The following is a 112,190-nucleotide window of genomic DNA, read 5'->3' as shown; positions in this document are numbered from 1 at the left end:
CGGCGCCTACCGGGAGAAGGTGGCCTCGGGCACCTGTCTCTACGCCCAGGACGTCTCGCCGACCTCGCCGCCGACCGCGTTCGCCAACACCGTGCGGGCGTACAAGAACCTGCCGCAGGAGATCAAGGACGAGATCGAGAACCTGCACGCCTGCAACGCCTTCGACATGTACGAGACCGAGGCCGAGCAGAAGCGGGTGCGCCTCGCGGACTACCCCGAGGGTGCGGACCTGTCCGGCATCCAGTCCTACGAGCACCCGCTGGTGATCACGGTGCCGCACACCGGGGAGAAGGCGCTGTTCGTCAACGAGTTCAACACCAGCCACATCGTGGAGTACGGCGTGGACTCGCAGCGCGGCGAGGAGCTCATCCAGACCCTGTTCTCCTACGCCTACGCCGAGGACAACGTCTACACCCACCACTACGCCAACGACGACCTGGTGCTGTTCAACAACTGGGCCGTCCAGCACGCCCGCACCGGCCAGATCGACCACAACCCGCGCACCCTGCGACGACTCGTGCTGGAGTCGCTCAACTGGTGAACCGGTCCGCTGCGGGCGGCTCGGGCCCGGGCCCCGGACGTATTTGACTCGCCCAACTATGCTTACGCTTTGAACGCCGGACGTGGGAGCGCGCCGGAGAGGGCCTGCAGGTCCACCTGCCGGTAGTCGAGGGGATGAATGAATGTCCGGTCCCGCCGCCCGCGCGATGAAGCAGTCCGAGATCGTCGCGAGGCAGATCGTCGCCCAGATCCTCGGGGACGGGCTCGGGGAGGGGACACGGCTCCCCACCGAGCGCGCCATGCTCGAGGAGTACCAGGTCGGGCGGAGCACGCTCCGCGAGGCGCTCCGCCTGCTGGAGAGCCGAGGGATCTTGAGCATCCGGACCGGGAGGGACGGGGGGCCGGTCGTCCGTCGTCCGCGTCCCTCGGACCTCGGGGAGGCCATGACCCTCATCCTCCAGTTCGAGGGCGTGGCGTTTTCCGAGGTGTTCGCCGCTCGGCAAGCACTGGAGCCGCTGCTGGCGGGAATGGCGGCCAAGAACGCGGACCAGGCCGCGCTCGACGCGCTCCGGGACTGCGTGGACCGCATGGCGTCGTTCATCGACGAGTCAGCGGTCTTCCATGCCGAGAACCTTCGGTTCCACGAACTGATCGCACAGGCCGCGGGAAGCCCGGTCCTGGAACTGCTCAGCAGCGCGGTCGAGTGGGTGGCCGACGGTATCGCCTTCGGTGCTGTCGACGCAGGATTCAGTCAAAACCAGCGGCAGATCGCGCTGACTTGGCACGAGCGCATCTTCAAGGCCGTTGCCGCCGGGGACGCGCCCGGCGCCGAGGCAATGATGGAGGGCCATCTCCAGGACTCGAGGGAGGCCTGGATGGGCCGCTACCGGGACGTGACCCAGCGACCCGTCCAGTGGACCCCGATCACCGAGGCGCCCGCGTGAGCTAGGCCGTCCGCTCGCTGGCACGGCGTTCGCGCGCCCGAGCACCGCCCGTGACCCCGCGACGGGACCCGGGCCGTCCCTGGGGCGGGAAGGTCATCATGTCGATGAGCTCCAGGGCCACTGCGGCGGCGGCGTCACCGTCCCGTCGACCGAGGGCCTCGTGGAGGCGCTTGTGGAGCTCGGTGTACTTCACCCGGGCGGCACGTGTGGCCTGCCGGGTGTCCGGGATCGGGTCGTCGGCCCGGAAGCCGTCCAGGACCGCGTCGACGGCGCTGACCAGGATCGCCAACACCGGGCTCTGTGCCGCCTCGGCGACGATGGTGTGGAAGCGGCGGCTCTCCGTCTCGAAGACGGCGATCTGCTCGACGTAGAGGTCCATGCGGTCGAGACACTCGCCGATCGCCGCCAGCTGGGCCGCGGACACGTTCTCGGCGGCCAGCCGCACCAGCCGAGGGACCAGGGCGCGTTGCCCCGCGACGACCTGCTCCGCGGTCACCCCGTCGAACCGCAGCGCGAGGCTGATGGCCTCGCCCAGGTCGGACGGGTGTGGGCGCCGGACGACGGGTCCGCCCTCCCGGCCGGTCTTGATGCTCAGCACGCCGCGGTTCTCCAACAGCCGGAGCGCCTCACGGAGCGTGCTGCGGCCGACCTGGTACTCCTCGACCATGCTCTTCTCGGGCGGCAGCCGAGTTCCCTCGGCCAGATCGTCGTCCACGATCTGCTGTGAGATCTGACGCGCGACGATCTCCGACTGCTTCATCGCCCGACGAGCGGGACCGTGCACGCGTGACCTCCCCAGTGGCGGGCCGGAAGGCCGCCCACCTCACGGCGTGAGCGGGCTGCAGCCAGCCGTGTCGTCCGGCGACCTACGACACGGTCAGTATGCCAGGCGGGGAGCCGGACCCGCCGCGGCTACATCGCTCGCGGCGCCGCTCTGGCACTGGTCGTGGATGCCGAACCGCGTACCGGGGCCCGGTCTGCTCCGTACGCAGGCAACTCCTTGAGGCCGCGGGGTAAGGAGCAGGACAGAGCGTTGAACCGCGGCGCGGCCATGACGAGTCGTTCGAGATCGTTGCCCCGCGTCGATCCGGCAGCAGCTCAGCCCGTCCGGGCCCTTCGCCAGGTACACGGCTGCGGCCGAGGCGCAGTCGCGGCGTGGACCTCCCGCTGGACCCGGAGCGGGTCCGGCGGGCGATCGCAGGGCGCCGGTCAGCCGATGAGCGCCCAGCCCGCGACGTCCTGGGGCTTGCGCGGACCGGGGCCGATGTACTGGGCCGACGGGCGGACCAGCTTGTTCTCCCGCTTCTGCTCCAGGATGTGGGCCGACCAGCCGGCGGTTCGGGCGCTGGTGAACATCGCCGGCATCATGTGCGGCGGGACCTGGGCGAAGTCCAGGATGACCGCGGCCCAGAACTCGACGTTGGTCTCGATGGTCAGGTCGGGGCGGCGCTCGCGCAGGGTCTTCAGGGCGGCCTGCTCGAGCCCGGCCGCGACCTCGTAGCGGGGCGCGTCGAGCTCCTGGCAGGTCCGGCGCAGTACGCGGGCCCGCGGGTCCTCGGCCCGGTAGACCCGGTGCCCGAAGCCCATGAGCTTCTCCTTGCGGTCCAGGATCCCCTTGACCAGTGCCTCCGGGTCTCCGGTGCGTTCGACCTCCTCGATCATGGGCAGCACGCGGGCCGGGGCGCCGCCGTGCAGGGGTCCGGACATGGCGCCGATGGCCCCGGAGAGGGAGGCCGCGACGTCGGCACCGGTCGAGGCGATGACACGGGCGGTGAAGGTGGAGGCGTTCATGCCGTGCTCGGCGGCGGAGACCCAGTAGGCGTCGATTGCGCGGACGTGCGCCGGGTCAGGGTCGCCCTTCCAGCGGACCATGAACCGCTCGGTGATCGTCTTCGCCTCGTCCACGCGCGACTGCGAGACGGCCGGGACCCCGATGCCGCGCGCGGACTGCGCGACATACGACAGGGCCATGACCGAGGCGCGGGCGAGCTGCTCGCGGGCCTCCTCGACCGAGGTGTCGAGCAGCGCCTTGTAGCCCCAGTGCGGGGCAAGCATGGCGAGCGCGGCCTGGACGTCGACGCGGACGTCGCCGGTGTGGACCGGGATGGGAAACGGCTCGGCCGGGGGGAGGCCGGGCCCGAAGCGGCCGTCGACGAGCAGGGCCCAGACGTTGCCGAAGGTGACCTGGCCGACCAGGTCCTCGATGTCGACGCCGCGGTAGCGCAGGGCGCCGCCGTCCTTGTCGGGTTCGGCGATCTCGGTGCGAAACGCGACCTGGCCCTCCAGGCCGGACCTGAAACCGGGAGGGGGCGGGGGGACCTCGGACATCCGGGCCTCCTTCGTGTGTAGGGGTGGCGGCCTCGTCAGAGCGAGACGGTGCCGCCGTCGACGCGCAGCGTGGTCCCCGTGACGTAGGACGACGCATCGCTGGCCAGGTAGAGCATGGTCGGGACGATCTCTTCGGGTCGGCCCCGGCGTCGCATCGGGGTCCGCGCGACCTGCGCGGCGACCCGGTCGGCGGAGATGGCGGTGCCCATTCCCGCCTCGAAGGTGCCGGGCGCGACCGCGTTGACGCGGATGCCGTCCGGCGCCGACTCCTGGGCGAGGACCATTGTCATCCCGTGCAGGGCGGACTTCGTGGAGCGATACAGCACGGAGTTCGCCCCGCTGCTCCACATGCCGATGGACAGCACGTTCACGACGCTCCCGTTGCCGTGCGCCTTGAGGTGCGGGTAAGCGGCCTGGGCGAGGAACAGCGCGGCCTCGGCGTTGATGCCGTTGATGCGGCGGTAGGTCTCGACGTCCAGCTCGGCGACCGGCACCCGGTGGGTCACGCCGGCGTTGTTGATCAGCACGTCGATGCCGCCGAACTCGGCGACCGCCGTGTCGACGACCGCGGCGCGGTCCGCGGCGAGGGTGATGTCCGCGGTGACCCCGACGGCCGAGCCGCCCGTGTCCTGGATTCCGGCGACGATCTCCTGCAGCCGGTCCGCGGCCCGGCCGACGACGACGAGGTGCGCGCCGCAGGCGGCGAGGCCCCGCGCGGTGGCGGAGCCCAGTCCGCCGGTGCCGCCGGTGAGGACGATGACTCGGCCGTCGACGTTGAACAGCGGGCGGGGGTCCAGCGGGTCAGGCACGGGCGCACTCGGGGTGCTCGCCGGCCTCGCGGAAGGGCGGGATGAGCTCTTGGCCGCAGGTGGTGCATTGGGGGGTGTCGGGGCGCCCGCCGATGCTGTCGAGGTAGGTGTCGCGTTCTTCGACGCGGTTGACCAGGGTTTCGGCGGCGACGGCGGCGAGCGGGGAGACCAGTCCGGCGCGGCCTGCGGCGGTGGTGAACGAGCTGAGGTCTTTTTTCATGACCAGTTGGGCGGGGGTGGTGCCCGCGGGGACGCTGGCGCGCAGCCGGTCTTGTAGGCCCCAGGTGCGTACGGCGCGGGAGTCGGCGTTGCTGGTGGTGAGCACGCTGCTCAGCGCGTCCTCGGTGAGGCCGTAGGCGCGGGCGAAGTTCATCGCCTCGATCTGCAGCGCGTAGCCGGCGATGGTCATGAAGTTGACCGAGAGCTTGGCGGCCGAGCCGGCGCCGGGGGGGCCGACGTGGAAGATCTCGCGGCCGAACGCGTCGAACAGCGGGGCGAGTTTCGCGGCGTCGGTGTCGGTGCCGCCGACCATGACGGTCAGCTCGCCGGTGCGGGCGCGGGCGAGGCCGCCGGCCACGGGTGCGTCGAGCACGCCGATGCCCGCGGGGGCGAGGCTCTCGGCCAGGCCCTGGACGAAGGCGGGGGTGACGGTGCTGTGCACGATCAGGGTGCGCGGCAGGCCGACGGCGACGATCTCGTCGGCCACGCTCTGTACCTGCGGCTCGTTGAGCACGACGACGCCGATGACGTCGGCCGCCTCGGCGAGCTCCTTGACCGAGGTGGTGCCCTTGGCGCCCTGCTCGACCAGCTCCGCGATGGCCTCGGCGCGGAGGTCGTAGACGTAGGTCTCGAAGCCGGCGCGGACGACGGCGGCCGCGATGAGCTTGCCCATGTTCCCGAGCCCGACGATGCCGATCTTCATTGTTCTCCTTCGTTTGCTGGTGGCCGCGGTGTCGCGCAGCCTCCCGCGTGCCTCAGCCCGAAACTGCTTACTCTTACTATCGTTCAAGGGGGCGACGAGTCGTGCACGCGATGACGGTCCTGGTCTTTCGCTCAGGCAATTTGAACAGGTTACCTGTTGACATGGTCGAGGGCCATCCCCAGAATCGTGGCCACGACCACTCGTGACGAGGCGGGTGGCATCCGGAAGGAGACGCGGCATGGAGATCGTTCCTCTCGAGGGTCCCCTCGGTGCCGAAGTGCGGGGCGCCGACCTCACGAAGCCGCTAGACGATGCAGACCTCGCCACGATGCGGCGGGCGTTCGCCGATCACCTGATGCTGGTGGTCAAGGGTCAGCAGCTCGAGGGCGAGGACCACGACCGCTTCATCAAGTACCTGGGCCCGCTCGAGACCTTCGACAACGGCGCCCAGGTGCAGTTCATGACGAACAAGAAGGTGGAGAACGCGGCGGAGGCGGGCAACGCCCGGCTGCTGTTCCACAACGACGGCGCCTACCGGCCCAACCCTCGCGCGGGCACCTCGCTCTACGCGCTGGAGGTCTCACCGACCTCGCCGCCCACCAGCTTCGCCAACGGCGTGCGCGCCTACGAGAGCCTGTCGCCGGAGCTGCAGGAGGAGATCGAGAAGCTCACCGCGTTCCACATGCTCGACCTGGAGGACCCCTACGGCGAGTCGAACCGGCAGCTCGTCACCGACCTCCGCCCGGGCCGCACGATCGACGACATCCGGAAGGCGACCCATCCGGTCGTCATCACGCTGCCGCACAGCGGCCGGAAGGCGCTGTTCGTCAGCGAGTTCTACACCAGCCACATCGTCGAGTTCGGCGAGAGCTCGGAGGAGGGCGAGGCGCTGCTGCAGAAGCTGTTCGCCGCGCTGTACACCGAGGACAACACCTACTCGCACCACTACAGCAACGGCGACCTGGTGGTCTGGGACAACCTCGCCGTCCAGCACGCGCGCTCCGGGGCAGTCGACGACAACCCCCGGCACCTCCGCCGCCTGGTGCTGCGGTCCGTCGACTGGTGACCCGGTCGGGGCGCCCTGCCCGCGGTCCCACCGTGACCGAGCAGGACTCCGAGGTGGTCAAGTGCCAGGTCAGCACCTTCGCGAGCGTCACGACGAGAAGGAGAAAGAGTTGTCCCAGGGCCTTGCGGAGGGTCGCGTCCCTCCGCCGTTCGACCCGGAGTGCGCGGCCGTCCTGGTCGCCGTCAACGAGGTCATGCCGCCGAGCGTGACCCCGGACATGATCCACACGGTGCGGGGCTTCATGGACGCCGGCGCGCCGACTGACGAGGCGCTTGCCCGCGGCGGCGCCTACAGGATCGAGGAGCGGCGGGTACCGGGCCCGGCCGGGGCTCCGGACCTCACGTTGTTGATCTGCACCCCCAGGAACCTGAAGGCGCCCGCCCCGGCGATCTATCACACTCACGGTGGCGGAATGATCTCCGGCAATCGGCGGTCGTCGACCGACTCCATGCTGGACCTCGCCGAGCCGCACGGCATGATCGTGGTGTCCGTGGAGTACCGACTTGCGCCCGAGCACCCCGACCCTGCCCCGATCGAGGACGTCTATGCCGGTCTGGTCTGGACCGCCGGGCACGCCGATGAGCTGGGCATGGACCCGGAGCGGATCGTGATCGCCGGGGCGAGCGCGGGTGGCGGCCTCACCGCGGGTCTCGGGCTGCTGTCCCGTGACCGAGGCGGGCCGGCTGTCTTCGGCCAGCTGCTCGCCTGCCCGATGATCGACGACCGCAACGACACCGTCTCGAGCCTTCAGATGAAGGGTCTGGGAGTCTGGGACCACGTGGCCAACCAGACCGGTTGGGACTCCCTTCTGGGTTCGCGCCGGGGTGGTCCGGACGTGTCGCCGTACGCGGCGGCGGCTCGCGCTACCGAACTGTCCGGCCTTCCGCCCACTTTCGTCGATGTCGGGTCGGCCGAGACCTTCCGGGACGAGGCCGTGGCGTATGCGAGCCGGATCTGGGCGGCGGGCGGCCGGGCGGAGCTGCACGTCTGGCCGGGCGGGTTCCACGGTTTCGACAACCTGGCGCCGGACGCGGCCGTGTCGCGGGCGGTCAGGAAGGCTCGCCAGGACTGGATCGGCCGGCTGCTGACCCGCTGAGCGGCCTTTCCTGTCCGGACATCGGCGGAGCCGAGCGAGCAGAAGGCGTCCCTGTCCGACGTGCACCGACCGGGGCCTCGTTCGTGGGTCTCCGACCGGGTCCGACGCTCTTGTGCACTCCTCACGCAGTGAGGGACTCGGTGGCGTAGTGCCTCGGGGCATACGCTGGTTATTGTAGTAAGATTTTATGCGTCCACGCTGGGAAGAGGCGCTGACGGAGGGAGAGGGAGGCGTCGATGGCGGACGGGCTGCGAGTCGAGCGGGCGAACGGGATCTGCCGGCTGACCATCGACCGGCCCTCGGTCCGGAACGCGATGACGACAGTGGACCAGTTGGGCCTTGTCGCGCCCTCGGTCTCGGCGAGGGCCTGCCGCGCGCTGCAGCGCCGGCTCCCCACGGGGTGGCGTGCGAGATGCTCTTCACCGGTGAGCTGCGGCTCGTCGACGAGCTCGTCCCCCGGGGGACAGTCCAAAGGTTGGTCGAGCGAGGGGACCCTCGATAAGGCCGTTACCGAGCCCGCCGGATCGATCGCACGAAACGCTCCGCTCGGTCTCCGGCGATGAAGGCCACGATGACCAAGGGCCACACGCTCCCGCTGATGGCTGCGGTGATCCTGCCGCCGGTCCGGACCCGTGCACCTCGGAGGACCGGCTGGATGCGCGTTCCGGGAGACGCGCGCGCCCGCTGGACCGGTCGTTGAATTCCCTACCCGCTCTCGTCTGGAGGTCCGACATGGACATCGGAGTTCACCTGTCGCGCAGCGTCGAGAGAGGTGCCCGCGAATCGGCGGCCCTGCTCCGTCCCGGCCGGGGGAGGGGTCGCCGATGAGCGCCGTTCCCGCGGAGTTCGGGCGGATCGGGGTCGTCGGGGGCGGTCTGATGGGATCCGGGATCGCCGAGGTCTGCGCACGCGCGGGCTGCGAGGTGATCATCGCCGAGGCGGACGACGCCGCGGCTGCGCGGGCGAAGGCGCGCGTCGACTCGTCCTTGGAGCGGGCCGTACGCAAGAGCAAGCTCGAGCCCGAGGCCGCCGTCGCGGCGAGCGAGCGGATCTCCGCTGTCGGGGACCTGGCCGCACTGCACGACCGGTCTTTGGTCATCGAGGCCGTGCTCGAGGACGAGGCCGCAAAGGTCGAGGTCTTCCGCGCGCTCGACAGGATCGTCACCGACCCGGACGCCGTGCTCGCCTCGAACACGTCCTCCATCCCGATCATGAAACTCGGGATGGCCACATCGCGGCCGGAGCAGGTCATCGGCGTCCACTTCTTCAACCCGGTCCCCGTGCTCTCCCTCGTCGAGCTCGTGCCCTCGCTGCTGACCGGGGACGAGACGACCAAGCGGGTCGAATACTTCGTCGAGGCCACCCTTGGCAAGCAGTCCGTGCGGTGTCAGGACCGCGCCGGTTTCATCGTCAACGCGCTCCTGGTGCCGTACCTGCTCTCGGCCGTCCGGATGGTCGAGTCCGGATACGCGCGGGCGGAGGACGTCGACACCGGCATGGTGCAGGGCTGCGCGCACCCCCTGGGCCCGCTGCAGCTCGCCGACCTCATCGGTCTGGACACGGTCAAGGCCATCGCCGAGTCGATGTACCTGGAGTTCAAGGAGCCGCTCTACTCGCCGCCGCCACTGCTGAACCGCATGGTCGAGGCGGGGCTGCTCGGCCGCAAGAGCGGGCGAGGCTTCCACCAGTACGCCGCATGACCGCGGATCATCCGCTCATCGAGGAGAGGTCGCTTCCATGCAAGTCGACGGAATTTCCGCGCTGGTCACCGGTGCCGCGTCCGGTCTCGGCGCCGCCACGGCCGCGCACTTGGCCAAGCACGGTGCGTCGGTGTACGGCCTGGACCTCGAGAAGGCGGTCACAGTCGCGTCGACTGTGCCGGACGGCGTGACCCTGCTCGCCGCGGACGTCACGGACGAGACCTCGGTGCGAGAGGTCGTCGCGCGCGCTGCTGATGGGCCGGGCCCATTGAGACTGGTCGTGAACTGCGCCGGCATCGCCCCGACGGGACGCATCCTCTCGAGGAACGGCGTGCACGACCTGGAGCTGTTCCACACGGTGCTGAAGGTCAACCTGCTCGGTACGTTCAACGTCATGCGGCTTGCGGCGGGGCGGATCGCCACGACCGAGGCGGACGAGCACGGCCAACGCGGCGTCGTCGTCAACACCGCCTCTGTGGCGGCGTTCGAGGGGCAGATCGGGCAGATCGCCTACACCGCGTCCAAGGCCGGCGTCGCGGGAATGACGATCACCGCGGCGCGGGATCTGGCCCAGTTCGGGATCCGGGTGTGCACGATCGCGCCGGGCATCGTCGGCACCCCGATGCTCACGGGCCTGCCAGAGGAGGTGCAGGCGAGCCTTGCTACGTCGGTGACCTTCCCGCAGCGCCTCGCCGATCCGATCGAGTACGCCCGGCTGGTCTCGATGATCGTCGAGCACGACTACCTCAACGGCGAAACCATCCGGATGGACGGCGCCATCCGGATGTCCGCACGCTGAGCGAGGGAAGCGGGCGTTCGACCGTCACTCAGTAAGGGGTGCGTGCGGCCGTCCGGGCCTCCTCGACCGCGGTCAGGGGGATTCTCCTTCGCCAGCGGTCAGATGCCGGCGAGCCCGCTGACATAGTCGACAGCGGTGGTGGGTCGTAGGAGCGGACGATCTGTTTCTTGTCGGCCTCGAGCGATCCTTCGGCGTGATTGGCGAGGAACGGTCTGGAGCCACCGCAGCCGCGGGCGGTGAGGTCGCCGATGAAGTCGAGGATGCGTAGGCGCTCCGCGGCCGGCACCGCCGCGGCGTAGTACTTCTCCAGGACGGCGCGAATCTACGGGTTCTCTCAGTCTTCGGCGCCAGGTCCGGTGGCGAGCAGGCCGCCGGCCAGGTCGGCCAGCGTTGGGGTGGCCTCGGTGTAGCCCTGGGCGAAGGTGTACTTCGCCATGTTCACCGCGAGGGGGTCGGGCAGCCACACGCCCCGAGCGCCCTCACGAGCACGCACCGCGGGGAGCTCGGCGAGCCCGCGGACGGTCTCAGCCCACGCGATCATCCGCGCGAGCTTGTCGCGGACGTACTTGGCACCCATGATGCCGTTGCCCTCGGCCGCCGGGTGCGCAGCGCCGACGCCGGGCCATGGCTATCGCCTTCGTCGACCACCACCAGCTCTGGCTTGCGGTCGAGGAACCCCAGTCGCGGGGTACGCGAACGTCGTCGAAGAAGATCAGCGACTCCAGCTGCTTGTGCTTCGACGACAGTGGGAAGCCGAACTCGTCGCGCTCGCCCGCGGCATAGGGGAGACGTACAGCTCCAACCTCGGGTGTCGGTAGGCAGGGCGAAAGTCACAGCGTAGTCAGCGTCGTCGTCCGGCGTCGAGGGCGTCGTGAACGCTTGACGAGCCGCGCGGAGGCGGCCACGGTCACCCCTCCGAGTACGGCCGCCGGGTGTGGGACATTCGAGCTGTGACGTATGCGAAAGTGACATCTCTATGTCGCGGGGCGTGGCTGGCTGCGCGGCTCGCGGTCGCAGGTCGGTCATCGCGAAAGTGCCACAATCGCCCGCCCGTGACACCACTTGTGACACGAAATCCCGTTGAGAGTCGCTGTTACTGAGGCTGGAGAGGTCTGACGCGCCAGAATTGTTGCTGGTGGGAGGCCTGAGAGGAGAGTGCCGCGCGCTTTACACCCGAGCGGTCGCAGGTTCGATCCCTGCCGCGCCCACCCAGTTCAGCACGGCACTACTGTTCAGTTGTGGCACGACATGCCGGTGCCATGACACCAGCTGTGACACCAACTCCTTCGGTCGCGCTCCAGTGTGTGCCGGGCGCGAGGTGGAGTTGTGCCACGACACGCCATCGGACCGGGCGTGTCGCAGCGCAGGGCGCGGGCTCTGGCCAGGGAGAGGCGCGGATGTCCGGGGTGAGCTGCGCTCATTTCCGCAGCTCTAGCACACACGCGGGCATCTCAAAGGAGCAGAAAGTCGCGTCCCCCACGTGGGTCGGATCGGCTGTCTCTGCAGCCCGAGCGTCGTCCTACGTTGCCGCATTGAGGCAGTCGCTCTTGCTTAAGCCGGTTCCAGTTCGCGGCCCGCGGAGGGGCGCTCGGCTAACATCCCGTGGTGCAGTCTTGGCGGGCGCTCAACGCCGACGTGAACGGCACGACGATCTCCTACCTCCGGACTGGTGGGGCCAAGCCTCCCGCTGTGCTTCTCCACGGGCTGATGGGCAACGGCGCGGGTTGGACGCCGGTGGCTCGCCTGCTTGAGGCCGAGTTCGACGTGATCATGCCGGATGCCCGTGGACACGGCGGCTCGAGTGCTCCGGACTCCGGCTATCGCTACCCGGATCTCGCGGCCGACGTGGCCGGGCTGATCCAGGAGCTGGGCCTGTCTAATCTGGTCCTCATCGGTCACTCGATGGGCGGCATGACGGCAGCGCTGGCCGCGACCCGGATCGGCCACCTCCTGCGCGGACTCGTACTCGTCGACCCCACCTTCCTGAGCCGCGAGCGGCAACGCGAGGTGTATGAGAGCGATGTCGCCGCTGAACATCGCCACGCCCTCAATGTGGGGAAGAATGCGCTCCTGGCGGATGCGCTGGCGCGGCACGCGCGTCGTCCACCGGAGATCGTCGAACTGCAGATAGAGGCTCGGCTGGGCACCAGCTTGGCAGCCTTCGACATCCTGCGGCCACCCAACCCGCCCTACCGGGAGCTGGTCAGCGCCCTCGATGTACCGACGCTGCTTGTCATAGGCGACAAGCCCGTCGTCACCCTCGACGTGGCTACCGAGCTGGGCGAGGTCAATCCACTCTTGCGTGTCGACCAGGTCAGCGATGCCGGGCACGGTCTGCCGTTCGACCAGCCAGAGCAGCTCGTGCGATCCGTTCTGGCCTTCGTGGGAGAGCTGCCGAGCGCGGCATGACGGGCTCGACCCTCGCCAGCACGAACCCGACCAGCGCCCCGCGCCCACCGGACAGCAGCGGGATGTGCGCCCAGCGGGTGTAGTCCTCCCACGCCGCCCAGTCCCGGGCGTAGGCCCTCCCGGGTGCTCGCGACCCGGGTGCTCGCGACCCGGGTGGTCGCGACCCGCTGCTGCTCGAGGTAGCGGTCCGCCGCCGCGTCCAGGGCCTCTGCGCGCCTGGATCCGCCGACCAGCAGCTGGCCGCCCGACCGGCCGGCGCGCTCCAGGCCCAGTCCCATGCCGCTCTCCCAGTTCTCGCCCCTCCCGAGCGGGCAGGTTACTCAGCCACCCCCGAGTTCCTGGTGTCATGCCAGATCTGCTGGTCGGGGGCCTCGTCGAGGTGGGGTAGGACTTCGGAAGCGGCGCCCCTGCCTGTGGCTTGCGCAAATGGGCGTTCGAACGGTGGCTACGGATGGCGACGCTGCACTAGTCGATCAGGTCGGACGCCTGTCCGGTCAAACCTCGTCTGAGGATCGTCCCACAGGGTTCACGGTGAGCGGAGTGCTGAGGGCGAGGCTGCTGGCGTCGAGGCGGGCGACGAGGGCGTCCACACGGCCAACGAACTCACCCAGGTGCAGTCGGGCCCGCGCCTTGATGACTGCGAAGTAGATCCGAGCCGGCGGGTGGCGCCCGATGGCCGTACGGCCAGCCCGACCCGGATCAATTCCGGGGGGCCGGGCCGCGGTCCGGGCCGAGCCGGGGCGGAGGCGCCTCGCCTGGCGGCGCGAACTCGCGTGCAGCGCGCATCTTCGCACCGACCCCAGTTGATCAGTGCATCCAGGCTTACGCGTCCCCGGCGGCGGCTTCGCGCTCGCGCTCCCACTGCTCGCGTGCGACGACCCGGGCTGCCGCGGTGGCGGCGCGGCTCGAGTCCTTCTCCGAGAGCACGTGCTCGTAGGAGCGGAGTACCGGATCAATGGAGCCGTCGAAGCGGGGGATGACCTCTTCAGCGAACAGCTCGTAGCTGCGCAGGGTGTCCTTCCAGTTGGCGAAGTCGATGCCCTGGAACAGGTAGGTGTCGAAGCCGCCGGACCGGTCGAGCAGGCCTTGGATCTGCGCGGCGCCTACGCCGGCTACTACCACGGCCGTTCCGACCGGCACCGGTGGGCTGGCGGCCCATGCCCGGCACGTGAAAGCCCAGCGGGATGTCGTAGTGCTCGCAGGCCTCGAAGATCGGCCAGTAGCGCTGCTTGCCCAGCGGGTCCTGCCCGGCCGGCGACATAGCGATAGGACCAGATCACCCAGATAATGGTCGTCAATCCTGTGCAGGTGCTCACCGGCGACGCCGAGGCGACCAAGGCCGTGGCCGCGAAGGTGCTCGGGCCGTGAGGGAGGACCTGACCGCGGTCGTCACGGCGATCGAGGCCGAGGCGGACGGGATCGTCTCGCTGCGCCTGGAGCCCGCGGTGGGGGAGAAGATGCCGGCCTGGGAGCCCGGCGCGCACGTCGACCTCGTCCTCGGCCCGGGCCTGGAGCGGCAGTACTCGCTGTGCGGGGACCCGACCGACCTGTCCTACTGGCGGCTGGGCGTCCTGCGTGAGCCCGAGAGCCGTGGCGGCTCGGCTCACGTCCACGAGCGGCTCGCCGTCGGCGATCAGGTCGTGTGCCGCGGTCCACGGAACAACTTCGCCCTGGTCGACGCGAGCGAGTACCTCTTCATCGCGGGCGGCATCGGGATCACCCCCATCCTGCCGATGATCGCGGCCTGTGAGGATGCCGGGACGCCGTGGCGGCTGTTCTACGGCGGGCGCCACGAGTCCACGATGGCGTTCCGCGGGGAGCTCGCAGCCTTCGGCGAGCGGGTGACGTTGTGGCCGCAGGACACGCACGGGCTCCTCGACCTCGCCACGATCCTGGGCACCCCCGCCGCGGACACCGCGATCTACTGTTGCGGACCTGGCGTGCTGCTCGACGCGGTCGAACAGCACTGCGCGAGCTGGCCTGCAGGATCACTGCACCTGGAGCGGTTCCGGCCCAAGGAGGGCGCGCTCGAGGGGGCGAACATCTCCTTCGAGGTCGAGCTCGACGCCTCGGGCATCACCCTGACCGTCGCAGCCGACCAGACCCTGGCCGAAGCGATCGAGGCAGCAGGGGTGAACATCCCCACCTCGTGCCGGGAAGGCACCTGTGGGACCTGCGAGACCTTCGTCCTGGAGGGAGAGCCGGACCACCGCGACTCCTACCTCAGCGCCGAGGAGCAGGCCTCCGGCGAGGTCATGATGCCGTGCTGTTCCCGCTCCCGGTCGGCCCGTCTCGTCCTCGACCTCTGACGCACCTGCTCAGCCCGCCGGGCGCCCCGGGTCCCGGGGCGCCTTCGGCATGTCCGGCCCTCCAGAAGTCCAGCGAACCCAGCCAGCGTATGAGCAGTTCTCCGGTGCCGCGGAAGTGCGCGGCGGTCCCGGCCCGGGACGCGTCGACACCGACCGCGAGTGCGTCGCTCAACGGAGCGGGCTGGGTGCGGTCGACCTCGGACCAGCCCGGCTCGCCACGTTTACGATAGCGTTGATGGTTTACATCAACGTTGATAGCGTCCCAGAGGTATTACCTCATCGAGGAGGAGGAATCCGTGGGAGTGCTCGAAGGCAAGGTCGCGCTGGTCACCGGGGCGGCGCGGGGCCAGGGACGCAGCCACGCCGTCCGGCTGGCCGAGGAGGGCGCGGACGTCATCGCGATCGACATCTGCGCGCAGATCCCGTCCGTGGAGATCCCGATGGCGACCAAGGAGGACCTCGACGAGACCGTCCGGCTCGTCGAGGCGTTGGACCGGCGGATCGTCGCGAGTGTGGCGGACGTCCGGGACGGAGTGGCGCTGCGCGAGGCGGTGAACGCGGGTGTGGCCGAGCTGGGCCGGCTCGACATCGTCTGCGGCAACGCCGGCGTGTACGCGCTGACGCTCGACGAGCCGACCGATCCGGTCGAGCGGCGGCAGTTCTGGCAGGACACCATCGACGTCAACCTGACCGGGGTGTGGAACACCGTCGATGTGGCGGCGCCGATCATGATCGAGGCGGGCAACGGCGGGGCGATCGTGCTGACCGCCTCCACGGCGGCGTCGAAGTCGGCGGCGAACCGCAGCCTGGCGATGGACGCCTACACCGCGGCCAAGCACGGCGTCGTCGGCCTGATGCGCAACTTCGCAGTGGACCTCGCGCCGCACAGCATCCGGGTGAACACCGTGCACCCGACCGGCGTGCACACCCCGATGGTGGAGAACGCGGTGGTCGAGCGCTACATGGCGGAGAACTCCGGCTTCGCGAAGCTGGTGCTGAACTCGCTGCCGGTCGACGCCGTCGACCCGGTCGATATCAGCAACGCCATCGTGTATCTGGCATCGGACGCCGGGCGCTACGTGACCGGTGTCCAGCTGCCGGTCGACGCCGGCTTCCTGGTCAAGTGAGCGGGACCGGGTGCGGGCAGCCTGCCCGCACCCGGCCGTCTCACTCCGCCGCAGGCACTCCTGGATGGGACGGGGCCGCGGCGGCGATGTCGAGCGCCCGGCGCACCGCGACGCGTCCCGCACCGAGGCGGACGGCGTTGGTCAGGTGCAGTCGGACACCGGGCAGGTACCGGTGGGTCGGCGTGGCGTCGCAGGCCATCGCGATCAGCTCCTTGAGCCGCCCGCGGACGGTGCCGCTCCGCCAGGGCAGGGCGCAGTAGGCGAAGAACGCCTGGTAGGCGTCGGGGGAGTGCTCGAGCAGGGCGTCCAGGAATCCCGGGATCTCGCGGTCGAAGTCCCCCCAGTAGGAGTCGTCGCCCTGCAAGCGGGACCGCAGCCCGGCCCGCTCCTCGTCGACCGGCGCGGCCGGCGTCCCGCGCTCGCGCAGGATCGCCGAGAGACGCCGGGTCCCTTCCATCAGGGTGTGGACGCCGAGGGCGGACACCAAGACGAGGGTCTCCTGGACCTGCTCGGGCGTCGCGCCCGCGTCAAGCGCCCGGCAGGTGGCGTCGTCGATGCCGGCCGGATCGAGGGTGCAGACCGAGGCATGGACAGCGAGTCGGATCAGCGCGGCGGAGAGGCCGTCAAGATCGGGTCCGTCGGGAACGGGTTCCAGGAGCGTCTCGGCGGCCTTCCGTACCTCGACGACGGTGACGAGTGTGCGGCGCAGTCGTGTGGTCACGAGGTGCTTCCCACCTCGGCGAGTGGTGCCGTCGGCGCGGCGACGCGGGCCCGCAGCTCGTTCTTGTTGATCTTCGTGGCGGATCGGGGCCACTCGTCCGCGGTCAGGAAGTGGACGGCCCGGGGCACCTTGTAGCGGGCGATGCGGCCCGTGCAGAACTCCAGGAGCTCGGCCTCGGTGACGGTGTGCCCGGCCTTGACCTCGACGAACGCCACCGGGACCTCGTCGAACCGGGCGTCCGGGCGACCCACCACCTCCACCCACTCCACAGCGGGGTGACGCGCGAGGAAAGACTCGATCTCGACGGCGGCGACGTTCTCCCCGCCGACCTTGAGCATGTCCTTGAGCCTGCCGTGGAAGGCGACCTGGCCCTCGGGGGTGAAGCTGTATAGGTCACCGGTGTGCAGCCAGCCGTCCGCGTCGAGCGCCTCGGCGGTCTTCTCCGGGGCGCGGTAGTACCCCTCCATCACCGAGTAGCCGCGCAGCAGGATCTCGCCGATCACCCCCGGTCCGACGTCGGTCCCGGACTCCACGTCGATGATCCGGATCTCCATGCCGGGGCAGGCCTTGCCCTGGGCGCGGGACCTCAGGTCGACGTCGTCCTCCCGATCGCTGACCGCGTAGATTCCGGCAGCCTCGGTCATCCCGCAGGCGGCCACGAGCTCGCAACCGGGCAACAGGGTCTGCACGCGCTCGAGCAGCACGCTGGGGCCGATCAGGAGCAGCGAGCGCAGTGCCGACAGTGCCGCCGGGTCGAACTCCGGGTGGTCGAGCAGCGGCTGGACGAGTGCGGGGAACCAGGGGAACGCGACCGTCACCCGCTCGCGGACGAGCAGCTCGAGCGCGCGCGTGGGGTCGAAGTGGACGTCGGTGACGAAGGTGCCGGCGGACCCGATGACCCCGAGGAACGGGGAGAGGGTGCCGATGTGGAACAGCGGGCCGGGGGACCAGGTCACGTCGTGGTCGCCGGTGCCGAAGCGGTGGCGCGCCCGTTCGACGGGGCCGCGGGTCATGGCCTCGTGGGTGAGCACGCAGCCCTTGGGGTTGGCCGTGGTGCCGGAGGTGTACATGATGGCGCCGACATCCCGGAGCCGGACCCGGGCGCGCAGCACGTCGACCTGCGCGGGATCAACGCCGTCGGCGAGGGCGTCGAACCGCGACCGGGGGAGGAAGCCGGGGCTGGACTCGCCGGCGAGCAGCGCGGCGGCGCGCAACCGGGGTGCCTCAGGAAGGTCGAGGGCGGTGGGGTCCGCGGCGTCGGTCAGCGACGGCAACCCCTCGCGCAGGGCCCCCGCGAGGTCGCTGTGTTGGCCCTCGGCCGCCGTGGTCAGCAGCACGACGACGTCCCCGTCGTCGATCACGTGGCCGAGCTCCGCGGCCCGGTGGCGGGCGTTGAGCGGCACGACCACCGCGCCGATCAGGCTCACCCCGAAGAACGCCTCGACGTACTCGACCCCGTTGGGGGCCAGCAGCGCGACGTGCTCGCCGGGCCGGACCCCGAGACCGAGCAGGCCACGGGCGACGCGGCGCGCCCCGGCCAGCAGGTCGGCGTAGCTGACCCGCGCGGTCGGGAACACAAGAGCGGCCCGGTCGGGGTGTTCGGTGGCGGCGCGGACGAGCAGGTCGGCGATGGGGGATACCTCCGTCCACCGCGCGGGGCGGTCGGCCGACGCTCTCATGGGGTCCTCCTGAACGATCACGGGCCGTCGTACGGCTGAACGAATTGTGGGCATTCTTCCATTACTGCGACGGCCGGGGAACATTTCCGGCAAACGCAGTGGTATCGTCCGCCGCATGGCTTCTCCCACCCGGCGTCCACCGGAGTCCGCGGCGGGCAGCGGGTTGTCGAAGCGTAGGCGCAGCGCGCAGATCGAGGGCAGCGCCACCTACCAGGCCAAGCGCAACGAGCTGCTGCAGATCGCCGGGGACGTCTTCAAGGAGAAGGGGTTCGAGGCGGCCACCCTCAACGACATCGCCGCCCGCTTCGGCACCGACCGCGCCGCGATCTACTACTACTTCGCCGGCAAGGACGAGATCTTCCAGGAGGTCTTCCAGGCCACGGCGAAGAAGGTCCTCGACGAGAACCTCGCCGAGGCCGTCCGGATCTCCGGGCTCGAGATCAGCGCGCACGAGAAGCTCCGCATGTTGATCAGGCTGCAGATCACCTCGTACGAGGCGAACTACCCGTACGTCTACGTCTACATCCAGGAGGACATGGGCAAGGTCGCCTTCCAGTCCACGCCGTGGGCGAAGGAGATGGTCCGTAAGACTCGCCGTTTCGAGGGAATCGTCACGGACATCATCGCGGAGGGCATCAAGAATGGCGAGTTCCGGTCGGACCTGTCCGTTCCTCTGGTGGTTCGCACCCTTTTCGGAATGGTGAACTGGACGCACCGCTGGTTCAAGCCGGGGGACCGGAAATACACCGCCGAGCAGACCGTCGAGACGTTCTCGGCGATCTTCTTCGACGGGCTGCGCCACCAGGACTGAGGGGCGCAGCCCGGCCGAGGTCATCGCGGACTCACCGTCCGGTCCACTCCGGCTTGCGCTTCTCGGCGAACGCGGCGAGGCCTTCGAGCTGGTCCTTCGTACCCGCGTAGGCCTCGATGCGCTCGTAGCGGGTGCCGAGCGCCTGCTCCAACGACATGTCGAGGCCCCGCAGCGCGGCGTCCTTCGCAGCCTGGACGGCCAGCGGGGCGCAGGCCATGATCTTCCCGGCCCAGCGGTCCGCCGCGGCGGCGAGCTCGTCGACCGGGACGACCTCGTTGACCAGGCCGTACTGCTCGGCCTTGGTGGCGGGGAGCCGGTCGCCGGTGAGGATCATGCCCATGGCGACGTGGTGGGGCAGCCTGCGCACGGCGCGGTGCAGGATCCCGGACTCGCCGATGATCCCGGCCTTGACCTCGGGGATGAAGAACTGGGCGTCGTCGGCCGCGACGATGACGTCCGCGCACATCGCCAGCTCGAAGCCGCCGCCGATGACGTAGCCGTGCACGGCGGCGATCAGCGGCTTGCGCAGGACGTAGCGGGGCCCGCCGACGCCGGTCAGGCCGCCGCCCAGGGCCATTCGCCCGTCGCGGTCGGTGCCGCCGGAGACGTCCGCCCCCGCGCAGAACGCCTTGCCGGGGGTGGCGTCGAGGACGGCCACCCAGATGTCGGGGTCCGCGTCGATCTCGGTCCAGGCGGCGAGCAACGCGTCGTCCATGGCGGGGGAGATGGCGTTGAGCGCCTTGGGGTTGTCGAGCGTGACCCGGGCGACGTGGCCGTCCTTGATGAACCCGATGCTCATGTGCGTTCCTCCGGTGGTGTGCGGAACTCGGCGATAGCCGCCTTGAGGCCGACCTCGCCGATCCAGTCGCGCAGCTGCAGCACCGACGGGGACAGGTGCAGCAGCGCGTCCATCTCGGGCACCTGGGCGGCGGCGGTGCGCACGCCCATGGCGTCCATCGTGCGGTTGATCGAGAGCTTCTTGATGCGCAGGACGTCGGACGGGATCTTCGCCATTCGCGCGGCCAGTCCCTCGACGGTGGCCTGCACGCGGTCCGCGGGCACCGCCTGGTTGGCCCAGCCCCACTCGACGGCGGTGCGGCCGTCGATCGCGTTGCCCGGCAGGAAGGCGAGCTCCTTGGCGCGCTTCGGCCCGACCAGCGGGGCCCACAGCGGGGCGATGTAGCCGCCGCCGAGGGGAACTGCGGGTTCGCCGATGCGGGCGTCCTCGGCGACGATCGTGAGGTCGCAGAACACGCACAGTTGCGTCGCGCCGGCGATGCAGTACCCGTGCACGGCCGCGATCACCGGCTTCGGGTGGTCCCAGATCGCCAGGTAGCGCGCGACGTTGCGGGCCAGGCGCTCCCGGTCGGCGACCGGGTCGGCGGCCTTCGGCTTGCCGACCTGGTCGACGTCGTAGCCGGCGCAGAACCCCCTGCCCTCGCCGCGGATCCCGATGACAGGCCCGCCGGCGTCGGCCAGCCGGGCCAGCGCGTCGGAGAACTCGTCGAGCATGGCGTTGGACAGGGCGTTGGCCTTGTCCGGCCGGGCGAGCACGATCCAGGAGATCGGGCCCGCATGCTCGACGCGGATGTCGCGGTACGTGGGTAGGTCGCGCTGAGCCGAGGGTTCGCTCGCGAGCTGGCTCACGCGCGGCCGATCGGGATCTGCTGCTTGACGTGGAAGTTCACGACACCGGAGGCGCGCAGCTCGCGACGGGCGAACCGCCACTCGCCGTCGACCTTGACCAGCTCGTCGTGGTACTGGCCGAAGAAGTGGCCGTCCGGGCGGTCCTTCGTGTACTTGTGCCAGGCGTAGAGCACCGAACGCACCGTGGCCGTGCTCAAGTCGTCGCCGAAGTCCACGACGATGTTCGAGACGTGATGGCTGGTGGCTGCGAAGAAGCTGCCGATACCCGAGAGCGTCTCCCGGTAGGCGGCTCGCCCTTCGGCGCCGAAGTTCGGCCCGTACGCCACGTAGCAGTCCTCGGTGAACAGCGCCGCGATCTCGTCGGGGTGGTTCATGTCGAGGTGGAATGCGTAGTCGAACAGCAGGCGGTGGACCTTCTCGGTCTCGACCAGCTCGGCGACGAGCGCTTCGCTGGACTTCTGCGTGGTCGTCACAGGGGACCCTCCGGATCTCGTGCGGGAGGGGCATGCGTGGGCGTCCTCGGACGCCTCCTGGCCGCCACCTCCCTGTGCGCGGTCGGCAGCCACCGTATCTACATCAATGTAAACGTGCAATCGGCGTCGGGCAGCTGATCCCGGGCTGACGGCCTGGCCGCGTGGTCGTGAGTTACGAGGGCGTTGACAGTTTACGTCGGTGTAGATAGCTTCGGTCCCGTCGTCGAGCGACGAGGCATCACCTCGAAGGGGAGGAGCCGCATGATCGAGCTCGAGAAGGTGACCGGGGACCCCGCCCGGCTGCGGCAGGTCTACGGGTGTTTCCCCAGCGGTGTCACCGCCGTCTGTGCGTTGGACGACGGCGTGCCCGTGGGCATGGCCGCCAGTTCCTTCACGTGCGTGTCGTTGGACCCGGCCCTGGTGTCGGTGTGCGTGCAGAACACCTCGACCACCTGGCCACGGCTGCGTGACCTTCCGCGGTTGGGGATCAGCGTGCTGGGCCAGGACCAGCACGGCGCCGCCGGGCAGCTCGCGGCCAGGAACGGGGACCGCTTCGCGGGCCTCGAGTGGACCGAGACCCCGGAGCGGGGCCTGCTGATGCACGGCGCCGTCGCATGGCTGGACTGTTCCGTGTACGCGGAGGTCCCGGCGGGGGACCACGCTGTGGTGCTGCTGGCCGTGCACGGGATGCGCGCCGAGCCCGACGCTGCACCGCTGGTGTTCCACGGCAGCCGGTTCCGGCAGCTCGTGGCGGTGTGAGATGGACACCATCGAGCAGGCCCTGGCCGAGATCTCCGCGGGTCGCCCGGTCGTCGTCGTGGACGGCGAGGACCGGGAGAACGAGGGCGACCTGATCGTCGCCGCGGACCTGGTCGACACCGCGACCATGGCGTTCGTGGTGCGCCACACTTCGGGATTCGTGTGCGTCGCGCTGCCCGAGCAGGACTGCGAGCGGCTGGACCTGCCGCCCCTGCACCACACCAACGCCGACGGTTTCGGCACCGCGTACCGGGTCACGGTCGACGCGGCGGACGGGGTCTCGACCGGGATCTCGGCGCGCGACCGGGCCCGCACTGCTCGGGTTCTCGCCTCGCGGGCTTCGACACCCCGCGACGTCGTCCGGCCGGGGCATGTCGTGCCCCTTGCGGCCCGGCCGGGTGGAGTGCTCCAGCGGACCGGGCACACCGAGGCCGCGGTGGACCTCGCCCGCCTCGCGGGGCTGCGTCCCGCGGGCGTGCTCTGCGAGATCGTCAGCACCCGGGAGCCGGGTCGCATGGCGCGGCGTCCCGAGCTGCTGGACTTCGCCGCCGAGCACGGCCTCGTCATGATCACTATCGAGGACCTCGCGGCGTACCGCCGGCGCCGGGAGACCCGGGTCGAGCGGGTCACCGCGGCCCGCCTGCCGACCATGAGCGGGACGGTCCGCGCCGTGGGGTACCGCGGTGTCCCGGACAGTGGTGAGCACCTCGCGCTGGTCGCAGGGGATGTCGCCGCGGCGATCGAGGTTCCCGTGCACGTTCACGTCGAATGCCTGCCGGGCGACGTGTTCGGGTCCTTGCGCTGCGGCTGTGCGCGCAGGCTCGACGCTGCGATGCGCGAGGTGGCGGTGACGCGCTGCGGAGTGATCGTCTACCTGCGCTCCGGTGCCGACCCGCACCGCGCGCTACGCGAACAGGGCGCCTGCATCGGCAGGTTGGAGGCGCTCTGCGGCCCCCTGGACCCCGCACTGGTGGCAGCGGTCCTCGACGACCTGGGTGTCCGGTCGATCCGGCACCTGCACAATCCGGCACCGGTCCGAGCGGCCCTCGAGGGCCTGCTGGGCGAGACGGTCCGGATCGGCCGTCCGGGCACGCCGTCCGGCGAGGTCGCCTGACACCTGCACCGGAGAAGACCACCGAGGAGACGGCTCTTGTGAGATTCAGTTTGATGCAGACCGGCGTGATCGGACGCCGGCACGAGCTCGAGGCCGGCATGGCCGGCCAGCGCGGTGACCTCTACCAGCGGTTCCTCGAGGAGATGGTCGGCTACATCAAGCTCGCCGACGAACTGGGCTACGACGCCTACTGCTCGCCGGAGCACCACCTCCAGGTCGAGGGGTTCGAGATCACGAACCACCCGGGCATCCTGGCCGCCTATGTCGGCCTGCACGCCCAGCGGCTCAAGGCGGGGATCCTCGGCTACGTCCTCCCGACCCACAATCCGGTCCGGGTCGCCGAGGAGATCGCGACGCTGGACCACATGCTGCGGGGCCGGCTGATCGTCGGGTTCACCCGCGGCTACCACGCCCGCTGGGTCGACGCCTACGCCGCGGTCCGGGGCATCGGGGCCACCAACGTCACCCACGCCAAGGCCAAGAACGAGCAGGACGCGATCAACCGCGAGATTTTCGAGGAGTCCGTCCAGATCGTGAAGAAAGCCTGGGAGAACTCCATGTTCTCCCACAAGGGCAAGTACTGGGAGTACCCGCCCGAAGGCGGTTCGGCCGGGCACCCCGGCTACGCGGAGTTCGGCGCCGGGCAGGACGAGAACGGCGTCGTCCGGGAGATCGGCATCGCGCCGCGTCCCTACACCGACCCGCACCCCAAGCTCTACGGCGCGTTCGCCTACTCCATGCGCACGGTGGACATGTGGGCCCGCGAGGGCGGCAAGCAGATCGTGTTCGCCAACGACCTCGACTTCTGCGACGCCCTGTGGAACCGCTACACCGAGACCGCCAAGAAGGCGGGGCGGGACGTGAAGCGGGAGGACGTCGGCGCCTGGGGCGGATTCCTGATCCTGACCGACTCGAAGGAAGAGGCGCAGGAGCTCGAGGCCGAGCACCGCTGGTTCTGGGACAAGTGGTTCATCCCACACGGCCAGCAGTTCCCCAACGTCCTGATCGGGACCCCGGACGACATCTCCCGGCAGATCGAGCAGGCCCACGAGCGGCTCGGGTTCGACGAGTGCTTCCTCATGTTCGGTCAGGGGCACCTCGAGCCGGAGCGGCAGAACGCCGAGCTGGTCCGGTTCGCCGAGGAGGTCGCCCCCCGCTTCTCCAGCAAGGCCCCAGACGGAACCCTCGTCTGATCCGAACCGCTCATCCGAGGAGGCAACGATGCCGAGCACCGAGGACAACAAGGCCGCCGTCACCCGGTTCCTGGAGATCTTCTCCGAGGGGAACCCCGAGAAGACCCTCGCCGCCCTCACCGACGACGTCATCTGGTGGGTCTCGGGGAAGCTCGAGGGCATGTCCGGCTCCTACGACAAGGCCGGGTTCGGGCAGCTCATCGGGGGAGTCGCCGACGTCTACGTCGCCCCGCTGAGGATCACCCCGCGCTCGATGGTCGCCGAGGGCGACTCGGTGGCCGTCGAGGCCGACTCGTACGCGGAGCTGAAGGACGGCCGGGTCTACGAGCCGCGCTGTCACTTCCTGTTCCGCGTCGCGCCCGACGGGCGCATCGCCGAGGTGCACGAGTACCTCGACACCCAGCACGCCAAGGACATCTTCTTCGGCGGCTGACCCCTCCGGAAACCCCGCACCTGAACGACGACGTCCAGCAACGAGGAGCACAGAACAGATGGATTCCGGTCTCATCCACATCCCGTACATGCGCCCGGAGCGCACCAGCCGGCAGACCTTCGAGTGGGCGCTGGAGAACGCTCGTCAGGCGGACCAGGCCGGGCTGACAGAGTTCATGGTGGCCGAACACGCGACCCAGAAATGGGAGTGCATCCCCACCCCGGAGCTGGTCATCGCGGCGGCGGCCACGCAGACGGAGCGGATCAAGTTCGCTCCGATGGCCCATCTGCTTCCGCACCACCACCCCGCCGACTTGGCGATCCAGGTGGGCTGGTTGTCCCAGATCCTCGAGGGCCGCTACTTCCTCGGTGTGGGCGCGGGGGCGTACCCGCAGGCGTCGTACCTGCACGGCATCACCGACCTGCAGAACAACCCGAAGCGGGTCCGCGAGTCGCTCGAGATCATGGAGAAGATCTGGAAGCGCGAGCCGTTCTTCCATGAGGGCGAGTTCTGGAATGCCGGCTACCCGGAGGAGGTCGACGACGGCCTCGGCCACGACGACCACAAGCTCGCCGACTTCAGCCCCTGGGGCGGCAAGCTCGACATCGCCGTGACCGGGCTGTCGGTGAACTCGCCGTCGATCCGGTTCGCCGGCGAGCGCGGATTCATGCCGGTCTCGATCTACTCCGGGTCCTCGATCCTCAAGACCCACTGGGAGACCTACGAGAAGGCCGCACTGGAGAACGGGCACACCCCGGATCGGTCCAAGTACCACGTCTCCCAGACGGTGTTCGTGGCTGACACCGACAAGGAGGCCAAGAAGCTCGCTATGGAGGGCGGCATCGGGTACGCCTTCGAGCGGTACCTGTGGCCCATCTGGGAGCGCTTCGGCATGCTCGAGGGCTACATCAAGGACGCCGGCGCCGAGCCGGGCGACGTCGACCTCGAGTGGATCTGCGACAACGTGTGGGTCGTCGGCTCCCCGGAGACCGTGATCGACAAGCTCAACACGCTCTACGAGTTCACCGGTGGGTGGGGCACCCTGCAGGTCGAGTCCCACGACTACATGGACGACCCGTCCCCGTGGTTCCAGTCCCTGCAGCTCATCGCGCAGGAGGTCGCTCCGAAGATCCAGCTGCCCTTCAGCTCCTCGGGCCGCTGAGTACGAGTGGGCGCGGGGGGCGGGTCCAGGTCAGGCCCGCCCCCACTCGCTCCTCCCATCGCCACATCGAGTTCGACTAGATCGACACCGCCCTCCCGCTCGAGCACGCTTGACCAGGGCGAACGCCGACAAGCACGCCGGGAACAGGCCTGCGGCGTCATCGTCTTCAACCCGTCACCGACAAGCATCACCGCCTGATGGCGCCCCACAGCGGAGAACACCATGACCGAGATGGCGGCCACCAACGACGCCACATCCACGTGCCAGGTCATCGACGTGCGCGCCTCGCGGCGCGCGCTCGTCGCGGGCTCCATCGGCAACCTCGTCGAGTGGTACGAGTACGCGCTCTACGGCTACATGGCGCCCGTCATCGCCGGGCTCTTCTTCCCGACCGGCGACGGCGTGGCGGGCCTGCTGGCCACCTTCTCGCTGTTCGCCTTGGCGTTCTTCCTCAGGCCCGTCGGCGCGGCCGTGTTCGGCCGCTTCGCCGACCGAGCGGGACGTCGTCCGGTGCTCGTCCTGATCATCACCCTGATGTCCGGGGCTACGGCGTTGATCGGGGTCCTGCCCACCTACACGACGATCGGCGTCTGGGCGCCGCTGCTGCTCACCGTGCTGCGGGTGGTGCAGGGACTCGCGGCAGGCGGCGAGTTCGGTGGTGCGGTGTCGCTGATGGCCGAGTACGCACCGCCAGGCCGACGTGGGCTCTACGGCTCGTGGTCGTTCTTCACCACGGTGATCGGGTTCGTGTTCGGCGCCGGGATGGCGACCGTGCTGATCGCCGTCCTCCCCGACGACGCCCTAACCTCCTGGGGCTGGCGCATCGGCTTCCTCGTCGCCGCTCCGATGGGACTCATCGCGCTCTACCTGCGGATGCGGGTCGACGAGACACCGTCGTTCCGCGCCGCGACTGCCGCGTCACCCATCACGCCGACGCCTGCGACAGAGGCCGCGCGAGAACCGGGGCTACTGCGGCAGGTGTTGGCCACGGTCGGGATCGTCGTCGTCTACTCCTGCACCGGATACACGTTCATGGTGTTGATGCCGACCTACCTGTCCAAGACCCTGGGGATGTCGCTGGAGCAGTCCTACGTGCTCACCCTGATCAACGGCACGGTCGCGGGTCTGGTCGTCCCCTTCGCGGGTGCGTGGTCGGACCGCGTCGGCCGTCGCGCCGTGATGCTCGTCGGCACCGTCGGCACCCTGGTGCTGTCCTACCCGCTGTTCCTCATGCTCCGCGGCGGCTTCGGTGCCGCTCTGGTCGCCCTCGTCGTGGCCGGTGTGCTCATCGGCCTGGTCGGCGGACCGCTACCGGCGCTGCTGTCCGAGCGGTTCCCGACGCGCACGCGGGTCACCGGAGTCTCCTTGGCCTACGCGCTGTCGGTGGCGCTGTTCGGCGGAACGGCCCCGTTCATCATCACCGCGATCGTCTCAGCGACGGGCAACTCGCTGGCCGCGGCCTGGTACACGATCGCCTGCAGCCTCGTCACGCTCGCGACCCTGCTGGCACTGCGGCAAACCGCGGCCCACCGAGAGGCCCTCCGGGACTGAGAATGGCCGGACACGACGTCAGCTCGGACCGCACCCTGCACGGGTTGCTCGACCAGTGGGCGGTCCTGCGGCCCAGAGAGCCCGCCCTGGTCCACCTCCGCGACCCTGCTGGACCCGCGAAGCCGGGCACGGTGACCTGGGAGCGCCTCGCCACCGATGTCCACGATCTTCGGCGCGGGCTTGCGGGGATCGGCGTGCAGGACGGGCGGAGCGTGGTGTTGGCCCTGCCCAACAGCCCGCTGACGGTGGCGTTGTGGTTGGCGATCCCGGCCAACGGCGCAGTCGTGCAGGTGATCGACCCGGACTCCGGGCTGCTCGCCGTCGAGAGGGCTCTCCGGGCGACCGGGCCGGTCGCCGTCGTCGCGGCTATGTCCAATGCCGGCCTCGTCGCCGACGCCATCGCCCGGGCAGGGGTGTCGACGCGGCTACTGGTCCCGACCGACGAGGAGCTGTGGACCACCGCCTGTCCCACCGACCTCGGCCCGGCGGGCAGCGAGCTCCCCTCCGCCACGCCCGACCTCGTCGCGGGGCTGCTGCCGACCTCCGGCACCAGCGGCGCCCCGAAGCTGGTGCAACTCACCCACCGCAACTACGTCATGTCCGCCGAACGCCTCGCACGCAACGGCGGCTACCTGAGCACCGACCGGCACTATCTCTGCTCGCCGTTCTTCCACACCAACGCACAGCTCTACCTGTGCGCCCCGCCCTTCGTCACGGGCGGCTCGATCGCGATCGTGCCCCGCTTCAGCGCGAGCACCTGGTTCGACGCCGCCCGTCGCACCGGCGCCACGATCGCCTCGATGGTCGCCCCGCCCATGCGGATGGCGCTGCACCGCGCCGTCGGCTCGGGACAACCGGTCGACCCGGGTCCGCTCCGTGCCGTCCACTACGGAATGACCTTGAGCAGCGCGGACTGGCAGGAGTGGGACCGGCTGGTCCCGGGGATCCACACGCGCCAGATCTACGGACAGACCGAGTCCGTGACCGGCGTCCTCGGCGGGTCGCCGTGGGAACTTGATGACCGCGCAACGATCGGTCGCCCGTTCCTCGGCGTCGACGGCCTCCGCCTGGTCCGCGACGACGGTTCCGACGCCTCCGACGGCGAGCCGGGGGAGCTGTGGGTCCGCGGGAGACCGGGCAACACGCTCATGCTCGGCTACCTCGACGCTTCCGATGCCACCGCTGCGACCCTCGTCGACGGCGAATGGCTGCGGACGGGCGACATCATGGTCCGGCACCCGAACGGCCGCTTCGAGTTCCGCGGCCGCGGCATGCACATCATCCGGCGGGGCGGCGAGAACCTGTCGACGTACGCGCTGGAGATCGACCTGCAGGCGTGTCCGCTGGTGCACGACGTCGCCGTAGCAGCCCGTCCGGACGAGACCCTCGACGCCGTCGTGGTCGCCCACGTGATCCCGGCTGCTGGCTACGAGGAGCGGGCCTTCCGCTCCTGGTGCTGCGAGCACCTCGGCCGCCGTGGAGTCCCCGACGAGATCCGAGAGCACACGTCGTTCCCCAGGACCGGCAGCGGTCGTGTGATCGTGCGAGACCTGTGAACCACGTCCGCTGGAGGGTCACGAGGCCACGCTTCTTCGCGCTCGTCCGAGCCGACGGCGTGACACTACTGATGACACGAGATCCCGTTCAGAGGTGCTGACCTAGGGGTTACAGGGGAATCAGGCGGGAGCGTTTCCGCTGGTAGGAGGCCTGAGAGGGAGGTAGTGCGCTCTTTACACCCGAGCGGTTGCAAGTTCGATCCCTGCCGCGCCCACCCAGTTCAGCACGGCAGAGCTGTTCAGTTCTGTCACGACACGCCAGTGTCATGACACCAGTTGTGACACCACCTCCTTCGATCGCGCTCCAGTGTGCGGCAGACGCCAGGTGCGGTTGAGTCACGACACGCCGAGCGTCGGCGTGCCGCAGCTGGCCGCACTTCTCAGACCGGGGTGAACATCGCCGGCTTAGGACGGGCGGGACTGACCGCGTGCGCGGCACCGCTGAAATAGGACGTCCGTACGGTGCCGGGGACCGACACCCTCCGGCGTGCGGCCGATTTGGCAGCTGCCCTGCTTAGTCGGTAAGCGACAGCAGTTCGCGCGGGTTGTCGTGCACGATGCGGCGGAGGTCCTTCTCGGGCAGACCGAGGTCGAGGAGGGCTTCGGCGACTCGGCGGAAGGCGTCGACCGGGCGGGGGAATCCGGCCTGACCGAGGTCAGACCCAATCAGGGTGTTCTCGGGGCCGAGTGCGGTGATCCAGTTCATCAGCTGCTCGACGGGCCAGCGCATCTTCGCGCCCGGGTCGTACATGTGGAGTTCGTGTTCGATCAGCGCGCCGTGCTCGATGTAGCTGGAGCACTGTCGGGGATCGGCTCCGATGACGAAGTCGGGATGGGAGACGACGAACTTGCGGACCCCGCGCTCGCGTGCGGCGGCGAAGCAGGCGCTGATGTCGTCGGGGTGCAGGTGTCCACCGTTGAGGACGGCGTCGTGTTCGGCGATCAGGTCGAAGATCGGCTCGAGCTCGGGGACGACCGTGCCGTCGCGAACGACCTCGATGCGCTGGGCGGTCAGCTTCACGGTCGGGGTGGGGAAGCCGAGGTTTTCGGCGTGGCAGTCGATGTGCCGGCCTGAGGACACGGTGGGCAGGTAGACGACCTTGCCGCCCAGGCCGAGGCAGAGCTGGACCTGGGCGAGGTTCAGGCCGCCGACGGTGGAGTTGAGCGCGACTGCGCCGATGACCTCGGTCGGGATGTCGGCCAGCAGGGGGCGCTGGGCGAGCACGTCCATCTGGGTGTTGTGGTGGTGGCACTTGGCGACCATCGCGCGCATCCGGAGTCGTTCCCAGCCGTCGCGGGCGCCGCCGGCGTGGTCGAACTCGCGTGGCATCGGGGAGGGCCCGGAGTGGCAGTGCATGTCGACGAGCCCGTCGAGGACCTGGTCGATCGCTTCTGTGGTCATGGTCGTTCCTTGTCCGATCTCGCCGGTGGCCGGCGGTTGAGAGGTCTTCAAGGTGCCGTGGATGTCTGGTCAGCGGCCGCTGGCGTCGGCCACGAGGGTGCGTGCGGCCTGGCCGAGCATCGAGGCGTCGTTGGAGATCATCACGAAGTCGTGGTGGGCGGCGAGCTCGCGCGCCGCCGCTGCGGTGCCGACGGCGGTGCCGAGCGGGAGCACCAGTTCCTTCGCGGCGCTGGCCACGTCGTCGAGCAGGGCGGCGAACTCGGGCGAGCCAGCGGCGAGCCCGGTGGCCACGGCGAGGTCGGCGGGCCCGACGAAGAGTGCGGCGAGCCCGTCGACTGCGCCGATCTCGCGCACGGCGTCGATGGCTTCCCGGCTTTCCAGCTGGGGAACAACGGCGGTCTCGTTGTCGGAGGCGCGGTATCCGGGCACGTCGGCGCCCCAGGCGCCGGCGCGGACGGTGGGGCCGTAGCCGCGGGTGCCGTGCGGCGGGAATCGGCCGGCGGAGACGACGGCCCGGGCGTCGGTCGCGGTGTCGACGTGGGGGACGAGCACTCCTGCGGCCCCGGAGTCGAGGACCCGGGAGATCGTCGACGGCGTTCGGTCCGGCACGCGGACCAGGGCCGGCAGCCCGCAGCCGTGCGCCGCGCCGAGCAAGTGGTGCACGGTGAGCACGTCGAGCGGGGAGTGCTCCATGTCCACGACGAGGAAGTCGAAGCCGGCGTGGGCCAGCAGCTCGACGCTGTCGACGGTGGGCAGTTTGACCCAGGTGCCGAGTGCTGTTCGGTGGAGCGAGGCGAGTAGCTCGCGGAACGAGGTGGTCATGACTGCTCCGGCACGGGGTACTCGGCGGCGTTGATCACCCAGCCGGGCTTGGCGGAGAAGTCGTGCCGGGGCGGGCAGAAGATGTCGATGAGTTGGTTGCGGACCTGGCCGACGGACTGGCTGGTGTGCACGGACGGTGGCGGGATGATTGCGACCGACGGGCTGGCGACGTGCACGTGTTCGTCCTCGCGCCAGTCGGCCATGTCCGGGGTCCACGGGTTGCGGATGTGGTGCACGTACTGGCCGTCGACGGCAAGCGAGCACTGCTCGAAGTCGTCGTGGTGGTGCGGGGAGAGCTTGGCGGGGTCGCGCGGGCCGAAGTCGGGGTCGAACAGGTTCACCATGAAGGTGCTGCACCGGAACAGCCGACCGAAGCGGCCCTGCTCATAGGGGTGCGCGGCGACCGGGTAGACGCGCAGCGCCGGTCCGTCGACGGGAGCCGGCCAGGGTGCGAACGCGGCGACGTTGGGGTGCGGCTCGACGTAGTCGGCGTGGTTGCGGCAGCGGGCCAGTAACTCGGGCGAGGCCGCGGAGAACAGCCGCACGACCGCGGTGTCCGTGGTGACCTCGACGCGGCTGTCCCCGGCCGGGACCACGACCATGGCGGCCCCCTGCACGGCGGCCTCGTCGCTGGCGGCGGTGAGTTTGGCGACGGCACTGTCGTGCGGGAAAAGCACCACGTACTCGTCCGGCTGGCCGCCGCGCTGCAGGGCCTCCCCGGCCCGAGCGTGGGTGTAGGCCAACGCGAAGTTCTGCCCCCGCACCCACCAGGTGCGGCTGCCCTGATCGCTGATCTCGTCCGGTGCCAGCGCGGTGAAGTCGACGTACTGCGCGGGCGCGTTCGGCTCCGCGGCGCGCACCGGCGACGCGCTCAGCTGGCTGCGGGGGTCGTCTGGGCCATAGGCCATGGCAGGCTCCTCGGTACTCGAGGCCGATCACGATGTCCGAGACGTCGGCCGCCCCGGAGGGCATCACCGCCGCTATCGTTCACATCGTGCGACTCAAAGTTCGCTTCGTGAACAATGCCAGCGTGACACACGCTCGCCAACCACGGCAACCAGGCGAGGCCGGGGTGTGAGATGCACTTCTCCGGCGTAGGGCTTGCCAGTGAACAACCCGAGTCCCTACCGTATGACGAACTCACGGTTCACATGACGAACGGATGGCGATGACGGAGTCGGCAGCCAGGCGCGCGGATGCGTCGCAGGGAGACATCCAGGCCGTGACGCGCGCAAGTCAGATCCTCGGGCTGTTCCGCCCGGACCGTCCGACGCTGACGGTGGCGGACGCCGCCGCCGCGTTGGGTCTGAATCGCACCACGACCCACCGCTACTTCGCCTCGCTGGTGTCGGCAGGACTGCTGGAGCGTAGCCGCGACGGGTCGGCCTTCGTGCCCGGTGGGCTGCTCGTCCAGCTCGGGGCTTTCTCGCTGGGCAGGCGCGCCGTTGTCGAGCTGGCCCCTCCGCACCTGGTGGGCCTGGCCCGCACGACCGGGCTGTCCTCGGCCCTGAGCCTGTGGGGGGCGAGCGGACCTGTTGTCGCCCGGGTCGAGGAGGACAACAGCAATCCCGTGGTCGTGTCGGTGCGGGTCGGCCACCAACTCCCGGTCGACTCGGCCCAGTGTCAGGTCTTCCTGGCGTTCATGGCCGACCAGCTGCGGGCCGACCGGCTGGTGGCCTCCGTGGCCGGCGCGGGGCGGCGGGCCCTGGTCGAGGGGGTGGAGCGCGCCCGGGAGACGGGTCTGGCGTCCACCCACATCCTGGACTCGGACATCACCGCCGTCGGGGCGCCCGTCTTCGACGAGTCAGGGATCTGCGCGACCATCGCCGTGATCGGCACCGCACGCACCCTGCCCGTCGAGACACCCGGCCCCGCGTGGCGCGACCTCGCCGGTACCGCCTACGAGCTAAGCAAGGAGCTCGGGGGCGAACACCACTTCCCGCAGGACTTCACCGACCTGCTCTGACCGCACACTGATGGCCCCGGTCCCGGCTTCAAAGGCCCGGGTCGCGGCCACGCCCGACGGCCGTCGGCCGCTCGGTTCCCGCGCGCAGCGTTGCCGCTACTCGGAAACGCTCGGTCCACTCCGGAGACACCCATGACCGAGATCGCCCACATCCCGAACCTGAATCCACCGGCTGCCGACACGGACGACTCCGCCAACCGTCGCCGTGCCCTGGTCGGCGGCATCGTCGGCTACTTCGTCGACCAGTTCGACATCTACCTGCCCGTGATCGTGCTCGCGCCCGCCATGAGCTTCTTCGTGCCGAAGAACCCCGACGCAGGCACGGCCGCGATCATCGCCGCCTTCGTCTTCACGGCCACGCTCATCGGTCGACCGATCGGGGCCGCGATCTTCGGGGTGATCGCGGACCGCACCGGCCGCCGCAAGGCGACGATCATCGCCATCGTCGGGATCGCGGTCACGACGCTGCTCATCGGGCTGCTGCCGGGGTATGCCAGTGTCGGGCTCTGGGGCATCGGCCTGCTGATCCTGCTGCGCCTGGTGGACGGGGTGTTCCTGGGAGGTGAGTACACCGCGGCGATCCCCCTCGCCATGGAGTGGACACCGAAACGCCGGCGCGGCCTGGCCAGCGGACTGATCACGATGACCTCTCCCGGGGCGCTGTGCCTGATCTCCGCGCTCACCCTCCTGCTGCTGCAGATCTTCCCCGCCGGCGCGGGGGACTCGCCCTATGCCGTGTGGGGCTGGCGGATCCCGTTCTTCATCGGGGCCGGGCTCGCGGTCGCCTTCCTCGTCTACTTCGTCCGCCAGGTTCCCGAGTCCCAGGCGTGGGAGAACGCAGAACCCGCGGCCAAGCGCGTGTCCCCGCTGCGCCAACTGTTCACCGGCACCAACCGGCGCAGCCTGCTCCAGGTCTTCGTTCTCATGACCGGGATCTGGATCGCCCTGAACATCTCCGCCTCGGTCCTTCCCGGCCTCACCTCCAAGGTCGCCGGCCTCACCCCGACCCAGCTGACCGTCGCCCTGATCATCGCCTCCGCCGCCAGCGCCGTGACCTACCCACTGGCCGGGCTGCTGAGCCAGCGCATCGGTCGGCGACCCTTCTACATCGGAGTGGGACTACTCGTCGCCGTCGTCGGTGCCGGTGCCTCCGCACTGCTCGCGGCGGCCATCGCGCCCGGCTTCGGCCTGGCCGTCCTGTTGCTGACCGTGGCCTTCGTGGTGGGGATCCTCGCCTTCGGCCCCATCGCCGCCTACATGACGGAACGATTCCCCGCCGCGCTGCGATCCACCGGATACGGCATCGGCTACAGTCTCGCCCTGGTGATCCCCGCGTTCTACGCCTACTACCTAGTGGGCCTCGGCGACCTGTTCAGCCCTACCTACGCCTCGGCGATCCTGATGGCGATCGGCGGACTGCTCATCGCAGTCGGCGCGCTCCTCGGCCCGGAGACCCGAGACGTCGACATGGGCGCCACCGCGTCCCCCTGCCAGCACTGAGATTCGTCCAGGTGCCTGGGCGCCCACCTCGTTCTTCTCCGGGTGTCGAACCCGCCTCTGTTCCCAAGCAGGCTGGTCGCAAAGCCTTGAGCCGATGCGAAGGCCAAGACCCAAAACCGCCATCGCTGCTGACAGTCTGAAGACGCCCCGCTCCCGGGGCAGGTTAAGGCCTGGCTCCGGGCGGGCGGGGCCCGCCCGGAACAGCGACCACATACGGTCCTTCGGCTGCAGGTGTGCCGGCTAGCGATCAGGTTTGCGCTACCGCCTTCGGTGCGACGTCGAGGTTGACGGTGCTTGTGGGCAGTTCAGGCGAGCCACCGCACTCACGGCGTAGCACGGGCATGATCTCCTCGGCGAAGTAGCCCATCTGGGCCTCGATCTCGTCGCCGTGGAAGCCGCCGAGCTCGAACCAGGCGTTGAACATGAAGTCGTCGTAGCCGCAGTGCTCCTTGATCTCCATGATCGAGTCGATCACGTACTGCTTCGACCCATGGATGGCCACCTTCTTCTCGCGGAGCAGGTCGGCGGTGACCTTCATGTTCAGGTCGTAGAACGGTTCGTCGGCCTCGGCCAGTACAGCGGCGAAGCCGAACGGTCCGTAGTAGTCCCATTGCAGCTCCATGGCCCGCGCGGCTCGGTCCAGGTCCCCGAGTCCCTTCTCGGCAACGTGGATGTACCGGCACGTAACGACTCCGCGATGCTTCTCCGCGTCCCAGCCTCGCTTGAACTGGCCACGATCCTGGCGGTCGGGCCACCCGGCTGCCTCGGCGGCCTCGTAGTACAGGTCGATGTTCTTGCGGAGTCGGGAGTTGGGTTCGACGATGAAGTAGCCGTTGATACCGCGCTCGGCCGCCCACTTGACCGATCGGGGGCTGGTCAACGGCTCCCACATTTGTGGATACGGCTTTTGCAACGGCTGCGGATACACGGAGAACTCGAGGAGCTTCGTGGTGGTCGCCTGCACCGGGTTGCCCCCGGAGTACATGTCCGGCGCGCCGACCTTGAGCACCTCGTCGAGCTCACGACCGACGCCCTTCTGGCTGAAGTAGGCCAGGGTCTGCTTGTGGTTCCACTTCGTGTACGACGGCGGGAGCGACATGAACTCGCCGTGGTGCGAGAACGAGTCCTGGGTCCAAGCCTTGAGGATGATCTCGTAGGCTTCCTCGTAGTAGGCGCGGTTGCGTTCCTGGTCCTGGATGGTGGAGCCATAGGGCCAGCCGAACGTTTCGTTCTCGCGCGGCTGGTAGCCGCGGCCGATGCCGAATTCGAGTCGGCCACCGCTGATCACGTCGAGCATGGCGGCTTGCTCGGCGATCCGGATCGGATGCCACCAGGTGATGATGTTCGCCGCCTGCGCCAGCCTGATCCTCTTGGTCCGCGCGGCGATCGCAGCCTCGCCGAGCAGCGGATTCGGGCTGAGCTCGGCGCCCTCGGGCTGGAAGTGGTGCTCGGTCTGGAACCAGTAGTCGAAACCCAGCTGGTCGGCGAGGACGCCCTGCCGGACCTGGTTGACGATGGTGCGCTGGGCCGACTCGTGCGTGGCGGGTAGGTCGCCGTCGTTGACGACCACGCCCGTGCCGTTCCACGGCACTTCCTTCGCAGGCAGGTCGGATGCCCCGTTGTGGAATACCCCGATCTCGATCACCGGATTCTCCTTGTCGGTCGGCGCCGCTAGGCGTAGGTGTAGCCCTCGTCGAACCGGATCGTCTTCAGCTCCTTACGCCCGTTGAAGTGTTGAATCCCTGTTTCGTCGTGCCCGGGGAACAGCCAGGCGTCGGTCTCGCGTGCCATCTGGCCAAGCGAGGCCAGCGAGGAGCGCCATTTCTCGATGTCCCAGTAGATCTGGGGTTCACCGGTGGGCTCGACGTAGTTCTCGTGGTGGTAGAGCGCATCGGAGGTCAGCAGCACAGTGCCGGTGGTCTCCAGGTTCACTTCCATGGCCATCTGGCCCGGGGTGTGGCCCGGCAAGTGAACCAGGCGCACCCCGTCGGCGAGCTCTGTCGAGCCTCCCGAGATCAGGGTCGGCTTCTTGTTGCCGAGGAAGGCCCAGTCCACGCGGGCGAAAAAGTCCTTGTCCGTATCCAGGCCCATGACGTGGGCATACTCGTCCTCGTGCACGACGATCTCGGCGCCGGCGTCCTCGAACAGACGCAGGCCGCCGGCATGGTCGGTGTGCAGGTGCCCCTGAACGACGAAGCGGAAGTCATCCGCTCCCAGGCCCAGCTGCTTGAGCCGCAGCTCCAGGCACGCCTCAGGCGTGACGGCGCCGAGATCCACCACCTGCTGCCACTCGGCGAGCCACTCGTCCGAGCACCGTGCGGACAGGCCGGTCTCCCAGAGAATCCGTCCCTGCGGAGTCTCGACGATGTAGGCGATGGCCGGGCACTGATAGGTCGTCCCGGCATGTTCCGCCTTGTTGACCAGCAGGGACTTGTCGAGCCCCATGAACCCGAGGTTGACGCCGCGAAGCGTGACGCTCATGGCTGCCTCCCGATGTGGTCGGTGTGGTGGCCGATCCGGCTCGAAGCAACTGACAGCTGTGAGCAGCATCATAGGGGCCTGCCCGCTGAGGGTGGATGGCTCGTCGGCCCGAAGATCATGCGCTGAGCTACTTCTCGAAGAGAGCATCTGACTGATCGGCCGCGAAGCGGCGGCGGAAGCCGACCGAGCAACCCAACCCGCCGACCGCTGATCAGGGTCATGTCATTCAGAGGCTCTGTGAGGTTACGAGGCCGTGTTGGGCGGGGGCATCGGCGGTTATGCCGCCACCTCGCTCATGCCGCCACCTCGTTCCCGAGCTCGGCGAGCCAGCCCGCGAGCACGCCGTCGAAGCCCTCGATCTCCTCCATCGGATAGTGCCCGATCCCGTCGAGCACCGTGCACCGCGCGCCGGGGATCAGCGCGGCCGCCGCGGCCGTGCCGGCGGCCGGGACCCACAGGTCGTCCGCGCCGACGACCAGGTGCGCCGGGCAGGTCACCCCGCCGAGGCGCTCGCGCAGGTCGTGCGTGGTCCAGCCGATCAGGTCCGAGTTCGAGATCGCCGGGTCCTCGCGGCGGTGCATGGTCGCGATCAGCTCGGCCCGCTCGGCCGGCACCGACCGCCCGACGACGGCGAGCGTCCCCAGGTAGGTCCGGTCCGTCCGGCTCGGGGCGGCGACGTCGGCCAGCTCGCGGCGCAGCCCCCGCTCCGAGGGCGTGCCGCCGGTCCAGGCGTTCGCCGCCATCGCCACCACGCCCGCGAGCCGGTCCGACGCGCGCGCGGCCAGGTCCAGCGTGATCTTCCCGCCGATCGAGCAGCCGACGACGTACGGGCGCGCCAGCCCCAGCGCGTCGATCAGCTCGAGGCACCAGGCGGCGTAGTCGCCCAGGTCGGTCACCGGGCCGCCGGGCGCGGGCTCCGACCGGCCGTGGCCGGGCAGGTCCGGCACGACGACCCGGAAGCCGCGGGCGGCGAGCGCCGGCGCGACGTGGCGCCACTGCACCCCGCTCTGCCCCGCGGTGTGCAGGCAGAGCACGGGCGTGCCGGCTGCGTCCTGCCCGCCCGCCCCGTGCTCCTCGACGAACGCCAGCGCGCCGCCGATCCCGATGTACCTCATGCGATCCCCCGGGCCGCGTCGACGATCAGGTGCAGGGCCCTCGTCAGGCGCAGGTACTCGTAGCCGTTGCCCCGCATCCCGAACCGGCCGGACATGGCGAAGCGGGTGAACTCGTTGGCCGGGGCGGTGACCAGCTCGGTCCAGGTGAGCTCGTCGGTCTCGACGGTGAACGTGGGGCCCAGCGCCGCGCGGGAGGCCACCTCGATGACCTTGCCGCGGTAGACCCGCAGGCAGACCTCGTGCTCGCCGGCGCGCAGCCCGACCGCCCCGTCCCAGGTGGCCAGCGACTCGGCGAACTCCGGCGCCAGCCCGGCGACGAGCGCCTCGCCCCACGCGACGGTGCCGAAGGCGCGGCCGACCGGATCGGGGCCCGGGCCCGCGGCGTCGACCAGCGCGGCGGTGGTGCCTTCCTGCACGGTGCGGCCCTGCTCGTCGACCAGCCGCATGTGCCGGGTGACCACGCCGCGGTCGCCCTTGCGGGTGCGCCGGCAGCGCACGACCGTCATCTCCAGGTGCACCGTGTCGCCGACGCGCAGCGGGAGCCGGTAGCTCCAGTGCGTGTCGAGCAGCCCGCGGATCGCCGAGCCGTGCAGACCGAGGGACTGCAGCAGGCCCATCGCGACGGCCAGGCCGAACGGGCCCTGCAGGATGCCGTCCGGGCCCGTGTGCAGCGGGTGGTCGTCGCCGGAGAGCCGGGTGAACTCCGCGAGGTCGGTGGCCGTGACGGTCCGGGGCGCACTCGTGAAGCGCTCCCCGACCGTGAACTCCTCGAACCGGCGGCCGGTCTTCGACAAATCCTTCGCCGCCCCGTCGGGGAACACGTGCACCTCCTCGACGAACGATCGTTCTTGCCGCCGGCACCCAAGCATCGCGGCGGTGTAGTGGTCAAGGCCACAGCTCAGCTAACGTGCCTTCACATGAACGGCCGTTCCCCGACCATCCTCGTCGCCGACACGGGGCGCCGGAACGAGGCCGCGATCCTCAACGCCGCACTGGCCGCGTTCGGGGAGCAAGGCTTCAACGGGGCATCCATGCGAGACATCGCCCGGCTTGCCGCCACAAGTCTGTCCAACCTGTACAACTACTTCCCGTCGAAGTCACACCTGCTCGCCGAGGTGCTGCGCCACGCCAACGCCGAGCTCTTCCGGCGGGTCATCACGGCCACGGCCGACGCCGGTGATGAGGCGGCGCCACGGCTGCGGGAAGCCGTCCGTGCCTACGTCGGGTTCGTGGTCGATCATCAGCTGGCGATGCTGGTCTCCGCCACGGAGATCCGCTACTTGCAGGGACCGCAGCGCGAGCGGCTCGTCGAGGCCCGCGACGCCACGCAGGCGATCTTCGAACGGATCATCGCCGACGGCACGGGGAATGGCGAGTTCCGCACCCCCTACCCAGAAGACGCCGCCCGCAGCATCCTCTCGCTCTGCGCGGCGATCTCCATGTGGTACCGACCCGACGGCCCCCTGTCCCGCGGCCAGCTCGCCGAACAACACGCGCGCTACGCCCTCGCGATGGTCGAGGCCCCCCTCCCGCGTCACGACTGACTGCTCGTCCGCGCTCGCGCCTCCCACCTCTTGTCATCCCGGTCACACCGACCTACCATCCGCGCTACCACATCACGAACGTTCGTTCCTGAGAGGTCGCAATGACGCAGACCACGGAAACCGCGCTCGTTGACCGCATCCAGCGGCTCGAGGATCTCGAAGCCATCCGCAACCGGTGGTACGACTACCTCTTCGCCCTGGACTCGGCGGACTGGCCGGCGCTCGCCGACGTCTTCACCGAGGACGCCACCCTCGAGATGGTGGGTCTGGACGCCGTCCAGCCCGGCTCCGACCGCTCCTACCACGGGCGGCAGTCCATCATCGACGAGTTCTACAAGCCCGTGATCGAGGCCAACTGCGCGCCCGAGCGCGGCCAGTACTACACCGGGCATCACGGCACGAACATGAAGATCGACCTCGACGGCGACACGGCGACCACGCTCGCCTACTTCTTCGAGATTCTCGGCAACTCCTCGGTCCTGATCGGGACCTACCAGCACCGGTTCGTCCGCCAAGCCGATGCCTGGCGCTTCGCCTTCCTGCGCATCGCCATTCGCTACGGCGCCACCGTCCAGGTCTCCGACCTCAACGGCCTGTCCCTGCAAGAGGTCCGGGGCATGCTCATTCCGAGCTGAACCGCGCCACCAGAGATCGCGACCAGGAGAAGGAGCCGGCATGACCGTCACCGATCAGACCAACAAGATGAGTGTCGAGGAGCGCCTGCAACGCCTCGAGGACGTCAACGAGATCCAGCGTCTGAAGTCCGCCTACACACTCGCCTGCGACGACAACTACAACCCCGACGCGATCTGCGCACTGTTCACCGACGACGGCCTCTGGTCGATGAACGTGTTCGGTCACCACCAGGGCAAGAACGAGATCCACGCGTTCTTCAGCTCGGTCAGCAACCAGATCGTCTGGTCCCTCCACACCGCCGCGACCCCGAGCGTCGTCATCTCCGAGGACGGGACGACCGCCTCCGGCACCTGGTACCTCGTCTGCCCGTGCACGCTGACCCGAGGAGGCGACCCCGACCAGAAGGACGCCGTCCTGATCACCGGGAGCTACACGGACGCGTTCCGCAAGGTCGACGGCCGGTGGTACTTCACCGAGATCACTGCACGGATCCATCAGATCTCGGACTGGGACAAGGGGTGGGTCCGCCAGCCATTCCGCTAGATCAACAGAGACATCGGTAGAGACTGCGCTCGTTCCGGAGGACCCATCATGTTGACCAAGGGCGCTATCGCCTGGGAAGTCAAGAAGCCCTACGTCATCGAAGAGATCGACATCGGTGAGCCCAAGTTCGGCGAGGTTCGCGTTCGCCTCGTCGGCTCCGGGCTGTGCCACTCCGATCTCCACATCGCCGACGGCGACCTGCCCGTGGCGTTCTTCCCCGTGCTCGGCGGTCACGAGGGTGCCGGCGTCGTGGACAAGGTCGGCGAGGGGGTGACCGACGTGGTCGAGGGAGACCACGTCGTCCTCGCCTTCATCCCGTCCTGCGGCAAGTGCCACTACTGCACCACGGGCCGGCAGAACCTCTGCGACCTCGGCGCCCATCTGCTCGACGGCCAGTCGATCTCCGACGGCTCCTACCGGGTCCACGTGAAGGGCAAGCCAGTGGTGCCCTGCTGCGCGCTGGGCACGTTCGCCCCCTACGTGACCGTCCATCAGGCCTCCGTTGTGCGCATCGAGAAGGACCTGCCACTGGATAAGGCGGCCCTCGTCGGCTGCGGCGTCACCACCGGTTGGGGGTCTGCCGTGCACGTCGCCGACACCCGCCCCGGCGAGACCGTGGTGGTGGTCGGCACGGGAGGTGTCGGGATCAACGCAGTCCAGGGCGCGGCCGCGGCGGGTGCCCGCCGCGTCATCGCCGTGGACCCCAGTCCGTTCAAGCGCGAGCAGGCCCAGATGTTCGGCGCCTCGTACACCTTCCCGAACCTCGCCGCAGCGCTCGAGCCGGTGCGCGAACTGACCAGGGGCCGGATGGCCGACAAGGTCATCATCACCGTCGGTCAGATCGCCGGCGAGCACATCACCGAAGGAGTGGAGATCCTGGGCAAGGGCGGCACCATGGCCGTCACCAGCATGGGCGCGGGCGACTACTCCGACGTCAAGCTCAAGCTGTACGAGATTGCCCTTCTGCAGAAGTCGATCAAGGGGGGCATCTTCGGCGGCACCAGCCCCCGCACCGAGATCCCCTGGCTCCTCGACATGTACCGCGAGGGCAAGCTCAAGCTCGACGAGCTGGTCACTAGCACCTACGACCTCGAACAGGTCAACCAGGGCTACGAGGACCTTGTCGCCGACAAGAACATCCGTGGGATGATCCTCTACTCCGACAAGGATTGGTGACCAGCCACTGAAATCCCACGACCTCATCGCAATCATCGGAGAGGCGTAGCACGACGCCCCGGGCAACATTCGGTTGCCGGGGGCGTTTCGCTACTGCCGCGAAGCCTCACCCTGCACCATCCCGGGTACGACGCAACGAGGGCATCCGCGATGTTGGTGAGAGAATGATGAAAGTGCACGGGAGGGTTGACCCCATGACACCACTCATGACACGAAATTTCGTTGCAGGGCGCTGCCGGAGGGGTTCAAGAGGAATCTCGCGCCAGCGTTGTTACTGGTAGGCGCGAGAGGCACATTCCACGCGCTTTACACTCGATAGGTCGCAGGGTTAATCCCTGCCGCGCCCACCCAGTTCAGCACGGCAGTCGTGTTCTGTTCTGTCACGACACGCCGGGTGTCGTGACCCCAGTTGTGACCCCAACCCCTTCCGACGCGCTTCAAGGGTGCGGTCTTGCCGAGGTGAAGCTGTGCCACGACACGCCATCGGACGCGGCGCGGTTGCTCGCAGGGCACAGAACCTTGACCAGGGAGAAGCCACGTTCTCCGATGTGGTGTGTGTGCGCGACGCTGCTCACGGCCGAGAACGCCTCATACGACACAGGTGCCGTCGCGGCCGGCTGCGGAAAGCAGAAGGGGGCGAAGGCGTGCACGAACGCCATCGCTAACGGTGCGGTCGATCGGTACGGGGGAGGCCGAGTGCGGCGAGGGCCGCGCCCGACAGCTCGTGTGCCACCGTCGGGTACCGCCTGAAGTGAGGGATCCGCGCACAGTCGTCGACGATCGTCTTGGCGGTCTTGACCAGCGTCGCGGCGTCGGCATCGGGGAGGTCGGGGCGGGCGACGGTGAGCCAGCGTTGCCATTCCGCTACGTAGTCGGCCTGAATGCGATCGACGCGCTCGCGCGCGGCGTCGGGCAGGTAGAGCCGTTCGGTGAGCCAGACGGCGAGTAGGTCGGTCGCGTCGAGTGCGACGCGGACGTAGCCCTCGACGAGCAGGCCGAGGACCGCGTCGTCCGGGCCGGGGGTGCGCAGGGCGCGGGTCATCTCCAGTGCCAGCCACTCGTGCAGCCGGGTGACCGCGGCGACCAGGATGTCGGCCTTGGTGTCGAAGTACCGGTAGAGCGCCGGTCCGACGACGCCGACCCGGCCGCCGATGTCGTCGATGCCGACGCCGGCGAAACCTTTGGCGCGGAACTCCCGCGCGGCCGCATCGATGAGCTGCTCGCGACGGGCGAGCGGCGCGCGGTCAGCGACCTGCGGCGGCCCGCCCGCGGCGGCCGCCGCGGGGGCGTCGATCACCCGCCTGCTTGCCAGAGCGAGCTCCTGGGCCAGGCGGGGGCTGGGGAGCGGGCTGTCATAGAACCCGGCTCCGGAGATGATGCTGACGATCACCCAGCTGCGGAGGTCGGCGACCTCGCCGCCCAGCTCGCTGCGCCTGGCGGCCAGGAGGAGCTCGCCCAGCTGCTCTGCGATCCACTGTGTCCGGCTCCGGACCAACCGGAAGTCCTCGGTGTCGAGGTGGCGAGCCTCGCGCTGCCACAGCAGGGAGAGCCGGCGGCTGTCCAAGGCGGCCTCGGTGAGCGCGGTGAGGGTGGCGTCGAGGTCGCGTTGCTCGGGCGGCTGCGCGACCAGCGTCGTGATCGTGTCGACGACGTGCTGCTGGTCCTCGAGCACAACGTGCGAGAGCAGGGCCTGTTTGTTGGCGTAATGGCGGTAGAGGGCCCGCGCGGTGATGCCGCTCGCCTCGGCGATGTCGTCCATGCGGACGGCGTGGAAGCCACGGACGCTGAACAGCTCACCGGCGTTGCGGGCGATCTCGGCTCGCCGGTTGCGAGGTCGGGACCGCGGCGGCGCACTCGCTGCGTCCATGCCATGGTCTCCTCTCGCCGTAACGATCCTAGCGAGGGAGACCATGGCCCGGCCTCAGGTGGGCGCGCCCGTCCGCCCGACCGACGCGGTGGCGATGGCCCCCTTCGACTGCCCCCGCACGAACTCCTCGAGCGTGGTGGCGTTGCAGCTCATGTAGAGCGTGCCGAGGTCCTCGCCGCCGAACGCGCACGCGACGGCCTGCGCCCCGGTCACGGGCACCTTGTCGGTGAGCTCGCCGCCGTCCACCACACGGTAGAAGCCGGCGCCGTCGCCGGTGGTGAGGGCGTTGCCGAACCACACGCCGCCGTCCGCATCGAGGGCGATGCCGTCCGGCATGAACGCCTCCGGGAGCTGCGCCCAGACGCGCGGGCTCGACAGATTCCCGTCGGGTCCGCGGTCGTAGGCGGTGATCCGGTGGAGGAAGGTCTCCGCCAGCAGAAGGCGCCCGTCGGGCGTGAGCGCCATTCCGTTGGGGAACAGGACCTCCCCGTCGACGCGGTGGACGGTGCCCTGCGGATCGATGTGCGCCAACGCCGTCGGCTTCGGCTCCTCGGTCCCGACGGCGAACCCGAAGTTGCCGACGTAGGCGTGCCCGTCCGGGGCCACCAGCATGTCGTTGCCGGGGCCGCCGGCGAGGGCACTGAAGTCGGCGTAGGTGCTCAGCGTGCCGGCTGGGTCGATCCGCTGGACCGTCGCGTCCGCCTGGGACACCACGAGGACGGTGCCGTCGGGCAGGAACCCGAGGCCCGACGGGGCCCCCGGGACCTCGGCGACGGTGGCGGCGGTCCCGTCGGGGCCGAACCTCAGCACCGTCTCGGCGAAGAAGTCGCTGGCCCACAGCGCGCCGTCGTGCCAGCGCAGGCCTTCGAGGAACCGGTGTCCGGTGGCGAACTCGGTCAGGGTGTGCAGCCTCATCGCGTCACTCCAAGTGTCGTGTGCTCACGTGCCAGCTCACGGAGCCGAAATTTCTGGATCTTGCCGCTGGCGTTGCGGGGCAGGTCGTCGAGCAGGATCAGGCGCTCGGGGAGCTTCTGGCGGGCCATCCGCCGCGCGGTCAGCCACTCGACGAGCTCGGGCAGGGCCACCTCGCAGCCGCCCTCGGGGACCACGACGGCGCAGACCCGTTCGCCGAGCACCGGGTCGGGGGAGGACACGACGGCGACGTCGGCGACCGCGGGGTGCTCGAAGAGGTGGTCCTCGATCTCCTTGGCGCTGATGTTCTCGCCGCCGCGGATGATGATGTCCTTCTGCCGCCCGATGATCTCGACGTAGCCCTCCGCGTCGATGCGGGCGAGGTCGCCGGTGCGCAGCCATCCGTCGTCGGTGAAGGCCGCGTCGTTGAGTGAGGCGTCGAGGTAGCCCAGGAACAGCTCCGGCCCGCGCACCTGGAGTTCGCCGTCGGGGGCGAGCCGGACCTCGGCGGGGCCGATCGGCCTGCCGTCCGTCTGCGCCCGCTTCTCGACGGGGTCGGTGGCGTTGCAGGCCGTCGCGGTGGGGTATTCGGTGGACCCGTAGCCGCGGCTGACCGTGCAGCCGAGCGCCGTGGTCGCGGCCCGGACCAGCTTTGGCGGCACGTCGGCGCCACCGCAGGCGAAGACGCGCAGCGACCTCACGTCCCGCTCTGAGAGCGACGGGTGGTGCACCAGCCCGTGGAGGAAGGGCGTGGCCGCCACCGTGAAGGTGCACCGGTGTTCCTCGATCAGCTCCAGCGCCCGGCCCGGCTCCCACACGTCGAGCAGGACGACGGTGCTGCCCAGCATGAAGGGCAGCTGCAGTCCGTAGAGGACACCGATGATGTGCCCGACCGGGGACGGCATGAACACGACGTCGGAGGCGGAGAGGCCGAAGAAGTCGATGATGCTGCGGTTCTCGTGGTCGAGGGTGTCGTGGCTGTGCAGCGCGCCCTTGGGGGCCGAGGTGGTGCCGGAGGTGTAGAGCAGCAGGGCGATGTCGCCCGACGTCCGCGGGGCGTCGATCGGCCCGTCCGTGCCCTCGGCGAGCAGGTCCTCGAACCCCAGCCGGTCGGAGTCGGCACCGACCACCACGACGGTCTCCATCGCGGGGACGTCGGCGCGGATCTCGTCGAGCATGGCCGGGTAGTCGAAGTTGCGGAACAGGTGCGGGACCACCGCCACCTTGGACGCGGCCTGACGGAGGATGAACGCCGTCTCCTTGTGCCGGTAGATCGGGATGATCGGGTTGCTGACCGCGCCGAGCCGGATCGCGGCGAGGTGCACGACGATCGCCTCGGCCCAGTTCGGGAGCAGCCAGGACACGACGTCCCCGGGGCCGACCCCGCGTCCCCGCAGCGCGGAGGCGAACCGGTTCACCGCGCCGTCGAGCTCGCCGTAGGTCCAGGAGCGCCCGCGGTCGACGACCGCCACCGCCTCCGGGGTCCGGGCGGCGGCCGCGGCCAGGTAGCCGTCGAGCAGGTTGCCTGCCCAGTACCCCGCCTCGACGTTCCGCCGGGCGTGCTCGCCCTCGAGCCTGGTCGCCTTCACGTCTGCCTCCCCGGATCCAGGAGTGCGGCGCCGATCCGGTGCCGCAGCTCTGTCTCGTCGCCGTACCAGGCGCGCAGCGCCAGGGCGCGGCGGTAGTACCAGCTCACGTCGGTCTCGGTGGTGAAGCCCATGCCGCCGTGCAGCTGGATGGCGTCCTCGCAGACGCGGAGCGCGACATCCGCCGCGTGGGCCTTCGCCGTCGACGCCAGCAGGTCCAGCTGGGCCCTCGGTGCATCGTCGGCGTCGGCGAGGGCGGCCAAGCAGAGGTTGTGCAGCCCCGTAGCGCGCGCGGACATGTCGGCGGCGAGGTGCTTGACGGCCTGGAAGCCGCCGATCGGTCGGCCGAACTGCTCGCGCTGCCCGACGTACTCCACCGTGCGCTCGAGGGCGCCCTGCGCGAGGCCGCTGAGCTCGCAGGCGAGCAGGAGCCGGGCCCAGGCGCGGATCCGGCCGACGAGGTCGCCGTCCGCGAGCACCGTGCGGGCGGTCGCGCCGTCGAACGAGACGCGGGCGAAGGCGGTTCCGGGATCGGCGCTGTCGACGGACTCGATGCGCACGCCCGGAGCGGCCGGGGCGACCAGGCACACCGCCTCACCGGCGACGACGACGAGCACGCCCGCCTGGGCGGCGAAGCGCACGGCGTCGACGGTGCCGGTGAGCTGCGCGCCGTTCAGCGCGACCGAGCCGAGGTCCCAGTCGTCCGTGACGCCGGGGTCGACGAGCGCGGGCGGTGTCCCCGCGGGGTCCGGGTCGAGGCCCTCGAGCAACGCCGGGAGCAGGCTGTTCTCCAGCAGCGGCCCGACGACGAGGTGCCGCCCGTACTCCAGGAACACGCGGCCGAGATCGGCCGGCGAGGCCCCGATCCCGCCCCGGCCCTCGGACACGGCCAGGGAGTACCAGCCCAGCTCGGCGAGCTCCGCTGCGAGGCCCGCGTCCCAGCCCCCGCTGTCGAGGAGCTTGCGGCGCCGGTCGCCCGCGTAGGAGCGGGTGAGGTAGTCGTCCACCGCGAACGCGAGGTCGTCATGCTCAGCCACGGGGCAGCCCCAGGAGTCGTTCGGCCACGATGGTGCGTTGGATCTGGGCGGAGCCGCCGTAGATGGAGGCGGCGCGCGAGTACAGGTGGTCGTGGGCCCAGCGCTCGGAGTGCAGGCCCGCGGGCCGTGAGCCGGACACGGCACGCAGCGGGCCCAGCAGGGCCGCGATCTCGGCGAACACGGCCTGCTCCACGTCGTTGAGCACGAGCTTGTCGACGGAGTCGAGCGGCGTCGGTCCCGCGTCAGCGACGAGCCGGGCGGTGGTCTGCCGGGTCTGGGCGTCGAGGACTCGCATGGCGACGTGTGCCCGGCCGATCGCGGCCCGGGCCCGGTCACCGAGGGCGCCGTGCGCGCGGAGCTCGTCGACGGCGTCGTCCAGGGCGACCTCCAGCTCCACCCGACGACGCAGCGTGGCGGCCCCGCGCTCGCTGCCCAGGGTGTGCGTGGCAATCGCCCAGCCCTCGTTCTCCGCGCCGAGCAGGTTCCGCCGCGGCACCCGGACCTCGTCGAAGAAGACCTCGCAGAACTCCCGGTCGCCGGTCATCTGCCGGATCGGCCGGGCCGTGATCCCAGGGCTCGCCATGTCGACGAGCAGGTAGCTGATACCCGCCTGCTTGCGCACGGTCGGGTCGGTGCGGACCAGGAGTGCACACCACTGCGCCTCGTGCGCCCAGCTGGTCCAGATCTTCTGGCCGGTGACCACGTAGTCGTCACTGTCGAGGACCGCGCGGGTCCGCAACGACGCGAGATCGGACCCGGCGTCGGGCTCGGAGAAGCCCTGGCACCAGATGTCGTCCCCGGAGAGCAGGCGGGGGAGCAGCTCGCGGCGCTGCCGGTCCGTGCCGTAGCGGTCGATCGACGGTCCGACGACCTCCAGGCCGATCAGCCCGATGGGCTGCGGCGCCCGGGCCCGCACGAGCTCCTCGACGAACACGAGCTGGTGGGCGTGCGTGAGGCCACCGCCGCCCGCCTCGGGCGACCAGGCGAGGCCGAGCCACCCGGCGTCGAACAGGGTCTTCTGCCAGCGGCGCAGCACGGCGAACCGCTCGTCGAGGTCCAAGGGGACCTCGGGGGGCTCGACCTCCGCGAGCCACGACCGGGCGCGGGCCCGGAAGTCCTCCAGCGACTCCACGGTCACCGTCCCGTGTAGACCGGCTCGCGCCGCTCGAGGAACGCGTTGACGGCCTCCTTGGAGTCCTCGTAGCCCGAGAGCTCGCGGGTCTTGCCCTGCTCGTACTCGTACCCGGTCTTGAGGTCGCGGTACTCGATGCCGTTGAGGCTGCGCTTCGCGAGCCGGAGCGTGACCGGACTGTGCCGGGCGATCGACCGTGCCAGCTCACGGGCCCTCTCGAGCAGCTGCGCCTCCGGGACGATCTCGACGATGCCGCCGTAGGGCAGCAGCTGCTCGGCGGGGTAGAGGTCGCCGGTGTAGTGCATCAGCCGCACCACCCCCTGCGGCACCAGCCGCGAGAGGTGCTTCGCGCCGCCCAGCACCCCGACGTTGACCTCGGGGGTGGCGAACCGGGCCCCCTCGGCCGCGACGACGAGGTCGCACGAGGCCGCGATCGCCAGGCCGGACCCTACGGCGACGCCGTGGACCGCGGCGATGACCGGGTAGGGCGAGTCGTATATCGCCCAGAACGCCTCCCGGGCCCGCTGCAGCTGCTCCGGGGCGTTGTCCGGGTCGAGGGTTTGGAACTCGGCGAGGTCGTTGCCCGCGCAGAAGTGCTTGCCCCGCCCGGCGAGCACCACGACCCGGGCCTCCGGGAGGTAGCGCTCCACATCGCGGAAGAAGGTGCGGATCTCGCTGTAGAGCTGCTGGTCGGTCGCGTTGACCGGCGGTCGGTTCAACCACACTGTCGCGATCGGGCCGTCCTGCTGCCACTCGATCAAGTGCAGGTCGCTCATCGTCGTCGGGTTCTCCTTCGGTCAGCGGTGGTAGGCGGCGGCGAACGCCTCGAGCTCGCGGGGGATGTCGCTGCCCGCGGGCTGGAAGTGGACCCAGTCGCACCCGGCCTTCTCGAGCTCGGCGAACCGGTCCCGCCACTGGTCGCGGGTCAGCGCGAGGCCGGCCGCGGTCATCACGTCACCAGTTACGAACGGCCGGTCGATGTCGTTGACCCCGACCACGTGCCGGTCGTGCAGCGCGATGTGGCGGACGTTCTCGGGGATGTGGTCGTAGGCGGCGGCCCACGCGTGGCCGCCCTCGCCGAGCAGTTCGTCGATCACCCCGTGCTCGACGGCCCAGTGCAGGAACAGGCCGGCGCCGTGGCCCGCGGCGTCGATCACGCGCTCGGAACCCGGGTCCTCGCCGTCGTCGAGCACGGTGCCGATGAGCATCATCATCTGCGGTCCGAAGTCCGGCTCGGGCGCGGTGATCCGGAACAGCTCGGCGCCGAGGTCCTTCGCGACCCGGGTGCCCTTCGGACCCTCGCCGGCGACGCCCCAGGACACCGAGATCGGCAGCGCCGGGCCGAAGCGCTCGTCGGGCTGGATGAGCTGCATGATCGCGCCCTCCCACTCGACCTGCTCCCCGCGCAGCAGCGCCCGCACGACCTCGGTGTAGTGCTCGACCTGCGCCCATGGCACCGGCGGCCTGCCCATGGCCAGGCGGCCGGTGAATCCGCTCCCGACCCCGATCAGCACGCGGTCCGGCCCGGCCGTGTGCACCAGCGTCGTGATCGCCGACGCGGTCACCATCGGGTGTCGCAGGCTCGGGATAAGCACCCCCGGTCCCAGCACGATCCGGTCGGTCCGCTCCGCCGCCTGGTTCAGGATCATCCAGACATCCGGGTACAGCGCGGGCGAGTCGTAGCACAGCGCCCTCTCGTAGCCGAGCTCCTCCGCGATGCGGATGTGCTCCGGCGTCTGCAGCGACGTGGCGAACGAGCATCCCAGCTTCATTGTCGGGTCTCCCGGTCGAAGGTGTCGGGAGCTGCAAGGTAGGGGCGACGCTTCGGGGTTGTCAATCGCTGATAACTAGTTGAGGAGTATGAGTTGCAGGTCAAGGACCGTCGATGGCAATAATGTCTATCACTGCTAACTGACTCGACCCGGAGGTCGACATGCTCGTGCACTGTCTCACGCTCAGGTTCACGGAGTCGGCGAGCGCGGCGGACGTCGAGGCGTTCCGAGACGCGATCGCCCGGCTGCCGAGCCAGGTGGACTTCCACCTCCGCACCCGGCAGGGCCCCGACCTGGGGGAGCGTGCGACGAACGCCGACTACGCCGTCATCAGTGAGTTCGCGAACGCCGAGGACTTCCGGCGGTACCTCGTCCACCCGGCCCACCTCGCGGTCCCCCGGGACCACGTCGAGTCCGCACACAGCGTCCAGTTCCTCGTCGCGGAAACGGACTGACGGGCGACGGGGGCCTTCATTCGTGTGGACCCGACTGTGCCCGAAGCGGGCGGCGATGCCCCCGACGGGCCGGTCCGCTTCGGACTACCTCGTCCGCTTACCCGCAGCTCCGCTCGACTGCTGGCCGGGTTCGGCGCTGCGCCGAGCGGGCGAGCCGGGGTCCGGGGTCGGCGCGGGGGCCGGCCATGGAGCCTTCGTACCAACGCTGCCCAACGGGACGACCGGGCAGCGGTCGGACTCCCATGAGACGAGCCTCCACCAGACCCAGGGCGACTCACATCGGTCGCCGGATCGGGGGCCGCAGCTGCTCGCCGGTCGGCGGGTCGAGGTCGCGCAACCGGGAGACGCCGAAGCCGGACCAGCACGTTGTGCACCCCGGCCGCCGAGAGATGCGAGTGCCGACCTCGCGGCGCAATTCGTAGGCGATGCGGTCCGGGCCGAGCTTGCGGTCGCGGCGCAGCCGCTCGATCCGGGCCTGCAGCTGCGGTGGGGTGCGCCGCGGCGAATGGTGTGGGCGCGAGAAGTGGTGCGGTTTGTCGACAGCTCCACACCTCGCCCGGAGGTCTCCCCAACTTCAGATCATCCGTCCTGGCGTGTCCGCACCCGCCGCGTCACCAACCTCCGTAGGCGGGACATCTCCAGGCCGAGAAGCCAACGCTGTCGTGCTGACAGATAAGGAGGGAGCTGCACCGGGGGCGACGCGGCAAGGCCGTGTTCAGGGCGGCTGGCCCGACGGATCGTCCTCCTGCCCCCTGCCGCCGCTCTCGGCAAGGACGAGCAGGCGATCCCGGTCGAGCGCGGGTGGCGGCGTGTGTCGGATCCGGGTGCGCTCGCTGCCGTCGACGTCGAAGAACCGGACGGCCGGGCCCGGGAGCGTGATCGGCCCGGCGACGGGGTGGTCGACCGTCACCACGAGGCGTTGGCTGGCCACCTGGTCCCACGCGTAGACCTCGTCCAGGGTGCGGACGGCGCCCGCGGGAACCCCGAGCCGGTCGAGCTCGTCGAGGAGCTCCGCCTTCGTCCGGTCGGCGAACGCCGCCTCGATCACGCCGATGAGTTCCTCCCGGTGGGCGACCCGGTGGGCGTTGCGGTCGAAGCGCGGGTCGTCGCCGGGGAGGCCGAAGCCGTCCGAGAGCCGTCGCCAGAGTGCCTCGCTGCCCACCGCGATCTGGATGGCGCCGTCCTTGCAGGCGAACAATCCGTACGGCGCGATCGTCGGGTGGTGGTTGCCGCTCGCCCGACCGAGTTCGGCGCCCACCGTCCAGCGGGTGCCCTGGAAGGCGTGCAACCCGACGCCGGCGGCGAGCAGGGAGGTCCGGACGATCTGGCCGCGGCCGGTCCGGGTCCGTTCGAGCAGGGCGGCCAGGACACCCGTCGCCCCGTTGAGGCCCGCGGTGAGGTCGCAGATCGGGACCCCGACCCGTTGGGGGTCGTCCGGGCCGGAGCCGGTCAGCGACATCAGCCCGGTCTCGCCCTGAGCGATCTGGTCGTAGCCCGGCCGGTGGGCGTCCGGCCCGTCGTGCCCGAAACCGGTGATGGAGAGCACGACCAGCCCAGGATTGCGCCTGAGCAGGGTCTCCGGAGCCAAACCGAGCCGGTCGAGGACGCCGGGCCGGAAGTTCTCCACCAGGACGTCGGCCTCCGGCACGAGCGCCTCGAGCTCCGCGCGGTCGCCCGCGTCCTTGAGGTCGAGCGCGATCGACTCCTTGTTGCGGTTCGCCGCGAGGAAGTAGGTGGCGACCCGCTCCGCAGAGTCCTCACCCCCGACGAACGGTGGACCCCACCCCCTGCTGTCGTCCCCACGGCCGGGCACCTCGACCTTGATCACGCGGGCTCCGAGATCGCCCAGGACCATAGCGGCGTGCGGCCCGGCAAGCGCGCGGGACAGGTCGAGGACGAGCATCCCGGCCAAAGGGCCGGGACCCGGCTCACCCATCGCGGCCGCCCTCGTGAGGCTTGGATTCCTCAGATCCCGAGGGGCCGCGGTGCTGGGCCGCCCGGTGCTCGGCCAGGACGTCGATGCCGAAGTCGTTGGTCGGGTCCCGCCACACCGCGTGAACATGGTTGGCGTCGTCCTCGGTGTTGTCGAACTCGACGAGGGTGACCGGGCCCTCGATGCGGAAGTAGTGCGGAGTGTCGATCGTGTGTCCACCCGCCCAGACGAAGTGCAGCTCGTCGAGCCCCGCCGACCGGATCCGGTCCATCTCACGACCCAGCTGCGCGGGTCGCACGCTGCCCAGGAAGGAGCCGAGCAGCTGGTCGAACGCCGCGGCTTGGGCGGGGGACATCGCCTCCCGGGGCAGGCCCCGCGGGGCGCCGCGGACGTACCGCAGGGCGGCGCGGTCCGCGTCGGTGATCATCGCGTCGCGGCGGCCGACACCGTGGACGTCGGGCCATTCCTCGGCGCCGATGAGCGGGACGCAGCGGGTGGCGAAGTCCGGCGGCGGTACCGGATGGATCGTGGCGGTCGCGCGCTGGACCGGGTCTAGTGCTTCGAGCAGCGCGAACGCCCGGTCCTCCTCCTCGCCGAGAATCCGGAAGGGGCCGATGCGGGCCGGCTCGGCCCCGAGCAGGAACGGTGTCACGGCCATCCGGTCCTGGCCGACGACGGTGACGTTCAGCGAGAGATGGTGGCCGACGAGCCGCCACCCCCAGCTGGCGTCCGGCTGGGGCTGGTCGAAGAAGGTGAGGTAGTAGCCGTTCGGGTCGCGGAAGTGCGCGGCCAGGTGGCCGAAGACACCGACGTTGAGCTCGCGCAGCACGTTCTCCAGGTTCATCACCTGGATGGCCTTGGCGTAGCCGGTGAGCGAGGTGCTCTGGGCGACCAACCGGTGGGTCAGGTAGCGCTGGGTGTCGGTCATGTCGCGCAGCGGGAGCCCGGCGCGCCCGGACTCGGGCAGGAAGTTCCAGTGCATCCGGTTCTCGTCGGCCATCGGCACCACGATCCGGGCGCGCTGGGCGGCGTCGAGGTGGTCGAGGAGTGCCATCGCGGCGAAGGTGACCGCGGTCGGGTCGAAATCACCGTCGATGGGCCGGTTGCGGGGGGCGTGGGCGTGGTGCAGCCGGTCGTCCGAGGTCATGACGTCGCCCTGATCACGAGCATGCCTGCTGGGGCGTCGCCCTCGTTCGTCACGCTGCGGACCTCTCCCTTGGCGAAGTGCAAGGTGTCTTCAGGGCCGGCCAGGACCCGGTCGCCCGCGCTCTCGAAGGTCAGCCGGCCGGAGAGGATCACGTAGACCGTCTCCGCCGGTTGGACGGTCGGCTCGGCCCGGCCGCCGGGCTCGTAGCGTGAGAGGACGACCGTGAACCGCTCGACGGGCGTGCCCGGCCCGCCCTGCACCCAGCGCGGTGCGACCCCGCGGTGGCCCGGGGACTCGAACGCCTCGGCGTCGGACAGGTTGACGACTCGCATGTCCTCGTCCCTCACGTTCCGGTGGCGCCGTGGATTCCGGCGCTGTGAATTCCGGCGCGGTGATCCTCGACCGGCGTGCTCACGGCGCCGATCCCCTCGACCTCGACCTCGACCACGTCGCCCGGCTGCAGGAGCCGCGGGGGGTTGCGGGCGTACCCGACGCCGGCCGGAGTGCCGGTCGCGATCAGGTCTCCCGGGGTGAGGGTGAAGGTCCGGCTGATGAAGGCGAGCACGTCCGGGACTCCGAAGATCATCTGGTCGGTGGTGGACTCCTGCATGACCTGGCCGTTCACCCGGCTGATCACCTTGCGACGGCCGAGCTCGCCGACCTCGTCCCGGGTGACCAGCTCCGACATCGGCCCACTGCGGTCGGCGTTCTTGCCGAGTGTCCATTGGGTGGTGAGCTTCTGGGCGCGCCGGGCGGTGATGTCGTTGAACGCGGCGTAGCCGAAGACGGCTGTCTCGGCCTCGTGCAGTTCGGCGCAGCTCAGCGGACGCCCGACCGCGACCAGCAGCTCGGCCTCCCAGTCCAGTCCCTCCTCGTCGACGGGGACGCGGACCGGGGTGCCGCCGACCGCCAGCGAAGGCGTCCAGCGCCCGAAGATCGTCGGGTGGTCGGGGACGTCGAAGGGGCCTTCCGCCGCGTGCTCCCGGTAGTTCAGCCCGACGCACAGGATGCGGGCCGACGGCTTGACCGGGGGCGCGAGCCGCACGCCCGACCCGGGGATCCGGGCGCCGGGCCGCCGGCCCGCCTCGATCGCCGCGTCGGGGTCCTGCCAGAAGTCCGCGACCGGGCCCAGCGGGATGAGCTGCTCGCCGTCCCGCGCGGCCACGTGGACCGCGCCCGCCCGCTCGTATCCGATGATCCGCATGCTCAGCTCCCGTACTGGCGGGCGAGCCACCCGCCGGGGGCAGCACCGGTGACGACGATCGACCGGTCGCTGATCAGCCAGCGCCCGTCGGGTCGGCGCACGAAGTGGTCCTCCCAGCAGCCCCAGTGGTCGGGTGCGGCCTCGTCGGTGATCGCGATGTACATGGTCCGGACGTCGGCCTCGTCCGGCCCGGCGAACTCGATGTCCATCGTGGTGGCGTGGTGCGCGATCATGGTCGGCTCGGAGCCCTTGACGACCTTCGCCATCTCGTGCGGGCCGACCTCGAGGCCGTCGGGGAAGCGGATCGTGGCGTCCTCGGTGTAAAGCACAGCCATCCCGGCGAAGTCCGCCTGCTCCTTCGCCATGGTGCAGTAGCGGTGCATGACCGCGGCGATCAGTGCCCGGTCCTCGACGCGGGCCTCGCTCAGGCTGGTGTCGTTCATGACCCGTCTCCTTGCTTCGTCGCGGTCTGGAGGTGGCTGCGCAGGAACGCTGCGGTGACGGCGATCGTCGCCTGTTCGTCGAAGGCCGGGTCCTCGTGGCCTGCGCCGCCGAGGACCATCAGGGTGCTCCGCGCGCCCGCCCGGGTCAGCTCCTCGTGGAGGCGCCTGCTCTCGCCGATGTCGACCATCCGGTCGCGGTCCCCGTGCGCGATGAGGAACGGCGGTGCCGCGGCGTGCACGTGGCTGACCGGGCTCGCCTCGCGGACCAGGTCCGGCACGGCGGTCAGGTCGTCGACGCCGAGCAGCGCGTGCGCCGGGCTTGTCGGCGGGAGCAGGGCCTGCTCCCGCGGACTGCGGGAGTAGCAGGCCGCGATGTCGCTGAACCCGAACCAGGACACCACGGCCTGCACGTCGGCCGGGCCGGACAGGCCGACAAGGGCGGCGAGCACCGCGCCCGCCGAGGCGCCCCAGAGTCCCACCGCGTCGGTGCCCGCCCCGAGTTCGTCGAGATGCCCGCGAACCCACCCGAGCGCCGCGCGCACGTCCTCGACCTGGTCGGGAAACCGTGCCGCGGGGGCGAGCCGGTAGTCCGGCGCCACGACGGTGATGCCGTGCCCGGCCAGCGCCTGCATCCGTTCCCGGTGCATCGTGCGATCACCCGCCACGAACCCGCCGCCGTGCAGGTGGACGACGGTGCCGCAGCTGCGCGCCGGTGCCGGGTACACGTCCAGCCGCAGACCGAGCGCGAACTCCTGGGTGCGCACCGCCTTCACGGGGTCACTCACGCGGGCACCGGGGCCGGGGCGGGGATCTGGGCGAGCAGATCGTCGACCAGGGCCAGCGAGTCGTCCGCGCCCGCGGCCAGGCCGAACAGGTACACGTCGGGCCGGGAGAGCAGGGTGGTGGCGCCGTGCTCGGCGAGGTAGTCCCGGAAAATGCCCTCGACGTCCACGACCCCGCCGTCGCCGAGGTGGAGCACCTGCACACCGAGCTGGGCGAGGCGGGCCAGGCGCGCGGCGCCCAGGATCTCCGCGAGCGGCAGTGTGGAGATCAGCTGGAACCCGTAGCCGACGAGATCGTCCAGCAGCCCCTCCCGCTCACCGATGCGGACCACGCCCTGGATCGCGACCTCGCCGGCCTGGTCCCCGTACTCGCCGTCCGCCGCGCGGTGCTGGACGCCGTTGCGCAGCGGCGGGATCGGGGGCGTGACGTCCCCGCCGGTGGCGGCCAGGTAGCCGTCCCGGGCCGCGGCCTCCTCGGGGGTGGCGGGATTGACCATCTTGTAGGCGGCCAACGACCCCTCCACGAAGAAGCGGGCGTGCGAGAGCCGCTCCGCCTCGTAGGTGTCGAGGAGCGCGTCCCGGGCGAGGCCGCGCAGCACGAGATCCAGCTTCCACGCCAGGTTGGCCGCGTCGCGCATGGCGGTGCAGGCACCCTGGGCCATGTACGGGGTCATCGCGTGGGCGGAGTCGCCGCCGATGAACACATCGCCCCTCCGCATCGCGCCGGCGATCTGGCTGCGGAAGGTGTAGATCTTGCGACGGGTCTGGCGGACGTGGGCGCGCGGGATGCCCACCCGCCGCTCCAGGAACTCCAGGCCGCGCTCCTCGGCGGCCTCGACCTCCTCGTCCTCACCCGGGAGCATCCGCACGTCCGACCGGACCCGGCCGGCCCCGTTGGGCCCCCAGAAGTACGGCTGGTCGAAGTCGAGATCGAAGTAGCACCTGTTCTCCAGGTCGTGGGGCAGGGGCTGGAGCACGTCGTAGTCCGTGAGGATCCAGCGGTCATGATGGCGGTGGATCACCTCGACGTCGATCCCCACGGCGTCGCGCACGAAGCCGCTCGCGCCGTCCATGCCCACCACGTACCGGGCGGTCACCGTGTCGCCGCCGGACGTGGTGACGGCGTACCCATCGCCCTCGGCGCGCAGGCCCACGACGCTCGTACCCCACCGGACCTCGACGCCGGGCAGCGTCGCGATGCGCCGCTCCATCGCCGCCTCGATGTTCGGCTGATGCAGGGTCAGGTGCGACCAGTGACCGCCCCGCTTGTAGTCCCAGTCGAACCGGCCCTTCTGCTCGCCGTCGGAACCCCAGATCTCGACTGTCCGCATCGGCAGCGACTCGGCGAGCGCCTCCGCGGGGTCCGCCGCGTGCTGGAGCAACCGCGCGACCTCGCCGTCGAGGGTGCTCATCCGGGGGAGCCCGTAGGGCTCCGGGAACTTCTCGCACACGACGATGCGATGGCCGCGCTGCCCGAGCAGCGAGGCCAGCATCTCCCCGGCCGGGCCGAACCCGACGATGACGACGTCGACGGTGTCACTCATCCGTTGCTCCATCTCACGCGCCCTCGCGCTGAAACTCACGAATCCTTCGGGTGTTTAAAGGATCCTTCGGCGCCTCGCGCCGGATGTCAAGCCTGCGTCGTAAAGTGGTCGGGTGTTTTCCGTGCCGCAGACGCGCGCCCAGTCGCTGGCCACCGAGATCGAGCGGTGGATCGTCGAGCGTGAGCTGGCCCCGGGCAGCCGCATCGCCACGATGGACGAGCTGCGCGAGCAGACCGGTCTCGGTCGCGCGACCATCAGCGAGGCGGCCCGGCTGCTGGCCGAGCGCGGCGCCGTGGACGTCAGGCTCGGCCGCAGCGGCGGGCTCTTCGTCGCCCAGCCGGCCGCGGTGGTCCGCCTGCGGCACACGTTGCTGTCGGTGTCCCAGGACCCGGCGCGGATCACGGACGCGCTCGCGGTCCGGGACGCCCTCGAGGAGCTGATCGACGTCGACGCGGCCCTGCACCGCACCCGGCGGGACGTCCGCGAGCTCGAGGCGATCGTGGCGACGATGCGGACCCATTCCGCCAGCCGGGCGGACTTCCTGCAGGCCAACTGGGCCCTGCACCGGCGCATCGCCGAGATCACCCCGAACGAGATCGCCCGCAGCGTCTACCTGAGCACGATGGCCCAGGTCGAGGGCCTGCCCAGCAGGCCCGACGCCGACACCGCGGACGAGGACGAGGCCTATCTGGCCAGGCGGGTGGACGTGCACGTCGAGCTCGTCGCGGCGATCGCCGCGGGCGACGCGGCGCGGACCTCGCGGGCCGTCGTCGCGCATCGGGCGTTGACCTTGCCGAACGCCGAGGTCGGCGCGCCGCCGGACTGAGAGGACCGGCTACGCGGCCCCGCGGGTCGCGAGCTCGTGGTCCTTCAGGTCGAACCCGGCGGACCCGACCTCGGCCGGGCTGGGCAGGACCCCGCCGGACAGCAGCCGGCGCGCGGCCATGTGGTCGCGCGGGCGGTTCACCGACTCGACGGCGACGAGGCGTCCCCGGCGGAAGCGGCAGACGGAGAAACCGTCGTCCGGATCGCCCACGAGCACGCAGTCGTCGTCGGGGAAGCCGAGCCCGACGGTCTGCACCCGCAGCGCGAACTGGTGGGTCCAGAACCAGGGAACCTTGCCGTACGGCTCGCCGAGGCCGTGCGCGATCGACGACGCGACGTGGCGGGCCTGGTCGATCGCGTTCTGCACGCACTCGATGCGCCGTGGGGCGCCGAGCTCGCGGTCCGGGCGCGCCACGCAGTCCCCCACGGCGAAGACGTCCGGGACGGAGGTCCGCAGCCAGGGATCGACCAGCACGCCGTCGTCCACTGCGAGACCGGCGGCCTCGGCGATGCCGCTGTTCGCCACGACCCCCACCGCGATCACCACGAGGTCCGCCGGGAGCTCCGAGCCGCCCGAGAGCACGACGCGGCGGACCCGTCCGGCGCGTCCGAGGAACCGCTGCACGCCGGTGCCCACGCGCAGGACGGTGCCCGCGGCCTCGTGGGCCCGCCGGACCGCGTCGGAGACCGGGGGCGCCACCGCCCGGGCCAGGAGCCGGGCCTGCGGCTCGACCACGGTGACCGCGCGCCCGACCTCGGCGCAGGCCGCGGCGATCTCGAGGCCCAGGAACCCGCCCCCGACCACGACGACGTTCCGGGCCGCACCCAGTCGCGCCCGCAACGCGGCGGCGTCGGTGAGCGACCCCAGCTGCGCGATCCCGTCCAGCTCGACGCCCGGCACCTGCAGCCGCCGCAGCGACGATCCGAGCGCCAGGACGAGGTGCGTGTAGTCGACCGCGCCGCCGTCGCGCAGCTCGACCCGGCGTCGCGCCGGGTGCAGCGCGGCAACGGCGGTGCCCAGGCGCAGGTCGATGTCCTGGTCGGCGAAGAACGACGCGCTGCGCAGCAGTTGCGGTTCCCCGGCACCGGGTCCGAGGAACTCCTTCGACAGCTGCGGGCGGTGGTAGGGGAGGTGGTCCTGCCCGTCCAGCAGGACCACGGGACCGCGGTGCCCCTCCGCCCGCAACGACGCGGCGACCTGCACGCCGCCGTGCCCCGCGCCGATCACGACGACCGTCACAGCTGCGTCTCCGGGACGTCGAAGGTCATCTCGTCCCAGTTGTCGGCGATCTCCACCTGGCAGGACAGCCGGCTCGCCGGTGTACGCGGTGCAGCCGTGGAATCGAGCATCTCGTCCTCGACGTCCGACACCGGCGGTAGCCGGTCGGCCGCGTCGGCGTACACGTGGCAGGTGGCGCACATGGCGTTCCCGCCGCACTCGGCGACGATGCCCGGCAGGTCCTCGGCCATTGCCACCTCCATGACGGAGAGGCCGGCCGTCCCCTCGACGGTGCGACGCGTCCCGTCGGGCAGCACGAAGGTCAGGGTGGGCATCGCGCTCAGGCCTCCACAGTGGTCACGTGGAGCTGCTGGGGCGAGCGGAAGAGCCACCCCTTCATCGCCCAGCCCGCCTCCGCCAGGCGCAGGGCGGGCGCCACCGCGACGAGCTCTTCCAGCGCGATCCGGGCGAGCTCACGGCCGAACACGTTCCCGGCGCAGAAGTGCCGGCCCCCGCCGAAGGACAGATGGGTGGGGCCGGAGCGTCGGAGCTGGTAGCGACCCCCGTCGCTGAACCGGCGCTCATCGTGGTTCGCCGAGGCGACCATGCACCACACGAGGGACCCCGGCGGTAGCTCCTGGCCGTGGATCGTGACCGCACGGGTCGTCTCGCGGAAGACGCCACCGATCGGCGCGATCCAGCGGAGGCCCTCGGCGAGGGCCGTGGGAATCAGATCGGGGTCGGCGACGATCTCGCCGTAGGTGCCTTCCTGGAGGAGGCCCAGCAGGGTGGTGGCCGCAGCGTGTCCTGGTTCCTGCATCCCGCCGGTGAGCTCGATCAGGAACGCGGAGTAGATGTCCTCGCGCGACCGGGTCCGGCCGGGTGGCATGCCGGCGTGCAGCAGGTGCGACAGGCCCGAGCCGTCGGGGTCGCTCTCGAGCCGGGTGAGGATCGGCTCGAGGACGTCCTTGATCTCCGCGACGACCTCGTCGCTCCTGCGGAAGGGTTCCTCCTGGAAGGTGTAGTTGCCCGCCGCACCGATGATGGTGTGGAACCAGCGGCGCAGCGTCTCCGACGGCACGTCGCCGATGCCGAGCATGGCAGCGAGGCCCCTCGTGCTGACCGGCTCCAGGTACTCCGCGACCACGTCGTAGGTGCCCGAGGCGGGCAGCCGCGCCGCCTCCTGCGCGGCAATCGGACGGACCAGGTCTTCGATGTAGCCCGACACCGCGCCTCGCCGCAGCGGCGGGTCGACGGATGCGCGGCGGTCACGGTGGACCTCGCCGTCGGCGATGAGGATGTTCTCCGGGCCGAAGGTCCGTTCGAGCACCGGCTGGACGCTCGGTGCGCGGCCGAGATCGGTGTCGGCGAGAAAGGCGCGCACCTCGTCGTAGGTCGTCAGCAGGTAGGCGTTCAACGCCGGGACGAACACGCACGGCGCCTCGGCCCGCATCCGAGCGTAGAGCGGATACGGATCGGCTTCGAGCGCGGCGATGTCGATGTCGTCGATCCAACGGATCCCCGATGCGGTGACGGCCACTCGTCCTCCTCGACGGTCAGCGCGTAAATACCCGAATGCTTTGTGTGCTTCGGCGGATTCTGCTGGCGTCCGTCGGGGGTGTCAAGCGGCTCGAGTCGCACTTGACACCGCCTGTCGCTCTCGACACCATCCCGTGGTATGACACGAAAGATTCGGGTTGTTTATGTGGGTGAAGGAGCTGTCATGAAGCTGTCCGTGGACCGGGACCGCTGCGAGGGCTACGGCCTGTGCGTCGACGAGGCGTCGTCGCTGCTGCACCTCGACGACGACGGGGAGCTCGTCCTCGACGCCGAGGAGGTCGAACCGGAGCTGTCCGGTGTCGCCGAGGCCGCGGTTCGCGTGTGCCCGGTCGCCGCTCTGACGATGGACTGACAGCCGCCGTCCACCCCTCGACCGAAGGCACAGCGATGACGCTCACCCACACTCCCCGCTCGGACGTCGACCTGTTCAGCGACGAGGTCCTCGTCGACCCCTATCCCGTCTACCGTGACCTGCGCGACCGAGGCGGCGCCGTCCATCTGAGCACCCTCGATATCTGGGCGATCCCGCGTTACGCCGACGTCCGGCGGGCACTCGCCGACTGGGCGGGCTTCTCCTCCCGCGGGATCGCGCTTAATGAGCACGTGAACCGGATGCTCGTCGGGTCGGTGCTGGCCAGCGACCCGCCCTTCCACGACACCCTGCGGGCGGTGCTCTCCGAACGGCTCGGTCCGCGCGCCGTCCGGCCGTTGCAGGCCGAGATCGCCGCCCGGGCCGAACGGCTCGTCGACGAGCTGGTCGAGAAGGGCTCGTTCGACGCGGTCACCGACCTCGCCGTGACCTTCCCCTTCTCGGTGGTGTTCGACCTCATCGGCATCCCGGACGACGCGCGTCCGAAAATGCTCGGCTGGGCGGATGCGACCTTCACCGTCTTCGGCCCACTGAACGAGCGCACCCTCGGCGGGCTGGACGCGATCGGGGAGATGTTCGGCTGGCTGGGCACGCTGCAGGCCACAGACCTGAAGGAGGGCAGCATGGGGCGGGACATCTTCCGTGCCGCCGACGAGGGCCGCATCGGGCGCGAGTCGTGCATCCCGCTGCTGGCCGCCTACACCTCCGCCGGGCTCGACACCACCATCAACGCCATCGCCAACGCGGTCCACTTGCTCGGCACGCACCCGGACCAGTGGGACCTCCTCACCGCAGACCCCGGCCTCGTGCCGAGTGCCCTCAACGAGGTGCTCCGCTACGACGCCCCCGTCCAGGGCTTCGGGCGCACGGTCACCGAGGACGTCGAGATCGACGGCGTCCCCGTTCGTTCCGGCTGCCAGGTCCTGTTGCTCTACGGGTCGGGCAACCGCGACGAGCGCCGCTACCCCGAGCCGGACCGGTTCGACGTGAACAGAAACCCCGTCGACCACCTCGCCTTCGGCTACGGCACCCACGCCTGCGCCGGTCAGGCCCTCGCCCGCCTCGAGGCGCACGCGGTGCTCATGGCACTGGCCACGCGGGTCCGCCGGTTCCGGGTCGGCGAGCCCGTGCGCCACCTGAACAACGTCGTCCGCGGCCTGGAACGGCTCCCGGTCGACGGACTCGTGCTCCGTTGACTGGGGCACCGAACCTCTGGCCCGCCGCCCGGTCGGCCGGCCACCACGTGACCCATCGGGTGACCGGCCAGGGGCTGCAGCGGTCGTAGCGGGTGGCCAGCCCGCGCCAGTGTTTGAGCTGGCAGAAGCCCCGCTCGACGGTGTTCCGGCGGCGGTAGCGGTCCTTGTCGAACCCGACCGGGCGGCCACCTGCTGAGCCGCGGCGGGCCCGGTTGGCCTGCTGGTCGCGGGGCTCGGGGATGGTCGGAGCGATCCCGCGCCGCCGCAGCAGCTCCCGGTTCGCCCGCGAGCTGTAGCCCTTGTCGGCCAGCACGTAGTCCGGGCGGGTCCACGGCCGCCCCCGGCCGGGGCGGGCCACCGCGATCCCGGCGATGAGCTGGGCGAACTGGGTGGTGTCGTTGACGTTCCCGGCGGTCAGCTGCACCACCGGCGGCCGCGCCTGCCCGTCGACGATGGAGTGGACCTTGGTGGTCAGCCCGCCGCGAGACCGGCCGATGGCGTGGTCGGCAGGCTCGGCGACGACGGGTCTCTCCCGTCGTCGCCGGTGATCGAGTCGGGAATTCTTGTCATTCGACCTTGCCCCCTGTGAGGGTGTCCGGCGGCGAGCCGGGGCCGGGTGCGGTCGCGGCGTTGCCGCCGATCCGCCGCGCCGCGGCACCATGCTGGTGGACCCGGACCAGCGACGAGTCCGCCGAGACCAACCAGTCCAGCTCGCCGCGGGCATCCGCGTCGGCCTGGGCTGCGGCGAACAACCGCGCCCAGGTGCCATCCTCGCTCCAGCGGGTCTGCCGCTCATAGGCGGTCTGCCAGGGCCCGAACCGCTCGACCGGGATCTCCCGCCACGCCGCCCCGGTGCGGTACTTCCAGGCGATCGCTTCGATCACCTGCCGGTGATCACGCCACCGCCCGCCCCGCCGCGGCGTGCGATCCGGCAGTCGGGGCTCCAGGGGCCTTGCCCCCGGTTCATGGACACGGGGTGGATTACGCCGCTTCCGGGACGGTAGCTGTGCGGGCCTTCTCGTAGGTGTTCGGGGTCTGGTAGCGGCACCAGGAGTGTCGTCGTCGGGTGTTGTAGCGGTTGAGCCAGCGGAAGAGCTGGCGGTGGCAGGTGAGGGCATCGGGCCAGGTCGGATTGTCTTGCAGGACTTCGCGTTTGAGGGTGGCGTTGACCGACTCGGCGAGGGCGTTTGTCGGCGCTGGAGCCGATCGCGCCCATGGACCGGACGACGCCGAGCCGCTCGCAGAGTTCGGCGTCGGCGCGGGAGGTGTAGACCGACCCGTGGTCGGAGTGGAAGATCGCCCCGGTGAGGCTCCCGCGGGTTTCGGCCGCGGCGAGCAGGGCGTCTTCGACGAGTTCGGTGCGCATGTGGTCGGCGATCGCCCAGCCGGCCAGGCGCCGGGAGTAGCAGTCGATCACGGTGGCCAGGTACAGGTTGCTGCCTTCGGCGAGGGGCAGGTAGGTGAGTCGCCGACGTAGACCCGGTTGGGCGCCTGCGCGGTGAACCTGCGCCGAGCAGGTCGGGCACCGCACCCTGGGCGGGCTCGGGGATCGTGGTGCGCACGCGGCGGCGCCTGCGGTAGCCACAGATGCCGTGCTCGCGTATGACCCGGCCGACCCGCTTGTGGTTGACCCGCTGCCCGGCGGGCGCGCCGTCGCCCCGCTCGGCGGTGATCCTCGGCCGCCCGCAGGTGTTGTCCTTGGCGTGCACCGTGCGGATCCGTGCCGCGAGTTCGGCGTCGGCGGCAGTGCGGGCGGCCCCGGCTGGGGCGGCGGCGCGCCAGGCGTAGAACGAGGAACGCTGCAGTCGAGTAGCGCGCACAGCCGCTTCACGCTCCACCCGGGGCGGGCGGAGGTGCCGGTGTGGTCGGCGACGAACTGGAAGCGGCTACCAGTTCGTCTCCCCGGCGAAATACTTGGCCGCTGGCGCAGGATCTCGCGCTCGATGACGAGCTTGGCCTTCTCCGCGCGCAGCGCGGCGTTCTCCGCCTCCAGACGCGCCAGGCGCTGCTCAGGGGTCTCCGACCCGCCGACCACCGGCTCGCCGAGCTCGGGTCCACCGCCGGCACGGGCCTGACGCGGCGGGCGGGGTGTGAGAGGGCTGGGGGCCGGCGTGCCGTCCTCGGCGGTCTTGCGGCCGGTGCCGAGCCGCTCGAGCCACACCCGAAGGGTGCCGCGCTCGATCCCGAGGTCCTCGGCGATGCCGCGCACCGTCGCGTCCGGGCTGGACTAGTACAACTCGACGGCCTGCCGACGGAACTCGTCGGAGTAGTTCTTGCGGGCCATGATCGTGGATCATCTCGCCTTCCCCGCGGTGCGGGGATCTGCGTGTCCATGAACCGGGGTCAGGCCCCGATCGCGGCTCTCCACGCACCCGTCCAGTTGGCGAAGACGCTCGCCACGATCGATCAGATCAGCGGCGGTCGCATGATCGCGGGGATGAGCACCGGCTGGTCCACCGACGAACTTCAGGCGACCGGTGCCACTCGAGCGGTTCGCGGCCGCTTCCTCGACGAGACGCTGGATGTCTTCGAGGCGGTCTGGGGACCCGACCCGGTGATCTTCCGCAGTCCTCGGGTCGTCGTCGACAACGCCTCGATACTCCCCAAGCCCGACTCGAAACTCCCCGTGATGCTGGGTTGCGGCGGCAGCAACCTCGGTCGCGGCACCAGTTCCAAGGCCGTGCAGCGCATCGCCCGACGTGCAGACGGCTGGTTGCCGGTCTTCACCACTCCCGGGCCCGGCCGGTGGAGCCGCCGAACTGCGCGCAAGCTGGGACCGCATTCGGGAAATTGCTGCTGAGTACGGTCGGGATACAAGCCGGATGGAGATGATCGCGGTGGAAAACGTCACCTTCACCGACCGTCCGGCGGGACCCGACCGAATGGCGTTCGTCGACACCCTCTCCCAGGCTATCGACGACATCCACATGGCGGCGCAGGCAGGCGCGAACGAGCTCATCGTGGATCTGAACCTGCAGGATTGGTTCACCAGCACTCCGCAGCTGCTCGAGACAGCGGTGAAAATCCGGGAGAGAACCTCAGCGTTATGACCGAAGGTGCCATCATCGGAGACGGCGGCAGCGTTTCTGCTCCGTAGGCGGCGAAGACCGCCCGGATCACCCGTACGGCGATCTCCCCGCGGTTGGCGACGAGAATCTTGCTGCGCGCAGCGGGCACGAGGCTTCCTCCTCAGGCACCCCGCGGCGAGGAACAACCGCCACTGGTGCCAGGGATGTACGGCAGACGGGTTCCGTGCCGCGGCCAGCGCCGTAGCGCGCAGGGCGGTGCCGACACCTGCGGCAAAACGGAGAGGATACGGGCAGAAGTCGCAAGGTTCTATCCCGCGTGTGACTTTCGTTGTCCGGAGCCCGCCACTGAACGAAGCGTCGCCGCGCGTTGCGTCGCGGCGAGCCGGAGCGAGCGCTGGATGCGGGGCCGTCATCGGTCTGGCGGTACGGCATGAGGGGGCATTGACCTGGAGATTATCTGCCGCTCAGCCTTGTACTGAGTGGTACAAGAACTCATTGCGGACCCAGGGCCTGTGCTGCTAGGAAGGAGCGGACAGTTCCCTCGCGGTACCGCCGGTACCCGTACGACGCGGACCGGCCGGGGTGGCTGGCTCTCAACCGAGGAGGTCGAGCAAGGATGCTCACCGGGACCGCACACAGCGATGTCCCTGCTGCAGCCGAGGCACGCGTAGGTGCTGATGGTCTCGACCGTCGCGTGCGACGGTCGCACGTCACGATGGCTCAGCTCTTCGAGCGCTCGTACCGTCACTACGCGTCCCGCACGGCCGTGCGGACCGACAGGGGTGATTGGACGTACGCCGAGCTGGGGGAGCGCGTCCATCGCCTCATTGCCGGGCTGGTCGCCCGCGGCATGACACGGGGGGATCGAGGTGTCGTGCTGCTCGACAACTGTCCCGAGTTCCTGGAAGTCGACCAAGCGCTTTTCGTGGGCGGTTTCGTGCGCTGCGCGCTGAGCGTACGGCTCCACCTTCGCGAGGTGGTGCACATCCTGACCGACTGCGAGGCCACCACGGCGTTCGTCTCACCGCTGTGGGCCGATGCCCTTTCGACGGTTCGCGACGAGCTGCCCCAACTCCGGCTCGTCGTCACCGTCGACGGAGGCCCGGGCGACGTCACGCTCGCCACCCTGCTGGAGGCCACGCCCACCCCGGTCGTTCCGCCGCTGGCGAGCGACCCCGCGGCCATCCTCTACACCAGCGGCACCACCGGCCTACCCAAGGGCGCGACCCTCAGCCAGGCCAACTGGGCGACGATGGTGCGCAACGAATTGCTCGAGCTGCCCCCGGTGGTCGACGGCGACCTGGTACTGCACGTCGCGCCGCTCAGTCACCTCAGTGGCTACGTCGCGCCCTCCTACTTCGTCCGCGGGGCGACGCACCTGACCTCGGCCAGGTTCGACGCCGCACAGACGCTGCGGCTCATCGAGGAGCACGCGGTAACCATTCTGCCGATGGTGCCGACGATGATGAACCTGCTGGTGCTCGCGGCCGAGCAGGTCGAGGGCGACTACTCGTCCCTGCACACCATCGTCTACGCCGGCTCGGCGATCGCACCGGACAGGTTGGCGAGGGCCCGCGAGGTCTTCGGGGACGTCTTCGTGCAGTTCTACGGGCTCAGCGAGATCCCGATCCCCATCGCGTGCCTGTCCCGGGAGGACCACCGGTTCGATCCTGCGCAGGGCGTCCCGGCCCGCCTGGCCTCTGCGGGTCGGCTCAGTCCCTTCGTCGAGGTGTTACTGGTCGGTGACGACGGAAAGGCCGTGCCTCCGGGCGAGATCGGCGAGATCACGGTTCGCGGCGAACAGCTCATGATGGGCTACTGGGGCAGGCCGGACGCCACGACCGAAATGATCGACGAGCAAGGCTGGGCGCGCACCGGCGACCTGGGCCGGTTCGACGACGAGGGCTACCTCCACATCGTCGACCGCAAGAAGGACATGGTCGTCACGGGAGGTTTCAACGTCTACCCGACCGAGATCGAGAACGTCGTCTCGACGCTGTCGGCCGTCGCCGAGGTTGCCGTCGTCGGCGTGCCGGACGAGACCTGGGGCGAGGCGTTGAAGGTCGTCGTGGTGGTGCGTGAAGGGCACACGCTGGCCGCGGACGAGGTGACCGACGTCTGCCAGCGCCACCTCGCCGCCTACAAGAAGCCCCGGTCGGTCGAGTTCGTCCCTGAGCTCCCGAAGACCGGCTCCGGTAAGATCATGCGTCGCCGTCTCCGGGACCGCTATTGGGAAGGCAGCGACCGCAGGATCGGCGGCTGACCGCATTCCTCCGCCCCGAGGCGAGCGGTTCACGCCGTCGTCGCCCATCTTCCGGCTGAACTGGAGAAGACCCTGAACGGCGAGCTGAGCCGGATCGGTGCAGTGCCTGCGCCGACTGCGCCGACCTGCACCGAGATCTTGGCCTCGCACGAGGGCGGCAAGCTGGCCACCGGCCTGTCCGCGCCGCTGCGCGACGCCCGCGACCTGGCCATCGCCTACACCCCGGGCGTGGCCGAGGTCAGCCGCGCGATCGCCGCCGAGCCCGCGCTGGCGCGGCGCTACACCTGGACCGACCGGCTGGTCGCCGTGGTCAGCGACGGCACCGCCGTGCTCGGCCTCGGCGACATCGGCCCGCGCGCGTCGCTGCCGGTGATGGAGGGCAAGTCCGCACTGTTCAAGACCTTCGGCGAGCTCGACTCGATCCCGCTGGTCCTCGACACCACGGACGTCGACGAGATCGTCGAGACCCTCGTGCGGCTGCGGCCGAGCTTCGGCGCGGTCAACCTCGAGGACGTCTCGGCGCCGCCTCGGTGAATGGCGGCGTGAGCAGCGAGCCCCGAGCCAGGCTGCACACGCGGGCAGCGCCGCAGCTAGCCCTGGCTACTGCCACGCCCTGACCTCCTCGAGAACCCGGTCCTTGGATCATCCAGATCGCTCGGTCAGCCCGCTGCAAGATCGTCGACGACAACGACGTCGAGGTCCCCCCGAACACGGTCGGTCAGATCATCTGCCGCTCGCCCGCGAACATGAGCGGGTACTTCGACAAGCCGGATGCCACCGCGGAGACCCTCGCCGACGGCTGGCTGCACACCGGAGACCTTGTGAGCTACGACGAGGACGGCCTCGTCTACATCGCCGGCCGCGCCAGAGGACATGATCGTCACCGGTGGGCTCAACGTCTGTCCGGCCGAGATCGAGCGGATGCTCGCCGCACACCCCGACGTGCTCGAGGCAGCGGGCGTCGGTGAGCCGGACGAGAAGCGGGGAGAGATCGGAGTGGCGCACGTCGTGGTCCGCGACGACGACAGCCGAGGCCGAGGTCCTGCAAGTGCGCCTCGCGGGCTTCACGGTGCCGCGCGACTACCACCTCACCACTCAGCCGCTTTCGCGCACGACGTCGGGGAAGGTGCGGAAGCATCGACTGGAGAAGGTGGGCCCCGGTGTCTGAGCGCTCGTCCTTGGGGGTCCACAGACGTCCTGTTGCACGCGCCCGAGCTCCTCGGAGTCGACCACCTCGTCGACCCGGCGCTCGCGGAGAAGTACCGAGAAGGCTCCTCCAGATCAGCTCCGTCATCGGCGGAGTCGCCGAGGGACAGTCGATCGCCTACGCCGGCCAGGTGATGAAGAAGGGCGACGAGACTGCTCTAAGCCGACGACCTCGGGTACCGCGCGACCCCGCTCATCGCGAGGGACGAGCGCGCCGGCGAGATCCTCTGGTCGCTGTGGACCCCGCGCCGCTTGGTGCACCGACTCCGCCAAGTGCTGACGCACCGCCCCGACTCGACGTCGAGTCGTCGCTGATCGCGTGACGAGCGGTCCACGCGCTGCTCAGCAGCGCCGTCTACGGCGGCCCCGATGGGCAAGCGATGCAGGACGACATACGCAAACAAGCCGGCGGATCGGCCCGCGAGCTCGACGCACGCCTCGGTGGAAGAGGAAGCAGATCTCCTGGCCTACCTCGTCCCGCGGGATGTGCGCCGCCCGTCACAGCTGCTACGTCTTCCCCCTGTTAGACCGATCGGTACAATAGAAGCATGGTTGTCCAGGACGATGCCGACCGGACTGCATTGGTCACGGGTGCGTCCCGTGGGATCGGGGCCGGAATAGCGCGGCATCTTCTCGACCGGGGAGCCCGGGTCGCAGGTGCCTATCGCTCCGGTCGCGAGGGTGTCGAGAAGTTGGCGGCAGCGTATCCGGACCGAGTCCTGCCGGTGCGCCTCGACCTCGCGGACCGCGACAGTGCGGTTGACGCGGTTCAACAGGTGCGATCGGACTGGGGTCGGCTCGACTCGCTCGTGCTGAACGCGGCTGTGTGGGACGGCGGCAAGCTCACCCGGATGGATCCCGACGCGTGGTGGGCGGTTGTCGAGACCAACCTTCGTGGTACGGCTGCCGTTGTGCGAGCCGCCATCCCGATGCTCGAGCAGGGAGGCGACGCAAGCATCGTCCTGGTGGGATCGGTCGTCGGCGACGTGGGCTTCGCCGGTGACACGGCCTACGCGAGCGCCAAGGCCGCCCTGGTCGGGTTCGCCCGGTCCCTGGCCAAGGAGCTGGCCCCGAAGGGGGTCCGGGTGAACGTCCTGGCGCCGGGCTTCGTGGACACGGACATGACCGCGGCCGTTCCCCGGGGGTCCCGCGACAAGATCGCCGAGGCGACTCTGTTGGGTCGGTTCGGCACCGTGGACGAGATCGCCCGTGCAGCGGTCTTCCTGTCCGAGGATGCGACGTTCTGCACAGGCACTGTCCTCGCCGCCGACGGCGGCTGGTCCCTGTGAATTCAAGGAGGAATCTCGTGACTGTTGGCCTGCCATCCGACGAGTACGCCAAGTTGCGCGAGGCGGTGTTCACCACGATCTGGAACGAGCTCGATCCCCTCGAGCACCAGATCGAGGACAGCGAGAAGATCCCCTACGAGATCGTCCTGCCGGCGCTCAAGGCCTGCGGCGCCTTCGGTCTGATCATTCCCCGGGAGTACGGCGGGTCCGGTCTGTCGATCGCCCAGTACCTGCCGATCCTCGCCGAGTTCGCAAAGATCCAGGGCGGCATCCGCGCCCTCGTGCACGTGCACAACTCCTTCGCCCACGCGTTGTCGGAGATCGGGAGCGAGGAGCAGAAGCAGGCGATCCTGCCCGGCGCGGCTGTGGGGGAGAAGTCGCTGGCCTTCGCGCTGACCGAGCCGGACAACGGCACGGGAATGGACCTGTCGACCAGGGCCCGCCGCGAGGGCGACGAGTACGTGCTCAACGGCCGTAAGTGGCTCATCACGAACTCCGACATCGCCTCGCACTTCCTCGTGCTCGCCAAGACCGCCGACAAGCAGGTCTCCGCGATCATCGTTCCCCGGGACGCTCCCGGCTTCACGATCACGCCGCTGCCCGAGACGATGGGGTGCAAGGGCGCCGAGCACGGCGAGCTGGTCTTCACCGAGGTGCGCGTGCCCGCCTCGAACCTCGTCGGTGCCGAGGGCGAAGGGATCAAGCACCTCGAGCGCGCCCTGGAGATCAGCCGGGTCTTCATCGCGGCGTCGTCGCTCGGAACCGCCAGCCGGGCGCTGGACCTGTCGCTGAAGTACGCCAAGGAGCGGGTGACCTTCGGCAAGCCGATCGCCGAGCGACAGGCCATCCAGCGGTATCTCGCAGAGATGGCAGCAGACGTTTACGCGTTGCGCGGGATGCTCGCGGACGTCGCGGCCAAGTGGGACCGCGACCGGCGCGTACCGGCCGAGTCGAGCCTGATCAAGCAGTTCGGGCTCGAGGCGGTCGGCAGGGTCACCGACCGGGCGTTGCTCGTCCACGGCGGCATCGGGTACACCCGCAAGTACCCGATCGAGCGCCTCTACCGGGACGCACGGCTGAACTGGTTGGAAGAGGGCACCCCCACCATCCAGTACATGGTTGCCGCCCGCGAGCTCCTCGACGGCTACACCTTCCACGACGCCTTCGACTGCCTCCCGCAGTAGTGCGGCCGAGGTCGTGAGTGGTCCGGGCTGACGTTCGGCCCTGGACACCCGGGATCGGGAGGAGTGGATCCTGACGTACGCGGTGTCGCTGGACCATCGTGCGTCGGGCCTCCCGGACCTTCCCTGCGGGCACCCGCCCCTTTCTCGCCTGCGGGCGGGTGCCCGCTGCGGAACCGCGGCGCGGAAACGTGAGCCGAACCCACGACATCGCCCGCCGGGCGAGCGTGGCTGCCCTGTCGCGGGCAGCAGGATAGCCTTGTCCCACAGCAGGCGGACGGAACGGGTGCGGCATGACGGCGTCGAGCTACGAGATCAATCGTGGCAGAGTGATCGCGACGGCAGCGGACCTGTTCGCGCGTAACGGATACCACGGAACCGGTATCGCCGAGCTCGGTCGTGCGGTCGGCCTCGGACGGGGTGCGCTGTATCACTACATCGAGAGCAAAGAGGCAGTCCTCTACGCCATCAGCAAGGATCAGGTCGACAAGATGAATGCTCTTGCCGAGTCGATCCTCGACAAAGGGCTGGAGCCGGAAGAACTGCTTCGAGAGATGGCCAGGGGACTGCTCCGCAATATCTCCACGCACCGATCCGAATGGACGGTCTTCTTCCGCGAGTACGGTGCACTCACCGGACAACGGCGGGATCACGTCATCGCGGCTCGAGAACGGTACGAGTCCTACTGGCGACAGGCGCTCGACCAGGGGGTTCGAAGCGGTGTTCTGCGTCCGACACCCCGCATCCTCGTGAAGGGCATACTCGGCATGCTGAACTATACGTACCTCTGGTTCGAGCCGGACGGGGTGCTCACCCCCGAGGAGCTCGCCGACGTCTTCCTGGATGCGTTGATCAACGGGCTCAGCAGTAGGGGCGTCCCGCAGAACTGACCTTGTCGTGTCGATCCCGTGAAAGTGAGCGAAGTAGCCGTATCGCCAATTGCCCAGCGGGCGTCGAGCGGGGCGGCCGGCGCCAATTCTTTCTTGCTGATGACACCGCGTCGGAGCGTTGGCGTCGGGGTGCCCGCGTAGACGAGGAGGTGCCCGTGGAACTCGGTGTCGTGCTCGGCGATCCGCAGACCGGTGCGCAGGACGTCCGTCGGGCGGAACGCCTTGATTTCACGTGTTCGGCAGTGGTGAACACGTCTTCTTCCATACCCCGACGCCGAACTCGTTGATCGCACTCGCGGAGGCCGCAGGTGCAACCGAGCGCGTCAGACTTGTCAGCTCGGTTGCATTGCTGCCGCTCTACCCGATCGCCCTACTCGCCACGTTGGCGGCCACTCACCCTGGATCACGTCTCCTGGGCGCGCTTCGAGCTGGGTGTCGGGGCAGGTGGTGATGAGTTCCCGGCGGAATTCGAGGCATGCGCGGTCGACCCGGCCACCCGGTTCCGGCGGCTTGTTGAGGGGCTCGAGCTCCTCCGCCTGCTCTTCTCCGCGGAACCCGTGACTTGGAACGGCCTCTACGACCGACTCTCCGTGTCGCCCTGAAGCCACCACAGCGGAGTGGAGGTGGGGCCGGGGGCGACCGCGTTGACCGTGATGTCCTTGCCGCGCATCGTTGAGGCGCTCGCCGACGACGTCACCGGTGGTGCGATCGACGAGGCGGGACACTGGGTAACTGAGGAGCGGCCCGCGGAGCTGGCTCGCAGATTCACACGGCCCGGCTGCGAGTGCTGCCGCAGGAGTGAGATCCCGACGAGCCCGACGTCCGGTGGGTGCTCTCGAGGAAACCCGGCGGCGACGGCGAGCGCCGCCGGCAGTCCGCCGACCCGGGGGACGACCACGCGTACGTGACATGGACGGCCCCGGCTGTCCGTCGACTCCCCGGTCGGGCCCGGGGAGTGCGGCATCTGTGGACCGGAGCAACACTCGGGGTTGCCCGAGCGGCGGCGACTCGACCAGCTCGGCCGGGGCACACGGCTTCTCGCCCCGGCGTTCTCCGCGGGACCTGATGCCTGTGGCGGTGCTCGCGCGTCGCTGGGCAGGCACGCGCTCCCCAGCTATGTTTGACAGCACTGTCAAAAATAAGCTGAGGAGGTTCCGGTGTCGTACGAGAACTCGGTGGAACTGGTCGAGTCGTTCTGGCGGGACGTGTGGAGCGAGCGCAATCCGGAGGCTGTCGATGACTACGTCGTCGAGGACTTCGTCATCACGAACGCGGGCCGGCGCATCGAGGGGCGCGAGAACTTCAAGGCCTGGGTCGCTGCCTTCCTGGAGCAGGTCGACAACCTGGTGTTCGAGGTCGTCGAGACGTTCCAGAACCACGACGGGAGCCGGGTGGCTTCGCGGTGGCGCGTGCACGGCCGCAACAACGGTGTGCTCGGCACCGAGCCGGACGGCCGGCCGATCTCGTTCAGCGGCACCGCGGTGTGGGAAGTTCGTGAGGACGGCAAGCTTGTGCACAACCACGTCGAGCGAGCGAGCTGGGAACTCTTCCAGTACCTGACCAAGACGGCCCCCTGACCGGTGCCGCGGCTGTGCGCCGGCTCCCGCCAGCCTGTGACGACCCCTTCGGGCGGGCCTTCTGGACGCGCCTCGTGCGATGAGCGGCGCCAATTGCCCGCCGGACGGGTGACGCCAGCCCTCCGTACCGGCTGACGACCGGCTGCTCTTCGCCGCCGCGCCGTCTCCGGGCGCCAACTCTCTTCATGGTCACTCCCTTGTCGTCACCCTCCATGACCAGTACATGCAGCGGTCATCGGAGGGGAGGGGCAGCGCCATGGCAGCGCGAGTCGTCCGGGTGCGGGCGGAGGCGAGTGCAGCTCCGCTCGTCCGGCGACAGGAGCCGCGCACGGACCGGCGACGCCTTCACGATCATCTGCTCCGTGCAGCCGGAGGAGCGATATTCATCGCCGCAGTCGCTTGTACCGACCGGTCGAAACATTTATAGTTTCCGCAACGTCGCGCTACGAGCTCGAGCTCGTAGCCGGACGTTGGCGGCCGAGGCCTCGTCGCGTTCCGGTCCGGGCGAGACCACGGCGGCGCCGGGCGACTCGGACCGGGGCGGACCGAGGACCTTCCGCTGCGCCGCGCTACGGCGAATCTCCCCCGATGTCGTTGGAGGTAGTTATGGTGATCGGGCAACAGCAACGAACGCAGGTCAGGCCTGCGCGTGTCGCCTTCGCGAGCTTCATCGGGACCGCGATCGAGTGGTACGACTTCTTCCTCTTCGGCTCGGCCGCGACGTTGGTGTTCAACGCCCAGTTCTTCCCCAACCTCGATCCACTGACCGGGACCCTGGCTGCGTTCGCGACGTTCGGCGTCGCCTTCGTCGCACGGCCGCTGGGCGGCATCGTGTTCGGCCACTTCGGCGACCGTCTGGGTCGAAAGCAGATGCTGATCATGTCGCTGATCATGATGGGCGGCGGAACGGTGGCGATCGGCCTGCTGCCGAACTACGCCCAGATCGGCGTGGCCGCGCCGATCCTGCTCGTACTGGTCCGGCTGGTCCAAGGATTCGCGGTCGGAGGTGAGTGGGGTGGCGCCGTACTGATGGCGGTCGAACACGCACCGAGCCGACGCCGAGCGTTCTACGGCAGTTGGCCACAGGCCGGCGTCCCGGCCGGACTGGTCCTGTCGGCGTCCGCCTTCCTCGCCGTGCAGCAGCTGCCGTCGGACCAGCTGCTCTCCTGGGGCTGGCGGCTGCCCTTCCTGGCCAGCGCAGTGCTCATCCTCGTCGGTCTCTACGTGCGATCCCGTCTCGAGGAGTCGCCCGACTTCCAGAAGGTCACGACGGCCCACGAGGTCTCCCGGTTCCCGCTGAGGGACACCTTGCGGCGGTCCCTCCGCGCCGTACTCGTCGGGCTCTTCGCGCAGGCCGGGACCAACATCCCGTTCTACATCGTGAGCGTCTTCGTCCTGTCCTACGGGCCCGGCGAAGTCGGCGTCTCCCGTGGCACCATCCTGACCTGCCTGATCGTGGCGTCCCTGGTGGACATCGCCGCGATCCCGCTGGTGGCCGTCCTCGCCGATCGGTTCGGGCGCCGGAACATCCTCATGGCCGGAGCGCTCTACTCCGCCGCCGCCGCCTTCCCGTTCTTCTGGCTGCTCGACAGCGGAGCCTCAGGGGCAGTGCTGCTCGCGATGTTCCTGTTCGCCACCGTCGGACACGCGATGACCTACAGCGCCATGGCCGGGTTCCTGTCCGAGCTGTTCGACGCCGAGTACCGCTACACCGGAGTCTCGGTCGCCTACCAGGTCGGTGGCCTGATCACCAGCGGCCCGGCGCCGTTCGTCGCCGCCGCCCTTTTCGCCGGCTTCGGCGGCTCGTGGGTGATCGCCCTCTACATCATCCTCGCGTGCGCGGTCACGTTCGTGGCGCTCCTGTTTACGCCTCCCTCGAGTTGACCCGCCGGGCCCGAAGGTCGAAGCAGCGGCCCGCAGAACCTCGCCGTCACCGGCATCACGCATCGACAGTCCTGAAGGAGGACGAAGTGAGTACACAGCAGGCGAGCACCCTCGTGCCCGCGAGCACCCATCCCTACGGAGTCGTCGACGACCTGGTCGAACAGGGCGCACTCGACCTGGACTGCGACGAGCGGCTGTGGGTTCCCCAGGCCGACGGCGTCGTGTTCCGGCCGCTGGCCTTCTCCGTCAGTCAGGGGTACTTCATCAACATCCTGCGCATCCGCAAGACCGGGTTCGTCTCCCGGCACCGCCACGCCGGCCCCGTGCACGCGTTCACCCTCCGCGGTCGGTGGCACTACCCGGAGCACGACTGGTGGGCCGAGCAGGGCACCTACGTCTTCGAGCCGCCCGGCGACGTGCACACCCTGGAGATCCCGGAAGGCGTCGAGGAGATGGCGACGCTCTTCCACGTCACGGGCGGCTACATCTACGTCGACGAGGCCGGCAACCCGGTGGGCATCGAGGACGTCTTCAGCAAGCTCGAACGTGCCCGAACGCACTACGCAGCCAACGGCCTCGGCGCCGACTACGTCGACCGGCTCATCCGCTGACCGCGGACGGGGCGGATTCCTCGTGAGCCGTCGAGGAGCGATCCAGGCCCCGCCCTCGAGGTGTCCCGATCTCGACGGGCGGGGTCGGCGGTGCACGATCCCGAGCCGCGGCGGTCGCACCCACCGGTGATCCTCACGGGCGGCCCTCACCGATCGAGGTCGGTGGGGGCCCCAGGAGCGAGGACACCAGGGTCTCGGCGACCGCGCGGAGCTCGGGGAGGGAGTGGCCGACCCGTTCCAGGACCGCGATGCCGCGCGTGGACGTGACGATCAGGCGCGCCGCAGCGCGGAGGTCGACCTGCAGTTCGGCACCGTCGTCGATCGCAGCCAACCCGTCGTGGACCACGGTCTCCAGCTCGTCGAGGAAGGTACGGACGGCGGTTCGCGCTCGACCGGACTCGGTTGCGGCCTCCACGGCGGTGCGGGTCGAGAGACATCCACGAGAGGGCGATCCAAGCGTGATCGACTCCAGACAGAAGTCGAGGAAGGACAGCAGCGCGGACCGCTTGTCCGGCCGGCTCAACGCTTCGGCAGCACGGGCCAGGAAGCGGTCGGTGTACTCCCGGAAGGCGCGGACGAAGATCTCCTCCTTCCCCCCGTAGGCGTGGTACAGAGAGCCACGTTGCACACCGGTACCGGCGGCGAGATGCAGCATCGACGTCGTTCGGAACCCCCGGTCCTCGAAGACGCCGAGGGCGCGCTCGAGAGCCTCGCGCTCGTCGAACTGCCGCACTCCCGCCATCGAGCTCCCTCCCCACCTCGATCAACTCACCTTACCCGGGACGACATCGTCGTCGGACGACGTCGGACGGCAGCATCGCGCGACCGCACCGAGAGCCCCCGGATGAGCGGCGTCTACCGCGAGAGCAAGCTCCTCATACTCGACGAGCTGGTCACAGCACTGAGCGACCCCGGCCGCTCGGGCACGGTGCGATCGACGCCACCGGAGGTGCCGGTGACGAGGGCAGTGTGTCTGTGGCGGGTGGCCGTACGTCCTCCTCCTCGGGGCATCGCATTCTCGTACAATGCGTTCATACAGCTGAGGAACGAAAGGTTCGTCCTTCTGAGCCGAGTGAGCTGGGCGCATGAAGTGGCTCCCCGCCGGCCCGGCCCCGCCGCGGACCAGCCGCTGACCGCGGAATTCGCCGACACGCTCGTCCGCACCCTGTTGGCCGGCATCCGGCCCGCACCCCAGGAGAAAACGCCATGAGCACGATCGTTCCGGCCCCGTTGCAGGCTTTCATCGACACGACGAACGCGGGCGACTCCGCGGGCTTCGTCGCCGCGTTCACCGACGACGCCGTCCTCGATGACTGGGGCCGGAAGTTCCACGGGCGCGACGGCGTGGCGTCCTGGAACCGCACGGACAACATCGGCAAGCGCGCGCACTTCGAGCTGGTCGGCATCGAGCCGACGGACGACCCGAACCGCGTGGTGGCCACGCTGACGGTCAGCGGCGGCGGCTTCAACGGCACGGGTCCGATGACCTTCGAGTTCCGCGACGGCCGGATCGCCAGCCTGGTGATCTCTCCGACGTGAGTCGGCCCGCGGGAAACGGAACGGCCCGGCCGGGTTGCCACCTGGCCAGGCCGTTCCAACTCGTTGCCCCGCTCGGCTGTCCCGGACCTCCTACGTGGTGCTCGGGTTTCCTGGTCAGCGGGCCGAGAACCTCCTCCTGATCTCGCACGCCAAGTGGCGAAGGTCGGTCCCGACCCGGGCTGGTCGAATGTCGGCAGCCGGCGCCGGTCGCGCAGCCACCGGTCGCCACAGCAAGCCCCTGGACCGCTCCGCGTAGGTCGCGAAGCCGCGCGCCGACGGCAAGACCGACAACGAGATCCGGCGCCCTGCTCACGTGATGCATCGCCCAGGGATCGTCCGCTGCCTCGGCAGGCAGCTCGGGCTTGGCAGGCACAGAGAAGCGTCGTCTTCGACGGGCGGACGGGGAAGTCCGACCCCACATGTGGTGGCGTACTCGGCGGCGGTCCTCGGTGCGACGCCGTCACCGGGCTGCCCGCGGGGGCTTGATGGACGCCGTCAGCGATGCCGCGATCTGCGCGCCCAGCTCCTCGGGGGTCAGCGAGCCCTCTGGGCGGTACCACTTGTAGGACCAGTTCACCGCGCCGAGACACATGTTCACGTAGACCTTGGGCGGCATGCCGAGCTCGACTCCCGGATAGGCGTCGAGGTGCTCGCGCAGCGCCGTAGCGAAGAGGTTCTCGAAGTTGCGCCGCCGCTGTAGCACCTCGGCCGCCAGCTCCTGCGGCAGCTCGTGCTCCTCCTCGAAGCACACCTTGAGCAGCGCCTGATGTCGACAGGTGTAGGCGACCCGGGAGGCGATGAGGTCCCGGATCGCGGCGAACGGACTGCCGGCAGCCGCCACGGTCGCGCGGCCGAGCACGAGGCTCTCGTCGAGCACGTCCGAGTAGAGCCGGACGAGCAGTTCCTCCTTGCTGCGGAAGTAGTGGTAAAGCGTCGGCTTCGAGAGCCCGACGGCGGCGGCGATCTCGTTCATCGAGGTTGCCCGGAACCCGCGCCTGCTGAAGATCTCTGCAGAGGTCGACAGCACGCGCTGCCGCCGGGCGTCGGCCCTGCTGAGCGTCGTCTCCGTCATCTGCCCTCCCTCTCGGGCCTCAACCGTAGCTCTCCCGGGCTTGACACCGGACCCGGACCGCGCAAAAGTTCGACCGCCCGGTCGGTCGATAATGTGAGGAAGTGCAGATGCTCTTCGAGCTCGACGACGAGTACTCGGCCTTCCGGGGAACCTGCCGTGACTTCGCCGATCGGGAGATCCGGCCGCTCGTGAAGGCCGCTGAGCAGGGCGAGACATTCCCGGTCGAGCTGTGGAAGACACTCGGTGCGGCCGGCCTGCTCGGCCTGGTCACGCCGGAGGAGTACGGCGGGTCGGACGCAGGGGCGCTGCCGGTGGCGCTGCTGGCCGAGGAGCTCGCCCGCGCCAGCGGCGGGATCGCCGTGACAGCGCTGGTCAGCGCGTACATGGCCGGGCCGCACCTCGTCCGGCACGGATCGGAGGCGCAGCGGGAGCGCTGGCTCGGGCGGCTCGCGAGCGGTGAAGCCGTGGCCGCCATCGCCGTCACAGAACCCGGCACCGGTTCCGACGTCGCCGGCATCACCTCCAAGGCCCGCCGCACCGAGGACGGCTGGGTCCTCGACGGCCGCAAGATGTTCATCACCAACGCCGGCCTGGCCGACGTGCTGGTGGTCGCTGCTCGCTCGGGTGGCCCCCGCCATTCCGGGATCACCCTGTTCGAGGTCCCGAAGGGCACACCAGGGCTCTCGTTCGGCGCCCCTCTGCGCAAGATGGGTTGGCACTCCTCGGACACCCGCGAGGTGATCCTCGACGGCGTCACGGTGCCCGTCGACGCCGTGGTGGGCGCCGAGAACCGCGGCTTCCATCAGATCATGGAAGGCTTCCAGCTCGAGCGCATCGCCCTGGCCGGCATGGGCCTCGGGCACGCCGCGGAGTCCCTGGACCTGGCCCGCGACTACGTCCGCGAGCGGGAGGCGTTCGGCGCGCCGCTCGCGCACCTGCAAACGGTCCGGCACCGGATCGCGGTCATGGAGATCGAGCTCGACGCCGCCCGGCTCGTCACGTACCAGGCGGCGGCCCGACTCACTGCGGGCCATCCCGAGGCCGCGGCGTCGGTGGCCCGGGCCAAGTACCTGGCCGCCGTGGTCGCCAACCGAGTGGTGGACGACGCCGTGCAGCTGTTCGGCGGCGCCGGCTTCGTCGAGGAGACGCCCGTGGCCCGGCACTACCGGGACGCCCGGATCCTGCGGATCGGCGGCGGCACGGACGAGATCCAGCTGGAGATCCTGACGAAGGGACTTGCTCGGTGAGTGCACCGACCTACGAGGACGTCGCGAAGGCACAGGAACGTGCCCTACGGGGCGGCGATCCCTCTCGCTGGCCCGACAAACTCCCCGTTCGGGACCGGCTGGCCGTGCTCTTCGACCCGGGTTCGTTCGTGGAGGACGGCGTGCTGGCCAGCGCCGCGGGCGACGCCCTGCCCGCCGACGGCGTAATCACCGGTGTCGGCCGCGTCGAGGGCCGCCCGGTCGCCGTGATCGCCCATGACTTCACCGTCAAGGCCGGCTCCTGGGGGGAGCTGACCTGCGAGAAACAGATCCGCATCCTGGAGCGGGCGGACCGCGATCTGCTCCCCGTCGTCTACCTCGTCGACTCCGCGGGCGGACGGTTGACGGATCAGATGGGGTTCTTCCCCGGTCGCCGCGGTGCGTCGGCGATCTTCCACCTGCAGATCAAGCTGTCCGGCCGGGTCCCGCAGATCTGCTGCCTGCATGGGCCGTCCGCCGCGGGCGGCGCGTACATGCCCGCCTTCTGCGACTGGGTCGGGATGGTGCGCGACAACGCCTCCATGTACCTGGCGAGTCCGCGGGTCGCGGAGAAGGTCACCGGCGAGCGCACCACGCTCGAGGAGATGGGTGGCGCGATGATGCATGCCACCGTCTCCGGCTGTGGTGACGAGGTGTTCGACTCGGATTGGGAGGCGGTCGCCGCCGCCCGGCTGCTGCTGACCTACCTGCCGGACGACTTCCGATCCTCGCCCGTCCGCCGCGAGCCCGAGGCGCCCGAGCACGTCCTCGGCGACGTCGTGCCGTTCGACCCGAACGAGGCCTACGAGGTCCGTGACGTGATCGACGGGATCGTCGATGCCGGCTCGTTCTTCGAGATCAAGGCCCGCTGGGCCGAGGAGATGGTGGTCGGCCTCGCCCGGCTCGACGGCCGGGTGATCGGGCTCGTCGCCAATCAGCCCGGCGTGCGCAGCGGCGCGATCTTCGTCGATTCCGCGGACAAGGCGGCCAGGTTCATCTCGTTCTGTGACGCCTTCGGCGTCCCGCTCGTGTTCCTGCAGGACGTGCCGGGGTTCATGGTCGGGGTCGAGGTCGAGCGGCAGGGGATCATCCGGCACGGCGCGAAGATGATCGCCGCGATGTCGTCGGCCGAGGTGCCGAAGTACACGGTGGTGCTGCGCAAGGCCTACGCCGCGGGCTACTACGCGATGTGCGCGCCCGGTTTCGAGCCACGGGCGACGATCGCGCTGCCGACCGCGTCGATCGGCCCGATGTCCGCCGAGGCGTCCGTCAACGCCGTGTATGCCAACAAGATCGCCGCGATCGAGGATCCGGACGAGCGTGCGGCGTATGTCGCCGCCCGCACTGCCGAGCAGGAGCGGGACATCAACCTGCTGCGGATGGCCGGGGATCTGATCGTCGACGCTGTCGTCGAGCCTGGGGACCTGCGCGCCGAGCTCGCCGCCCGGATGGTTGACGCGGACCGCTGGACTCGCGTGACCGGCCGCCGCCACCACCTCATCAGCCCCGTCTAACCGCCGGAAGGACGACGATGTCCGAGCTAGATCCGCTCGCCCAGCTCATCGCGAATCCGCTGCGCCCGCTACCGGACCGGTGGACGGTGCCCGACCGGGTGAGCGAGTTGGAGCGTGCCCGCGCGTTCACGACCGCCGACGACTACTGGGCGTGGGTCGCAGGGCAGCAGCGCTGGATGCGCCCGTGGCAGAGCGTACGCACCGGCGAGCTGCCGGACTTCCGCTATTTCGAGGGTGGCCTGCTGAACGTCGCGGACAACTGCGTGGACCGTTGGGCGGAGGACCCGGCCACCGCGCACCGGGCGGCCGTGGTGTGGGAGGGCGAGCCGGGCGACGCCCGCACGCTCACCTACACCGAGCTCGCCGACGAGGTGTCGCGGCTGGCCAAGGGCCTGCTGGAGCTGGGCGTGCGCAAGGGCGATGTCGTCGGCGTCTACATGTCCAACCTCGTGGAGGCCTTCACGACGATCCACGCCTGCAACCGGATCGGCGCGATCTACACCGTGCTGTTCTCCGGTTTCGGCGAGGAGGCCGTGGCCTCGCGGTTGCAGGCCGCGCGGGCATCCGTCGTGGTGGTGGCGGACGCGATCTTCCGGCGCACCAAGCGGATCCCGCTCCTGGACACGCTGCGCGCTGCGCGCGGCCGCGCACCGACGGTGCGGGCGACGGTCGTGGTGGACCGGACCGGGGACGCCGTGCCTTTGCAGGAGAACGAGTACGGCTACGCCGACGTGCTCGGGAAGGGCGCGGGCGGCACCCCGGCCGAGCCGCTGGACCCCAACGAGCCCTCGTTCCTCATCTTCACCAGTGGCACCGAGTCGAAGCCGAAGGGCGTGGTGCACAGCGTCGGTGGCTTCCTGCTCGGCACCTGGGCGAACGCGCACTGGCAGGCCGGCCACGAGCCCGGCGACGTCTACTGGGTGGCCGCGGACGTCGGCTGGCTGACCTTCCCGATCCAGGCCGTGGTCGGCGGGCTCGCTCGGGGCATGACGATCGCCTGCTTCGAAGGCGCCCTGGACACCCCGACCACCGCGCGCTTCTACGAGATCTGCGAGCGTCACGGGGTCACCAAGGTGCTCGCCGCGCCCACCCTGGCCAGGATGCTGCGCAAGTTCGGCGACGACCTCGCCGCCGCGCACCCGCTGGGGCTGAAGCTGATCACCATGCAGGGCGAGCCGCTCGACGCGGACACCTTCGACTGGATCACGGACACCTTCGACGTTCCGGTGGTCAACGCCTACGGGCAGACCGAGACCGGCTCCACCTGGACCTATCCGGTGTACGGGGCCGAGGCGCTGAAGGCCGGCTCGGTCGGCACCGCGGTTCCCGGGCACGAGTGGGCGATCATCGACGACGCGGGAGAGCTCTGCCCACCCGGCGTCAAGGGCAACCTGGTGCTGACGGAGCCGTTCCCCACGTTGGCCCGCACGGTCTGGGACGACCACGACCGCTACAGACAGACCTACTTCGCCCGGTTCCCCGGCCGCTACGCCACGCACGACGAAGCCGTCCTCGACCACGACGGGCACCTGTGGGTGCTCGGTCGCGCCGACGACGTCATCAACGTGGCTGCGCACCGGATCTCCACGATGGAGATCGAAGCGCTGGTGACCGCTCACCCGGCCGTCGTCGAGGCCGCCGTGATCGGCGTCCCCGACGACACCAAGGGCACGGTGCCGATCGCGTTCGTGACCCTCGGCCGGGACGCCGGAGACGGGATCGAGGCCGACATCGAACAGCGCGTCGTCGCCGAGCTCGGTGGTTATGCGAAGCCGGCCCGGGTGTACGTCACCGGCGCGATGCCCAAGACACGCACCGGGAAGACGATGCGCAGGCTCCTGCGCGATCTCGTGGTGCACGGAAAGCCGACCGGCGACACCAGCGCGATCGAGGACGCGTCCGCATTGGACATCGTCGCCGAGGTGGTGCGGGCCGATGCGTGATCTCCCCCTGGAGGAGCGGACGATCGGCCGGGTCCTGGCCGACAAGGCGCACACCGTCGGCGAGCGCCCGTTCCTGCACTTCGACGGAAGGACCTGGACGTACGCCGACGTCCATGCCGTCACGAACTCCGTGGCCGAAGGCTTCCGGCGGGCCGGGATCGGCCGGGGCGACCATGTCGCGCTGATGTTCGACAACCGCCCCGAGCTGATCTGGGCGATATGGGGACTCGGCAAGCTCGGGGCGGTGGCGGTCCCGCTGAACACCGCAGCCAAGGGCGATCTCCTCGTCTATCTGCTGGACCAGTCGGACTCGGTGCTGCTCTGCGCCGAGGACGGTTACCGAGAGCGGGTAGAGGCCGCCGTCGGCAAGGTGCCGGCGATCCGCGAGGTCCTCGGCCCGGACCGGGTGGCCGCATTCGCCGAGCTGCCCCCGGACGACCCGGCGGAGATGCTGGACGTGAAGCACTCGGATCCGCACCTGATCATGTACACGTCGGGGACCACCGGGCCGTCGAAGGGCGTGGTGTCGCCGCACTCGCAGGGCCACGCCGTCGGACGGCAGATGGCGTCGCTGTCCGGCTACGGGCCCGACGACGTCCTCTACACCTGCCTGCCGGTCTTCCACGGCAACGCGCTCTGGTACACGATCTACGCCGCGCTCTGGGCGGACGCCTCGGTCGCGTTGTCGCGCACCTTCTCCGCTCGCCGGTTCTGGGACGAGATCCGGGAGACCGGCACGACGGTGTTCAACGCCCTGGGTGCGATGTCCAACATCATCTGGCAGCAGCCGGAGTCGCCGCGGGACCGCGAGCACAAGGTCCGCACGGCGATGATGGTGCCGAACTCGGTCGACCTCACCGAGCGTTTCGCACGCCGCTACGGCATCGGTACCACCTCGGTGTTCGCGATGACGGAGAACTGCGCGGTCACCGTGTTCGGTCCGGACGACCCGCCGGAGAAGGCCGGGTCCGCGGGGCGGGTGCGGGACTACATGGCCGTGCAGATCGTGGACGACGACCGCCGCCCGGTGGCTCCCGGCGAGGTCGGCGAGATCTGTATTCGACCCAACGAGCGCGGGATGATCATGCTCGGCTACTACGAGATGGCCGACGCCACGGTCGCCGCGACGACCGATCTCTGGTTCCACACCGGTGATCGCGGCTGGGTCGACGCCGACGGCTTCCTCTACTTCGCGGACCGCAAGAAGGAGGCCATCCGCAGGCGTGGCGAGAACATCTCGGCCTACGAGGTGGAGACCGTGCTCTGCAACCATCCGTCGGTCCTGGAGGCCGCGGCTGTGCCCGTGCCCTCGGAGCTGGGGGAGGACGAGGTCATGGCCTACGTCGTGGCGGCTCCGGGCGCGGAGGTCGATCACGCGGAGCTGATCGCTTACTGCGTCGAGAACATGGCGTACTACATGGTGCCGCGCTACCTCGACGTGATCGGCGAGCTGCCGAAGACGCCCAGTGCCAAGATCGAGAAGTACAAGCTCATGACGTCCGCGCGCGATCGGCTCGACGAGCTGTGGGACCGGGAGAAGGCCGGGATCCGGGTGAGGCGGTCGTGAGCGTCGAGACACAGATCGACGGCCGGGTTGCCCGGGTCCTCATCGACCGCGCGCCGGCCCGCAACGCGCTGAGCCCCGCGGTGCTCGCCGGGCTGGACGACGCCGTGGACGCCGCGATCGAGGCCCGCTGCACGGTGTTCGTGCTGCGCGGGGCAGGCGGCTCGCTCTCCGCGGGAGCGGATCTGCCGCACCTGCGCTCGTTGCAGGGCAACGCCGAGGCCACCCGCTCGTACATCACCTCGATCGGTGCCGTGCTGGACCGGATCGAGGCGGCGCCGTTCGTGTCCGTGGCGGTGATCAGCGAGTACGCCCTCGCCGGCGGATTCGAGATCCTGCTCGCCTGCGATCTCGCCGTGACCGCGGACGACGCTCAGATCGGGGACCGGCACCTGGAGTACGGGCTACTCCCCGGTGCGGGCAGCTCGGTGCGGCTGCCGCGTGCGCTGCCCGCCGCGCAGGCCCGCCGGCTGCTCTACACCGGCGAGATGATCGACGGCGCGACCGCCGCGGCGTGGGGCATCGTGAGCCACCACGCCCCCGCCGCGGAGCTCGACGAGACGGTCGATGCCCTGGTGGCGCGGCTCGTTCGGCACAGCCCGGCCGCGCTCGCCGGCATGAAAGGGATGTACCGCCACGGGCTGGAGCGCCCCGCAGGGCAGGCGCACGTGGACGAGCGGGAGGTCCTGCTGCGCCACCTGGAGAGCCCGACGATCGCGGAGGGCCTCACCGCGTTCCTGGAGCGCCGCGCCCCCGACTTCACCGGCCCCCATTACGACAGGGAGATCTGAGTGACCCGCCCCGTTCTCGGACGCTGGTTCGAGGAACTCGAACCCGGCACCATCGTGCAGCACGCGTTCCGCCGCACCGTCACCGAGACCGACAACGTCGTCTTCACGACGATGACCATGAACCCGGCCCCGATGCACCTGGACGCGGACTACGCGGCCAGCACGGAATTCGGGAAGCCCCTGGTGAACAGCATGTTCACGATCGCGCTCGTGGTCGGGCTGTCCGTGCCCGAGCTGACCCACGGGACGATCGTCGCCCAGCTCGGGCTGGACGCGGTGAGCTTCCCGGCGCCGGTCTTCCACGGCGACACGATCCGGGTGGAGAGCGAGGTCGTGGAGGCGAGGGCCTCGCGCTCTCGGCCACGGGCAGGGCTCGTCGTGTTCGAGCACCGCGCCTACAACCAGCGCGACGAGCTGGTCTGCCGGGCGCGGCGGACCGGCTTGATGTACCGGCGGCCGACCGGCGCCGACGGTTCACACGGAGCACAAGGGAGTGCGCCATGACCAGCGAGTCCATCCCGATCACGCGCACGGAGACCTCAGCACCGCAGATGCGGCGCGTGGCCGCGTCCGTGCTGATCGGCACGACGATCGAGTGGTACGACTTCATCCTCTACGGTTCGGCGGCCGCCCTGGTGCTCGGCCCGCTGTTCTTCCCGAGCCACGATCCGGTCGCCTCGACGCTGCTGGCCTTCAGCACGTTCGCGGTGGGCTTCGCGGCCCGCCCGCTCGGCGGGATCGTGCTCGGGCACTTCGGGGACCGCATCGGCCGTAAGAAGATGCTGGTGCTCTCACTGTCCATGATGGGCATCGCGACCTTCCTCATGGGCCTGCTGCCCACTTATGCGACGATCGGTGTCGCGGCGCCGGTCCTGCTGGTACTGCTGCGGCTGATCCAGGGCTTCGGGGTCGGCGGGGAATGGGGCGGTGCCGTACTCACCGCCGTCGAATCGTCCAGCCCGAGCAAACGCGGCTTCTTCGGCAGTCTCCCGCAGATCGGTGTGCCCGCCGGGCTGTTCCTCGCGACGCTGGTGTTCTTCGGCGTGTCGCAAATGCCGCAGGAGGCGTTCCTGTCCTGGGGCTGGCGGATCCCCTTTCTGGTGAGCATCGTGCTGGTGGTCGTCGGACTCGTCGTACGGGCCACGCTGGACGACACCCCGGTCTTCCACGAGGTCCAGCGCTCCCAGCGGACCGTCCGCATGCCGCTGCTCGACGCCGTGCGCCGCTACCCGAAGCAGATCATCCTGGCGACGGGCTCGATGATCTCCACCGGCGGCTACTTCTACGTCGTCAACACCTACGCGCTGGCCTACGCGAAGAGCACGAAGTCGCAGAGCGGCAACGCAATGCTGATCGCTGTGCTTATCGGCGCGGTGGTGGCCGTGCTGGCGCTGCCCTTCTTCGGAGCGATGGCCCAACGCCGCGGACGCCGGATGCTGATCATCACCGGGCTTGCCGCGATGGCGGTGTGGATCTTCCCGACGTTCCTGGCGATCGACAGCGGCAGCGCAGTGTGGCTGGTGCTGGCCTACGTCGTCGGTGCGGTGCTGTTCTCGGTGTCGTACGGCCCGCAGGCGACCTTCATCACCGAGCTGTTCGACGGCAGCGTGCGATTCAGCGCGTCGTCGGTGTCGTTCCAGCTGGGCGTGCTGCTGGGCGGGGCGATCGCTCCGCTCGTGTCGGCCGCGCTCGTCGCGGGCACCGGGACGTCGATGAGTGTGGCGGGCTATGTGGCGGCGCTTTCGCTGCTGTCGCTGGCCTGCGTGTTCGCGGTGTCGCAGCGCGACCTCTCCCACGGCAGCAAGGACATGAACTAAGTGATCACGCAGTACCTCAACGAGATCGAGGTGGGGGACCGGCACGTGAGCCGGGCCCGCACGATCACCGAGACGGACCTGGTGACCTTCGCGATGTTCACCGGGGACTGGCACCCCATCCACACGGACGTCGAGTACGCCGCGGCCGATCCGCGCTTCGGCGGGCGAATCGCGCACGGGGCGCTGGTCGTCTCGGTGGCCCTGGGGCTCGTCGAGTTCCGGCCGGAGGCGATGAAGGCCTTCTACGGCATTGACAAGCTCCGCTTCGTCGGGCCCACGCGGATCGGCGACACGCTACACGTCGAGAGCCAGGTACTCGAGGTGACGCCCAGGGGATCCGACGACGGCGTGGTCACCTCGCGCTTCGCGGTGGTCAACCAGAAAGGCGAAGAGGTCGTGGTGGCGACCCTGAAGTGCCTGGTCGTGAGGGAAGGAGCGGCGTGACCCTCGCGGCCCGGAGCCTGATGTTCGTGCCGGGCGGGCGGCCCGAGCTGCTCGCAAAGGTCGCCCGCTGCCGGCCGGACGTCGTCGTCGCGGACCTGGAGGACGCCGTCGCGCCCGGCGACAAGGAGCGGGCGCGCGGCGCGATCGTCGAGGCGCTCGCGGAGAGGCCCGAGGCCGGGGCCGTGCTGCTGCGGATCAACCCGCCCGGCACGCCCTGGTACGCCGACGATCTCGCGATGGCCGCGCGCGCTCCGGTTGACGGCATCGTGCTGCCCAAGTACGAGCTGCGCTCGCAGCTGGCCGAGGTCCGTACCACGCTGTCCGCGGGCGCCCTGGTCATCGTCGGCCTGGAGAGCGCGCGGGGGGTGGCGGACGCGCGTCCCCTGCTGGAGGAGGGGCCGGACGCCGTGTACCTCGGCGCCGAGGACCTGATCGCGGACCTCGGCGGCCGTCGGACCCCCGCCGGCACGGAGGTCCTCTACGCCCGCAGCCAGGTGTGCCTCGCCGCCCACCTGGCCGCGGTACCGTCGATCGACCAGGCGGTGGTCGCGGTGCGAGACACCAGGTACTTCCGGCAGGACGCTGCGCAGGGCCGGGACCTGGGTTACCACGGCAAGATCTGCCTCCACCCGCTGCAGGTGGAGGCGGCGCACGAGGTCTTCACACCGTCCAAGGAGGAGATCGGGCACGCCCGCGCGGTGCTGGCTGCCGCCGAGCAAGGGGTGGGGATGGTCAACGGGCAGATGGTCGACGCGGCGCACGTCGCCATGGCCCGCGGGGTACTGGCGCGGACGGGGGTCTCATGAGGATCGGGCTGATGGTGCCGCCGCAGACCCCGCTCGCAGGGATCGTCCCGCTAGCCCGGCGGGCCGAGAAGCTGGGCTACGACCTGCTGGCCTGCGGCGAGCATGTCTTCTTCCACGTCCCGGTCACCAACGCGTTCGTCACGCTCGCCGCCGTGGCCGGGGCGACCGAGCAGATCCGGCTGCTCAGCGCCGTCACGTTGCTGCCGACCTATCCCGCGGCGATCGCGGCCAAGCAGGTCGCCACGCTCGACGGGGTCAGCGGTGGGCGGTTCGAGCTGGGCGTCGGTGTCGGCGGGGAGTTCCCGCCGGAGCTGCGCGCCTGCGGGATCGACCCGGCCGAGCGCGGCCCACGCACCGACGAGGCGCTGGAGATCATGACCCGGCTGTTCGCCGGCGAGACGCTCACCTACGAGGGCCGGTTCGCGCGGTTCGAGGGCCTGCAGCTCGATCCGCGGCCGGCGGCTCCGCCGCCGGTGTGGGTGGGCGGCCGCAAACCGGTGTCGCTGCGCCGGGCCGCGCGCTTCGGCGACGTCTGGTTCCCGTACATGATCACGCCGGACCAGCTGGCCACCGGCCTGGCCGACGTCCGGGAGCGGGCCGCCGCGCTCGGCAGGAAGCCCTTGCAGGGCGCGCTGTTCTGCTGGGCGGGAGTCGGGGCGGACGCCGCTGCGGCGCGCCGGACCGCTCTGGACACCCTTGGCCGGATCTACCGGCAGGACTTCACCCGCCTCGCCGAGCGCTACGTCCCGGCGGGCACGGCGGCCGACGTCGCAGCCCGGATGCGGGAGTATGCCGCTGCCGGCGCGGACACGCTGCTGTTCGCCCCCGCCTGCCCGGACGACGAGCTGGACCGGGCCGTCGAGTTGTTCGCGCGCGAGGTCGCGCCGTCCCTGAAGGAGGAGATCCGGTGCTGACCGACGAGCCGACGCACCCGCTGCACACGGTGCTGGTCGCGAACCGCGGCGAGATCGCGGTCCGGGTGATCCGGGCCGCCCGCGATGCCGGCCTGCGCAGTGTCGCCGTGTACGGCGGTCCGGACCGCGACGCCCTCCATGTCCGCGAGGCCGACCAGGCCGTCGCGCTCGCGGGCGACGACGCGGCGTCCACCTACCTGAACGCCTCGGCGCTGGTCGCGGCCGCACTCGAGGCCGGCGCCGACGCCGTCCATCCCGGCTACGGATTCCTGTCCGAGGACTCTGCCTTCGCGCGCGCCGTCATCGACGCCGGCCTCACCTGGATCGGCCCGCTGCCCGAGACCATTCGGGAGCTGGGGGACAAGGTCGCCGCCCGGCGGATCGCCCGCGACGTGGGCGCCCCGCTCGCGGCCGGCACCCCCGATCCGGTCAGCGACGTCGCCGAGGTCGAGGAGTTCGCGCGAGCCCACGGGTTGCCGATCGTGATCAAAGCGGCGTTCGGTGGCGGCGGGCGCGGCCTGAAGATCGTCCGGGACGAGGCCGAGATCGGCGAGGCGTTCGAGGCCGCCACCCGGGAGGCGACGGCGGCGTTCGGCCGCGGCGAGTGCTTCGTGGAGCGCTTCCTCGACCGGGCTCGGCACGTCGAGGCCCAGGTACTCGCGGACGCACACGGCACCGTGCTCGTCGTGGGCCTGCGGGACTGCTCGCTGCAGCGGCGCAACCAGAAGCTCGTCGAGGAAGCGCCTGCGCCGTTCCTCACCGCGTCGCAGGAGGAGGAGCTCCGTAGCTCGGCGGAGCGGATCTGCAAGGCGGCCGGCTATGTCGGCGCCGGCACCGTGGAGTACCTGCTCGGCGGCGACGGCACGCTGTCGTTCCTGGAGGTGAACACCCGTCTTCAGGTGGAGCACCCGGTCACCGAGGAGTCCACCGGCGTGGACCTGGTGAGCGAGCAGTTCCGGATCGCGGGCGGCGCGGGGCTCACCGGCACTCTCCCGGAGGCCCGCGGGCACAGCATCGAGTTCCGGCTCACCGCCGAGGATCCCGACGCCGGTTTCCGGCCGAACCCCGGCACCCTCACCGTGTTCCGGATGCCGTCGGGCCCGGGGGTGCGGGTGGACTCCGGGGTGGCCGAGGGCGACGTGGTCGACGGTCGCTTCGACTCGATGTTCGCCAAGCTGATCGTCAGCGGGCGGGACCGGTCGCAGGCGCTGGCCCGGGCCCGCCGTGCGCTGGCCGAGGCCCGGATCGAGGGGGTGCCGACGCCGCTCGGCTTCTACCGGCGGGTGGTGACGGATCCGGACTTCGCCGAGGACTTCGCCGTCCACAATCGCTGGGTCGAGGAGCAGAGCCCGGCACCGGCGGAGGAGGCCACCGGGGACGTACTCACAGTCCGGGTCGGTCGACGCCTGATGATCGTGCCTGTGCCCGGGCTCATCGCGCTGGGGGACCGGGCCGTGCAGATCCGTCGGGAGTCCGCTGAGTTGCGGCGCGCCGAGGCCGCGGAGATCGCGGGCGGTGCGGTCACCGCGCCGATGGCGGGCACGATCGTCCGGCTCGCCGTGGCCGACGGCGACACCGTGGCGAAGGGCGATCTCGTAGCCGTGCTGGAGGCGATGAAGATGGAGAACAAGGTCCTTGCCCACCGTGACGGCCCGGTCCACGACGTGTCCGTCATGGTCGGGGACGCCGTGGCCCACCAGACCCTCGTCTGCCGGATCGGAGACTGACCCGTTGGTCAAGGAGCACGATGTCGTCGTCCCGGCGCTCGAACGCCGCCAGCCCGCGTCGCAGGGAACGCAGCGCCGGCGGAGCCGGGGTGCTGCGGGCATCTGAGCTTTGGGGCACCGGGACCGGATCGTCGCGTTCTTGTCGAACTTCCCGAGGCACTCGTCGCAGTCCTGACCTACGTCGCAGGGAGGTCCGATCGGCGGGCATCGGCAGCGGAGACGCCGACCGTGGGCCCGGCGAGCTACCGGTTTGAGCGCTGCGGCTCCGATTGTGGTGCTCGTTGACGGTAGTCGGCCGCTCGGGCGCGGCGGGCGGATGTGCCCGGCCGCGTTGTGCAGCGCCCTGATTGAACCAGCCGATGTACTCGAGCGCGGCAATCTCGCATGCTTGACCGTCCGCCATGGGCCTCGAGGCTTAATCAGCTCGGTCTTGAACAGCTCGATGGTGGACTCGCAGTGCGTTGTCGTGGCCGGCGCCGACGGGCTCCCGACCGAGGGCGTCCGCCCGACGTCAACGGAGCCGGGCTCGACGTGGCCGGCGCGTTCGGCGGCTACAGGCAGTCCGGCAACTGTTAGCCACCCTCGGCCTGCGGGAATCTCTCAAGGTCAAGTCGGTGTTCGACTAGGGAGGCACTGAGCGGAGCACTTGGTGGGCGCGGCAGCGCCGCGCTCACCACGGCCGCCTACTCCTGCGGCAGGCGCGGGGGAGCGGTCAGATACCGCGGCGGGGTCGCCGAGAGGCCGATCGGATTGCGGGTTAGCGCTACGGCAGATCCGTCGGAGCGGGGCAGCTCGACCACTGGATCCAGGCCCAGTGATTCTGCGAGCGCGAACGCACCGGCGATGTCGTTCACGACACCGGCGGGCACTCCGACCTCGGACAGCTGCGCAGCCCAGTCCGCGGCCGGTCGCTCACGGAGCTGCTTCTCCAGGAGCAGGCGCAGGACCTCACGGTTCGCAACGCTTGCCGGGTTCGTGGAGAACCTGGCGTCGGCGGCGAGCTCGCGGAGGTCGAGCACCGCGCACAAGGCCCGGAACTGCCGAGCGTTACCGACGGCTAGAGTCAGGTCGCGGTCGGCGCAGGGCAGCAGCTCGTAGGGGGCGATGCTGGGGTGCCGGTTGCCGGGCTGCTCGGGAACCACACCTCCCGCGGTGTACGCAGCCCCTTGATTGACCAGCGCGGCGAGCAGGCTGGAGAGCAGGTCGACCTCGACCCGCTGGCCGATGCCGGTCGAGTCGCGGTGGCGCGGCGCAGCGAGGATGCCCACGGACGCGAACAGGCCAGCGAGCACGTCGACCAGCGCCACGCCGACCTTCTGCGGCTCCCCGTCCGGGTCGCCCGTGATGCTCATGAGCCCACCGACCGCCTGGACGAGCAGTCGTAGCCGGCAGCGCCGCGCGCTCCGGACCCGAAACCGGTGATCGAGCAGTAGACCAGCCGTGGGTTCGCCGCGCAGAGCTCCTCGGCCCCGAGCCCGAGCCGGTCCATCACGCCCGGACGGAAGTTCTCCACCAGCACGTTCGCACCGAGGGCCGCTGCCCGCGCGGCGGCGCACCCGGAAGGGGTGGACAGGTCGAGTGCGACGGAGGACTTGCGGTTGACCGCCTGGAAGTACGTGGCCTCACCGGCGTCGTCGTAGGGCGGGCCCCAGGCACGGCTGTCATCGCCGGTCCCCGGTCGCTCCACCTTCGTGACCGATGCCCCAGGTCGGCGAGCAGTGTCGTGGCGAACGGCCCGGCCAGCACGCGCGAGAGGTTCACGACCTTGAGCGGAGCGAGCGCAGTAGGCGGAGTAGGACCTCGGCACCTCCTCGCTAGAAAGCTTTCGATGAGGCATGTAGGGCCGGTGACGTGCGTCAAGAACTGGTGCGCAGGTTCAGGGGCCACTCCCGGACGACTGTGGAGCTTGCCGAGCCGCACGACGGACTAGCTGGCCTTCTGGGCGAGTGAGCAAGTTTCAGTCCACGGGTCGGGGCGCTCCGTGCAACTCATACCGGGGCCGGACGGCCGAGAACTGAGGCTTGACCTCCTGTCGACTCGCCGGGCTAACATAGAAACGAATCAAGCGACCGACGTCACTCGCCGAAGTGCAGGACCCGAGCGCGGTGCGCAAGGGCCCTCGGCAGCTGCTTCGACCTACCCCTGAGAGAGGAGACGCGCCGTGACCGACTACGACCCCGGCGCTCCCAACGCACGTCGCTTCCCGCGGGTGATCGTGCCCGACGAGATCGACAAGATGCCGCGCCTGACCTTCAACACCGGCATCACCACCAACATCTTCCTGTCCCGCGAGCGCGACGACGCCCGGTACTTCCGGCACGGCTACTGCTACGGCGAGCCGGATCACCTGCCCTACCACTGGGACCAGCAGGACTTCGACGAGACGCACTACGTGCTCGAGGGAAAGATCCACCTGGTCGTGGAGGACGCCGCGGGCCGCACGATCGTGCTCGAGGCGGGCAAGGGCGAGCACATCTATCTCCCCGCCGGCTACAAGTACACGCTCGAGAGCACCGGCGTCGCCTACCACTTCTTCTGGACCTCCGGCCCGTCCCCCAAGGTCGGCGTGGCCGACGCACCGGAGTACAGCCGCGAGCTCAAGGCCCTGCGCACCTCGGAGGGGAACTGACCATGGCCGTGACCGCGAGCACCTGGCAGCCGCTGCGCGGCGACAAGCGCTGGGCCTACCTGTCCCGGGCGAAGACCATCCGCATCGCCACGGCGAACGAGGACGGGAGCATCTACCTGTCGCCGCTGTGGCTCGTGGTGCACGACAAGAAGATCTACATCCCGATCGACGCCGCCTCACGGCACGCCGCGAACTTCACCGCCGGCCGGGCGCTCTCGGCCCTCGTCGACCAGGGCGAGGAGTACGCCACCGTGAGCGGCGTCCGGATCAGCGGCACTATGCGCAAGGTCGAGGACGAGGCGCTGGTGGAGACCCTCGCGCAGCTGGTGTTCGACAAGTACTTCCACGTCGGGCACCCCTACGCCGAGCAGTACCTCGAGTTCGGCCAGGTGGCCGGCCGGACGTACTACGAGCTCGTCCCGGACAAGATGATCGGCTGGGACATGCGCGAGATCAACGTGATCGCCATGCCGGAAGCCCGCGTGCTGCCGGCCCACGTGGGGGACCGGATCCTGTGAGCACCACCGACGGGGCGGGGCCGCTGCGCGTGCTCTTCGCCGGCGAGTCGTGGATCAAGCACACGATCCACATGAAAGGCTTCGACCAGTTCCATAACACCGAGTACGAGGAGGGGGCCGGCGAGTTCCTGGCGGCCCTCGACCGCGAGGGCTTCGACGTCACCTACGTGCGGGGCCACGAGATCTCCTCGAGGTTCCCGAAGACGATCCAGGAGCTCGACCGGTTCGACGTCGTCGTGCTCTCCGACATCGGCTCCAACTCCTTCCTGCTGCCTGACGAGACGTTCCAGCGTTCCGAGCGCAGCGCGAACCGGCTGGCGCTGCTGCGCGACTGGACGCGGGCAGGCGGTGGCGTGGTGATGATCGGCGGCTACCTGTCCTTCACCGGCATCGACGGCAAGGCCCGGTTCGGCATGACTCCGCTCGCCGACGTGCTGCCGGTGCGGATGCTCGACCACGACGACCGGATCGAGGAGTCCGAGGGAGTCAAGGCGGACTTCGACGAACCCACCCACCCCGTGCTGGGAGGCACCCCTGCGGAGTGGCCGCCGCTGCTGGGGTACAACCGCGTGATCGCCAAGCCGGACGCGACGACGATCGCGCGGGCGGGGGAGGATCCGTTGCTGGTCGTCGGGCAGGCAGGCGAGGGCCGCTCGGTCGCCTTCGCCTCGGACCTGGCGCCGCACTGGGCCCCACCCGAGTTCGTCGGATGGGCGCACTATCAGAAGCTGTGGGCGTCCATCTTGAGCTGGGCGGCCGGCGGCCGTCCCTAGGAGGTCTCAGCCGTGGTAGCACGCCGTCGTCCCACCATGAAGGACGTCGCCGCGCATGCGAAGGTCTCGATCAGCACGGTCAGCTACGTCTTGAACGACAGCGGGCCGGTCGCCCCCGAGCGCCGCAACCGGGTCCTCGACGCGATCCGGCTGCTCGACTACTCGCCCAACGAGTCGGCGAGAAGCCTCAAGCGGCGCTCGGCGTCGACCATCGCGATGGTGGTTCCCGACCTGACCAACCAGTTCTTCGCCATGGTCGCCGAAGGCGTGCAGCGGGCGGCGTCCGCGGTCGACGTACTCGTCGTCCTGGTCGTACCCGACGCCACCGAGCAGCCCGAGGAGAACCAGGCCAAGCTGCTTCGCAGCCAGCGGGTCGACGGCGTGATCTACCTGTCCGGCACCGGCTCCATGCCCGCCGCCATCTACGACCTCGCCCGCTCGGGGCCGGTGGTGCTGGTCGACGAGCAGATCCCGGGCCGGGACCTCCCCGCGGTCGTGTGCGACTCCCGACGCGGAGCGCGAGAGGTGGCCGCGCACGTGCTCGAGCAGGGGCACCGCAAATTGGCCGTCATCGGCGGGCCGCCGGCGCTGTGGACGGCCCAGCAACGTCTCGCCGGATACCGGGAGGCGTTCGCCGGGGCCGGCCTTGATCCCGACTCCGTCCCGGTCCACACCGGGGACTACCGGTTGGAGTCCGGCGCCGCGGCCGCGGCGGCGATCCTGGACGGCCCGGCGGACAAGCAGCCGACGGCCCTGCTGTGCGCCAACGACCTCATGGCGATCGGCGCGATGGAGTGTCTGAAGGCACGCGGACTGCGGGTCCCGGAGGACGTCAGCGTGGTCGGCTTCGACGACCTGCCGATGTCGGCCTTGCTGACCCCCAGACTGACCAGCGTGCGCCAGCCCGCGCACGACATGGGCTATCGCGCGGCGCAGGTGCTGTTCGACCTGCTCGAGGGCAAGGACGACGACGCGGGCGAGCTGCTGGCCACCGCGGTCCAGATCCGCGACAGCGTCTGCCCACCCAGGGAGAACAGATGAGCGGCACCGACGTGGTGGTCGTCGGCGCGGTCAACGTCGACATGGTGGTGACAGCGCCACGATTGCCAGGACCGGGGGAGACCGTGGTCGGCCCCGGCGTCGAACGGTACGGGGGCGGCAAGGGTGCGAACGCCGCCGTCGCCGCGGCACGGGCCGGAGGACGCGTGCACTACGTCGGCGCGGTCGGGGACGACGACCTGGGCCGCGGCGCCGTTGCGGAGCTGCGAAACGAGGGAGTCGACGCGACGGGGGTGGCCGTCAGCGACACCGCTACCGGGGTCGCGCTGATCGTCGTGAACCCTGACGGCGAGAACCAGATCGCCGTCGGCGCCGGCGCCAACACCCGGGTCGATCCTCCCGCCGTCGAGTCCGCTCTGCGGCGAACACTGCCCCGAGCGGGATGCGTTCTGGTCAGCACGGAGATCCCGGGCGAGGCCGTCGACGCCGCGGTGCGCACAGCCCGGATTGCCGGAGCCCGTTGCATCCTCAACCCGGCCCCGGTCCTGCCGTCCCTGGTCGACCTGCTCGAGCTCGGGCCGCTGCTCACGCCCAACGCCGGCGAGCTTCTCGATCTCGCCACTGCCGCTGGCGTCGACCACGGAGCCGGCGGGGCCGGACCGCGGTCGTCGGCGACCGTTCTCCGCTGTGCCCGCGCCCTGTCCGGACTCACGAAAGCCGAGCTGGCGGTGACACTCGGCGGGGACGGGGTACTCATCGTCTGGCCTGACGGAGCCGTCGAGCACCTCCAACCCCATCCCGTGACCGTTCGCGACACGACCGGCGCAGGCGACACCTTCAACGGCATCCTCGCCCTGGAGCTCGCCCGCGGGGAACCGCTCGCCGCCGCGGCGCGAACCGCCAACGTCGCCGCCGCGCTCTCGGTGGCCGGTGAGGGAGCGCGCGGCGGCATGCCCTCGATGCACGAGCTGGCCCACGCCCTGGTGGCCCACTGATCGACTACCGGGGGAGGGGACCCTATGGATGCTAGAAACGGTTCTAGCTTCCTTGAGCGGTGGCTGCACTTGCACCCGTGCGTATTCGTGAGTACAGGCACGCCGGCGTCCAGGTCTCCGGGCGCGTGTGGCGTTCTGAGCTGCCCAGATGCGGGGTCGACTGGCCAGGGGCCGGCTGTGCTGGCAGCTCTCGACGCAGGCGTGGCTGAGGCGGCGTCGTTCGAGAAACCTCCTTCGGGTGAGTTGACGGTCACACTAGAAACGTTAAAATCGCGTTGCTGGACGGCTCGCCCTCTGGTGGACCGTCGGACGGATACGCAAGGCTGCATGTCCCGCGTAGAACCCCGGTTCCACGCATCCTGAGCCACCTCTGCCGCGCCCTCGACGAGGTAGCACGGCGGGTCGGTAGAAACGACTCCGTGGAAGGTGAACGAGCCGATGGGCTACCTCGACAACCTGATCATCAACACCGACAACTACAAGCACTGCCACTACCCGCTCTACCCCCCGGGCACCGAGTACGTCTCGAGCTACATCGAGTCGCGCGGTGGCGAGTGGCCGGTCGTGCAGTTCGTCGGCCTTCAGGCGTTCCTGCGCGAGTACCTGATGCGCCCGATCACCCTCGAGGACATCGACGAAGCCGAGTTCGTCGTCCGCGAGCAGGGGATGCACTTCAACCGCGAGAACTGGCTCGGCATCCTCAACGACCATGACGGCTTCCTGCCCGTGGAGATCGAGGCCGTTCCCGAGGGCACCGTCCTGCCGGCCCGCAACGTGCTCGTCCAGGTCCTCAACACCGACCCGAAGTACTTCTGGGCCACCAGCTTCTTCGAGACCGCGCTGCTGCGGGCGGTCTGGTACCCGAGCACCATCGGCACGGTCAGCTGGCTGTCCAAGATGGTGATCAGGGAGGCGCTCGCGCGGACCTCGGACAACCCGCAGCTGATCCGCAACACCCTGCACGACTACGGCGCCCGCGGCGTCAGCTCCCAGCAGTCCGCGGCCCTCGGCGGTCTGGCGCACCTGGTCAACTTCGACCAGTCCGACACGGTGCCGGGCATCCTCGCCGCGAAGCGCTTCTACAACGCGGGCAAGGTCTCCAACTCCGGCCCGAACTCCGAGCACGCGGGCTTCTGCGCCTGGGGCCGCGAGAACGAGGTCGAGGCCCTGCGCAACATGCTCGACGTGTACGCCTCCAACGGCGTCGCGCTGCTGCTCACCGACACCTACGACCACGAGAACTGCGTCAAGAAGATCGTGGGGATCGAGCTCAAGGAGCAGATCCAGAACTTCCCCGGCCTCGTGGGCATCCGTCCCGACTCCGGCGACATCATCCAGGTCACTGCCGACACCACCGAGTGGCTCATGGACGCCTTCGGCTACGAAGTCAACTCCAAGGGCTTCAAGGTCCTACCCCCGTACATTCGGGTCGTGCAGGGCGACGGCGTGAACTTCTACAGCCTGCCGCAGGTCTACATGGAGCTGGAGCGCCGCGGCCTGGCCGCCGACAACGCCGTCTTCGGGATGGGCGGGGGCCTGCTGCAGCACTGGAACCGCGACACCATGAACTTCGGCCAGAAGGCCTCCGCGGTGTGCGTGAACGGCGAGTGGCGCGACATCGCCAAGTCGCCGACCGGCGCCTCGTTCAAGGTGTCGAAGAAGGGCCGGCTCGCCCTCAAGCACGAGAACGGCGTGTACACCACCGTGCCGAAGGGTTCGATCCCCGAGTCGGAGAACGTGCTGCAGCCGGTGTTCCGCAACGGCAAGCTGCTCAAGAAGTGGGACTTCACCGAGCTGATCGCCAACGCCGAGCGGGAGGTCCCGGAGTCCTACTACATCGAGCACGTCGCGCAGATGCGCACCGTGTCCGACGAGACCGCGGTCACCGCCCGCGCCTGATCGGCGTCCCCGCATCGGCGCTGCGAGCAATCATGGTGCCGTTGCGGCCGGGTCGAGACCCCGCGCCGCGACGGCACGCACCTCAGCGATCTGGAGAGCCGGCCATGACCCGCACCTACCTGCACGTCTTCGACATGGACGGCACACTGCTTCGCGGCGCAGCCTCGGTGGAGTTAGCGCGTCACCTGGGGACCTTCGAGGCCGCCGACCGGATCGAGCGGGCGTGGGTACGCGGGGAGATCGGCGAGGTCGCGTTCTGGGAGCAGATGCTGCCGCTGTGGGCCGAAGTCACCGAGGACGAGATCGACGCAGCATTCGCGGCCTCGTCCTGGATCAAGGGTGTGCAGGAGGTGTTCGACGACATCCGACGCCGGGGCGAGAACATCGCGGTCATCTCGCAGTCGCCGCACTTCTTCGTCCGGCGGCTGGAGGCCTGGGGCGCCCACCGCACCTTCGGATCCGACATCGTCCCCAACGGGCCCACTCGCCAGGACCTGCTGCTGACCCTGCAGCACAAGGTCGACATCACCCTCGGCCTGCTCGCCGAGCTCGGGCTCACCGAGCACGACTGCGTCGCCTACGGCGACTCCACCTCCGACAGTCTGCTGTTCGAGCACCTGCCGCACACAGTCGGGGTCAACTGCAGCCCGGTCTTGCGCGAGCGCGCGACCGTCTGCTTCGACGGCGACGACATTCGCGGCGCCTACGCCCTCGGTCGGCAGCTCCTCGAGGGCGTCCGAACCCCACCGGAGTACGCGGAATGACCACCGATGCGCCCGCACCCGCCCCGCCCGTCACCAGCATGCGGCTCGGCTACGACAAGCGCCTGATGCTCTTCGCCGGACGTGCCAATCCCGCGCTGGCCGATGCCATCGCGCGCGAACTCGGGGTCGAGCTCGGGCCGGTCACCTTGAAGACCTTCTCCAACGACGAGGTCTACTGCCGCTTCACCGACTCCATCCGCGGCGCAGACGTCTTCATCGTTCAGCCGATGTGCGGCAACCCCGTCACCGGCGTCAACGCCAACGACGCCCTGCTCGAGCTGCTCGTCATGATCGACGCAGCGGTGGGGGCCAGCGCACACCGGGTCATCGCCGTGACCCCTTGGTACGGCTACTCCCGTCAGGACAAGAAGTCCGCACCGCGCGAGCCGATCTCCGCGCGCCTGGTCGCCCGGATGCTCGAGTCCGCGGGAGTCGACCGGGTACTCACGATGGACCTGCATGCCGGCCAGCTGCAGGGCTTCTTCTCCCGCCCGGTCGACCACATGACGGCCCTGATGATGCTCGCCGACCACTTCGGGTGTCTGGATGACGATCCGGACGACCTGGTCGTCGTCGCCCCGGACGCCGGGCGCGTGAAGCTCAACAAGCAGTTCGCGACCCGGATCGGCGCGGGACTGGCGATCCTGGACAAGGAGCGTCCCCGCCAACAGGTCGCCGAGATCGGGCACGTCATCGGCGACGTCCGCGGCAGGACCGCGATCATCGTCGACGACATCATCGACACCGCCGGAACACTGCGGGCAGCCGGCGAGGCCGTTGAGCGCGCCGGAGCCAAGCGTGTGTTCGCCGCCGCCACGCACGCGGTGCTGAGCGGCAAGGCGCACGAGAACCTGGCCGACGCCCCGCTCGAGCGCATCGTGGTCACCGACACGATCCCGCTGCGCCCTGGCGTTCCGGCCAACGTCGACGTCGTCTCCACCGCACCGCTCCTCGCGGACTCCATCCGCCGGATCTTCACCGACGACTCGGTCAGCGAGGTCTTCGGTGGCCACAATCACCTGTTCTGACAGCGCACCGGATGAGATGCCGTCGTCGGTACCGGGCCTCGCTGCGAGGCCCGTGGAAGGGGTTGCTCCTGTGTCCACGCAGAATCCGGCTGGCGGTGTCCGCATCTGCTATAGGCGCGGCGGAGCAGTTCGGACTGAACTGAGGGAGCACTTGCAGGAGTAGTTCGGACTGGACCGTCGGCGGGAGGCAGCGTGGCCACGATCAAGCGTCTGTGTGTGTTCTGCGGTTCGAATGTTGGCAGAGGCCGGAGCTATCTCGATGCCGCTCGTGAACTTGGCCGGCTGTTGGCGCGTCAAGAAATCACTCTGGTGTACGGCGGAGCGGGCGTCGGGACGATGGGTGCTCTCGCCGATGCCACTCTCGAGGCGGGCGGAGAAGTCATCGGCGTCATCCCGCAACAGCAGACGGGGGAGGAGATGGCCCACCAGGGCTTGACGGAGCTCCACGTGGTGGAGTCGATGCACGAGCGCAAGGCGATGATGAGCGAACTCGCCGACGGTTTCGTCGCGCTTCCCGGCGGCCTCGGCACGCTGGAGGAGTTCGCCGAAGCGCTGACCTGGGCCCAACTCGGCCTGCATCGTAAGCCGACGGGATTGTTGGATGCAAATGGCTACTACAGCCTCTTCCTCGCGTTCCTTGACCACGCAGTGGCTGAAGGCTTTCTTCGACCGACGGACAGACAGCTCGTCCTGGCCGGGCGGGATCCTGACGCGCTCGTCAGAGAATTGCAGCGGTGGGAACCACAGGGGGAGCAGCGCTGGGAGCCGGTTCTTGAACCCGATGGTGAACGCTCCTAACGTCGGTCTTATGGCGAGCAAGAAGGCCGGTCGGACGCGGCCCCGTGGGAGCATCGACGAGCTGCCCAGCGGCGGTCTCCGCGTGCGCGTCGACGCGGGCTGGGACACCGTCACCCGTCGCCGCCACTACCTGACGGAGATCATCAATCCCGGCCCTCGAGCCCGGGCTCAGGCCGAGGCGGCACGCACCGGATGCTCAACGAGGTCGACGAGCGCCGAAGCCCGCGCACGTCCGCCACGGTCAAACAGCTGCTCGACCGCTACCTCGAGTGATCGACGTCAGCTCGAGCACGCACGTCATGTACACGCGGTACCTGGAGAACCACGTCCGCCCGTTCATCGGCGGCCTGAAGGCCGGCGCCGTCGACCCCGACGTGCTCGACTCGCTCTACACCGAGCTTCGTCGCTGCCGAATCCACTGCCGACCGCGCAGCCGGCAGATCGATCACCGCACGCCGCGCTTTACGTGCCTTGACATAGCGGGAGCGACCGGCTCGGGTCACCAGGGGCGGTGCCGGCGAAGGCGCATAGGCCGTTCGCGCTGGAGAACCTCTCGGGGTCGTCGCCGATCTCGGCGAGCACCCGGGAAGCCAGGATGGGCCCGAGGCCGGGCGCCGACGGCAGCACGGGCGCCAACGAGTGCTCGGCAAATGTCGAGGTCAGGTGCTTCTCGAGGGCGGCGACGGTGCGCAGCATCGCAGTGATGATCTCGATCAGGCCGCTGACGGTCACGCCGAGCGCCGCCTCGACCGGCTCGGGCTGGCGCAGCGCTGCGGTGCGCAGGTCCCGGTGGATCTGGTCGACCAGGACCGGGTCGTTGCGGCGACCGCAGCCGCGTAGCAGACTGATGATCTTCCGCTTGGACAGTCGCATCCCGGCGTCGGGAGTCGGGGCCGCGGCCAAGGCCGCCATCGCGGCGTGGTGCTTGAGTTTCGGGAACGCGACCAGCGCTTGCGGATAGAACTCCAGCAGGACAGCGCGCAGCCGGCTGATCGTCTGGTGCAGCGCCCAGATCGCCTCCTGGTGCTGGCGGGCCGCGGCCTTGATCCCCAGCGCCTCCTCGATGATCTGCGGCAACGGCCGGTGCAGGTGACGGTCCGTGCGCAGGATCCCGGCCAAACACGGCTGCGTCGCCTGGGTCGGACTTCTTCCCGGTCTGCCCGTGGCGTAGCCGGTAACGGGCCCCGCCCGCGGGTTGCTGGCGTAGACGTCGAACCCGGCGTGCTGCAAGGCGGTGACCAGCAGGTTCTTTCCGTCTCGATCGCGACCGGGACAGTGGCCAGTTCGTCGGAGTGCTCGGCGAGCAGCGCGAGGAGCTCGCTGTAGCCCCAGGTCCGCGCCGATGCGGCGGCGGGCGAGGATCCGGCCGTGCTCGTCGGACACGGCGACGTCGTGGTGGGCCTCGGCCCAGTCGATCCCGCAGGTGATGCTCACGTTCCTCCGAACCTCGAGTGCTTCCCGTGGGCCCGCGGGGCAGTGCGGCGACCTGATGGAAGCGCTCGAGGCGCGGCATCTCACCAGCCGATCACGACCCTGTGGTGACTGGCGGGACCACCGTCTACGTTCAGACCTCTCACGACCTGGCACGTCTGCTGAGTGGACACCCGCCAGCGGGCCCTGCTCGTCAGCGTTGCGCGGGCCTCGGGTCGGTCAAATCTCAGGGGACACCCGCCAGCACGTCGGCCGCCAGCACGGTGGCTGGCTCTCCCATCAGGTCAGGTCGGTGACCCATAGCTGGTTGAGCGCCTCGGCCTGGAAGTGGCGTTCCACAAGGTCGGGGTGTCGAGCCGCGACGGGATCCGCCCGTGTGGTGCGCACGCGTTTGGTCCGTCGGGCGCCCTCGAACCCGGCCGCCCCCGCATGAGGCGGGCGACCTGGTCACGCCCCACATCCAGGCCGGCCCGACGGGCCGCCTTCCACAGCTTGCGGGCCCCGTAGACGCGGTAGTTGTCCTCCCAGAACGCGACCAGCTGCGGAATCAGCTCGCCGTCTCGGCAGGCCCGCGCCGAGGGCGGGCGGGTCTTGGCGCCGTAGTAGGTACTCGGAGCCAATTGCAGGACCCGGCAGATGGTTCAACCCCGAGCGGCTCTCCCGACCACGTCATCACGGTGGGCGCCGAGGAACGCCACTACCTGCGCTATCTGCCGCTGCGGGTCGGGCTCGTCGATGCGCCAGGGTCCTGGTTGAGCATCCAGCGCCCTGGACGGCGCGTCCCGGGTCCGTACCTGCTCCGGCATGCCGGCCCGGCAGCGGCATTCCCGCCCGGCGAGTCCGACCGGCCCTGCTCCGACGCAGAAGAGCCCATCACCTTCCGAGACGGCCACTGCGGCCACTGGTGGGCCGGTGATCGGTCGGCACATCGCCGAGGACCACACCGCACCCGTGCAGTGCCCGCAGGGGCCGCCGCAGACCCCTCCCCGACGGGCAGGACCGGGGGACAGGTCCTAGCCGGGGAGGTTCGGGGATAAGTGGGCGGCCGACGCCCTGGGGACGGCCGCCCACCGATCTTCACCCGCGCCCAGCTCCACGGCGACCGGTGCTAATCTGCATGGCGGCGCGGCGTTCCACCAAGGACTCGAAACGCTCGAGCCAGTTGCATGAGCCCTCGAACGGCGAACTCGAGCAAGGGCTTGGCAGCCTCGACCTCGGCCGAATGCGATCAGATCGTGTGCGAGGGCCTGGGGTACATCGAGGTCCTCGGCGCTCGCGCCGTAGTCCCCGATCGGCGTCGGCGCCGTGCGGACGCAGCTACGGGCGCTTCTCGGCGAACTGCAGTGCCCGTTACGGCTCGAGGCCCCGTGGAGACCTACGTTCGCCCACGCAAGGTCGTCGTCGGGCGCGGTATTCGCCCACCCGGCCACCTCGCGACCGGCGGGATGCACCGGATACGGACTGCTCGAGTCACGCCGGCTCGAGGATGAGGTCTTTCAGCGGGGTGGCCGCGTCCGCCGCGGCTCTCGGCGGGATCGTCGCCCCCTTGCCCAGCGCGCGCTTGACGGCCATGAAGTCCTTGGGCCGATTCACCGACTCGGACGCGATCAAGGCGCCCGCACGGTAGTAGAGGACGCTGACGTCCCCGTCGCCCGGGTGCCCACGGATCACGTACCTGTCGTGGCCGCCGGAGATTCCGGCGATCTGCAGCTTCAGGTCGCGCTGGTCGGACCAGAACCACGGCACGGGTGGGGCCGGCGGGGTGACGCCTGCGATGCTGGCCGCGACCGCCCTGGCCTGCTCGTTGGCGTTCTGCACCGACTCCACCCCGAGCAGCTCCCCCGGGAGGTGCGGATGCGGCCGCACCGTGCAGTCGCCGGCGGCGAACACCATGGGGTGGCTCGTGCGGCCGGCGGCGTCGACAGCGATCCCGCGCTGCACGCGCAGGCCGAGCTTCTCGGCCAGGGCGGTCTCGGGTACCGCACCGACCCCCACGACGACGAGGTCGGCCGGCACCACCTGGCCACCGCCCAGGCGCACGCCGCGCGCCCGGCCGCCGTCGCCGACGACCGCCTCGACCTCGGTGCCGAGGCGGAAGTCCACCCCCCACTCCCGGTGGCGCGCGAGCAGGAACTCCGAGAGCGGCGCCGCGCTGACCCGGCTCAACAGCCGGTCCGCCCGTTCGACGACCGTGGTGTCCAGACCGCGCGCGCTGGTGACCGCGGCAGCCTCCAGCCCGATGTACCCGGCCCCGAGCACGACCACCCGACCGGCCGAAGCCAGCCGCTCGCGCAGCGCCTCCGCGTCTTGCAGGCTGCGCAGTGTGCACACCCCGGTGAGGTCGGCCCCGGCCACGGGCAGCGTCCGGGCCCGGGCCCCGGTGGCAAGCACGAGGTGGTCGAACGCGACGGCGTCGCCGTCCTCGCAGTGGGCCGCGCCCGCGCCGGAGCCGTCGAGGTCGACGTGCGTGACCATTCGGCCGGTCCGCAGGTCGATGGCGGCCTCGGCGTAGAACTCCGGGGTGCGCAGGGCCAGCGCGTCATGGTCGGCGGTGCCGTCGAGGAAGGTCTTCGACAGCGGCGGCCGCTGGTAGGGCCGATGCGGCTCCTCACCGAGCAGCAGGATCGGGCGGTCGTAGCCGAGCTCGCGCAGCGAGGCGGCCACGCGCACGCCGGCCTCACCGGCGCCGACGACGAGCACGCCCGTGCGGGCGGGAAGGTTCCGCGAGGTCGTCGGCGAGGTCGTCTGCCGGGTCGTCATTGCGCGGGAGCCACCGTGACCTCGACGCCATCGAGCGCGTCGCTCATGGCGATCTGACAGGACAGCCGGCTGGCCTCGGTGCGCTCGGCCGCGGCGTCGTCGAGCATCTCGTCCTCGAATTCCCCGACCTCGCCGACCGCATTCCGGAAGCGCTCGGCGACGTAGACGTGGCAGGTGGCGCACGCGAGCGCACCCCCGCACTCGGCGACGATCCCGGGAACCCCGGACCGGGTGCCGGCCTCCATGATCGAGGAGCCGGCGCGGGCCTCGACGAGACGCTGGGAACCGTCCGGACAGGTGAAGACGATCTTGGGCATGGCTGTGGCCTTCGCAAATCGGGGTGCCGGGCCCGGCCGACGGGTGTTCCGCCGGCCGGGTCCAGGGTGTGCACGGACTAGAACAACTCGAAGTACTCGCGGTGCTCCCAGTCGGTGACGCCGTTGACGTACGTTTCGGAGTCGGGGTTCTCGGCCACCCAGGCCTCGTACCGGCCGATCTCGCTGCGCTTCATCGTGACCATGTAGTCGACGAAGGTGCTGCCGAACTCGGCGCGGAAGAACTGGTCGTCCTCCAGCACCCGGATCGCCTCGGACAGGCTGGCCGGCAGCTGCTCGACCTCGGCACTGTAGGGGTCCTCGCTCAGCGGGCCGGGGGAGGTCCGGTTGACGATGCCGTCGAGGCCGGCGACCACCTGCGACGCCATGTACAGATAGGGGTTCGCCGAGGCCTCACCCACGCGGTTCTCCACGTGCGAGGCCTTGTCGCCCGGCGCGCTGATCACCCGCATCATCGCGGCGCGGTTGTCGTAGGCCCAGGTCAGCCGGTCCGGGGCCAGCGAATAGGGCCGCCGGCGGCGGTACCCGTTGACGGTCGGGGTGGTGAACACGGACGCCGCGGCGCCGTGCGCGAGCTGCCCACCCACGTAGTGTCGGCCCAGCTCGGAGAGGGCCTCGCCCTCGCCGGGGACCATCAGGTTCTCCCCGGTGGTGCAGTCGGCGATGGAGGTGTGCAGGTGCCAGCCGCTGGCGTAGAACCCGGCGATCGCCGGCGTGCACATGAACGAGGCGAGGTACCCGTGCCGCTTCGCGGTCTGCTTGGCGGCCATCTTGAACAGGCTGGCCGCGTCCGCCGCGGCGAGCCCCTCGATCACGTCGAACGTCGTCTCGACCTGGCTGGGGGCCCACTCGTCATCGAAGGAGCGCAACGGCAGGCCCATGGCGAGCACCGAGTCGCGGATCGGGGTGAGCGCCTCGTCGATCTCGTCGAGGTGGTCGAGCAGCAGGTAGTTGTACCCGCGGGCGACCGGGGCGACCTGCGGCGGGTCCGCCGGGGATCCCGGCGCGCCGAGTGAGCAACGGCCGAGCAGGTCGTCGACGATGCGGGTGAGGTACCACTCCATCTCGATACCGGCGACGAGGGTGTAGTTCCGCTCGGCGAGCTTGGCCAGGGCGTTCCGTAGGATGGTGCGCGGCGCGAGTGGGAACAGCGACCCGTTGCCCATGTAGAGGTCGGCGAAGACCACCGCGGTCTTCGGCGCCCAGGGCAGCAGCCGGAAGGTCTCCGGATCCGGAACCATGGTGACGTTCGGGCTGCCGCCCAGGCCCTCGACCGCGAAGCCGCCGTCGGCGCTGAACGGGTTGAGCACGATGGCGTTGGCGGTGTCGAAGAAGAACGGCGCCATGGTGATCTCGTTGCCGGCCTTGAGCGCGCTGATGTACGCCGCCCGGGTCAGCGCCTTGCCGCGCAGCAGGCCGTGCTGATCCGGCCACACGACGCGGACGAACTCGACATCGTGCTGCTCGACCAGCTTCTTGGTCCGCTCGGCGGCCTCGAACTTCTCGGGCCCGTACAGGCCGTGGCGCTCGATGAACGAGCCGGTGGTGGGCATGGGGGTGTCTCCTCCGTGTCAGTTGCGGGAGCGGGCGGGTGCGATGTCGTGGAACCAGCGTTCGAGCAGCGCCCGGGAGTCCCGGGCACCGATGGCGAAGTACCGCTCGGCTTCGGCGCGCACCGCTGCGACGTCGACACCGAACCGTTCGAGCTTCGGACCCTCCACAGCGAGGAGGTCCTGCACTCCGTCCAGGGTCATCTCGGGATGGAACTGGATCGCGAGTGCCGTCTCGAGCGTCCAAGCCTGCACGTAGCGGTCGGACTCGGCGAGGATCTCGGCCCCCGGGGGCGGGGTCATCGAGTCGGAGTGGAAGGAGAAGAACTCCCCCTCGACCCCGGTCGCAGCGGTGGCGGGCGGCCGGACCCGGATGATGCCGGCTTCCAGCCCGGCGTCCCCGGGCCACGCGGAGCCCCCGAGCGCCCGGGCCAAGATCTGGGAGCCGAGACAGATCGCGAGGACCGGAAGGCCGGCGTCGAAGGCGTCGGCCAGGAAGCGCTCCTCCGCGGCCAGGTAGGGGTGGTCCTCGTAGGCCGCCTGCGGCCCGCCCAGTGCGACGACCGCGCCGATCTCGTCGAGGCTCGGAAAGGCCTCCCCGCGGTAGGGCCGCACCGTCCGGCAGGTGTGCCCGTGCTCGCGGGCGACCTCGTCGACGAGCCCCCCGACCGCCTCGTCGACATGAGTGAGCATGGCGACGGTCGTCATGGCTGCGGCCTCGGTTCGATGCCGGTGCCCCAGGGGTCCCAGTGGTCGATCCCGGCGAGCGCGCCCATCAGTGCCACAGCCTTCCCGCGGTCGACTGCCACCCAGGTGTCGTCCGGGGTGACCTGGTAGGGGGTGAAGTCCCAGAAGGACAGGGTCCGCGTCTGCTCGATCAGCGGCCCGGTGCTGCGGACCTGCCGCTCCAGCCGGGCGAGCCGCCGATGCAGCAGCGCGTTCTCGTGGCGCAGCGCGTCGACCTGCGCCCGCAGGGCGGCCGGATCCTCGTCGCTCATCAGAACACCAGGGTGAGGTTCTCGTGGATCTGGTCGGAGTCCAGGAGGTTGACCTGCTTGAGCTTGATCCGCCAGCCGTCGTCGGTCCGCCGCAGTACGTGGCCGTACCAGCCGGGATAGGTCTTGGTGACTCCGGCCCGGAACTCGTGCACGACGAAGGTGGAGCGAACCAGGCGCTCGTCGGTCACCGGGTCGACGGTCGTCTCCACGTTGCCGATCAGCCGCCGGGTCCGGGAGGCCGGGATCTGGCTGAACGCCAGCCCGGTGCGCAGCCAGTAGACGCGATCGGTGAGCCGGCGCCGGTCGTCGAAGGCGTGCGAGACCTCGACGGTCGGGTCCCCGGCGCCAGCGGTCACCGGGACCCAGTACAGGCAATCGTCGCTGAACTGCTCCAGCCAGTCGTTGAACCGGCCCACGTCGATCAGCCGGGCTTCGCGGGCGAGGAGGGACTGGGCCTCGACGACCTCGGTGACACCGGCGTCGGGCCAGTCCTCACGCAGCAGTGCGGACTGGCGTGCCAGCTCCGCGTAGTACTGGTCGTCGATGTGGTAGGACCACGACGAGGTGTCGGCGTACTCGGCCGGGATCCGGTGGCTCATCGCGCGGTGTCCTCGCTCATCAGGTCCAGCCATACAGCGTAGTAGCGGCGCATGTGCAGTTCGTCGGTCGCGGTGCTGGACACGACGCCGTCGGTGCCGACTTCCTGCCACCCCGGTACGTCCAACCCGCGGTTCATCAGGACCCACTCGGCCTCGGGCGCGGCCAGCCCGCGCTGGACCTCCTCAAAGTTGGCCTGGTCGTCGGGCTCACCGAAGGCCGGAAAGTCCTCCTGGGTGCGCATCCGCATCGTGTTCACATCCGGCGGAACCCCACCGATCGTCGTGGCGTTCCAGGTGAGCTGCGTGCGGTCCACCCCGAGCGGCTCGATCACCTGGATCTGGTTCCCGATCACCAACAGGTTGGGGAAGATGCTCAGGTTGATCTGCGAGCCGATGGCCAGGTCCAGCAGCCGGTCGGCGCCGGCGCCGTGCTCAGCCCGGATCTTCTCCTCGAACCGCTCCCGGCCCGGCTGCGGACGCTGGTTGGCCCAGAAGCTGCCCGGGTCGTCGTAGTTCGGCCGCTGGTCGATCACGCTGTGTCCGTTGCCGAGCATGTAGGTCCGCATGGGGCCCTCGTCCGGGGAGCGGCCGAAGTAGGCCATGTCCTTCGCATCGCCCATGCGAGAGGCCATCTCGAGCAGCGACCGGTGGGAGAAGGCGGGGTGGTACCCGTCGCCGGCGTTGTCGTAGGCGAGCTTCCAGTTGCCGCGGTAGCCCATCCGGTGCGCGGCGCTGCGGACGACGACCTCACCGCCGGGAGCGCGGTCGATCCAGTAGTCGAGCCAGCCCGCCGCCGGGCCCAGCCAGTCCACCACCGAGGGGGCCGACTCGTTCAGCGTCCCGAAGACGAAGCCGCGGTAGGACTCCACCCGGGCGACCTTGTGCAGGCCGTGCTCGGCCTTGTCGAACGATGGGCCGTAACCCTGCGGCCACGGGGTCCCGACGAGCTCGCCGGTGTTACGGAAGGTCCAGCCGTGGTAGGGACACTGGAAGCTCTTCGCGGTGCCGGACTCCTCCCGGCACAGCGTGGCGGCCCGGTGGCTGCATCGGTTGAACACCGCGTGCAGCTCGCCCTTGCGGTCCCGCGTGACGATCACCGGGCGCAGGCCCATCCGAACGGACCGGAACGAGTTCGGCTCCGGCAGCTGTGACTCGTGGGCCAGGTAGACCCACGAGCGGCCACCGAAGACCTTGATCATCTCCTCGTCGAAGATGCGCTGCTCGGTGTAGAGGGACCGGTGCACTCGATCCTCGCGCACCAGCGCCGCGTAGTCGGTGCGACCTGGCGCCGGCGCGACGGCCGGCAAGTCGCGGGAAACTGTCATCGCTGCCCTCCGCGAGGGGGTGTGGGGACGGTCGGCGGTGCGCGTCGGGTCCGGACGACCCCGGATCCGTATTCCGTGTTTCGTATACGATGAGAGTATGGCGGCTCGCTGTCGATCACGCAAGCACTAGGATCGGTTCGGGTGAGGCGATGCGCTCGACCGGGCACTCCGGCCGAGCCCGCCGCATCGGGAGGACCCGCGCCTGC

Annotated in this window: 105 protein-coding genes and 6 pseudogenes (1 of these 111 running past the window's edge); 60 read left to right on the top strand and 51 right to left on the bottom strand. The window is 70.0% G+C overall.

Going from position 1 to position 112,190, the window contains the following annotated elements:
• Positions 1 to 541: the 3' portion of a TauD/TfdA dioxygenase family protein gene (locus ACQP04_RS24490; protein ID WP_433502906.1), read on the top strand. Its footprint begins 287 nt before the window's first position; 541 of the gene's 828 nt are visible here — the last part of the coding sequence; its start codon lies beyond the left edge, outside the window; its stop codon occupies positions 539 to 541.
• Between the two features lie 142 nt (positions 542 to 683).
• Positions 684 to 1,445 (top strand): FadR/GntR family transcriptional regulator, encoded by a 762-nt coding sequence (locus ACQP04_RS24485; protein WP_433502905.1) that lies wholly within the window; start codon positions 684 to 686, stop codon positions 1,443 to 1,445.
• A gap of 1 nt (position 1,446) precedes the next feature.
• Here ACQP04_RS24485 and ACQP04_RS24480 read toward each other — a convergent pair whose 3' ends face one another.
• The 4 genes from ACQP04_RS24480 to ACQP04_RS24465 form a co-directional block, all read right to left on the bottom strand.
• Positions 1,447 to 2,205 carry a FadR/GntR family transcriptional regulator gene (locus ACQP04_RS24480; protein ID WP_433502904.1) on the bottom strand — a complete coding sequence of 253 codons (759 nt, stop codon included), beginning with the start codon at positions 2,203 to 2,205 and terminating at the stop codon, positions 1,447 to 1,449.
• Positions 2,206 to 2,654: 449 nt separating this feature from the next.
• Positions 2,655 to 3,773, bottom strand: a complete 1,119-nt coding sequence (locus ACQP04_RS24475; RefSeq protein WP_433502903.1) for a citrate synthase 2 — start codon at positions 3,771 to 3,773, stop codon at positions 2,655 to 2,657.
• A 35-nt stretch (positions 3,774 to 3,808) separates the two neighbouring features.
• Positions 3,809 to 4,582 carry an SDR family NAD(P)-dependent oxidoreductase gene (locus ACQP04_RS24470; RefSeq protein WP_433502902.1) on the bottom strand — a complete coding sequence of 258 codons (774 nt, stop codon included), beginning with the start codon at positions 4,580 to 4,582 and terminating at the stop codon, positions 3,809 to 3,811.
• Positions 4,575 to 5,744, bottom strand: coding sequence for an NAD(P)-dependent oxidoreductase (locus ACQP04_RS24465; RefSeq protein ID WP_433502901.1), 1,170 nt, complete (start codon positions 5,742 to 5,744; stop codon positions 4,575 to 4,577). The genes ACQP04_RS24470 and ACQP04_RS24465 overlap by 8 nt, the downstream gene beginning before the upstream one ends.
• On the opposite strand from ACQP04_RS24465, the gene ACQP04_RS24460 reads away from it, so the two are divergent.
• From ACQP04_RS24460 to ACQP04_RS24445, 4 genes are all read left to right on the top strand, one after another.
• Positions 5,743 to 6,570, top strand: coding sequence for a TauD/TfdA dioxygenase family protein (locus tag ACQP04_RS24460; protein WP_433502900.1), 828 nt, complete (start codon positions 5,743 to 5,745; stop codon positions 6,568 to 6,570). The genes ACQP04_RS24465 and ACQP04_RS24460 overlap by 2 nt on opposite strands.
• 205 nt (positions 6,571 to 6,775) lie before the next feature.
• A complete protein-coding gene (locus tag ACQP04_RS24455) occupies positions 6,776 to 7,666 on the top strand; it encodes an alpha/beta hydrolase (protein WP_433502899.1) in 891 nt (296 codons plus the stop codon).
• An 824-nt stretch (positions 7,667 to 8,490) separates the two neighbouring features.
• Positions 8,491 to 9,366: a 3-hydroxybutyryl-CoA dehydrogenase gene (locus tag ACQP04_RS24450; RefSeq protein WP_433502898.1), complete on the top strand. Its 876-nt coding sequence runs from the start codon at positions 8,491 to 8,493 to the stop codon at positions 9,364 to 9,366.
• Positions 9,367 to 9,403: 37 nt separating this feature from the next.
• Positions 9,404 to 10,165 carry an SDR family NAD(P)-dependent oxidoreductase gene (locus ACQP04_RS24445; protein ID WP_433502897.1) on the top strand — a complete coding sequence of 254 codons (762 nt, stop codon included), beginning with the start codon at positions 9,404 to 9,406 and terminating at the stop codon, positions 10,163 to 10,165.
• Positions 10,166 to 10,193: 28 nt separating this feature from the next.
• On the opposite strand, the pseudogene ACQP04_RS24440 reads toward ACQP04_RS24445, so the two are convergent.
• Positions 10,194 to 10,769 (bottom strand): annotated as a pseudogene (locus tag ACQP04_RS24440) (4-hydroxyphenylacetate 3-hydroxylase C-terminal domain-containing protein); the annotation flags it as partial.
• Positions 10,770 to 11,770: 1,001 nt separating this feature from the next.
• Between ACQP04_RS24440 and ACQP04_RS24435 the strand changes: the two are divergent.
• Complete coding sequence (locus ACQP04_RS24435; protein WP_433502896.1) at positions 11,771 to 12,574, top strand: alpha/beta fold hydrolase; 804 nt, start codon at positions 11,771 to 11,773, stop codon at positions 12,572 to 12,574.
• 822 nt (positions 12,575 to 13,396) lie between these two features.
• Here the strand turns inward: ACQP04_RS24435 and ACQP04_RS24430 are convergent.
• Positions 13,397 to 13,696, bottom strand: coding sequence for a hypothetical protein (locus tag ACQP04_RS24430; protein ID WP_433502895.1), 300 nt, complete (start codon positions 13,694 to 13,696; stop codon positions 13,397 to 13,399).
• Positions 13,697 to 13,938: 242 nt separating this feature from the next.
• Between ACQP04_RS24430 and ACQP04_RS24425 the strand changes: the two genes are divergently transcribed.
• Together ACQP04_RS24425 and ACQP04_RS24420 are read left to right on the top strand one after the other, a co-directional pair.
• Positions 13,939 to 14,883, top strand: coding sequence for a PDR/VanB family oxidoreductase (locus ACQP04_RS24425; RefSeq protein WP_433502894.1), 945 nt, complete (start codon positions 13,939 to 13,941; stop codon positions 14,881 to 14,883).
• A 296-nt stretch (positions 14,884 to 15,179) separates the two neighbouring features.
• Complete coding sequence (locus tag ACQP04_RS24420) at positions 15,180 to 16,010, top strand: mycofactocin-coupled SDR family oxidoreductase (RefSeq protein WP_433502893.1); 831 nt, start codon at positions 15,180 to 15,182, stop codon at positions 16,008 to 16,010.
• Positions 16,011 to 16,050: 40 nt separating this feature from the next.
• On the opposite strand, the gene ACQP04_RS24415 is transcribed toward ACQP04_RS24420, so the two are convergent.
• On the bottom strand, positions 16,051 to 16,731 hold the full coding sequence (locus ACQP04_RS24415; RefSeq protein ID WP_433502892.1) for a carboxymuconolactone decarboxylase family protein: 681 nt from the start codon (positions 16,729 to 16,731) through the stop codon (positions 16,051 to 16,053).
• Positions 16,728 to 18,410, bottom strand: coding sequence for a class I adenylate-forming enzyme family protein (locus ACQP04_RS24410; RefSeq protein WP_433502891.1), 1,683 nt, complete (start codon positions 18,408 to 18,410; stop codon positions 16,728 to 16,730). Before ACQP04_RS24410 ends, ACQP04_RS24415 begins: the two co-directional genes overlap by 4 nt.
• 115 nt (positions 18,411 to 18,525) lie before the next feature.
• Here ACQP04_RS24410 and ACQP04_RS24405 point away from each other — a divergent pair, with 115 nt between their 5' ends.
• The gene (locus tag ACQP04_RS24405; protein WP_433502890.1) at positions 18,526 to 19,221 is read left to right on the top strand and encodes a TetR/AcrR family transcriptional regulator; all 696 of its coding nucleotides are present in this window, start codon (positions 18,526 to 18,528) and stop codon (positions 19,219 to 19,221) included.
• A gap of 31 nt (positions 19,222 to 19,252) precedes the next feature.
• Here the strand turns inward: ACQP04_RS24405 and ACQP04_RS24400 are convergent, their stop codons facing one another.
• From ACQP04_RS24400 to ACQP04_RS24390, 3 genes are read right to left on the bottom strand one after another with little or no spacing between them, the layout of a single operon-like run.
• A complete protein-coding gene (locus ACQP04_RS24400) occupies positions 19,253 to 20,020 on the bottom strand; it encodes an enoyl-CoA hydratase-related protein (protein ID WP_433502889.1) in 768 nt (255 codons plus the stop codon).
• A complete protein-coding gene (locus ACQP04_RS24395) occupies positions 20,017 to 20,868 on the bottom strand; it encodes an enoyl-CoA hydratase-related protein (RefSeq protein ID WP_433502888.1) in 852 nt (283 codons plus the stop codon). The genes ACQP04_RS24400 and ACQP04_RS24395 overlap by 4 nt, the downstream gene beginning before the upstream one ends.
• Positions 20,865 to 21,341, bottom strand: coding sequence for a nuclear transport factor 2 family protein (locus tag ACQP04_RS24390; protein WP_433502887.1), 477 nt, complete (start codon positions 21,339 to 21,341; stop codon positions 20,865 to 20,867). Before ACQP04_RS24390 ends, ACQP04_RS24395 begins: the two co-directional genes overlap by 4 nt.
• 261 nt (positions 21,342 to 21,602) lie before the next feature.
• Here ACQP04_RS24390 and ACQP04_RS24385 point away from each other — a divergent pair, with 261 nt between their 5' ends.
• From ACQP04_RS24385 to ACQP04_RS24355, 7 genes are all read left to right on the top strand, one after another.
• Complete coding sequence (locus tag ACQP04_RS24385) at positions 21,603 to 22,100, top strand: flavin reductase family protein (protein WP_433502886.1); 498 nt, start codon at positions 21,603 to 21,605, stop codon at positions 22,098 to 22,100.
• A 1-nt stretch (position 22,101) separates the two neighbouring features.
• Positions 22,102 to 23,214, top strand: coding sequence for a 3,4-dihydroxy-2-butanone-4-phosphate synthase (ribB, locus tag ACQP04_RS24380; protein WP_433502885.1), 1,113 nt, complete (start codon positions 22,102 to 22,104; stop codon positions 23,212 to 23,214).
• Positions 23,215 to 23,252: 38 nt separating this feature from the next.
• Positions 23,253 to 24,407, top strand: coding sequence for an LLM class flavin-dependent oxidoreductase (locus ACQP04_RS24375; RefSeq protein ID WP_233303428.1), 1,155 nt, complete (start codon positions 23,253 to 23,255; stop codon positions 24,405 to 24,407).
• A gap of 28 nt (positions 24,408 to 24,435) precedes the next feature.
• Complete coding sequence (locus ACQP04_RS24370) at positions 24,436 to 24,840, top strand: nuclear transport factor 2 family protein (RefSeq protein ID WP_433502884.1); 405 nt, start codon at positions 24,436 to 24,438, stop codon at positions 24,838 to 24,840.
• Between the two features lie 58 nt (positions 24,841 to 24,898).
• Positions 24,899 to 26,002, top strand: a complete 1,104-nt coding sequence (locus ACQP04_RS24365; RefSeq protein WP_345382686.1) for an LLM class flavin-dependent oxidoreductase — start codon at positions 24,899 to 24,901, stop codon at positions 26,000 to 26,002.
• Between the two features lie 222 nt (positions 26,003 to 26,224).
• Positions 26,225 to 27,553, top strand: a complete 1,329-nt coding sequence (locus tag ACQP04_RS24360; protein WP_433502883.1) for an MFS transporter — start codon at positions 26,225 to 26,227, stop codon at positions 27,551 to 27,553.
• Positions 27,554 to 27,555: 2 nt separating this feature from the next.
• On the top strand, positions 27,556 to 29,109 hold the full coding sequence (locus ACQP04_RS24355; RefSeq protein WP_433502882.1) for a class I adenylate-forming enzyme family protein: 1,554 nt from the start codon (positions 27,556 to 27,558) through the stop codon (positions 29,107 to 29,109).
• A 514-nt stretch (positions 29,110 to 29,623) separates the two neighbouring features.
• Here the strand turns inward: ACQP04_RS24355 and ACQP04_RS24350 are convergent.
• From ACQP04_RS24350 to ACQP04_RS24340, 3 genes are all read right to left on the bottom strand, one after another.
• Entirely contained in the window at positions 29,624 to 30,511 is an 888-nt protein-coding gene (locus ACQP04_RS24350; RefSeq protein ID WP_433502881.1) for a DUF6282 family protein, read from the bottom strand.
• A 69-nt stretch (positions 30,512 to 30,580) separates the two neighbouring features.
• A complete protein-coding gene (locus ACQP04_RS24345; RefSeq protein ID WP_433502880.1) occupies positions 30,581 to 31,333 on the bottom strand; it encodes an HpcH/HpaI aldolase family protein in 753 nt (250 codons plus the stop codon).
• Complete coding sequence (locus ACQP04_RS24340) at positions 31,330 to 32,241, bottom strand: hypothetical protein (protein ID WP_433502879.1); 912 nt, start codon at positions 32,239 to 32,241, stop codon at positions 31,330 to 31,332. Before ACQP04_RS24340 ends, ACQP04_RS24345 begins: the two co-directional genes overlap by 4 nt.
• A 314-nt stretch (positions 32,242 to 32,555) precedes the next feature.
• Between ACQP04_RS24340 and ACQP04_RS24335 the strand changes: the two genes are divergently transcribed.
• Both ACQP04_RS24335 and ACQP04_RS24330 read left to right on the top strand, forming a co-directional pair.
• Positions 32,556 to 33,299 (top strand): IclR family transcriptional regulator, encoded by a 744-nt coding sequence (locus tag ACQP04_RS24335; protein WP_433502878.1) that lies wholly within the window; start codon positions 32,556 to 32,558, stop codon positions 33,297 to 33,299.
• A 132-nt stretch (positions 33,300 to 33,431) separates the two neighbouring features.
• On the top strand, positions 33,432 to 34,799 hold the full coding sequence (locus tag ACQP04_RS24330) for an MFS transporter (RefSeq protein WP_433502877.1): 1,368 nt from the start codon (positions 33,432 to 33,434) through the stop codon (positions 34,797 to 34,799).
• Positions 34,800 to 35,046: 247 nt separating this feature from the next.
• Here the strand turns inward: ACQP04_RS24330 and ACQP04_RS24325 are convergent, their stop codons facing one another.
• The 4 genes from ACQP04_RS24325 to ACQP04_RS24310 all read right to left on the bottom strand — a co-directional run bounded on the left by ACQP04_RS24325 (position 35,047) and on the right by ACQP04_RS24310 (position 39,216).
• Positions 35,047 to 36,444, bottom strand: coding sequence for an LLM class flavin-dependent oxidoreductase (locus ACQP04_RS24325; RefSeq protein ID WP_433502876.1), 1,398 nt, complete (start codon positions 36,442 to 36,444; stop codon positions 35,047 to 35,049).
• 26 nt (positions 36,445 to 36,470) lie between these two features.
• A complete protein-coding gene (locus ACQP04_RS24320) occupies positions 36,471 to 37,280 on the bottom strand; it encodes an N-acyl homoserine lactonase family protein (protein ID WP_433502875.1) in 810 nt (269 codons plus the stop codon).
• A 293-nt stretch (positions 37,281 to 37,573) separates the two neighbouring features.
• On the bottom strand, positions 37,574 to 38,395 hold the full coding sequence (locus ACQP04_RS24315; RefSeq protein WP_433502874.1) for an alpha/beta fold hydrolase: 822 nt from the start codon (positions 38,393 to 38,395) through the stop codon (positions 37,574 to 37,576).
• Entirely contained in the window at positions 38,392 to 39,216 is an 825-nt protein-coding gene (locus ACQP04_RS24310; protein ID WP_433502873.1) for a MaoC/PaaZ C-terminal domain-containing protein, read from the bottom strand. Before ACQP04_RS24310 ends, ACQP04_RS24315 begins: the two co-directional genes overlap by 4 nt.
• A gap of 96 nt (positions 39,217 to 39,312) precedes the next feature.
• On the opposite strand from ACQP04_RS24310, the gene ACQP04_RS24305 reads away from it, so the two are divergent.
• From ACQP04_RS24305 to ACQP04_RS24290, 4 genes are all read left to right on the top strand, one after another.
• Positions 39,313 to 39,939 (top strand): TetR/AcrR family transcriptional regulator, encoded by a 627-nt coding sequence (locus ACQP04_RS24305; protein WP_433502872.1) that lies wholly within the window; start codon positions 39,313 to 39,315, stop codon positions 39,937 to 39,939.
• Positions 39,940 to 40,040: 101 nt separating this feature from the next.
• Positions 40,041 to 40,574 (top strand): nuclear transport factor 2 family protein, encoded by a 534-nt coding sequence (locus ACQP04_RS24300; RefSeq protein ID WP_433502871.1) that lies wholly within the window; start codon positions 40,041 to 40,043, stop codon positions 40,572 to 40,574.
• A gap of 40 nt (positions 40,575 to 40,614) precedes the next feature.
• The gene (locus tag ACQP04_RS24295) at positions 40,615 to 41,118 is read left to right on the top strand and encodes a nuclear transport factor 2 family protein (protein WP_433502870.1); all 504 of its coding nucleotides are present in this window, start codon (positions 40,615 to 40,617) and stop codon (positions 41,116 to 41,118) included.
• Positions 41,119 to 41,166: 48 nt separating this feature from the next.
• Complete coding sequence (locus ACQP04_RS24290) at positions 41,167 to 42,294, top strand: NDMA-dependent alcohol dehydrogenase (RefSeq protein ID WP_433502869.1); 1,128 nt, start codon at positions 41,167 to 41,169, stop codon at positions 42,292 to 42,294.
• Between the two features lie 661 nt (positions 42,295 to 42,955).
• Here the strand turns inward: ACQP04_RS24290 and ACQP04_RS24285 are convergent.
• The 7 genes from ACQP04_RS24285 to ACQP04_RS24255 are packed head-to-tail and all read right to left on the bottom strand — an operon-like array spanning position 42,956 to position 50,600.
• The gene (locus ACQP04_RS24285; protein WP_433502868.1) at positions 42,956 to 44,161 is read right to left on the bottom strand and encodes a TetR/AcrR family transcriptional regulator; all 1,206 of its coding nucleotides are present in this window, start codon (positions 44,159 to 44,161) and stop codon (positions 42,956 to 42,958) included.
• 54 nt (positions 44,162 to 44,215) lie between these two features.
• Positions 44,216 to 45,076, bottom strand: coding sequence for an SMP-30/gluconolactonase/LRE family protein (locus ACQP04_RS24280; RefSeq protein WP_433502867.1), 861 nt, complete (start codon positions 45,074 to 45,076; stop codon positions 44,216 to 44,218).
• Entirely contained in the window at positions 45,073 to 46,662 is a 1,590-nt protein-coding gene (locus ACQP04_RS24275) for an AMP-binding protein (protein ID WP_433502866.1), read from the bottom strand. Before ACQP04_RS24275 ends, ACQP04_RS24280 begins: the two co-directional genes overlap by 4 nt.
• Entirely contained in the window at positions 46,659 to 47,696 is a 1,038-nt protein-coding gene (locus tag ACQP04_RS24270; protein WP_433502865.1) for an acyl-CoA dehydrogenase family protein, read from the bottom strand. Before ACQP04_RS24270 ends, ACQP04_RS24275 begins: the two co-directional genes overlap by 4 nt.
• Positions 47,689 to 48,834 (bottom strand): acyl-CoA dehydrogenase family protein, encoded by a 1,146-nt coding sequence (locus tag ACQP04_RS24265; protein WP_433502864.1) that lies wholly within the window; start codon positions 48,832 to 48,834, stop codon positions 47,689 to 47,691. The genes ACQP04_RS24270 and ACQP04_RS24265 overlap by 8 nt, the downstream gene beginning before the upstream one ends.
• Positions 48,831 to 49,604: an enoyl-CoA hydratase-related protein gene (locus tag ACQP04_RS24260; protein ID WP_433502863.1), complete on the bottom strand. Its 774-nt coding sequence runs from the start codon at positions 49,602 to 49,604 to the stop codon at positions 48,831 to 48,833. The genes ACQP04_RS24265 and ACQP04_RS24260 overlap by 4 nt, the downstream gene beginning before the upstream one ends.
• A 21-nt stretch (positions 49,605 to 49,625) precedes the next feature.
• Positions 49,626 to 50,600: an LLM class flavin-dependent oxidoreductase gene (locus ACQP04_RS24255; protein WP_433502862.1), complete on the bottom strand. Its 975-nt coding sequence runs from the start codon at positions 50,598 to 50,600 to the stop codon at positions 49,626 to 49,628.
• Positions 50,601 to 50,761: 161 nt separating this feature from the next.
• On the opposite strand from ACQP04_RS24255, the gene ACQP04_RS24250 reads away from it, so the two are divergent.
• Entirely contained in the window at positions 50,762 to 51,055 is a 294-nt protein-coding gene (locus ACQP04_RS24250) for a Dabb family protein (RefSeq protein WP_433502861.1), read from the top strand.
• Between the two features lie 715 nt (positions 51,056 to 51,770).
• Here ACQP04_RS24250 and ACQP04_RS24245 read toward each other — a convergent pair.
• The 7 genes from ACQP04_RS24245 to ACQP04_RS24215 are packed head-to-tail and all read right to left on the bottom strand — an operon-like array spanning position 51,771 to position 58,108.
• The gene (locus ACQP04_RS24245; protein ID WP_433502860.1) at positions 51,771 to 52,991 is read right to left on the bottom strand and encodes a CaiB/BaiF CoA transferase family protein; all 1,221 of its coding nucleotides are present in this window, start codon (positions 52,989 to 52,991) and stop codon (positions 51,771 to 51,773) included.
• On the bottom strand, positions 52,984 to 54,135 hold the full coding sequence (locus ACQP04_RS24240; RefSeq protein WP_433502859.1) for a DUF3500 domain-containing protein: 1,152 nt from the start codon (positions 54,133 to 54,135) through the stop codon (positions 52,984 to 52,986). The genes ACQP04_RS24245 and ACQP04_RS24240 overlap by 8 nt, the downstream gene beginning before the upstream one ends.
• Positions 54,132 to 54,467 carry a cupin domain-containing protein gene (locus ACQP04_RS24235; protein ID WP_433502858.1) on the bottom strand — a complete coding sequence of 112 codons (336 nt, stop codon included), beginning with the start codon at positions 54,465 to 54,467 and terminating at the stop codon, positions 54,132 to 54,134. Before ACQP04_RS24235 ends, ACQP04_RS24240 begins: the two co-directional genes overlap by 4 nt.
• Before the next feature lie 11 nt (positions 54,468 to 54,478).
• A complete protein-coding gene (locus tag ACQP04_RS24230) occupies positions 54,479 to 55,339 on the bottom strand; it encodes a fumarylacetoacetate hydrolase family protein (protein WP_433502857.1) in 861 nt (286 codons plus the stop codon).
• A 2-nt stretch (positions 55,340 to 55,341) separates the two neighbouring features.
• Positions 55,342 to 55,782 carry a nuclear transport factor 2 family protein gene (locus ACQP04_RS24225; protein WP_433502856.1) on the bottom strand — a complete coding sequence of 147 codons (441 nt, stop codon included), beginning with the start codon at positions 55,780 to 55,782 and terminating at the stop codon, positions 55,342 to 55,344.
• Positions 55,779 to 56,567 carry an alpha/beta hydrolase fold domain-containing protein gene (locus ACQP04_RS24220; RefSeq protein WP_433502855.1) on the bottom strand — a complete coding sequence of 263 codons (789 nt, stop codon included), beginning with the start codon at positions 56,565 to 56,567 and terminating at the stop codon, positions 55,779 to 55,781. The genes ACQP04_RS24225 and ACQP04_RS24220 overlap by 4 nt, the downstream gene beginning before the upstream one ends.
• The gene (locus ACQP04_RS24215) at positions 56,564 to 58,108 is read right to left on the bottom strand and encodes an FAD-dependent monooxygenase (RefSeq protein ID WP_433502854.1); all 1,545 of its coding nucleotides are present in this window, start codon (positions 58,106 to 58,108) and stop codon (positions 56,564 to 56,566) included. Before ACQP04_RS24215 ends, ACQP04_RS24220 begins: the two co-directional genes overlap by 4 nt.
• 121 nt (positions 58,109 to 58,229) lie before the next feature.
• Here ACQP04_RS24215 and ACQP04_RS24210 point away from each other — a divergent pair, with 121 nt between their 5' ends.
• A complete protein-coding gene (locus tag ACQP04_RS24210; RefSeq protein ID WP_433502853.1) occupies positions 58,230 to 58,934 on the top strand; it encodes a FadR/GntR family transcriptional regulator in 705 nt (234 codons plus the stop codon).
• 9 nt (positions 58,935 to 58,943) lie between these two features.
• Here ACQP04_RS24210 and ACQP04_RS24205 read toward each other — a convergent pair whose 3' ends face one another.
• From ACQP04_RS24205 to ACQP04_RS24195, 3 genes are read right to left on the bottom strand one after another with little or no spacing between them, the layout of a single operon-like run.
• The gene (locus tag ACQP04_RS24205) at positions 58,944 to 60,173 is read right to left on the bottom strand and encodes an NAD(P)/FAD-dependent oxidoreductase (RefSeq protein WP_433502852.1); all 1,230 of its coding nucleotides are present in this window, start codon (positions 60,171 to 60,173) and stop codon (positions 58,944 to 58,946) included.
• Positions 60,170 to 60,487: a 2Fe-2S iron-sulfur cluster-binding protein gene (locus tag ACQP04_RS24200; protein WP_433502851.1), complete on the bottom strand. Its 318-nt coding sequence runs from the start codon at positions 60,485 to 60,487 to the stop codon at positions 60,170 to 60,172. Before ACQP04_RS24200 ends, ACQP04_RS24205 begins: the two co-directional genes overlap by 4 nt.
• Before the next feature lie 5 nt (positions 60,488 to 60,492).
• A complete protein-coding gene (locus ACQP04_RS24195) occupies positions 60,493 to 61,692 on the bottom strand; it encodes a cytochrome P450 (protein WP_433502850.1) in 1,200 nt (399 codons plus the stop codon).
• 183 nt (positions 61,693 to 61,875) lie between these two features.
• Here ACQP04_RS24195 and ACQP04_RS24190 point away from each other — a divergent pair, with 183 nt between their 5' ends.
• Entirely contained in the window at positions 61,876 to 62,064 is a 189-nt protein-coding gene (locus ACQP04_RS24190; protein WP_345382701.1) for a ferredoxin, read from the top strand.
• 35 nt (positions 62,065 to 62,099) lie between these two features.
• Entirely contained in the window at positions 62,100 to 63,278 is a 1,179-nt protein-coding gene (locus ACQP04_RS24185) for a cytochrome P450 (protein ID WP_433502849.1), read from the top strand.
• Here the strand turns inward: ACQP04_RS24185 and ACQP04_RS24180 are convergent.
• The 3 genes and pseudogenes from ACQP04_RS24180 to ACQP04_RS24170 form a co-directional block, all read right to left on the bottom strand.
• Positions 63,163 to 63,939 (bottom strand): IS5 family transposase, encoded by a 777-nt coding sequence (locus tag ACQP04_RS24180; protein ID WP_433502848.1) that lies wholly within the window; start codon positions 63,937 to 63,939, stop codon positions 63,163 to 63,165. The genes ACQP04_RS24185 and ACQP04_RS24180 overlap by 116 nt on opposite strands.
• Positions 63,845 to 64,213 (bottom strand): annotated as a pseudogene (locus ACQP04_RS24175) (transposase); the annotation flags it as partial. The pseudogene ACQP04_RS24175 and the gene ACQP04_RS24180, both read right to left, overlap by 95 nt.
• Before the next feature lie 46 nt (positions 64,214 to 64,259).
• Positions 64,260 to 65,562 (bottom strand): annotated as a pseudogene (locus ACQP04_RS24170) (IS3 family transposase).
• 48 nt (positions 65,563 to 65,610) lie between these two features.
• Between ACQP04_RS24170 and ACQP04_RS24165 the strand changes: the two are divergent.
• Complete coding sequence (locus ACQP04_RS24165; protein ID WP_433508431.1) at positions 65,611 to 66,078, top strand: LLM class flavin-dependent oxidoreductase; 468 nt, start codon at positions 65,611 to 65,613, stop codon at positions 66,076 to 66,078.
• A gap of 22 nt (positions 66,079 to 66,100) precedes the next feature.
• Positions 66,101 to 66,328 (top strand): hypothetical protein, encoded by a 228-nt coding sequence (locus ACQP04_RS24160; protein WP_433508519.1) that lies wholly within the window; start codon positions 66,101 to 66,103, stop codon positions 66,326 to 66,328.
• On the opposite strand, the gene ACQP04_RS24155 is transcribed toward ACQP04_RS24160, so the two are convergent.
• Complete coding sequence (locus ACQP04_RS24155; protein ID WP_433502847.1) at positions 66,264 to 66,455, bottom strand: biotin carboxylase N-terminal domain-containing protein; 192 nt, start codon at positions 66,453 to 66,455, stop codon at positions 66,264 to 66,266. The genes ACQP04_RS24160 and ACQP04_RS24155 overlap by 65 nt on opposite strands.
• A 468-nt stretch (positions 66,456 to 66,923) precedes the next feature.
• On the opposite strand from ACQP04_RS24155, the gene ACQP04_RS24150 reads away from it, so the two are divergent.
• The 10 genes and pseudogenes from ACQP04_RS24150 to ACQP04_RS24105 all read left to right on the top strand — a co-directional run bounded on the left by ACQP04_RS24150 (position 66,924) and on the right by ACQP04_RS24105 (position 77,208).
• Positions 66,924 to 68,570: a class I adenylate-forming enzyme family protein gene (locus ACQP04_RS24150; protein ID WP_433502846.1), complete on the top strand. Its 1,647-nt coding sequence runs from the start codon at positions 66,924 to 66,926 to the stop codon at positions 68,568 to 68,570.
• A gap of 72 nt (positions 68,571 to 68,642) precedes the next feature.
• Positions 68,643 to 69,095 (top strand): annotated as a pseudogene (locus ACQP04_RS24145) (NAD-dependent malic enzyme); the annotation flags it as partial.
• Positions 69,096 to 69,443: 348 nt separating this feature from the next.
• On the top strand, positions 69,444 to 69,911 hold the full coding sequence (locus ACQP04_RS24140) for an AMP-binding enzyme (RefSeq protein ID WP_433502845.1): 468 nt from the start codon (positions 69,444 to 69,446) through the stop codon (positions 69,909 to 69,911).
• Between the two features lie 413 nt (positions 69,912 to 70,324).
• Entirely contained in the window at positions 70,325 to 71,065 is a 741-nt protein-coding gene (locus ACQP04_RS24135; RefSeq protein ID WP_433502844.1) for an SDR family NAD(P)-dependent oxidoreductase, read from the top strand.
• 17 nt (positions 71,066 to 71,082) lie between these two features.
• Positions 71,083 to 72,249: an acyl-CoA dehydrogenase family protein gene (locus ACQP04_RS24130; protein ID WP_433502843.1), complete on the top strand. Its 1,167-nt coding sequence runs from the start codon at positions 71,083 to 71,085 to the stop codon at positions 72,247 to 72,249.
• Positions 72,250 to 72,575: 326 nt separating this feature from the next.
• A complete protein-coding gene (locus ACQP04_RS24125) occupies positions 72,576 to 73,136 on the top strand; it encodes a TetR/AcrR family transcriptional regulator (protein WP_433502842.1) in 561 nt (186 codons plus the stop codon).
• Positions 73,137 to 73,444: 308 nt separating this feature from the next.
• Entirely contained in the window at positions 73,445 to 73,738 is a 294-nt protein-coding gene (locus tag ACQP04_RS24120) for an LLM class flavin-dependent oxidoreductase (protein ID WP_433502841.1), read from the top strand.
• Between the two features lie 573 nt (positions 73,739 to 74,311).
• On the top strand, positions 74,312 to 74,713 hold the full coding sequence (locus tag ACQP04_RS24115) for an ester cyclase (protein WP_433502840.1): 402 nt from the start codon (positions 74,312 to 74,314) through the stop codon (positions 74,711 to 74,713).
• Between the two features lie 606 nt (positions 74,714 to 75,319).
• Complete coding sequence (locus tag ACQP04_RS24110) at positions 75,320 to 76,597, top strand: MFS transporter (protein WP_433502839.1); 1,278 nt, start codon at positions 75,320 to 75,322, stop codon at positions 76,595 to 76,597.
• An 86-nt stretch (positions 76,598 to 76,683) separates the two neighbouring features.
• Positions 76,684 to 77,208 carry a 2,4'-dihydroxyacetophenone dioxygenase family protein gene (locus tag ACQP04_RS24105; RefSeq protein ID WP_433502838.1) on the top strand — a complete coding sequence of 175 codons (525 nt, stop codon included), beginning with the start codon at positions 76,684 to 76,686 and terminating at the stop codon, positions 77,206 to 77,208.
• Between the two features lie 133 nt (positions 77,209 to 77,341).
• Here the strand turns inward: ACQP04_RS24105 and ACQP04_RS24100 are convergent, their stop codons facing one another.
• Positions 77,342 to 77,950 (bottom strand): TetR/AcrR family transcriptional regulator, encoded by a 609-nt coding sequence (locus tag ACQP04_RS24100; RefSeq protein ID WP_433502837.1) that lies wholly within the window; start codon positions 77,948 to 77,950, stop codon positions 77,342 to 77,344.
• 464 nt (positions 77,951 to 78,414) lie between these two features.
• On the opposite strand from ACQP04_RS24100, the gene ACQP04_RS24095 reads away from it, so the two are divergent.
• Positions 78,415 to 78,747 (top strand): nuclear transport factor 2 family protein, encoded by a 333-nt coding sequence (locus ACQP04_RS24095; protein WP_433502836.1) that lies wholly within the window; start codon positions 78,415 to 78,417, stop codon positions 78,745 to 78,747.
• 460 nt (positions 78,748 to 79,207) lie between these two features.
• Here ACQP04_RS24095 and ACQP04_RS24090 read toward each other — a convergent pair whose 3' ends face one another.
• Positions 79,208 to 79,819 carry a TetR/AcrR family transcriptional regulator gene (locus ACQP04_RS24090; RefSeq protein ID WP_433502835.1) on the bottom strand — a complete coding sequence of 204 codons (612 nt, stop codon included), beginning with the start codon at positions 79,817 to 79,819 and terminating at the stop codon, positions 79,208 to 79,210.
• Between the two features lie 107 nt (positions 79,820 to 79,926).
• Between ACQP04_RS24090 and ACQP04_RS24085 the strand changes: the two genes are divergently transcribed.
• Genes ACQP04_RS24085 through ACQP04_RS24035 form a run of 11 tightly spaced genes read left to right on the top strand, consistent with a single transcriptional unit; the run spans position 79,927 to position 92,583 of the window.
• Positions 79,927 to 81,066, top strand: coding sequence for an acyl-CoA dehydrogenase family protein (locus ACQP04_RS24085; protein ID WP_433508430.1), 1,140 nt, complete (start codon positions 79,927 to 79,929; stop codon positions 81,064 to 81,066).
• Positions 81,063 to 82,577, top strand: coding sequence for an acyl-CoA carboxylase subunit beta (locus ACQP04_RS24080; RefSeq protein ID WP_433502834.1), 1,515 nt, complete (start codon positions 81,063 to 81,065; stop codon positions 82,575 to 82,577). Before ACQP04_RS24085 ends, ACQP04_RS24080 begins: the two co-directional genes overlap by 4 nt.
• Before the next feature lie 17 nt (positions 82,578 to 82,594).
• Positions 82,595 to 84,520: an AMP-binding protein gene (locus tag ACQP04_RS24075; RefSeq protein ID WP_433502833.1), complete on the top strand. Its 1,926-nt coding sequence runs from the start codon at positions 82,595 to 82,597 to the stop codon at positions 84,518 to 84,520.
• Positions 84,513 to 86,087, top strand: coding sequence for an AMP-binding protein (locus ACQP04_RS24070; protein ID WP_433502832.1), 1,575 nt, complete (start codon positions 84,513 to 84,515; stop codon positions 86,085 to 86,087). Before ACQP04_RS24075 ends, ACQP04_RS24070 begins: the two co-directional genes overlap by 8 nt.
• Positions 86,084 to 86,875, top strand: a complete 792-nt coding sequence (locus ACQP04_RS24065) for an enoyl-CoA hydratase/isomerase family protein (RefSeq protein WP_433502831.1) — start codon at positions 86,084 to 86,086, stop codon at positions 86,873 to 86,875. The genes ACQP04_RS24070 and ACQP04_RS24065 overlap by 4 nt, the downstream gene beginning before the upstream one ends.
• Entirely contained in the window at positions 86,876 to 87,379 is a 504-nt protein-coding gene (locus tag ACQP04_RS24060) for a MaoC family dehydratase (RefSeq protein ID WP_433502830.1), read from the top strand.
• Positions 87,376 to 88,692: an MFS transporter gene (locus ACQP04_RS24055; protein WP_433502829.1), complete on the top strand. Its 1,317-nt coding sequence runs from the start codon at positions 87,376 to 87,378 to the stop codon at positions 88,690 to 88,692. Before ACQP04_RS24060 ends, ACQP04_RS24055 begins: the two co-directional genes overlap by 4 nt.
• Positions 88,693 to 89,136 (top strand): MaoC/PaaZ C-terminal domain-containing protein, encoded by a 444-nt coding sequence (locus tag ACQP04_RS24050; RefSeq protein ID WP_433502828.1) that lies wholly within the window; start codon positions 88,693 to 88,695, stop codon positions 89,134 to 89,136.
• On the top strand, positions 89,133 to 89,942 hold the full coding sequence (locus tag ACQP04_RS24045; RefSeq protein WP_433502827.1) for an HpcH/HpaI aldolase/citrate lyase family protein: 810 nt from the start codon (positions 89,133 to 89,135) through the stop codon (positions 89,940 to 89,942). The genes ACQP04_RS24050 and ACQP04_RS24045 overlap by 4 nt, the downstream gene beginning before the upstream one ends.
• Complete coding sequence (locus ACQP04_RS24040; protein WP_433502826.1) at positions 89,939 to 90,856, top strand: LLM class flavin-dependent oxidoreductase; 918 nt, start codon at positions 89,939 to 89,941, stop codon at positions 90,854 to 90,856. Before ACQP04_RS24045 ends, ACQP04_RS24040 begins: the two co-directional genes overlap by 4 nt.
• On the top strand, positions 90,850 to 92,583 hold the full coding sequence (locus ACQP04_RS24035; RefSeq protein ID WP_433502825.1) for an acetyl/propionyl/methylcrotonyl-CoA carboxylase subunit alpha: 1,734 nt from the start codon (positions 90,850 to 90,852) through the stop codon (positions 92,581 to 92,583). Before ACQP04_RS24040 ends, ACQP04_RS24035 begins: the two co-directional genes overlap by 7 nt.
• 683 nt (positions 92,584 to 93,266) lie before the next feature.
• On the opposite strand, the pseudogene ACQP04_RS24030 reads toward ACQP04_RS24035, so the two are convergent.
• Positions 93,267 to 94,413 (bottom strand): annotated as a pseudogene (locus ACQP04_RS24030) (CaiB/BaiF CoA transferase family protein).
• Positions 94,414 to 94,744: 331 nt separating this feature from the next.
• On the opposite strand from ACQP04_RS24030, the gene ACQP04_RS24025 reads away from it, so the two are divergent.
• The 9 genes from ACQP04_RS24025 (at position 94,745) to ACQP04_RS23985 (ending at position 102,986) form a co-directional block, all read left to right on the top strand.
• Positions 94,745 to 95,212: a hypothetical protein gene (locus tag ACQP04_RS24025; RefSeq protein WP_345383983.1), complete on the top strand. Its 468-nt coding sequence runs from the start codon at positions 94,745 to 94,747 to the stop codon at positions 95,210 to 95,212.
• A 2-nt stretch (positions 95,213 to 95,214) separates the two neighbouring features.
• Positions 95,215 to 95,730, top strand: a complete 516-nt coding sequence (locus tag ACQP04_RS24020; RefSeq protein ID WP_433502824.1) for a pyridoxamine 5'-phosphate oxidase family protein — start codon at positions 95,215 to 95,217, stop codon at positions 95,728 to 95,730.
• Entirely contained in the window at positions 95,727 to 96,503 is a 777-nt protein-coding gene (locus tag ACQP04_RS24015; protein WP_433502823.1) for a glutamine amidotransferase, read from the top strand. The genes ACQP04_RS24020 and ACQP04_RS24015 overlap by 4 nt, the downstream gene beginning before the upstream one ends.
• Positions 96,504 to 96,539: 36 nt before the next feature.
• Positions 96,540 to 97,544 (top strand): LacI family DNA-binding transcriptional regulator, encoded by a 1,005-nt coding sequence (locus ACQP04_RS24010; RefSeq protein WP_433502822.1) that lies wholly within the window; start codon positions 96,540 to 96,542, stop codon positions 97,542 to 97,544.
• Complete coding sequence (locus tag ACQP04_RS24005; RefSeq protein ID WP_433502821.1) at positions 97,541 to 98,497, top strand: PfkB family carbohydrate kinase; 957 nt, start codon at positions 97,541 to 97,543, stop codon at positions 98,495 to 98,497. Before ACQP04_RS24010 ends, ACQP04_RS24005 begins: the two co-directional genes overlap by 4 nt.
• Positions 98,498 to 98,923: 426 nt before the next feature.
• Positions 98,924 to 100,396 carry a nicotinate phosphoribosyltransferase gene (locus tag ACQP04_RS24000; protein WP_433502820.1) on the top strand — a complete coding sequence of 491 codons (1,473 nt, stop codon included), beginning with the start codon at positions 98,924 to 98,926 and terminating at the stop codon, positions 100,394 to 100,396.
• Positions 100,397 to 100,500: 104 nt separating this feature from the next.
• Entirely contained in the window at positions 100,501 to 101,160 is a 660-nt protein-coding gene (locus tag ACQP04_RS23995) for an HAD family hydrolase (protein ID WP_433502819.1), read from the top strand.
• Positions 101,157 to 102,188 carry a ribose-phosphate diphosphokinase gene (locus ACQP04_RS23990; RefSeq protein ID WP_433502818.1) on the top strand — a complete coding sequence of 344 codons (1,032 nt, stop codon included), beginning with the start codon at positions 101,157 to 101,159 and terminating at the stop codon, positions 102,186 to 102,188. Before ACQP04_RS23995 ends, ACQP04_RS23990 begins: the two co-directional genes overlap by 4 nt.
• A gap of 201 nt (positions 102,189 to 102,389) precedes the next feature.
• On the top strand, positions 102,390 to 102,986 hold the full coding sequence (locus ACQP04_RS23985; protein WP_433508429.1) for a TIGR00730 family Rossman fold protein: 597 nt from the start codon (positions 102,390 to 102,392) through the stop codon (positions 102,984 to 102,986).
• A gap of 462 nt (positions 102,987 to 103,448) precedes the next feature.
• Here the strand turns inward: ACQP04_RS23985 and ACQP04_RS23980 are convergent, their stop codons facing one another.
• The 9 genes and pseudogenes from ACQP04_RS23980 to ACQP04_RS23940 all read right to left on the bottom strand — a co-directional run bounded on the left by ACQP04_RS23980 (position 103,449) and on the right by ACQP04_RS23940 (position 111,984).
• A complete protein-coding gene (locus tag ACQP04_RS23980) occupies positions 103,449 to 104,420 on the bottom strand; it encodes an IS110 family transposase (RefSeq protein ID WP_433502817.1) in 972 nt (323 codons plus the stop codon).
• A 279-nt stretch (positions 104,421 to 104,699) separates the two neighbouring features.
• Positions 104,700 to 105,127 (bottom strand): annotated as a pseudogene (locus tag ACQP04_RS23975) (IS3 family transposase); the annotation flags it as partial.
• 760 nt (positions 105,128 to 105,887) lie between these two features.
• A complete protein-coding gene (locus tag ACQP04_RS23970) occupies positions 105,888 to 107,177 on the bottom strand; it encodes an NAD(P)/FAD-dependent oxidoreductase (protein ID WP_433502816.1) in 1,290 nt (429 codons plus the stop codon).
• On the bottom strand, positions 107,174 to 107,494 hold the full coding sequence (locus tag ACQP04_RS23965) for a 2Fe-2S iron-sulfur cluster-binding protein (protein ID WP_433502815.1): 321 nt from the start codon (positions 107,492 to 107,494) through the stop codon (positions 107,174 to 107,176). The genes ACQP04_RS23970 and ACQP04_RS23965 overlap by 4 nt, the downstream gene beginning before the upstream one ends.
• Before the next feature lie 77 nt (positions 107,495 to 107,571).
• Positions 107,572 to 109,065 (bottom strand): glutamine synthetase family protein, encoded by a 1,494-nt coding sequence (locus ACQP04_RS23960; RefSeq protein ID WP_433502814.1) that lies wholly within the window; start codon positions 109,063 to 109,065, stop codon positions 107,572 to 107,574.
• A gap of 18 nt (positions 109,066 to 109,083) precedes the next feature.
• The gene (locus ACQP04_RS23955) at positions 109,084 to 109,770 is read right to left on the bottom strand and encodes a type 1 glutamine amidotransferase (RefSeq protein ID WP_433502813.1); all 687 of its coding nucleotides are present in this window, start codon (positions 109,768 to 109,770) and stop codon (positions 109,084 to 109,086) included.
• Positions 109,767 to 110,060: a hypothetical protein gene (locus tag ACQP04_RS23950; RefSeq protein ID WP_433502812.1), complete on the bottom strand. Its 294-nt coding sequence runs from the start codon at positions 110,058 to 110,060 to the stop codon at positions 109,767 to 109,769. Before ACQP04_RS23950 ends, ACQP04_RS23955 begins: the two co-directional genes overlap by 4 nt.
• Positions 110,060 to 110,659, bottom strand: coding sequence for an aromatic-ring-hydroxylating dioxygenase subunit beta (locus tag ACQP04_RS23945; RefSeq protein ID WP_433502811.1), 600 nt, complete (start codon positions 110,657 to 110,659; stop codon positions 110,060 to 110,062). Before ACQP04_RS23945 ends, ACQP04_RS23950 begins: the two co-directional genes overlap by 1 nt.
• On the bottom strand, positions 110,656 to 111,984 hold the full coding sequence (locus ACQP04_RS23940) for an aromatic ring-hydroxylating oxygenase subunit alpha (RefSeq protein ID WP_433502810.1): 1,329 nt from the start codon (positions 111,982 to 111,984) through the stop codon (positions 110,656 to 110,658). Before ACQP04_RS23940 ends, ACQP04_RS23945 begins: the two co-directional genes overlap by 4 nt.
• Between the last annotated feature and the right edge of the window lie 206 nt (positions 111,985 to 112,190).

Origin of the sequence: Pseudonocardia halophobica, from assembly GCF_050948485.1 — a bacterium.
Lineage (GTDB): Bacteria > Actinomycetota > Actinomycetes > Mycobacteriales > Pseudonocardiaceae > Pseudonocardia > Pseudonocardia halophobica.
The sequence above is the reverse complement of the archived record's forward strand: the minus strand, read 5'-3'. Positions and strand labels throughout refer to the sequence as shown.

What these genes read in the sequence shown, in the direction of transcription:
- ACQP04_RS23950 (WP_433502812.1), bottom strand. Translation starts at nt 110,060, where the DNA reads ATGAGCGACGAGGATCCGGCCGCCCTGCGGGCGCAGGTCGACGCGCTG.
- ACQP04_RS24370 (WP_433502884.1), top strand. Translation starts at nt 24,436, where the DNA reads ATGCCGAGCACCGAGGACAACAAGGCCGCCGTCACCCGGTTCCTGGAG.
- ACQP04_RS24230 (WP_433502857.1), bottom strand. Translation starts at nt 55,339, where the DNA reads ATGCGGATCATCGGATACGAGCGGGCGGGCGCGGTCCACGTGGCCGCG.
- ACQP04_RS23960 (WP_433502814.1), bottom strand. Translation starts at nt 109,065, where the DNA reads ATGCCCACCACCGGCTCGTTCATCGAGCGCCACGGCCTGTACGGGCCC.
- ACQP04_RS24215 (WP_433502854.1), bottom strand. Translation starts at nt 58,108, where the DNA reads ATGAGTGACACCGTCGACGTCGTCATCGTCGGGTTCGGCCCGGCCGGG.
- ACQP04_RS24480 (WP_433502904.1), bottom strand. Translation starts at nt 2,205, where the DNA reads ATGAAGCAGTCGGAGATCGTCGCGCGTCAGATCTCACAGCAGATCGTG.
- ACQP04_RS23955 (WP_433502813.1), bottom strand. Translation starts at nt 109,770, where the DNA reads ATGACGACCGTCGCCATGCTCACTCATGTCGACGAGGCGGTCGGGGGG.
- ACQP04_RS24150 (WP_433502846.1), top strand. Translation starts at nt 66,924, where the DNA reads ATGCTCACCGGGACCGCACACAGCGATGTCCCTGCTGCAGCCGAGGCA.
- ACQP04_RS24100 (WP_433502837.1), bottom strand. Translation starts at nt 77,950, where the DNA reads ATGGCGGGAGTGCGGCAGTTCGACGAGCGCGAGGCTCTCGAGCGCGCC.
- ACQP04_RS24280 (WP_433502867.1), bottom strand. Translation starts at nt 45,076, where the DNA reads ATGAGGCTGCACACCCTGACCGAGTTCGCCACCGGACACCGGTTCCTC.
- ribB (WP_433502885.1), top strand. Translation starts at nt 22,102, where the DNA reads ATGGACACCATCGAGCAGGCCCTGGCCGAGATCTCCGCGGGTCGCCCG.
- ACQP04_RS24300 (WP_433502871.1), top strand. Translation starts at nt 40,041, where the DNA reads ATGACGCAGACCACGGAAACCGCGCTCGTTGACCGCATCCAGCGGCTC.
- ACQP04_RS24165 (WP_433508431.1), top strand. Translation starts at nt 65,611, where the DNA reads ATGAACCGGGGTCAGGCCCCGATCGCGGCTCTCCACGCACCCGTCCAG.
- ACQP04_RS24225 (WP_433502856.1), bottom strand. Translation starts at nt 55,782, where the DNA reads ATGAACGACACCAGCCTGAGCGAGGCCCGCGTCGAGGACCGGGCACTG.
- ACQP04_RS24360 (WP_433502883.1), top strand. Translation starts at nt 26,225, where the DNA reads ATGACCGAGATGGCGGCCACCAACGACGCCACATCCACGTGCCAGGTC.
- ACQP04_RS23970 (WP_433502816.1), bottom strand. Translation starts at nt 107,177, where the DNA reads ATGACGACCCGGCAGACGACCTCGCCGACGACCTCGCGGAACCTTCCC.
- ACQP04_RS24085 (WP_433508430.1), top strand. Translation starts at nt 79,927, where the DNA reads ATGCTCTTCGAGCTCGACGACGAGTACTCGGCCTTCCGGGGAACCTGC.
- ACQP04_RS24460 (WP_433502900.1), top strand. Translation starts at nt 5,743, where the DNA reads ATGGAGATCGTTCCTCTCGAGGGTCCCCTCGGTGCCGAAGTGCGGGGC.
- ACQP04_RS24075 (WP_433502833.1), top strand. Translation starts at nt 82,595, where the DNA reads ATGTCCGAGCTAGATCCGCTCGCCCAGCTCATCGCGAATCCGCTGCGC.
- ACQP04_RS24140 (WP_433502845.1), top strand. Translation starts at nt 69,444, where the DNA reads ATGATCGTCACCGGTGGGCTCAACGTCTGTCCGGCCGAGATCGAGCGG.
- ACQP04_RS24465 (WP_433502901.1), bottom strand. Translation starts at nt 5,744, where the DNA reads ATGCCGCGTCTCCTTCCGGATGCCACCCGCCTCGTCACGAGTGGTCGT.
- ACQP04_RS24135 (WP_433502844.1), top strand. Translation starts at nt 70,325, where the DNA reads ATGGTTGTCCAGGACGATGCCGACCGGACTGCATTGGTCACGGGTGCG.
- ACQP04_RS24255 (WP_433502862.1), bottom strand. Translation starts at nt 50,600, where the DNA reads ATGAAGCTGGGATGCTCGTTCGCCACGTCGCTGCAGACGCCGGAGCAC.
- ACQP04_RS24450 (WP_433502898.1), top strand. Translation starts at nt 8,491, where the DNA reads ATGAGCGCCGTTCCCGCGGAGTTCGGGCGGATCGGGGTCGTCGGGGGC.
- ACQP04_RS24055 (WP_433502829.1), top strand. Translation starts at nt 87,376, where the DNA reads ATGACCAGCGAGTCCATCCCGATCACGCGCACGGAGACCTCAGCACCG.
- ACQP04_RS24355 (WP_433502882.1), top strand. Translation starts at nt 27,556, where the DNA reads ATGGCCGGACACGACGTCAGCTCGGACCGCACCCTGCACGGGTTGCTC.
- ACQP04_RS23995 (WP_433502819.1), top strand. Translation starts at nt 100,501, where the DNA reads ATGACCCGCACCTACCTGCACGTCTTCGACATGGACGGCACACTGCTT.
- ACQP04_RS24180 (WP_433502848.1), bottom strand. Translation starts at nt 63,939, where the DNA reads ATGGTGCCGCGGCGCGGCGGATCGGCGGCAACGCCGCGACCGCACCCG.
- ACQP04_RS24245 (WP_433502860.1), bottom strand. Translation starts at nt 52,991, where the DNA reads ATGGGTGAGCCGGGTCCCGGCCCTTTGGCCGGGATGCTCGTCCTCGAC.
- ACQP04_RS24410 (WP_433502891.1), bottom strand. Translation starts at nt 18,410, where the DNA reads ATGAGAGCGTCGGCCGACCGCCCCGCGCGGTGGACGGAGGTATCCCCC.
- ACQP04_RS23965 (WP_433502815.1), bottom strand. Translation starts at nt 107,494, where the DNA reads ATGCCCAAGATCGTCTTCACCTGTCCGGACGGTTCCCAGCGTCTCGTC.
- ACQP04_RS24235 (WP_433502858.1), bottom strand. Translation starts at nt 54,467, where the DNA reads ATGCGAGTCGTCAACCTGTCCGACGCCGAGGCGTTCGAGTCCCCGGGC.
- ACQP04_RS24340 (WP_433502879.1), bottom strand. Translation starts at nt 32,241, where the DNA reads ATGGCCTATGGCCCAGACGACCCCCGCAGCCAGCTGAGCGCGTCGCCG.
- ACQP04_RS24095 (WP_433502836.1), top strand. Translation starts at nt 78,415, where the DNA reads ATGAGCACGATCGTTCCGGCCCCGTTGCAGGCTTTCATCGACACGACG.
- ACQP04_RS24365 (WP_345382686.1), top strand. Translation starts at nt 24,899, where the DNA reads ATGGATTCCGGTCTCATCCACATCCCGTACATGCGCCCGGAGCGCACC.
- ACQP04_RS24400 (WP_433502889.1), bottom strand. Translation starts at nt 20,020, where the DNA reads ATGAGCATCGGGTTCATCAAGGACGGCCACGTCGCCCGGGTCACGCTC.
- ACQP04_RS24330 (WP_433502877.1), top strand. Translation starts at nt 33,432, where the DNA reads ATGACCGAGATCGCCCACATCCCGAACCTGAATCCACCGGCTGCCGAC.
- ACQP04_RS24110 (WP_433502839.1), top strand. Translation starts at nt 75,320, where the DNA reads ATGGTGATCGGGCAACAGCAACGAACGCAGGTCAGGCCTGCGCGTGTC.
- ACQP04_RS24010 (WP_433502822.1), top strand. Translation starts at nt 96,540, where the DNA reads ATGAAGGACGTCGCCGCGCATGCGAAGGTCTCGATCAGCACGGTCAGC.
- ACQP04_RS24405 (WP_433502890.1), top strand. Translation starts at nt 18,526, where the DNA reads ATGGCTTCTCCCACCCGGCGTCCACCGGAGTCCGCGGCGGGCAGCGGG.
- ACQP04_RS24350 (WP_433502881.1), bottom strand. Translation starts at nt 30,511, where the DNA reads ATGACCACAGAAGCGATCGACCAGGTCCTCGACGGGCTCGTCGACATG.
- ACQP04_RS24185 (WP_433502849.1), top strand. Translation starts at nt 62,100, where the DNA reads ATGACGCTCACCCACACTCCCCGCTCGGACGTCGACCTGTTCAGCGAC.
- ACQP04_RS24305 (WP_433502872.1), top strand. Translation starts at nt 39,313, where the DNA reads ATGAACGGCCGTTCCCCGACCATCCTCGTCGCCGACACGGGGCGCCGG.
- ACQP04_RS24485 (WP_433502905.1), top strand. Translation starts at nt 684, where the DNA reads ATGTCCGGTCCCGCCGCCCGCGCGATGAAGCAGTCCGAGATCGTCGCG.
- ACQP04_RS24005 (WP_433502821.1), top strand. Translation starts at nt 97,541, where the DNA reads ATGAGCGGCACCGACGTGGTGGTCGTCGGCGCGGTCAACGTCGACATG.
- ACQP04_RS24020 (WP_433502824.1), top strand. Translation starts at nt 95,215, where the DNA reads ATGGCCGTGACCGCGAGCACCTGGCAGCCGCTGCGCGGCGACAAGCGC.
- ACQP04_RS24385 (WP_433502886.1), top strand. Translation starts at nt 21,603, where the DNA reads ATGATCGAGCTCGAGAAGGTGACCGGGGACCCCGCCCGGCTGCGGCAG.
- ACQP04_RS24090 (WP_433502835.1), bottom strand. Translation starts at nt 79,819, where the DNA reads ATGACGGAGACGACGCTCAGCAGGGCCGACGCCCGGCGGCAGCGCGTG.
- ACQP04_RS23990 (WP_433502818.1), top strand. Translation starts at nt 101,157, where the DNA reads ATGACCACCGATGCGCCCGCACCCGCCCCGCCCGTCACCAGCATGCGG.
- ACQP04_RS24070 (WP_433502832.1), top strand. Translation starts at nt 84,513, where the DNA reads ATGCGTGATCTCCCCCTGGAGGAGCGGACGATCGGCCGGGTCCTGGCC.
- ACQP04_RS24200 (WP_433502851.1), bottom strand. Translation starts at nt 60,487, where the DNA reads ATGCCCACCCTGACCTTCGTGCTGCCCGACGGGACGCGTCGCACCGTC.
- ACQP04_RS24345 (WP_433502880.1), bottom strand. Translation starts at nt 31,333, where the DNA reads ATGACCACCTCGTTCCGCGAGCTACTCGCCTCGCTCCACCGAACAGCA.
- ACQP04_RS24445 (WP_433502897.1), top strand. Translation starts at nt 9,404, where the DNA reads ATGCAAGTCGACGGAATTTCCGCGCTGGTCACCGGTGCCGCGTCCGGT.
- ACQP04_RS24475 (WP_433502903.1), bottom strand. Translation starts at nt 3,773, where the DNA reads ATGTCCGAGGTCCCCCCGCCCCCTCCCGGTTTCAGGTCCGGCCTGGAG.
- ACQP04_RS24240 (WP_433502859.1), bottom strand. Translation starts at nt 54,135, where the DNA reads ATGACCTCGGACGACCGGCTGCACCACGCCCACGCCCCCCGCAACCGG.
- ACQP04_RS24260 (WP_433502863.1), bottom strand. Translation starts at nt 49,604, where the DNA reads ATGAGCGACCTGCACTTGATCGAGTGGCAGCAGGACGGCCCGATCGCG.
- ACQP04_RS24285 (WP_433502868.1), bottom strand. Translation starts at nt 44,161, where the DNA reads ATGGACGCAGCGAGTGCGCCGCCGCGGTCCCGACCTCGCAACCGGCGA.
- ACQP04_RS24040 (WP_433502826.1), top strand. Translation starts at nt 89,939, where the DNA reads ATGAGGATCGGGCTGATGGTGCCGCCGCAGACCCCGCTCGCAGGGATC.
- ACQP04_RS24295 (WP_433502870.1), top strand. Translation starts at nt 40,615, where the DNA reads ATGACCGTCACCGATCAGACCAACAAGATGAGTGTCGAGGAGCGCCTG.
- ACQP04_RS24190 (WP_345382701.1), top strand. Translation starts at nt 61,876, where the DNA reads ATGAAGCTGTCCGTGGACCGGGACCGCTGCGAGGGCTACGGCCTGTGC.
- ACQP04_RS23945 (WP_433502811.1), bottom strand. Translation starts at nt 110,659, where the DNA reads ATGAGCCACCGGATCCCGGCCGAGTACGCCGACACCTCGTCGTGGTCC.
- ACQP04_RS24160 (WP_433508519.1), top strand. Translation starts at nt 66,101, where the DNA reads ATGGAGATGATCGCGGTGGAAAACGTCACCTTCACCGACCGTCCGGCG.
- ACQP04_RS24315 (WP_433502874.1), bottom strand. Translation starts at nt 38,395, where the DNA reads ATGAGGTACATCGGGATCGGCGGCGCGCTGGCGTTCGTCGAGGAGCAC.
- ACQP04_RS24290 (WP_433502869.1), top strand. Translation starts at nt 41,167, where the DNA reads ATGTTGACCAAGGGCGCTATCGCCTGGGAAGTCAAGAAGCCCTACGTC.
- ACQP04_RS24320 (WP_433502875.1), bottom strand. Translation starts at nt 37,280, where the DNA reads ATGAGCGTCACGCTTCGCGGCGTCAACCTCGGGTTCATGGGGCTCGAC.
- ACQP04_RS23940 (WP_433502810.1), bottom strand. Translation starts at nt 111,984, where the DNA reads ATGACAGTTTCCCGCGACTTGCCGGCCGTCGCGCCGGCGCCAGGTCGC.
- ACQP04_RS24250 (WP_433502861.1), top strand. Translation starts at nt 50,762, where the DNA reads ATGCTCGTGCACTGTCTCACGCTCAGGTTCACGGAGTCGGCGAGCGCG.